Here is a 115,343-nt window from a genome sequence, read left to right on the forward strand (position 1 = left end):
ACGCCAGAATCGGGCTGTTGATGCGAAAATAATGCTCTAACGCGATTTCAGGGTTACAGGTCACCCGGAACGCCATATGAAGGCGCAGCCTCTGGTGATACGGCTCGTAGCAGGTAGTCCTCACGCTGAGGTCGATAGGCCTCCCACAAGCCATAAAGTTTCCCGACCGGATCAGAATCGTCCCAATCCACTCTGAGATCTACTTCAGGCCAGGAGTGGCGGCAGGCAACTAAAACTGCAGCTGAGTGCACCGGTCCCTGTTCGCCTCCGGCATCAATGCCGGCAAGCAGCGAACGAATTAATGACTCTGCAAGATTGAGTCCGCTCTTTCGACTGCAAAATGCCGATACCATCGCCGGCGGCACCGATTCGTTCGCCAAAAGGTTGCCTGCGGCAATGCAATCTTCCCCGGTAGCAACCGCATTTGTCCCCAGTATATGCTTTCCTGTGTAGTGGGCTATCGTGCCGCCTGTGTCAACCACCGTCAATTGACGGTAGTTGATGCTCGGACTGGCACTGACCGTAGCATCAAGTGCGGTTTTTGCATCAACACCAGATTGAATCAGATCCAGAATCGCGTTTCCCAAGGTGGGGTCAGTAATGTTTTGCGTCGCAACCGCGCCCACACCGGCACGAACCCACGGACATCTGCTGCCGACAGCAATACTTGAAGTCGTTATCGCAACACCGACTGCTCCACTTTCCCGATCGAAAGCGACAATTGAGAACGTCATTGGGAAGCCTGCGATCGTGTCGTGAATTGCAGTTCCTGGACATCGAAAAATGAATCTTGCGCGTAAGGCGTTCGAATTTCAATTTTGTCTTTGCGCAAACGAGCTGTCCTGCTGACTTCTCCCCTAAGCAACTTGCCTGTGAACTTCGATGGCAAGGCAGCAGGTAACAAAGGGTATGAGTCTGCGGCCGTGTAATCACAGATCAGTAACCTACGCGGCAGATCAGACTGATTGGACTGCGAACCATGTACCGCCCAGCAATGCATGAAACAGATGTCACCACGATTCGCAGCAATCGGAACTGATTCCCGATCAAACTGAGGATTATGGCTCTCGTCGATTGCTCCGACATAAACTCCATCCTTGAAGTGGGAGTAGCGATGCTTGTGTGATCCCGGAACAATTCTCAGACAACCGTTTTTCGAAGTCGTATCGTCCAGCATCAACACTATGGCGAGCATGTCGTCATTCGTGTGAGGGTCGTATGAGTGATCTTGATGATAGTGAACAATCGTTTCCATACCTGGGAACTTCGTATTCAACTTGCAATGATGAAAAGTTATGCTCGGACCAATCAATTCAGCCACCATGTCAATAATGGGACTGTTCCATAACACCTTCTGAAAATTTTCTGATATGTCAGCAGGATTCGCAACCCGCCGCAGTCTTGGATTTTCTCGGGTATGGCCAGTCTCCAGGTCAAATCTGGCCTTGCCGTCTACCGTGGTACCGAAATTTCTGTCGTGCTTTTTGCAAAGCTCAATCCATTGATCGATCTCCTCATCGAGTTCGATCAGCAGATTTTCCTCCACAGCACACTTGCGTACCAGGTAACCGTGTTCTTGATAATGCTGCTTCTCAGCCGGTGACAGTATGGATGTTGTGTTCATTCCGTTGCGAAGTAAGGTTTAGGGCAATAACAGTTTTCGTCAACAATCATACACCTGAACGAGTTTCAACTTGTTGGAAACTGAGAATCCAAACGCAATCGTATCATGCGGAACGCAACTCGTCCGGGTTGGTCGGTTCCAGTTCTTGCAACGTATCTTTGAATCCTCACGCCTTCTGTGTTTTCGATGATCGCCCTCAGATCGACGAATTCGTCCGTCTTTGTGAGGGATGATCAGGTCAAACAGAAGCCCATTCATTATTTTGGCTCTTCACCAATTAGGGTGAGTTGAGCCGATTTTAAAGAATAATGCTTGTTGGAGTGAAATGTGGAACCGGACTGTACCTGGCAAACCAGCATAGTTTCCAGGCATGTTGGTTTCGATCAACAGAAACTCTTCTACAAACCTGTGCTGAATCAATCGAGACATCGTAAGCGCAGTGATTGATCGTGTGTCTCGAAGCCGAATGCCTGAGATAACTGCGAACTGAAAGCCACTCCCGTGCAGTTAGTCCGGCAGAAGCCTGACGAAGACTTGAAAACAACCCTAGGTCCGGGGTTTCGCAACGTCAATTACACACACTGAAATTTTATGCTGCACTTCTTTGGGTAAGGTTTTGCGCAAAAGGATTTCGAGATCATTGGAGCTTTTGGGGATTCCTTCGGGACCGGGGGTGGGAGGACAGTTTTCGTCGTCACCAAACCACATTACCACATAGATGCCGTATCCATTTGCGCCCGGGTCTATGGAGTACTTTGTTACCAACTGATCAGACGCTGCGACCCACAATTCGCTATGACAGCTTTTTTTTATTTCGACTGGCAAGTTGAAGTTGTTAGACGAAAGACGGATATCAGATCGATTGCCATTTGCGTACACTCCTTCGGGCTGTACATCGATATTGAGATGTGACAACTCGGCTATTAAGGATTTCATCAGCAAATCTCGACATGCATTTTCCGGTTTCGGTTTCTTAGGACGATTGTGCGGATCTACATTCCAATATGACTTCCAGTCGGATCCGGAGCCGTTTCGAATATTATTTGCAATTCGATGCAATCTATCTTCTGCCAGAGCCGCTAGGTCGGCTGAGTTAGCAGGATCTTGATTTTCAAGCATCCCCAAAACTTGTTCGACAGTGCAGAATCGATAATCTCGTTCCCTTCTTGCATTTTGCTGCTTTTCGACTGCTTCGAGCAATAGCCACTTCCAGGAACTTAAGGTATTGTCAGCTCTAAGGTCTTGCAACGCTTCTGTGGCGGCTTCACAAGGATTGGATGCCAATCGATCAATCAGATCTCGCAAACCAAGTTCGGTGCTCGCTCCAGCACCGAACATTCCCTCTTCGCCAGCACTACGATCAAATTGATAGACCGACCCTACATGCCGAATTAGCAAATTTAATCCCGCAACGTCGAGAGATTTGAGCAGGCCAAAGGAGGAGTCGAAATACTCGATGAAATGACAATTTAGTGTTCTAATTCGGCGCTGACTTCCGGCGAGATACGCATCCAGCATTTCAATATACCGGTCTGACGAAACGAGCAGACCGGCAACCATCCAAAATAGTCGTTGACTTGAGTTCATGCTTTTTCGCGAAAGTTTCTTCTCAATCAGACCAGCGAGTTGATCAACGCTTGGAAGAACAGCCACAGCCATTTCCAGCAAAAGACGCAAGTCCTTAAGCTGACCCTCGCGACATCGCACTGGAAACGCTTTCAGTAAATCAATCACTGCAAGTTGAGCGACTCTGTTGTAATCTTTTTGATGCGCCAACTCGTACAGGCCAGAGAAGCCATCCAGACCGTTGTTAAAGTAGTTTCGCGCAAACCTCACCAGAACATCGGCGACTGTCTCCGGATAGGTATCCAACAGCCTTGGGAACCACCAAGGATCCTTTTGCTTGATATGATTTCCATCGACATGCATAGTGGCATATGGTTCAGCAAATCGAAGCGCAACAGCCACGCGCAGCTTTTTATCGTCTCCCAAAATCTGCATGTCCTGTGAGGTGCTTGCGCGGTGTTGCAGTCCTGCAACTATTGGAAGTGAAAGGGAATGTCGTTTATTCTGGCAGTACAGGTTGATCATCTCGTCGCAATCGGGGATGTCATCGCGAAAAATCGACTCGCTAAGCGCTTGCAGTACTGTGTCGGTGTAAACCGGATCGCCACCCAGTAACTTGTGAATTCTCGAGATCGGATCGTTACTTGAAACTTTTCGGGTCATACCCAAGTACACCGAGGCCAATCTATGGAGTACTTTCACATCTGCCCTGTTTTCATGAAATTCCGATTCATGTAATCTGAGGTATTGCTGCCACTGTGCCTGATCGTTTTCGCGTTGGGTATCTCTCGAAAAGCGACTTTCCTCTTGCTGATTGTGCATCTCCTCATATCGACTCTTCCTGTCGTCAAACGCAATTTGCAATTCAGGATCGTTTTTGAACACCTCTGTAATTTTGTCCATTAGAACTGCCTGTTCAACGTGATTGTAGTGAACACAGCTTGCCACTTCATACATCAGCCAGCTGCGCGCATTTTCATCATTGGATTTCTGTGCTGCGGTCAGGCACCAGATGACATAGTTTTCAGGCTTTGCCGCTCCCAGGACGAGCGATTCCATGCATTGATGGAATTCGTATTCATAAGTACACTTTTTCATATCAATACAAAAATCCAATGCCGCCTCAAGCAACCACTGATGCAACTCGGTGCGCTGCTCAATCCATTTGGCAATTCGCCTTGCATTCGTTTCATTTTTGACGAACGAAGTATATTCAGGGTGACCGTAACCCGACGCAGCAGTCAACCAAGCAAATAAGCGGTTTCGATCAACGGGTTGTTTACTTTTTTCCAGGTAGTGACTCAACCAGACAACAAACACTTCTCTAAGGAAAAAATCTGTTCGTTGTTCAAACTGATCAAACGGACTCATCATATTGCTGAGTCGCTTTGCAAGCTGATCCAAATATTCAGCAATTTCATCCGTTGACGAACACTTGGGAACGCGAACCCTCCAGAAGAATGAATAATCCAGCAAAGTGTATTGTCTTGCTGGATTTCTAAGGTATCGCAGAAGTTTAGATGCAGGTAGATCGCGAGGATAAAGTTCTCTCAGCAGTGCTGTAAGGAGGAGATCTTCTTCATCGTCAATCGTTTCAGCAAACACCTCGTCCAGTAGTTTGTTGAGTTCCGCGTAGGCCGTTTTCGAATTATCGCTTTGGTTGACAAACGCTTGTATTGCCCGAGGTTTGACATACGTCGATACGGAACTGTCTTTAAGAATATCCAATAAAATCTCGGCAAACCCGGGCAATTTTGCGCTGTAGCAGAGCATTGTGAGAATGATCGAGGTAAATATGTTTCCTGCATCATCCTTCAGCATATTTTCAAGATGTTTTCGTACCACATCTGATGCATCCTGTGTGATAAGATCACCCATTCGTGAATCAACACCATCGAGTTTCAGTAGCCAAAGATAATTCCGTGGGCTGAGTTGGATGTGCTTGAGCAACGCTTGTTTCTCGCGCACCGAGAAGTTGCCGACGTCTCCATACATCAATGTCCCACCGCAGTCGTGCGCCAGTATTTCTTCACGTTCATTCTTACAGTGCACCGCCAACCACGCTGAAAGTCCCCGCAAATCGGACACAATTTCACGGTCAAAACCTGTCATCAGCGACAAAACACGACGCAACGGCAATCCGTTTTCTATTCGAGTGCTGAGAAAACGCGCCGCAAGAAATGCCGCAATCTGGCAATGACTCGGTTCAACGCAATTGTCTCGCGCCTTGAACGCTTTGGAACGTACCACGAGTCTAACCCTGTCGGCATCGACAGAATTGATTTCTCTAATGTCAAGAAAATTGTGATTTGGCGGTTCTCCCAATGTTGAGAAGCCTTGGCTACCGGTAAGGAGCTGAATTGCGCACAACTTTCCTGCTGCATTGAGCAGGGAGTCGAGGTTGATTTGTGACCTGTCCGCAATCTGATGGTCGGTATTGTGTTCTTTGAACAATTGTCGGCACGCCAATTCGAATGTTTCGGTACGAGTATGCGGGAAATCGTAATTCCCTGAGGACTTGCACGCGAGTACCAGCATTTTCAGAATTAGCGGGTTGCCGAAAAGGGTGTCAATATTTTGTTTTTGAGCTGAGTCAAGAAAACCTGACGGGTCTGAGATCTGGAAGTTAACACGCAATACGTTGATTACCTCCTCCTCGGTAAGCCGGTCGAGTCGAAAGACAGCAATTTGATTGTCTGGTGATACAGTCTTGAGATTTTCGTAATCATTCACTCCAAACCAGTCTGCCTCACGACAGGACAAACGAAAGCGCGGTTTTCCGAGTTGCAGAAGCTTGCTGCGAACCTCATCAAATGGCTTGCGGCCATCAATGCCTCCAATTCGCATTTCGTCGAGCGCATCTAAAAATAATGTTGAGTCTTTGTATTCATCCATTTTGTCGAGAGTCAGAAAGTCACGAACCGAGGTCAAGTGACAACCTGATCGCTTTCCCTCAAATTTAAAGGTTTCCGTCTTGCCCGAACCCGGTTCTCCAAGCAGCACATAAGCATCATGTTTACGCAGATCCTCGAGCCTATATTTTTCTCCATCATTGCGCGGATTGTGGCCATAAGACTCTTCATTGATGCGCGTACAGGTGCGCGGAGCGAAGTACTTCATTGTTCTTCAAGCGATTCCGAAACAGGAGTAGCAAGAAACTGCGCAAGTTCAGTAGAACTTCCGCCGATCGAGACACGACTGATTGATCGATCGGGAGTTGCGAACTGTTTCTCAAATTCGCTGAAACCCTTGGACGAAATCGGGCTTGAACCGCTTTTCACTTCAATCAGGCTGATCCTCTTACCCCGAACCAGTACGAAATCGACTTCGTAATTGTTTTTACGCCAGTAGAAAAGATTGGCGTATGAACTGCGAGTATTCAAAAGGTGTGCTCCAACTGCACTCTCCACCAAGCGTCCCCAAAAAGTGCGGTCTGCTACCGCTTCGTCGAAGGTGTACCCAGAACCCGAAGACATCAAGGCGGTATTATTTACATTGAGTTTTGGGGAGGAACTCCGGAGTATCTTGTTCACCGAAAACTTTTGCAATCCGGTTACCAGTTTCACTTCGGAGAGCAGATCGAGATAACGCGCCAAAGTGGTCGTGTTACCTGCGTCCTGAAGGGGGCCGAGCATCTTGTTGTATGAAAGCTCCCGCCCGGAGAAAACTGATGCCAATTCAAACAGATGCTTCATCAGGATCGGCTTTTCGATTTTTTGAATCGCTAGAATATCCCGTTCAATACTGGCTTTAGCCAGTGAATTTAGAATGTAATTTCGCCACCGTTCTTCATCGGCAATTAACGATGCTCCGCCCGGATACCCGCCGAAATAAATGTATTGATCCAGATTAAAGTCGAACGCCGCAGCCATTTCAGCGAATGACCAGTGATTGAGTTGTATGACCTCAAACCTTCCGGCAAGACTGTCGCTCACGCCCTTTTGGATCACAAGAGGTGCAGATCCTAGAAGCACAACGTGCATCTGAAGCCCCTCTCGTCGGTCGGCATCCCACAACCCCTTTACGACTTCCGACCAATTTGGAATTTTCTGGATTTCATCGATTCCAAGAATGTAGCCGGAATCTGATCGCCTGGCTTCTAATCTCGCTAATTCCCACACCCGCACAAGCCATTCAGCATCAGGGCGACTTATACGAGACGATTCGGGAAGTTCAGATCGATCGTTTGCGTCGCTTAGGACATTCCTGGAAGTTATGCCTTCAATATAGAAATCCGGTTGATCAACCGGAACGTAAAGGTGAGGAGAATTGCACCCCTGAAGAGCTTGCAGCAATGCGGTAGTTTTCCCGCACTGACGAGGTCCTGTAACGACGATTATCCGTTCGGAAGGCTCGCTGAACCGCCCAAGGAAGGTTTTTTTGTATTGACGTTCGAATGTAATCATAATAATGTATAGCATTGAGTAATATTACTCAATGCTATACAGTATTATAGAACAAACCGGTCAAATAATCCAAATCGATCAGTGTTTCAGACCATTTTCTATCTGTGGATTGGGGAATAGAAAACACCGTATTTTCGGAATATAAATCCTATAACGCCGATTATGTTGACGAGATGGATAGAACAACACCTAATCCAAACTTTGGACGAACGCCCCGCGGCAGTACTCGTTGGAGCTCGCCAAGTTGGAAAAACTGCACTCGCGAAATCCGTTGCGCAGTATACGAACTCGGTCTGCATTGATCTTGAGAATCCAAATGACTTGCTGATGCTGACTGACAGTCTGTCATTCTTCGAACTCCATTGCGACAAGCTGATTATTCTCGACGAAATCCAAAGAACCCCGGAAATATTCACAATCATTCGCGGGGTCATTGACCGAAATCGTGCCGAGGGCGCAGAAACAAACAGTTTCTCTTTCTGGGCTCCGCATCAATGCAATTGCTTCGCCAAACGTCCGAGAGTCTCGCTGGCCGTATCAGTTGCCTTGAATCGCACGGACTCAACGCAATAGAAATGTGCATTTGGGCTGATATAGGCAGAATTGCACAATATCGTCAGTGCTGAAAACCGGAAACTGCATACAGTGTCAACGACACCCGCCAGTTTGATATAAATTGGGGGAGTCCAACCTATGCAGGTGTAATCCCAATGAAAGCATCAGACCTTTTTGTCACATGTCTCGAAGAAGAAGGCGTCGAATACATATTCGGTGTGCCCGGTGAGGAAAACGCCGACTTCATGTTGTCTCTGGAGCCGTCAGACAAAATTCAATTCATTCTCTGTCGGCACGAGCAGGGGGCAGCGTTTATGGCTGAAGTCTACGGCCGGCTGACAGGACGCGTGGCAGGGTGTCTCGGTACGCTCGGACCGGGCGCGACGAATCTCATCACTGGAGTAGCCGATGGCAATATGGACCGCGCGCCGATGCTGGTTCTGACCGGACAAGGCGCTTCGACCAGGCTTCATAAGGAATCCCACCAGATCATGGATGTTGTTTCCATGTACCGGCCGGTGACCAAGTGGGCTCAGCAAATCCACCATCCCAACAATATCCCGGAAGTGGTGCGCAAGGCTGTACGCATTGCGCTCGTTGAGAAGCCAGGTGCAACTCTCATCGAACTGCCAGAGGATATCGCCAAAATGGATGCGACCTCTAAGCCGCTTGCACCAAAAAAACTACGCAGGGCAGTACCGGACGACGCCATCGTGAACCAAGCTTTCGAACTGATTCGCAACGCCAAGCGACCGATTATTCTCGCGGGAAACGGCTGCATCCGACGCCGGGCGTCAAAGCAATTGCGACTGTTCTGTGAAAAGACAGGGATCGGCGCAATCAGCACATTCATGGCTAAAGGGTGCGTCGATATGGACGCAGAATACTGCCTGTATACCATTGGACTGGGTGCGAAGGATCTGGTTGCGTGTGCACTGGACGCGTCAGACCTGATTATCACCCTCGGTTATGACATGGTTGAGTATCACCCTCACCTGTGGAACCCCGATCAAGACAAGACAATACTTCACATCGACTTCCTTCCGGCTGAGATCGATGAGCACTATCGTCCCGCAGTTGAGGTTGTCGGCGACCTGGCACACACATTGTGGATGCTCAACTCTCGAATTGATGCGATCGACATTCTCAACTTTGACTTGACACAGCAAGCCGCAACCCGAGCGGCGATGATGAACGATTTCGCTGAATTCAAGGACGATGACAGCGAAGGCAGGCTCAAACCCCAGAAAGTATTGTGGGATGTTCGCCAGGCAATGGGACCATCCGACATTCTTCTTTCGGATGTTGGCGCACACAAGATGTGGATTGCCAGACACTACCAATGCCATGAACCAAACACCTGCCTGATCCCAAACGGATTCTGCTCAATGGGATTTGCATTGCCAGGTGCCATAGCAGCCGACCTCGTGTATCCGCAACGCCGGGTACTTGCGATTTCCGGTGACGCCGGTTTCATGATGAACGTGCAGGAAATGGAAACAGCCACGAGACTGAATTCCAACATAACCGTCATGGTATGGGAAGACAATGCGTACGGACTGATCGCGTGGAAGCAGGACAATCAGTTCGGAAGGCACATCGATCTGAGTTTCGGAAATCCAGACTGGTTGAAACTCGCAGAATCATTCGGCTGGCACGGTCATCGGGTTGACAGCTCCGCTGCGCTTGCATCAGTTATCGAAGCAGCCTTGGACGAATCCGGTCCAAGCCTGATTGTAGTACCAATTGATTACGACGAGAACCCCCGATTGACGAGACGACTCGGCGAGATTGTCTGTCCGATCTGAAGTTCCCTTCAGCCGAACATTCGGGAAACCGCTGTTGCTGTTTCGCGTCCGGACAGATGCGCACCGTCAACTGTCGCCCAAAACGTCCGATGACATGCCTCGCCGGCAAAGAAGATTCGGTCAGCAACCGGTTGGCGAAGAACCTGTCGCATCGCGTAGGCACCCGGCCTGGCCGACGCGTACGAACCTAGGGACCAAATGTCATTGCCCCAAGCGGTTGCCGTACCCCTGCTAAAATTTCGTCTGACTGAACTGCCAAGCATTCGTTCCAGTTCACCCAGCGCATAGTCGACTTTTTCGTCGATACTGCGACTTGCCAGTTGACGAGCCCAATCACCGCCGACATCGCAATAGGCGATGCCTGTATCGGAAGCATTCGTGAGCGTGCCGAATCCCCTGCCATCACTTCCGATCTCAAAAAGGAGGTAGCCGTCTCTTCCCATGCCAAATACGTCTTCAGAAAACTGCAGTGCGATATGATCGTACAGCCCCATAGAGATAGCGTGGAACGATTCCTGTTTGCCCAACGGCAACTGAGGTGTGAATCTGATAGAACCTGAAGCCAGCACTCCAGTGGAAGTTGTCACGATGACGGCTTTTGTTCGCAACTTTCCGTTCGTAGTTTCCACAACGATGTCACTGCCGCTCCAGTCAATCCCCTTCACTTCGGTATTCAGGGATATTTTCAGATCGCGGGCGTAACGCTCGACTACAGCGCCATATCCCTGTCGGCATACAAAATCCTCACCGCCTCCTTCCGACTCCCACCAGTCAGCAGTAGAAAAGTCCGTGAGATCCTTACCCATGTCCCACGGACCCAAGACAAATTTTGCGGTATCGCTCCAGCGACCAGCAATGTGCTCAGTCGCCGTACTTACAGGAATGTCGTGGCCCTGGTCCGCGCGCACTCCTATCGCTCTTTCCAGTTGGCCGTAAATCTCGAATACCTTTTCGACCTTGTCGTGCGAAGCTTCCCGATCTTCGGTGAACAGACGGTAGGTCTCAGGCACAGGCTCAACATCAAAGCCGAAATTTCGCGCCAGAAAGTGATAAGGATTGCGCCTGCCATTGTGCAGCCAATGCGCTCCGGTGTCATAGGGCGCATTGAAAGTTGTCGTATCGGTGTGTACGCGACCTCCGACACGACTGCGCGCCTCCACAATTGCAACCTTCCTTCTGTCTCCCAGCAGTACATGCGCCGCTGCGATTCCTGCGACTCCCGCGCCGACTATGACCACATCTGGATTACTGTCAAGCCCCGCAAACGCGCAGGACGGAAGAAATGCTGCCAACCCAGCCTTGACAAACTGTCTGCGCGTCACCACACGATGCTGTCGCAAAAATTCAGATGTGGCCTGCCAAGTGGTTGTCATCTTCTAGCATTCATCGGTTTCACAAGGCATCTCAGCTGCCCGCGGAAAAAAAACTTTGTGTCTGGTATCGGATCAGTTGCCAGCTTGACTTGCAGTGAGGGTCTTCTTTGCTGAATTCAAGTTCATTCTGGATTGCCAATTACCTGAACACCTTGACCCGGTAACTGGCAACATCAAAAATATACACTCATGACCTGGACAGAAAGTATCAATCCAAGTAACAGCAGAACGACCTTGATTATCTTTCGAAACATAATCAAGTTGATTTTGTCGTGCAGGATGTTGCCGAGCAATAGACCGACTGCCGCGATCGCAGCCAGCGGAAGAGTGTAAAGTGCGATACTGAAATTGAACGTGCCAGCCGCGGAAAACACAGCGAGCTGTGCCGCCTTGCCTGACAGGAAGCACATGTTCATCACCTGCACCATCACCGTCTTCGCCCAACCCGCCTCAAGTGAGTAGACAATAAGAATCGGAACCATCGTATTGGTGGAGCCGGCCGAAAACCCTGCAATCAGACCAAAACCCATATTGGATGCTTTCGGATGCTTTCGAACACTGCCGAGAGACTCATGCCTGATCCGCTCAACGATGATATACAGAAAAATCAGCAATGCGAGCAACATCTTAAACGGCGTAGGATCATTGAGCACAATTACGTAAGCCCCGAAAATTGATCCGATCAGACACCACACCGCCAAAGGCCAGTATCGTCCCAGACTGACACTCCAATTGCCTCCTCTGGCGATGCTGATCAGATTCACGGTGACTGTCGGCAGCAATGTAATCAAGATTGCTGTCCGAAGATCTATGAAGGTAGATAGGATTGCGGTTGACAGCAAGGGAAAACCCAGGCCGATCGAGCCGTGAACAAATCCTGCGAACAAGGCAATTGCCGCGAAGATTCCGAATTCGGCGATTGTAAAGGTCTCAAGCATCACTTACAGGCGAGGGGTTGCAGTATCCACCTGGCTTCAAACAACGAATTTCAGTAAAACCGGTTTACGTCACTCGATTTTACGAAATACGCTCATTTTTCGCGATCGCCTTGACGGTTTCGATTAGAATCCTTGAGCAATCAGTTCAGAACTGAATCAATGAAAAAGATTTCTCCGGCCGACACATTATTTTTGCTCACGGCAATATTGCTGACGGCCCTGACAATTTCCATTTTGTACGCAGACGACGCCCCCGCGGTCCGAGTTCTTACCGACAACGCAATTGAAGTCAACGGTGAGAGGATCATATTGTCCGGCATTGCCATTCCGACCGCCACAGTTATGTGTGAGGCAGAAGAAAAGCAATGGCCGTGCGGCGCTTCGGCAACCTTGCGACTTTCTTCAATACTGAAAAGCGCTCTGTTGTCATGTGTCCGCCTCGAAGAGTCCGCAGCCCTGCCATTGGCCCGTTGCGCTAATTCACAGTTCGACATCGCTGGGCAGCTGGTGATGGAGGGTTGGGCGATCACCGTGGCCGACGATTCGGAATACGCCACACAGGAGCGGTATGCCGAGCAAAGACAGCTCGGTCTTTGGCGCGACGGTTATTCTCCTCCACAACATTGGCGCAGGTATCCGGACTCGGAGTTTGACTTTGTCAAGGATCTACAGTGCAGTATCTGTGCAGTTCGAAGACAGTAAGCAAGTCGGACAGCACTGTGTCTACACTGCTCCGACCAATGCCAACAGAGCCTCCAGGTTCTTGACTTCCGCTTGCGGGCGTGCAGGCAGCCGGTCCAGTTGCTGACCGTAGCGGTTGCACCACACTACCTGAAATCCAAAGTGTGCCGCACCAATGGCGTCCCAGCAATTCGACGACTGAAAGCTGACTTCACTTGCACTGACACCCAGATGATCACAAGCGAGCTGATACACGACTGGAGCCGGTTTGAAGATTTTCGCCTCATCGACCGAAATACAAACATCAATGCAGCTCGCCACACCTGAATTGGCGACGACCGGATCGAGCATGTTCGGAGAACCGTTGGATAAAATCGCAGTTTTCATGCCACTGTCCTTCAATGCCTTCAGAACTCTTGGCACCTCCTCAAAACAGCTCAAATGGAGATAGGCGTTCATCAAGTTGGTTCGCAATTCGTCGTCTTGCACGCCGTGAGCGGCAAGCGCGTAATCCAAAGCATCCCGGGTAATCGTCCAGAATTCGTCGTAGTCATCCATCAAGCTTCGCAACCAGGTGTACTGAAGTTGCTTGGAACGCCACATCTCCGATACGGACTGCTCCAGCTCACCAAGATTATGACTATGCTGCGCGGCTGCCGAGTGAACGTCGAACAATGTCCCGTAGGCATCAAACACACAGGCTTTGATTCCGGTAAATTTCCTGTTCATGAGGTTTCTCCCTGTTGGGTTTTTGAAGGTGGCAGAGAATAGGTGCATGTCACGTGGGCTACAAGTTTGTTTTGCTCACTGCCGTAAAGATCGACCGAACCGACCGCAAGTCGCTTGCCGAGTTTCATGAGTTTTGCCACGGCAACAATATCACCTGGTTCCGGACGCAACAGAAAATTGATATTCAGATTGGTGGTCAGCGCCATCTGAACCCGCTCAGCCTTGCTCATGATCGCTCCCCACATCGCGAAATCCGCCAATGCCATCATGATCGGACCTGAAACTGTACCGCCTGGTCGCAGATGGTCGTCCTTGAACACCGCGCGAACGACACATTCTCCCTGATCCACTTTCTCAATGACAAAACCGAGTGTCTCCGCCAACGGCAACTGGGTCCGGGCAATCTCATTGAATTCCTCGACGGTGAACTCGGACATGAATTTGTCTAACCCCCAGGCGAACTGTAAAATACCCGATTCATATCCCAAATTAAATCACATCATGACAGTTTCAACATCGCAATCAACCGACGCGCCGATGCTCTATCGAACCGACTCCGACTCGGTTGCCACCATCACATTGAACAGACCCGAGCAGTACAACCCGCTGTCCTGGGAAATGCTGACCACAATTCAGGACACCTTGGACAGTATCGCCCAGGATGAATCGATTCGGGTGGTCATATTGGCCGCCAAGGGTCGGGCTTTCTGCGCGGGACATGATTTGAAGGAAATTCGAAGGCATGACGATGATGAATTTTCCAGAGACCTGTTCGCCAAGTGCAGTCGGATGATGCTGACCATGACCCGGATACCCCAACCTGTGATTGCCCGTGTTCAGGGAATTGCTACCGCCGCTGGTTGCCAGTTGGTTGCCAATTGCGACTTGGCGATCGCCTCAACGCAAGCGCAATTTGCGGTTTCAGGCATAAATCTCGGGCTTTTCTGCTCCACACCCGGTGTGGCACTGAGTCGAAACGTGTCACGAAAAAGTGCATTTGAGATGTTGCTGACCGGCGAGTTCATTAATGCCGAACAAGCTGTCGAAAAGGGATTGATCAATCGGACGGCTGAGCCTGACCATCTTCAGGAAGACACCATGAAGTTCGCCCGCAGCATCGCTGAAAAGCCGCGCGAAGTGATTGCCCTTGGAAAGCGTCTTTTCTACGAACAACTTGATCAGGGTCTTGAGTCTGCATATACGATTGCCAGTGATCGGATGGCCTGCAATCTCGGTTTTCCGTCGGCAGTTGAGGGTATCGATGCGTTCATTGGAAAAAGAAAACCATCCTGGCGCTGAGCCTGAGCAGATTCGTCACATTCTCACGTAGTCGCCTGGTGCATTGCAGATAACCTGGTAGCCGTCATTGCCAGGCCGACGGGCTTCGACCTGATCACCACTGAAACGCCGAATCCATTTCTCCCACTGCGGCCACCAGGATCCTTTGCGGTAACTCGCCTGCTCCAGCCATTGCTCCGCCGTCTCTGGCAACGGTCTGGCACTCGTCCAAAACCCGTATTTTTCCCTAGTTGGCGGATTGATGATTCCCGCAATGTGGCCTGATTCGCCAAGTAGAAATCTGGATTTCCCGGAGAATATCCTGGCTCCGCTGTAAGTCGAGCGCCAAGGTGCAATGTGATCCATCTGTGTCGATACGAAAAATGTCGGCGACGTCACTTTTGACAGATCGATTGGATTACCAAGAACCTCCATTCGGTTCGGCTGGCTCATCAAGTTTTCAAGATACATCGTCCTGAGATAGTAACTGTGCATGTCAGCGGGCATGCGCGTCGAATCAGAATTCCAATACAGCAAATCGAAACTGCCGGGGCTTTTGCCCAGCAGATAGTTGTTGATGACAAAGTGCCAGATCAAATCATTCGATCGCATCATGCTGAAAGTCGAAGCCATGGACTTGCCATCCAGATATCCCTTGTCGCTCATCATCTTCGCCAGCTGGCAAACGCTTGCGTCGTCCACAAAGACACCCAAATCACCCGGCTCGGCAAAGTCGATCATGGTGGTGAGGAAAGTTGCGCTGGAAATAAAGTCTTTCTGATCTTCCCCAGACTTCAGGTAGCCGAGCGTGGAGGCGAGCAGGGTACCGCCAAGACAATAGCCAATCGCATTGAGTTTGTCCTGTTTTGTGATTGCGCGAATAATCTCGGATGCCCACAGTGGACCACAATCCACATAGTCGTCATAGCCTGTGTGACGGTAGGACTCATCCGGATTGATCCAGGAAATCACGAACACCGTGTACCCTTGTGCGACCAGCCATCCAATGAACGAATTTTTCTCCGACAGATCCAGAATGTAAAACTTGTTGATCCAGGGTGGAACAATCATGACAGGCCTGGAATACACCTGTTCGGTGGTCGGTGAGTATTGGATCAGTTCGGCAAGTCTGTTTCGTGCAACGACCTTGCCAGGCGCAGTCGCGATGTTTCGCCCCAACTCGAATGCATCTGACTGCGTCATTTTCACGCCGCGACCAGCCTCAAGGTCGTCCGCAAAGTTTTCCAACCCCTTGACCAGACTTCGTCCTTCGGTCTTCCTGGCTTCTTCCAGTACATCAGGATTCGTGAAAGCGCAGTTGCTTGGCGCCAGAGAGTCTACCCACTGTCGCAGATAGAAATCCAACTTTCTGTTGTCCTGCGCATCAAGGCTTTTGTTTGTACCGAAAAGCCCCTGCAGATATTCAGAGCCGATCAGATAGGACTGCTTGACCACATCGAACCAAAGATCCTCCGTCCACTGCTGTGTTCGGAATCTCGAATCTTCCGCGGACGGAGCAACAACCGGTTCCGGTGAACCGTCATTTAGTTTCTCGACGGTATACTGTGCGAGTGACGTAAATTTAGTCATGGCGTCAGTATGCGCGGCGACGAGCCTGTCAGGCTCAAGGACGTTACCGAACGCCGCCCTCGCGAACAGCGTGGTGATCGACAATGAATAAGCGGCAATATCCGAGTGGTCGGTTCCGGACATCATGGCTTTGGCGATGCGTGCATATTGTCGGTTCAGTTCCGCCATCACAGCCAGATGATTCTTTGACACCGCGCCGGTTCCCATATCCATTTCCTGCATCGTATTTTCCGTTTTGCGTTGCAACATTATCGTTGGCGGAATATCCAGTCCCAATTCCGCACCGCCGATTCAGTTATCCGTCAGTCCCATTCCTTTTTGTGGGGACTTTCACTTTCGCCTGCCCCTTCAGCACGACAGTACCTTCTACGGTACAACGGGTATCGAGAATGGCATATGGACGCTCTGGGTCCAACTCAACAATTTCCACCCGGGCCACCACCGTATCCCCTACCCGCACGGGCACGGTAAACTTCAAGCTCTGGTCCATGTAGATGCACCCCGGGCCGGGCAGCTTTGTTCCAATCAGTGTCGAAATCAGACTCGCTGTAAGCATGCCGTGCACTATGGGTTCGCCAAATTGTGTCCGCTGCGCAAATTCCCGGTTTTGGTGCAGAGGATTTGTATCCCCGGAGACTCCGGTGAACATCAGCACATCCGCGTCGGTCAGTGTCTTGCCGTAAACATCAGTCATACCGACTTCGAGATCTTCAAAATAATAACCATGAAGTTCGTTGAGAGTTTGATGTTCTGTCATAAATATAGTCCTTTATATATTTGATATGTATACATATTATTAAGTTATCAGGTCGTGATGCTGTTTCAATATAATGTTGGTCACACAAGCATTTCCCAAAAATAGCCAATCATTGCGGGCAGTTAGGTTTCGTGATTTCCAAATCAAGTTCATTCGAAACAGATCTTGATCAGAATAGAGCGAATTTCGTTCCTCTGTCACCGCTCGGGTTTCTGAAACGAAGTGCTCAGATCTATCCTGATCACCCATCGGTGATTCACCAGGAAATCCACCATACTTGGTCGCAGACCCATGCGCGCTGCAAAAAGCTGGCATCTGCATTGATTGGCTGCGGCGTAAAGCCTTCTAGTACAGTCTCGATCATGGCACCCAATACGCCGGCGATGTACGAGGCCCACTTTGGTGTGCCGATGACCGGCGCGGTACTCAACACCATCAATGTCCGACTGGATGCGCAGACCATCGCCTTTATACTCGACCATGCCGAAACAGAGGTTGTCCTAGTGGATGTCGAGTTTTCCAAAGTCATGGAGGCTGCTCTTGGCAAGGTAGATCGTGATATTACGGTGATTGACATATTGGATGATGCGGTGCAACATGAAACCCTGCTCGGAAGTATGGATTATGAGACCTTCATAAGTCAAGAGGAAATTAATCCGGCACTCGAGCATCCCGTGGATGAGTGGGATGCCATTGCGTTGAATTATACGTCGGGTACTACCGGCAACCCCAAGGGCGTTGTCTATCACTATCGCGGGGCTTATCTGAATTCGCTCAGCAACGCACTGAATTGGAAAATGCATCCGCACCCCACTTACCTGTGGACATTGCCGATGTTTCATTGCAACGGCTGGTGTTTTCCATGGACCATCGCCATGCTGGGTGGTACCAATGTCTGCTTGCGCAAGGTGGAGGCGGCAGCAATCTACAATGCAATAGTCGATCTCAACGTCACTCACTTCTGCGGCGCCCCGATTGTTTTGGGTCTGGTGGTCAATGCAAGCAATTCGGAACGCAGACAGTTCGATCATAAGGTCGAAGTCATGACTGCAGCCGCGCCACCGCCGGCAGCCGTATTGGAAAAGATGGAGCAGTCTGGATTTCATATGACGCATGTCTACGGTCTGACAGAAACCTATGGACCATCGGTGGTATGCGAATGGAAAGACGAGTGGAATGCATTGGACTGCGGGCAGCAGGCAACCCTGAAGTCCCGTCAGGGAGTGCCCTACACCGCGCTCCAGGGTTTGGAGATCAAGGATCCAGACTCAATGGCCGATGTCCCGGCTGATGGCAAGTGTCTGGGTGAGGCCATGTTTCGAGGCAATATCGTGATGAAGGGTTACTTGAAGAATCCCAAGGCGACAAGCCAGGCATTTGCGGATGGTTGGTTTCATTCCGGAGATCTCGGAGTCATGCACCCTGACCACTACATCCAGCTCAAGGACCGCTCAAAAGACATCATTATTTCAGGTGGAGAGAACATATCGTCAATCGAGATTGAAGATGTTCTTTTCCGGCATCCAGCGGTGATGGAGGCGGCAGTCGTCGCGCTGGATGATGACAAATGGGGCGAGGTTCCCTGCGCTTTTGTTCTCCTTAACCCCGCGTATTCCCCACCCCCGACCGAGGACGATCTGATTGAGCACTGCAGAAACAACATGGCGCGATACAAGGCACCCAAAAAGATTGTTTTCGGTGAACTCCCGAAAACGTCGACCGGAAAAATCCAGAAGTTCATCCTGCGAGAGCGTGCCAACTCATGAAGAGTAAGAACATGATCCGTGTAGACTGCTATTTCGACTACATTTCTCCGTTTTCGTATCTTCTTCACGAACAACTTCATCGTCTGCCGGAGAACACATCAGTCAACTACATTCCGGTATTGTTCGCCGGGCTTCTCAAACATTGGGGAACCATCGGACCGGTCGACATCGCAGCCAAGAAAACCTATACGTATCGCCACTGTACATGGCTGGCGCAGCAACTGGACATACCTTTCAGGATGCCCGACTCCCATCCGTTCATTCCACTACCCTATCTGCGCCTGACTATCGCCAAGAGCAATGACGAAGAGCTGATCACACAAATATTCCGGGCGATATGGGTCAGCGGACATGACCCTGCGACCGATGCCGGTCGACAAGCCATCTGGAACGAAATCGACGTGACCGATGCGGACAACCTTTCCACAAGTACAAAGGTTAAACAGGCATTGTTCGACAATACACGTCAAGCAATCGAGCACGGTGTATTCGGTGTCCCGACACTGATTGTCGATGGAGAACTGTTCTGGGGCTTGGATTCGATGAATTTCTTGTCGGACTATCTCTCAGACCGCGACCTTTTCGAGCGTTCTGAGATGAAACGTCTGGAGAACATCTCATCAGGAATCGATTAGGACCGTTGCGCACATCGAAAATACATCAGCTTTTTGCGCCAGGCATCCTGCAATCGATTCGCAAGGTCAATCCTTGACCATGACATACGCTGGCAATCAGATCACCGAGACCAAAACCCATTGCATCCACGGCGACAGGTAAACCGACGTCCTTTCACCGACGCGGATATCCAGAGACTTGAACAATTCAATGGCAGATATGGACCGCAAGCTGCCTTGCTCAAGATTTATTTGGATTCGGAGGTATTGGGTTTACGCACGAGAAAGTGGTACATTGGGGTGAAAATTCCAGTCTCTCCGCTTGCAATCAACGCGTCCGCAATTGTATTCAACATTGTACTGACCGCTGTTGAACCTTTAGGAAACATCCGGACTTTCTCGCCCACTCTCAAGGTCAAGTTGGTCAGGGCTCTTCCGACTGTTGTGCGCGAAATACTCGCTAGACTGAAATCACCCGTCGACTGCAAAGCGAGATACCATGGAGTTTCCGGATCGGAATCAAACGCAAGATCGCGTACTTCAAGAACTTCAAAACCGGCGGCAGACAGGGCCTCGGGAAATTCTGACGTCATTGCAAGATCAGCTATCCCACCCCCTCTCTCAATTCTCAATTTGATCTGCTGGTGTCTTTCAGACCCAGGATCGAATTTCTCGGTCATGCACCAATCGCTCCGTGTAAACAGGGCGCCCGGACGCAGTACGCGAAAAATTTCCTTAAGAACTGCCACCTTGTCAGGGGCATGGCATAAGGCTTCGATCGAGAAGGCGCCGTCGAACGTATTGTCGGACTCTGGAATCTGCATGAAGTCGCCGTGGATGAAACGACACAGCGATTCGACGTCTTGCGTGTTTGCCTTTGCGCGCTCAATCTGGTAGGCGTTTATGGTAATTCCAACGAAACTGGCACCGCTGTAACGCGCCAGAGTTCCCATTGGACCCCCAACGCCGCATCCCGCATCAAGAACAACCATTTCCGGCTTCAGCGACAATTTGTCCGCTAAAAGATGTTGGAATCTTGTTATTGAATCCTTAAAGCTTTCGCCTCTTCGACGAGGCGCGAAGTGAAAGGAAGAACCCCAGGCAAACTCGTAAAAGTCAGTGGCTATATCATAGTATCGAGAGACGAGTGATCCATATTCTTCCTTTCTGTGCGCCAACCCACCATCATGAATCTCAGCATATCCGTCAACCACGGATTTAAGCTCATCTGATTCGACATCGGCAAGTGAACTTGTACCAGAAAGTTTGTTGGGGACAAAAGGTAATCGAATTTTCGGCCGGGATGTCATTCTATACAATTGGACTTCGAGCAGTGTAATGGCGTTATTCTAGATTGGAAGCTATGGAGAATCAAGACATTGCTCCCGTCCGGCATGCCAGGAAAAACAGTTGCCGAAGCAAATTTCAGGTCGATTCTGCCACCACCGGTTGAAGTCTCCCATACCCGCATTGCAAGAGTGCTTTGTTCTGCGATCCGGACTAGGGCGTAAACGTCAAAACACTGATGAACCCGAAATCAGTCCTCAGCGCGGTTGCATTCGAATCGCACCATCCAGCCTGATCACCTCACCGTTCAGCAACTGGTTTTCCAGTATGTGCTCGACCAGTCGGGCAAACTCCCCCGGATCACCAAGCCGCTTTGGAAATGGCACCTGATTCGCCAGACTTTGCTGAACCTCTTCGGGCATGCCGAACAATAACGGTGTAGCGATCATTCCAGGCGCAATTGTCATCACCCGGATTCCTGCACTTGCGAGTTCCCTCGCTGCCTGTATCGTCAAGGCAACAATCGCACCTTTGGAGGCACTGTACGCCGCCTGTCCGATCTGACCTTCAAATGCGGAAACCGAAGCGACGTTGATAATGACGCCGCGTTCGCCGATCTCATCCAATGGTGGTTCATTGCGTACTGCGGTGGCCATAAGACGCATTGCATTGAACGTCCCGATCAGGTTGACATCAATAACCCGTCTGAAATCCTCAAGCGGCATGGCTCCGTCCCTACCAACGATTCGCCTGGCTGGGGCTATACCTGCGCAATTGATAAGGATACGCGCCACGCCGTGCGACTCGCCGGCCGAAGCTATGGCGCCAGCCATGCTGTCAGCGTCCGTTACATCACACGCAACGGCCAGACCACCGATCTCGTCGGCGATTTCACTTATTCTGTCACCATCAATGTCAAGCAGACCGACTTTGGCCCCGTGCTGTGCCAGAAGTCGTGCTGTCGCCTCCCCCATTCCAGATGCCGAGCCTGTCACCAAGGCCGCCGACCCATCAATTCTCATCGTAATCCCCCAATACGCAGTTCCAATTTCGAGATGAATTGATTAAACAGCATTTCAACGGAAAATGCATGTAAGTTCCAGATGTCATCGCTGCTTGTCACTTCCAATCCGACCGATTTCAATGATTCAGTTGCGATCGGCTGATTGACTCACCTTGCATCACTCAACAAAGTAGCGGTTAGCGTATGGAACCTCTGTTCACAGCGGCAACAGCCAAAGTTTTGTGTATACTTTTTCTATATTTCACCTTCCAGCATATCCTCAAGTTCAAAGTGAGCATTCCGAATGTAATTTCAAATCCAGGTCAGTGCCCGGCACAAAGCGAGACTATCCCGCCCGGAAGTTATTGGCACGGAGTTCTCACGGAAGGAAGTTTGCTGAGGATTATTGACGTACAGGGTCAACAAGGTGTTGATTTCCTTTGTTATAACGCAAATAATCTTGAAGAAAGATATCACGCTCCCAATACCATCAAGGCAGCACAGAGCATTCACATTTCGAAAGACTCTGTCCTCTACTCCGATTATGCCAATCCCTTATTGACCTTGGTTGAAGATACAACACCGGGCGGACACGATACAATAGCCGGTTGCTGTTCTTCCTGGAGCAATCAGATGCTGTATGGAGTTTCAGATGTGCCCGGTTGTCGGGAGAGTTTTCTAAGTGCACTTTCGCATTACGGGCTGGGATGGCGCGATATCGTTCCAAATATCAACTTCTTTTGCTCGGTCCCAGTCTACGAGGACGGACATACGGAAAAATCGGTATTCGAACCCGGAAAATCCATTGCTGGGGACTACGTCACTCTGCGAGCTGACACGGACGTACTTTCAGTAATTTCAAACTGCCCGCAGGTCAACAATCCATGCAACAGCGAAAATCCGACAGAAGTTCGAGTGGAAGTTTACCGACAGTAATTCGTGCCTTTCAGCTAACTTGACGACGTCAGAGAAATAAATTATGACCCAAGAGCGAGACTCACTCGAATATGACGTTGTGATTGTCGGAGCGGGGCCCTCAGGTCTTGCTGCCGGGATCAGGCTACGGCAATTGTGCATGGAAAAAGGCCACGATCTGAGTGTCTGTATATTGGAGAAAGGCTCAGAGGTTGGCGCGCACATTCTGTCCGGAGCAGTTTTACAGCCGACGGCCCTGAATGAACTTCTGCCCGATTGGAAGGAAACTGGCGCACCCTTGAACTGTCCGGTAACCAGGGATAAGTTCGTCATGCTCACCAAGAACTCAGCCTTCACGCTTCCAACACCGCCGCAGATGAACAACCATGGCAACTATATCATCTCACTGGGGAATCTGTGCCGATGGTTGGCAGAACAGGCGGAAGCGATTGGAATCGACATATTTCCGGGATACGCCGCGGCGGAAGTTCTCTATGACGGGAACCGCGTCAAAGGTGTCGCGACAGGAGACATGGGCATTGGAAAAGACGGACAGCCGACAGCCAACTATGCGCCCGGAGCAGAGCTGCATGCCCGACTGACGCTCTTCGCCGAAGGATGCAGGGGTTCTCTGACGAAAACGCTATATGAACGTTACCAGCTTCGCAAGGATGCACAACCACAAACTTTCGGAATTGGAATCAAGGAACTGTGGGAGGTTGACAGCAGCGTCCACGAACAAGGGTATGTCTGGCATAGTATCGGTTGGCCGCTGGACAGTTCGACCTATGGCGGTTCGTTCATCTATCACCTTGACAACAACCAGGTGGCAACAGGTTTTGTTGTGGGACTTGACTACGAAAACCCCTATCTAAGCCCATTCGAAGAATTTCAGCGATTCAAGCAACACCGGGCAATTAGGAATATTTTCGAAAATGGACGCAGGGTAGCCTACGGCGCGCGTGCGTTGGTAGAAGGAGGCTATCAGGCAATTCCGAAACTGACGTTCCCAGGCGGCGCCCTAATCGGAGACTGTGCGGGTTTTCTCAACACGCCAAAGATCAAAGGCACCCACACCGCGATGAAATCCGGAATGACTGCAGGCGAAGCCGCATATGAATACCTCGCATCGGACGCTCAAGGCGAGCTGACGGGCTACAGCGAAGCGCTCAAATCAAGCTGGTTGTGGAAGGAACTGTATCTCGCACGCAACATCCGCCCAAGTTTCAGACTGGGGAAGTGGCCAGGCATGATCTACTCCGGACTTGATTCTTTTGTGCTGCGCGGGCGTGCGCCTTGGACGTTTCGCCACCACGATGACCATAAGTCGCTGAAGAAGGCAACCGAATGTACTCCGATTGAATATCCAAAACCTGATGGCGTCGTCAGTTTCGACAGGAATTCGTCCGTCTATCTGTCAAATACGAACCACGAGGAGAATCAACCGGCACACCTGACGTTAAAAGATGATTCAGTCCCCATTTCTGTGAATCTCAAGGACTATGATGCGCCTGAACAGCGTTACTGCCCCGCAGGGGTATACGAGATTGTCCATGAAGACAACAGTCCGAAACTCGTAATCAACGCTCAGAATTGTGTTCACTGTAAAACTTGTGACATCAAGGACATGACTCAGAATATCAACTGGATCGTTCCTGAAGGCGGCGGCGGACCCAACTATCCCAATATGTAGTGGAAGTGGCTATATCAACCAACGGAGTGAGTACTGTGCCCTAAACGCTTCGCGAACACTGACATGACGCGAGCTGCGATGGAAAAATGAATATTCCCAATCAAGTCGGCAGGATATTGTGCAAGTTGGGATTGCACAAGTATCGTGTTGTTGAGATCAAGTTCGGATTTGGGACATCAGGCAAGGTGGAAATTGTCGAGTGTGAACGATGCGGGTATACGACCTCCCGTCTAGCAAAGTAATTTCAACATGACCGACGAGAATTCCGGCGCCAACCACCTGACACCAGATCAGTTCCGTCAATTGGGCTATCAGACAATCGATCTCATTGCGGATTACATGCGAGATATTGAATCGTATCCGGTCCGCTCACAAGTCGGTCCGGGGGACATATATCGAAGTTTTCCCGAAAATCCTCCTTTGCATGGAAAACCCTACAGTGAAGTTCTGGAGGAGATCAAGTCCGTCATCATTCCCGGACTCACGCATTGGCAGTCACCGTCTTTTTTCGCTTATTTCCCTTCGCATGCTTCCGGACCTTCGATTCTGGGTGACTTGCTGTCATCTGGACTCGGGGTTCAGGGAATGCTCTGGATTACAAGTCCCGCCTGTACCGAACTCGAAACCCTGGTCCTCGACTGGATGGTTGAAATTTGCGGCCTGCCGGGACATTTTCATTCCAGCCAGTCTGGCGGAGGTGTGATTCAGGATTCGGCCTCCTCGGCCACCTTGTGTGCTGCGATTGCGGCAAGAGAAAGGGCCCTGAACGCCAATCCTGATGCGGCACTGTCTGACCTGACAGCCTACATAACGGATCAGACCCACTCATCGGGAGAGAAAGGCCTCAAGATTGCAGGGTTCCGAGATGACCAAATCCGTAAAGTCATGGTGGATGAACATTTCCGAATGGACGTCGAACATCTTGCCGGTCGTATTGCAGAAGACCGGTCCCAAAATCGGATACCCACATTTATCTGCGCGACGATTGGTACAACTTCGTCGCTGGCGATCGACCCGATCCGGGAAATATCACAACTTGCCAATCACTCCGATATATGGATGCATGTGGACGCAGCCTATTCCGGCAGTGCGGCTGTGTGTCCGGAATTCCGATACATGTTCGATGGATTGGAAAATGTGAATAGCTACTGTTTCAACCCGCATAAGTGGTTGCTGACCAACTTTGATTGTGACATCTTTTATGTCGCCGACAAAAGCGATCTGATCAACGCGTTGACGTTTTCACCGGAGTATCTGCGTAACAGAGAATCATCTGCGGGAACGGTATTTGACTACAGCGGCTGGCAAATTTCACTTGGACGACGGTTCCGTTCCCTTAAGTTGTGGTGCGTGATCCACCACTACGGTGTTGAGGGACTGCGGGCGCATATCAGATCGCACGTCAAGCTTGCTGAACAATTTACGAGCTGGATCAGGGAAAGTGATGATTTCGAGCTGTTTCAGCCGACGTCATTGAACTTCGTCTGTTTCAGACATCGCGGCGGAGACAATAAAAGTCAACAGATTCTCGAAATGCTCAACAATTCAGGAAAGTTATTTCTGACGCATACTGTATTGAATGGACAGTATGTCATTCGTTTTGTACCCGGTGCCATACGCACGCAGTTGAGCCATATCGAATCCGCCTGGCAACAGATTCAGCAGGCTGCCCGCTCGTAGGCCGGATTGGCAGTTTCCATTGCGGAATCAGAATTTGCGGAATTCATTTCTCGGCGAATCCAATCACCATTCCCACGGCTTTTCTCCAACCCGCCAATAACCGATCGCGCTGGCTTGCGTCCATCGTGACGTCAAACCTCCGGTCACATTCCCAATTGTCTGAAATTGCTTCCAAAGTCGAGAACATTCCTATGTGCAACCCTGCCAGATAGGCCGCACCAAGAACAGTTGTCTCGGTACTGTACGGCCGATCCACCGGCAGATCCAGGACATTGCTCAAGAATTGGCAGAACCAGTCATTACGGGCCATTCCACCATCAACACGCAATCGTTTGAATTCATCGGCATCTGTGTGTGCCGCATTCAATAGATCAGCTGTCTGATAGGCAACTGATTCAAGTGCCGCTCGCACAATCTGTGCTCGTCCCGTATCCCTCGTCATGCCGAATATGGCACCGCGGGCACTTGGTATCCAGTGTGGCGCCCCAAGGCCGGTGAGGGCCGGTACGAGATATACGCCACAGTTATCTTCAAGTGATTTTGCGAGTTGCTCTGAATTCGCCGCGTTGTCGATAATTTGCAACCCATCGCGCAACCACTGGAGGGCAGCCCCGGCAACAAATATCGAACCTTCCAGCGCGTAGCAAGTTTTGGTACCGAGACGATAGGCTACCGTCGAAAGCATCTGATGTTGGGATTGGACTAATTCCGAGCCGGTATTGATCATCATGAAACACCCTGTCCCGTAGGTGCTCTTGACCATTCCAGACTGGAAGCATGCCTGGCCAATCAGCGCAGCCTGCTGATCGCCCGCCACACCGCAGATCGGTATCGTCTCGCCCAGTACGCGTTTTTCGGTCACCCCGAAATCATCAGCGCAGTCCAGAACTTGCGGCAGGCAATGTTCCGGTATCGAGAACAGTTCAAGCAGCTCCTGATCCCACCTTTGGCATCGAATGTCATACAGCATGGTCCTTGCCGCATTGGTGGCATCGGTTACATGTGACTTTCCGGCGGTCAGATGCCAGATCAGAAAACTGTCAATCGTGCCAAATGCCAATTCATCGAGCTCGGCGCGGTCACGTACACCGGAAACATTCTCCAAAATCCACGCAAATTTCGTCGCCGAGAAATAAGGGTCAATCAACAGACCCGTCTTGTGCTGTATGCGTTGAGTCAGTCCATCCTGTCTCAAAGACTCACAGTAATTCTCGGTGCGACGATCTTGCCATACGATTGCGTTGTAAACCGGTTCACCAGTCCTTCGATCCCAGACAACACTTGTCTCTCGCTGGTTGCTGATGCCGACAGCCTCAACTTTTCCCGATAGGGCAGAACACTTGTTCAATACTTCACGACTGACAGCCAAGGTAGTTTCCCAGATTTCTTTCGGATCATGCTCCACCCATCCGTCATCGGGAAAGTATTGCGTGAACTCCTTTTGCTGCGCGTGCAGTATGCACCCATTACGGTCCATCAAAACAGCTCGGGAACTGGTTGTTCCCTGGTCAATACTGAGGATAAGTGATTGCAATGCGGATCACTCCTGAAAATCCGTTGGCCAACAATTTGGTTTGCCACTCCTGCCTGCAACACGTTGACTCAGAGTCCGCGGTAAATTCAAACCACTCGAATTGGTCGGACATTTGAGTCGCCTTGGGTGTCTATTCGAAACAAACTCATCTCAAGCGGCAACATCAGCGGACTTGTCTGAGATGCCGACCAAGCCAATGGTGGAACAGGTTTCACTATCCGGCCTCTGCAGCCAAGCATCATTCCAGGCAGTATAGACTCGGCGGTATGAAATACGTTTGAAAGGTTGATGGTTGGGACTTCGTTCCACTATTCCACGGGAATTCCTCAATCGCTGCATCTTGCTGTACTGCGGTGCTATTGAACGAAAACTGAGAGTTTCCGACTCCGGTTGTCCAGACCATTGCTTGTAAAGTTACACTCATTCGCAGCAGGTCTCGTTACAATTCTGTGCGCGATAATCAGGTCACGTCCTCGTTTGCTGCATCTGGGACTGCTGTCAGACAGACGCTACGGCTTGACTGAAGTTCAGACACCCGTATCCTTGTCCATATTCTCGGTAACCGATTTAGCGAATTCCAGTCTCTGAATTTTTCCCGACGGCCCTTTGGGAAGGTCATCTGTGAAAAATATCTTGCTTGGACATCGAAAATCTCCAAGTTCCTTCCTGCAAAACTCAATCAGTTCCTCTTCGGAACATGTATGGTTGGCCTTGAGAACCACCCCCACTGCGACAATCTGACCATATGTATCGTCAGGAAGACCGAATGCTCCGGCTTCCTTGACCGAGTCATGATGGTAGAGCACATCATCGACCTCACGGGGAGAAATGTTTTCCCCTCCCTTGATGATCAATTCCTTGATTCGTCCAGTAACAAAAAAATAGTTGTCCTGATCGTAAAATCCGAGATCGCCCGTCCGGAACCAACCGTCATGGGTAAAGGAGGTCAGAGTTTCGTATGGAGCATTGAAATATTCAGAAAATACATTGGGGCCCCGCACGACAATCTCACCGATTTCATTGTTGCCAAGTGTTTTTTGTTCGTTGCTGATGATTTTCACCTCGGTTCCGCAAGGTCGTCCGACCGACCCAGGCTTCCGGATACCCAAAGGCATCCGATTCGCGAGAATGGGTGCGGACGTCTCCGTCAGCCCCATAGTCTCGATCATCGGAACTCCAAAAATCTCCTCGAAATCTTCGTGCATGCCGGATGGCATGGATGATGAGGCAGAACGAACAAATCTCAGCGACGCCACTTGTGCCCTTAACCGGGCATCATCCTTACTATCCCTTAATTCGTCCAGTATGTATTTGGCCATTGTCGGCACCAGGCTCACCCATGTGCACTTGTATTCATCGATGTGTGTACAAAACTTTGAGACGCTGAATTTTCTCGGCATGACAACGCGCGAACCACTGATAATCGGAGATATTGCTGTCACAACCAGTCCATTGATGTGGTAAAGAGGCAAAACACAGTACGCAATGTCATCAAGTGAAAGCCAATGTGCTTTTTTGACGTTATCTCCACCTGCAATCAAATTTGAATGCTTCAACACCGCGCCTTTGGGCAATCCAACTGTTCCAGACGTATGCAGGATCATAGCTGCCGACTCGCTTTTGATTCTGTGGCTCCTGAAATTGTCCGAACCTGGGTTGGTCACGGGCATCTGAAATCCAGTCGTGGTGTCCACATCAACAATCTGGATGTCCTTATCCAGCTCATCAAGAAGTGAATCCAGCAGTGGACGATATCGCTCGCTGACGAATACCACCTCAACACCTGCATTTGTCAATGCAAACAGTAGGTTTCGACGGCTGGCAACGACATTGAGCGGAACGATGACATGCCCGGAATACATCGTCCCCAGACACACAATCGTTGTCCAGTGTCCGTTTTCCAGCATGAATCCAACCTTGGTGGGCTCGGTGAATCCAGCATGCCACATCATCCGGCCAAATTCTTGGCAAAAACTCCTCAACTGCTCATAGGTCATGGTGAGATCACTATCGGGATCAATCAGGTAAATACGCGTGGCGTACGCCTTCGCACATCGAATAATTAATGATCGAATGGTATCTGACATCGTGAAAATCTCAACGCTGATATTGAGGATGATGGTTTCTGAGAAATTCCCCGAAAAGACTCTCCTCACTCGGTTTATCTTCTGGAATTTCCGTAGAAAGATGTGTGATGTTCAAAAAGTGCCGGTAGTTCAAATTTTCAGTAATGCTGTTTCCTCCCCAAGTGCCGCATCCCATGCTTAATGTAAAGTTCAATCCGCTGGTAAATCCCCCTCCGTTGCCGAAAGTGTGTGCCTGATTGACCAATACCCGAACGACATCCATTTCTTCGGCCAGCGAACGTGCGTGTTTCATATCAGTCGTGTGAATGCCGCAGGAGTGGCCACTGCCCTGGTAGTTCAGTATCTCTCTGACCCTGCTCTTTGCCTCGTCAAAATCCCGGGCACGATAGCAGGTCAAGACAACAGAGAGTTTCTCCCCGGATAACGGGCAGCCGATTCCGGTACCGGATTCCTCTACTACAATAAACTTCGTATCGCGCGGCGCTTCGCTCAAACCAAAGTGGCTGATAAGAACCCCGATGTCCTTTGCGATCAGTTCCCGATTCAGAACGCCATCATCTGACCATAACATTCGCTGAATACGTGCCTTTTCCTGGGTAGTTGCGATATAGCCGCCTTCCCGCTGGAATGCTTTCAGCATGTTTTGGTAGACTGAATCAAGAATAATCACTGAATTCTCGGACGAGCACGAAGTTCCATTATCAAATGTCTTCGACATCCTGATTCGTTCAGCCGCTCGTTCCAGGTCCGCGCTGGAGTCCACAATGACAGGCACATTGCCGACACCGACACCGATTGCCGGCGTACCGCTTGAATAGGCACCGCGGACATTGTTCTGCGACCCGGTTACCACAACCAGGTCGGCGGCTTTCATCAGCGCCTGGGTCGCCTCGCGACTGACAGGACTGGGCAGTATCTGCACGAGATCAGGAGGTGCTTTGACAAGTTCCAGCTGATCCCTGATCAGTTCAACAGTCCTATTGGTGGTATTCCAACCGGCCGGGGACGGGGCAACAATAATTCCGTTTCGGCATTTCACTGCCATCATGCATTTGTTGGCAGGGGTCGCGGCGGGATTCGTGGACGGCGTAACCGCTGCAACCACTCCCACAGGTTTGGCATACTTGACAAGCCCTTTGGCTGGATCCTCCCCAATGATTCCGACTGTGCGCACCCGCATCAGATCTCTCAAGGTTCCGAACGTCTTACGTTTATTCTTGACGATTTTGTCGCGCACATTGCCGAGTCGGGTATCTTCCACCGCCATGTTCGCTAGCTCAGCGGCGTTGCCATCCTCATAAATCGCCCACGCAATTGCAGTTACGATTTCGTCAACACGCTGCTGGTCCGCATCTTCAAGCTCAGACATAGCAAGACGTGATCGACTGACAAAATCTACAACAGATTGGCTGACTGAGTCATTCATTATTCTTTAGCAATCAGTTCTGGTTTGAAACTGGACGATCAATTATAAGTCCATCAACTGGCACATATGAGAACACAGCCTGCAAAAACAGGCATGTCCGTTTATCCAAAGTCAGTTGATTGAGGCAACTGGGTTTGTGGCGATGCGGTATCCATTGGGTCCTGATTGTAGCGTGGCGGAGCCGATTGGACTGCGCTGCACGCGGCGATACGGCGCAATTCGGGCGGATTTCGGGCACAGTGATCCAGTCGCTCCTTTTGTGAGGGGCAACAGGACAGGGGACTGACAGCTGGTGCCGTCAGGTCAATCGAGCAGCGACCTGATAATCAGGCTCAGCACCTCTTGCGGTCAGGCGGCGAAATACTGATTCGACAGGGGGATGTGTTCAAAGCGTCCCTGCAGGCAGATGATCGGGATGGTGTTTTGGTCGGCGCCGCGAGATTCTGCGGCAGGTTGCGCACCCGATGTGGCCTTGGCCGAGTTCCGGACCGCTGTCGAGGCGTCGCAATGCCTTCGAAGTCGAACTTAAGTGTCTGAAAAGACAGACAATACCCGCAGGAGAAAAATGGTGCCAGTCGCGCAGACAGCATCAACTTATCGAAATGACGGTTCGGCAAGTGCGTTCAAGGAACAGGAAAAGGCTGCTTTCGGTCAATAGCCCAACACGCTGTAGTTTCCATCCAATATCAACCGAATGGATACGTACAGACCCAAAAGTGCGCAAGCCACCCAAAATTTATTCAGTGCGAAAACGTATAGAAACAACTCGCGCTTGCTTAGGCGACTATGCCGTCCGACAAAAAAGAAACTCATCCAGTAAACTGACGTAACGTAAAACCATTGCCAGAAGATCATGGTGCCGACAATCCCCACGACCACTGCGGGCAAAAGCTCAACTGTATACAGCACGTACAAAGCCGCGGTCGGAATCAAGGTCGTAAAACCGTTGGCAACATCTGCACTGAACCCGAAAGTCTTTTGTTCAGCGTAAGAATCATCATAGCAGGAATAGGCAGCCCAGACATCAGCCCAAAGCGTCGTAGATACAATCCGTCTCAACGGAACTTTCATGACCAAAAATTCGACAGGCGGGTCTCGCTTCGAGCGACTGGTCCGTTCCCTCCAGTAATGCGTCCGGGTCGCGAGTGAGTCTCTGTGAATAAACAGGCAAATCTCCCAATAGCATATGAGCAGGTTGACCGTAAAAAACAGGCTGAAGATCAAGTAAATGATGTCAAAATTACCATGCAGGCTGTAACGGATGTAATTGCCGGCGAATACGAGCGAGGCGACAAACACCGCGATTACCAACCCAGTCGGCACAGCCCAACGCGGTGAACTTGTATCCTGATCGGACGCCAACGGTTTATCAGGTGAATCAGACATGGTTTGACAAGATGAACTTCCCCGCCAACTGAGGTGAAATTGATTTCGCTTGGTTATAGGTGCCGAAATGGAAAGAGGCTAAAAGGCTCTTCAATAATACGACAATCGATAAGGACGTTGCAAAGCGCACCCTTGCGTCGGTGTGGTCTTGATCGACAACGTTCAGCCAGGGTGCCGGGCGATGAAGACATGCTTTGCGAAAATCAGGTATTTGTCGGCATTTCATATATTCGGAAATATCATGGTGCATAAAATCAACAGCCTAACCCACGGACGTGAAACATAACTCAATCCCCATTCGAATGAGCCTCCTTCATACAACCGGGCGCTCCTGCCTGTTTCCGTAACGCAATACAGGTTTCAGAATCGCCGAACCTATGGCGATATTCGCTGCGCTGGACATACAGTCCAAGGGCATGTAGAGGAAAATACTGCCGGTACAGTGCATAGTCGAGCAGCGCAGTTCGGAAAAACACCCCTGCCATGTCTTGCTTCGGCCATGATCCATCAGCATTTTGCATACCCACCAGGTATTCGACCCCGCGCGATATCAGGTTCCACTGTGAACTGCCTGATTCCAGCAATCCAATCAGCGCCCATGCAGTCTGGATAACCTGACTCTCGTCATGCGCCACATAATGTCCAGACATGGCGCCACTGTAGTGCTCGCCCCATCCTCCGTCATCACGCTGTTTACTCAGCAGCCATTGTGACGCGAGACGCAAATCCGGGTCAGTAAATTTGACTCCGGCTGCACGAAGCCCTCGGATTCCAAACATTGTCCCGTAAATATACTGAATGCCCCACACACCTCGCCACGACCCGTGATTGGTCTGGGTTCGTCGAAGCCAGATTCCAGCTTTATCGATTGCATCGGCTATTTCGTTACCGGCAATATCCGGAAAATGCTGTCTGCACTCACCAAGTGCCGCCATACACGATGCTGTGCATTCCACAAAGGAGTGTTCTGTCATCGATTCGCCAAACATCTCGCTGGGATTGAGCCATTCCAGATCCGTGTTGGTGCGTTTCGCTTCATAGCTGCCAAATCCACCATCTTTATTTTGCGAGCGCAATATGAACTCAACTGCATCCTGAACGACCGAAGGGGCTGTACTTCCGCCCTGGGCCGCAAGCAGTCCAAGGACCGCCTCGGCGGTACAATCTGACACCGGCCAACCATGCCAACCGCCGGCAAAGCACCATCCTCCCTTGGGATCAGCCCGGAATGCCTCGCGATAGCCCTTGAAACTTTCCCTGATCTGATTCTGGTACAAGAACTCCGCGCCCGACTGCAATGCCTGCTCAACCGATTCGCGCCTCGGAATCGCAGCCAGTGCCTGAAGTGCAAATCCGGTATCCCATGATGCGCTTCTTGCTCCGGTTACCCGTAGCCCGGCATCCTCATCTTCCCAAATCCAGCCATCCAATTTCTTCATTGCCTGAACATAATCATCATCCGCCTCATGAAGCCAGACCGCGAGAATATTCAAAAGTCCGCTGACCGGCGAAATGCTGGTATGATTCGTGGTCTGAAGTTCCCATTTGATGCGTTGAAGCATATCGTTCACACATTGAGCACGGAGTCGCTTGCTGTGAAATCGCTCAAAAATCCGTGCGCCCGCGTACCCGACACGAAGCCATACACCAGGACGCTGGAAGAGGTCACCATTTCGTAACCGATTGCGGGCTGAAGCAAAATCCACAGTGTCATAGCCTTGTGGATACAATTCGTCCCGTAACGTCTCAATCAGAGGCGTTACAGGCAATGAGAACCGGTGTGAGTAGATTACCGACATCGCCATATAGATCAGCCGGGTATGACAGTACCAGTTTGAGGGGTGAAGCGCGAATCTGCGGGGCAGACGCCACAACTCTGGAATAATGACGTGCAGCCCGCGCCAGTCGTAAAGATTGAGCATCGCAAGCCAGAACTTCCCCCAGCTCGGAATTCCGAGAGTGCCTTCTTCTTGGATGAAACGAAGTGCCGCTGTCAGCAGCGGGTCGGATCGCTCCATACCCAGCAACCGCGCCGCGACATACACCAATGTTGTCACAAACAGACTGGGGGGCGAGTGATCGTGCATTCCCCAAACACCCTCATCCAGCTGACTTTGCTCAAAATATCGCACTATCCGACGCTTGCGGACGTCAGCAAGTGGCTGGTCCACAATATGGTGCAGCAGTACATATTGCGCGGTCAGCATGGGGCACCAGGTCATCTCACCTTCCCAGGATCCATCATCACCTTGAAAAGATACAAGCCGTGCTGCAGCCACTGTCAGTGCCTCATTCGCGTCAAATGTCGGGCTTGTTTTCGAAAGTTCATGCGATGGTTGAGAGGTCTGCGAAGACATCGACACCAAAAACGCCCGCGCCATGAGATTGAGCGCATGCTTGTGGCGCTCCTGATTGGCATCACCCGCCGTGCGTTGGACAATTACGCCCCGCACCAGCCATGACAAGCGGATTGCAAGCTCACCAATGACATTCAGCACCCTTCGCCAATCCTGCTTACGTAACGAACAGGGAAAATTGTTTTTGACAGCTCTCAGCACTGTCAAATAAAACTCGAACGACAGATTCACCACCGATGTGTCCCGACAGGCAAGCAAGTCAACTGTTCGCAACCGAGCAAAAGCATTGTTGCGCCAGCGACTGTATATCGATCGCCTCAATGCGACAGACTCGACCCGATGGTCAGAAAAAACCTCGTAAAGACCCATCGCCAAGAACTCTGGAGCTCTGCTAGCACGTACGCGCTGTTTCTTGAATTCGGCGAAGTCACGGCCTTCGGACAACGCGATCGCATCGCCGAAAGCAAGCGTCATGCCAACCGCTGTCATGGGATGATAATGGCCGGCCGCATCACCAATCAGCACCCGTTTCGACGTACCATAGAACAGTCGCTGTCTGATATCGTTTGCAGCATAGTGAAACGCCCCCTGCCGAAGCACCTTTTCAAAGTCGGTGCGAAGGGATTCAGGAAGCAGATCGATATAGGAATCCACCAGCATTCCGATTCTGTCCCGTGGAATCCAGAGGTCCAACGGAACGTCTATGATGATCCGAACACGATCCTCGTTCAGGTGGTACATCAATATGGGTCCGGGCCCACCGAGCAACACATGTCCGAATCCGACCTTTGGCAAACTCACGCCATCCAAAACTGCTCCGATCATTCGCGAGCATGACGTCGATTTGGTCAACAGGCCCAAGGACTTGCGCACTATCGAGTTGCGCCCGTCAGCCCCAACGATGCGGTCGGCATGTATAGTCTGATTGACGCCTTCGGTCGAGAATGTGACGCTCTCATCAGCAACCGAGCGAACACGCGCCGGACAGATGAAGTCGATATTTGATTGATCACGCACCGCGCCATGCAATTGTGTGACCAATTCCTCGTGCTCACACGTCATCCCCAATCCGTCGCTCAGATAAGGCAGTGTAATCGAATCGGAATTGTCTTCAGGAAAGATCACAAAGCCTTTCCCCTCAAAGGATTGAAGTTGTGATTCCGGGTCTATCCCGACTTTCCGCAGTATAGTCAGCGCCGGAGGGTGCAGCCACTCACCCGCGAGCCGTTTTGCCGCGTTCGGATTAGCCTCAAGCAACGCCACCTTCGCTCCGCCTTGGGCATGAGCGAGTGCACATACACTTCCCGCGGGACCTGCGCCTACGATGGCCACATCGTAGCGCGACGTCGTGAGGTCGCTCATTGAAATACGCTGCTTTGAGACCTTCTGCTGTAACGAACCGTGCACGGTAATTTGGGGCCTGTAACCCAGCTTCTGTAGTCAGGGGCTGGAATTTCAGATTCACTGTGAAAATCGAAACGGTCAAGCAGCACACTCCAGATCGCCTTGAGTTGCATGATCGCGAAGTGTTTGCCCATGCAGATATGCTTGCCACCACCAAATCCAATCAACGTATAGCGATGCTGTCGATCCTCCGCATCGGGCGGGGCGAACCTGTGTGGGTTAAACCGGTGAGGGTCGACGAATAGATGTGGCAATCGGTGTGATACTGCCGGCGACACCATCGCCAACGTACCGGCAGGAATAACGTAGTCCTTGTAATGCAGCGTCTTGAGCACCTTTCGTACCAGGATGATCAATGGGGGGTGCAATCGTTCACATTCACGCACTGCTCTTTCCAGCATGACCTGCACCTTGAGCGTATCCAGAGTCATCGCCCCGGTCGGGCTGTAGACATCGTTCAGCTCATCCCTGATCAGGGAGACATAGACATGATCCTGCAAAAGTTCCAGACAAATCCAAGTTGCCAATACAGCACTTGTATGGTGACCGGCAAACAACGCTGTAAGCAGAATGCCGGTAATCTCGTCATCACTCAAGGATCTGCCATCCTTGTAATGAGCGTCCATAAGCGCCTGCATAAAGTCATCGTGCCGGGCACCTGTGCGACGCCGCTCCGTCATGATCCCGGTAAAGAGCTCCGCGATGCATTTTCGTGCCCGGTCCCGACTTCGATGCTTGGGAGAGGGAAAATTCGGAAGGAAAAATCCCAGGGTGTTTATTCCGTTTTGCAGTTCATGATAAGCTTCGGCAAATTCTGAATTCAACCGCGAGCGGACTTCCGGTCCAAGCAGACAGCGGCTGGCAATATTGACTGTCAGCTCGTTCATCGCATACGGCAGGTTGATAACACCTTCATCGCCCATCTGATCAGCGAACATGCGGATTTCATCATACATCAGGGTGGCAAATTTTCGCATCGGGGAACCGCGAAGCGCCGGGTATAAAAAACCCAACTGCTCGGACATCAGTTCCGGCGAGACATCGTATGCGACACCGCGCCCAAAAATTGGCACCGTGAACTGATAGACAGCCTTGGCGTTCAACTCCTCTTCGGGCGTTTGGAAATAAAAATCATGGGCGTCAGTGCCGCTGAACAACACGACATCGCGGGTGCCAAGTCGGAATTTGACAAGCTCACCGTGTTCATCCCGGCCGCGGCCCAGCGTGGAAACCGGGTTTTTGACAAATTCAACCAGATTACCCAGCAACGGCCAACCGCCGCTGAGTTTAGGCACAGCAAGATTCGCCGACGGCGCGGGACCAGCGACTTCAGACGAAGGGACCATACAGAACCTCTTTCCTCAATATACGAACGGTACCATCGAATAACGTACCCGCTGTTTGTAATCCGACCACAATTCCCCGTACTTGGTACGACAGCGAATCTCATCGCGTCTGGAACGATGCAGTAACAAGCTTCCAAGCCACAACGGCAACAGGTAGGGAATCCACGAATCGAATCCCGCTGTCAATGCGAAAGCACAATAAATACAGATTTCCCCGGTGTAATTCAGGTGCCGGCCGATTCCCCAAAATCCCGAAACCAACAGTCGCCCGCCGAGAGTCTGTACCGGACGTCCCCAAATCTTAATGTCGGGATCACGCTTGAATCGATGCTTTTGCTCGTTGGCGCCGCGAAAAAGCCAAAATCCAAATACGAAAAGCGCGACGATCAACACTGCCGCCACATTGGAAAGCGGTTGGGTCGCATGTACCAACCACCATCCCACCAGACTGTAAAAGAAAGGAACCAGTACGTAATCGCCCCACACCAACATCCATCCGAATCGCTCAGAGATCATGTCCCAGGTGTGCACCATTCCATGCTCAAACTGAAAGTAATTAAACACGTAGATGAATGTGAACACCTGATAAAGCACCATGGCCAAACTCAGCGTGCCGTAAGTTTCATACTGTAACGCTGCGAACGACAGATTCAGCAACGCCAGTCCTATGAGCGAAGGGCGATAACTGAAAAACTTCAGATCCAAACCAAACCAACTCGGGTTGGACGTAACACCGAAAAAGTAGCCTTGCCAAAATCCTGATGAGGATTCACCGTTGCTGGTACCGTGAAAATACAGCCACAATGACAGCGCAAACGCAAACACATTTGCGACGATAAACAACGCGAAAAAGTGGGCAATCGCCTCACCGAGGGAAAACCACCCCAACATATGAGCGGTAACCACTGCAACAACCGTAATGAGAAACAGCGCAAGACCGTTAATCTTGTAAGCACGTAGCCTGCCATCACTGTCCGGACCTTCGATCTGGTGACCCGGCAGATACACGGAGCCAAGCAAAAGCACTGTGACAAAGACAAAGAATATCCCACCTGCCTCCAGCAGTCTGCTCAAAGACAGCTCGGTCAACGCGATTTGCAATTCAGTCGTTAACAACTGCCATACTCGCTTGTCGTTCCAAACATTCCTGCCATTTGCGCACTGTCACCTCCTGAAACGCTTTTACGACCGGATTGAACTCTATAGGAGGGGCATCCCAGTGTTCCTCGTACGCCCGCTGCTCGGCTTCCACCGCGTACTTGTCCTGCGCAAGCAAGGGGGCGATCAAAAATTGATTTGACAGGTTCATCACCGCATACATGGCGAATCGTGGAAATTTCATTGGCAGAAGAGGGATTTTCAGTGACTTGAAGTAAAACAGGAAAAACACCCGGGTCGTACGCTCGTTGATCGGCAGCACAAACAGCCAATGCTTGATACAGTCATCGGTATTGGACCACTGGTAGGGATACTGATAGCAAAGCTCCATGTAATTGGTGTTGATACTCTTGTGATCAACAAAATATCTGGAGAATCGTCCGCGTCCGACTTGGGTATCGTAGGACAGGTGCACATCATCACCGATGGTTTCAAATCCAATCAGCGTTGCATCATCGAACGGGCGGTACTTGCGATGCAGGTGCGCATGGGTAAAGTCACTGACATTATCGATCACCATTGAATGATGTGCGGCCCACGTGAATACAAGCGGTACGCAAGTCCACCTGTCGCTTCCCTCAAGTTCGGGAATTTCCGGCATCGGGGTCTGCTCAGCCAATTGTGATTCTCCCGGAAACAGCCATATCAATCCATATCGAACTCTTACAGGATATTTTGCGACTACCGGTTTCCCGGTCTTGAGTTTGGATGTATTGACGGCTATGTCTGCACGACAACCTTCCGGGTCATACGCCCAGCCATGGTATGGGCATACGAGGTTGCATCCGTCAACATCGCCAAGTGACAACTTGATCTGGCGGTGCGCACAACGATTTTCCAGGGCATGAAAGGAGCCGTCGGTGGCACGATAAAGTGCAATCGACTGCTTCCAGAAGACAACCTCGATCACGGTTCCCGGCTTGACGTTTCGCACCTGTTCAACGGCATACCAGTAGTTCGGGTCCATGCCAGCGGCGCGCACCTTCTGGCGCAAGTTGCCTGCATCCTCAAACAGCGGTGGCGATTGCCGCGACACAAAACCTGGTTCTAACTTCATGCAGAAATTCCCTTTGCAATAACTAAATTTGTTCTTCTGCCAAACCACTTTCCATTGGACTGGATACCGTTTCAAGTGGTTTTCTCGCCATAGGATTGGTAACTACCCCGCGGCGAAGGTAGTGAAACGCATAAGCTTCGTAAAATGCGTCCCGAATGGAAGTCGGCTGATAACCAAGTTGTTCCTTCGCCTTGGCAAGATTTGCATGTCGACGTCGTTTTAACAGGCGGATTGCACCGGGAGTAAACCTTTGCGGAAAACTCGGGTGCGCGCGGCTGAGGTAGAAGCTCGCCACTTCCGAAAACGCCAGCATCACGCCTGTGGGTATCCGTCGAGCCTTTTTGGGCACGCCTGTAACCTCCGCAAAGAGGTCAACAATTTCGGTAATCGTACGATATTCAGTGGAGAAGATGTACTTTTCGCCCGCTTTGCCGTGCCGCATACATAAAAGGTGACCTTGGACGATGTCTTTTGCTGCAACGAATTCGAAGCCGCCTTCAATGTAAGCACGAAGTTTACCGTGTGTGTAATCGCATAGCGTTCTGCCCAATCTTGACGGGAAATAATCGTGACCACCGACTACTGCGCAACAGGTGGCAACAATCACTTCCTGACCCTTTGCGGCTGCGCGCCAACACTCATGCTCAACAAGCGACTTACTGCGCTCGTACGGCATAGTTCGAATCATGGGATAGAACTGCATGCTTTCGTCGGCGGGTATTGACGGGTTGTCGAGATTATGACCGACCGCACTGAAGGATCCGGTGACAACCACCCGCCCGGCTTCCACATCGCGAGCTGCCTGCAATACGTTTCGTGTGCCGGTCACATTGCTTTCGTAAATTTCCCGGCGGTGAGCCCGATTGCCGTCGATGGTGGAAATCTTGGCGGCAACGTGATAGACACCCTGACATCCTTCCATTGCCCGTGTGGTGGCATCAAGATTTCGGATATCGCCGTAGACACGCTCAACATCCAAATTTTCCACTCCCTCGTTATTGTCTTCGTGCCTCAACAATATCCGCATACGAACGCCATCCGCCAGCAGGCGATGTACAAGATTTGCACCGACATGACCCGCCGCTCCGGTTACAAACACAGGCGGCGACGACCGGCTGACTGAATCATTCAACTTTTGCTGCATTCCACGGTGGCGCAAGTTCCGGACAACCAACTGTAGGCACCCTGCTATCTGCAAGGGTATGATTCCTTTCTTGTTGCATATTATACGTGAACAGACTGCGCTACAAGCGTGTTCGTTATCCCCCAAATCGGCAAGTAAGAAGGTAAAGACGATGCCAATCGGTCGAATTTCACGATTCGACACACTTTCATCCCGCCGATTCCATGCCGATCAGGTCATGATGCCGGCAATTGTCCTATATCTCCCGGATTGCACCGGCATACCTGCGTCATCCCCGCCATGGCGCCATGCGCCCGCCTTGCCCGCAACGACAATCCGTAATCAACCGCAACCCAAGCCGTCAACCGCCTCGCATGACGGACCGCATGGCCGCCTGTCGCATAGATGTGAAACCGGATCGACGGCGCCCGCGCTGCCATCCACCTGCCCGGCAGCATCATCCGCAGCAGACACAGCAGATTGCAAGCCAGCGCATTGATCATGACCCACACCGCATTGGCTCCAAAATCCCCGCACGGCAGCCTGGCGCCGGGAAAGTCGCTCCGAAGCTGTTTCAACTTGTTCTCCGAGGTCTCGCCACGCAGGTTATACCAGTGCACGACCTGATGATCCGTGCGGTCATCGAGATTGGTCGCAATCGCACGATACACATACTCCCCACAGGCCACACTGTCATCACCGGCCTCAAGGAACGTGTTGAGGCTCACATTCTCTCTCTTGCCGATGCACTTTCTTTGAACCACCAGCGCAAACGCCTCGGTGCGCTCCATCACATGCACCGTACGCGCCACCTCCTGACTGCGCGACTCGGTACCGTCGGCATGCACCAGCGGCTTCCAGTGCCCAGCCGCAATCGAACCGATCGACTCCTTGACCGTGCCGTCCATCCGCGCCCGGATCACAAAGCGCTTGCCGGTCTCCATCAGATAGCGGATCAACTCGTTTTGGTAACCGGCCGCATCAATGCGAACCTTCGACACCGCCACCCCCTCAGGCAGTGACGCCTCACACTGCCTGACAAATTGCAGATTGTCCTTGTTCGGCAGCACACTACCGTCTCTACACCGACAGATTGCTTTTTGCAGTTGACTGCTGAAAAAGTTGCTGCTCGGAAAAACAATCTACCCAAGACAGATCGTGTTGTCGCAGTTTATACCGGAAAACACGAACAAATGTTCCGGATCAGTTCGGGACAAAACCTGGCTTTGAGCACGGTCTAATGTTGGAAATGACACAGGAAACGAGACCTGTTGGCACTGCCATTCGAGAATTGTTGGTCTATTGTCGATGTCATGACCTGGCAGACATGGAATCGGCAGGCTGGAAGAGTGTCGGACCGTGAAAACCGACCGCCTGGTCCCGCTTTTGTAAATTTACTTGCCGATTTGGGATGCACACAAAGTTGAATGAAATTCAGTTTGGTACAATAATCAGCGATCTGGAATCTTGTCGCAGCGCCATCGGTCGACAGGAGGAATTCCACATTGTCATTCAGGGTGATTTAACAGAATCTTGGAGTGTGTCGACACGTCAGGATCAGCGCGATCAGCATGGAGAGAGATCTTTAGTGAAACGCAGAATTGCAATTATAGGTGGTGGGATGTCAGGAGTCGGTACCGCTTGGGCACTCCAGAAACATCCGGATTTATTTGATTTCCAACTGTTCGAAGCACAATCGCAACTTGGTGGCAATGCGATCACCGTCGAAATGCCGCAGAGCGACGGAACAACTATTCCATTTGATATTTCTGTCACTGCGTGCATTCCCTCGGCGTACCATCATGTCGTCCTTTTCATGCAGCAGAACGGAATCGAAATTATCGATACAAAATTCAGTTACAGTGTGAAATACCACGGAGGTGTCTACGCACACGACTTTGACTCGGACATTCGGCGCGAACTGCAGTCAGAAATCAAGAAATTCCAAAAACTCCTAAAGTTTCTGAAGTGGATCGGCACAGTGAACCGATCCAAGTCCAGAGTATTGAATGCAATAAATCCATTCAATTACGTCAGTATGGGGACATTGCTCAATTTCGGTAAGTTTTCAGGAGGTTTCAGATACAAGATACTCAAACCGATGTTTGTCAATTTTCTGATGGCGACAAACGTATTCGACATGCCGGCTTCCTTATTTGCACGCTATCTGGAATTTTTCGACATTGAGACGGAAACGCCCATGCAAACGTGGAATCAGGGTTCGCAACGCGTCTACGAAAAACTGTCCGCAGATTTTCTCGACAGGATCCATCTCAATCGGCCTGTTCGAAAGGTCTACCGACATCCGGACAAGGTGGTTGTCGAAGACGCCGACGGAAAGACTGAAGTCTTTGACGATGTCGTCTTTGCTTGCAATGCAAATCAGACACTCATGATCCTGGATAAGCCAACGTTGATGGAGAACTGGCTCTTGTCCTCAATTCGCTATGAGAGCGAACTGCACAACCACACAGTTGTTCATTCAGATGCTTCGGTCCTTCCCGATAGCGAGGTCAGGGCGCTGGAAACTCGTAGCAATCACATCGAACAGTATGGTTCCCGACCTGACAACTACGAAATAACCTACATCATGCACAACCAGCAACCTTGGGCAAAGCGATCGGAAAGACCGTGCTTGGTTACGTACAATCCGATCACCCCGATAGACTCCGGCAAGGTCATCAAGAGATGGTGGTTTCAGCATATCGTACACGATGTACGTCACGCCATCGTGTCAGTTCAACTGTTTCGATTTGTCCAGGGAAGAAGAATGACCTGGCATTGCGGGGCCCATACCCTGATCAACAGTCAGGAAACTTGTTTTGTTACGGGACTGATAACGGCCAAACAGTTGGGAGCAGACTATCCATTTGACGATCCTGAGGCAGCGAAATGGTTCAACTTCTACGGTCGCCTGATGTATGGACGGCGATTCAAGAAAGTTAAGCTGGCGATTGGCTCACATTGAACGTTGTTTCAGGAATATCCGCGTTACAAGATTGATATGCATCAGTCTTGGAATCAAGTTTATACAACTGTTGACGAAAGAATCGACTCTTGAGCGCCGCCACGAGCGACACGGTACAGGTATTGGATCAAGTTGGTACCGGGTGTTCCGCGGCACGTAGTCAGAAATTCAAGGTAAAAGTTGTACTGACCACCTGAACTTGTCGCATGTTCTGAACGACGACGGATATGACAAAGCGCAATTCATTGAACGTACACGTCAAGGTTGAAATATAATTCAGGCGCGAGAATCACTGACCAACGTCACACGGCGAGAGCATGAACGATCTGCCTTTCATCCACCGTCCAAATGCAATTAGCCGCCAACCCCGCGTAGCGGCGATGCCCTCATCAAAGAAACCGAGGTGTCATCCTAAACGAATGGAGTTCTTGCACACGTCCGGGTGAACAACAGTAAAGACTCGAGATGACTAAACTGTTCGATACAGCAATTGCAGTTGTAACGCTTGTAAGCGTCCTATTGTGTGCAACCGCATGGTCTGATTCCAATTTGACAGCTGGAAGTGCGGAAGAGGCGGGACAGCGATTGGCAACAGAAGCCCGTGCGCGCCAGGCGGGATTCGGCAATTACACAGCCAGCCTGCGTATGGTGTTGCGCAATAGACAGGGCAAGGAAAGCAACCGGGAACTGCGGCTGAAAGTCATCGAAGTAGAAGGCGATGGAGATCAGACCCTATTTGTGTTCGACCGTCCGTCCGATGTGAAGGGAACCGCATTTTTAGTCCACGGTCATAAGGACAAACCAGACCGTCAGTGGCTGTACCTGCCGGCATTGAAGCGGGTGAAGTCGATCACCTCTTCGAATCAGTCCGGCTCATTCATGGGCAGTGAGTTCTCCTATGAGGACATGGGTGCGGCTGAAGTCGAAAAATTCGACCATAAATATCTCGGAGACGAGGCATGTGGCGAATTTCAGTGTTATGTGCTTGAAAGAGTGCCCAAGAGTGAAGATTCCGGATATTCCCGGATGGAAATCTTACTTGATCAACAGGAGCTTCGCGTCATCAGTATCCGATATTTCGATCGCAGACAGGAACACCTCAAGACGATGACGGCAGAAGGTTATGAGGTGTTTCTCGATGAATTCTGGCGCAGTAAAACAAATACCATGACAAACCACCTCACAGGCAAAGCTTCAATGCTTCAGTGGTCAAATTTTGAATTTCAAACCGACCTTAACCACAGAGACTTTTCAAAAACTGCATTGAAGCGAGTCCGTTAGTCATTTGCATCCCCAATCGAAATACTTTCTGTGAGGCCATGATCCAAATTTTCTCGAAACCACAGTTAACCTTCTCCAAACTACTTCCGAGAGTTGGCGCACCAACTGCCTGAGTCACGACGACGACCCCGACCTGTCTTCGTGTGATACTCACATTCAACGACAAAACAAAGTTTGCATATGGTCAACCGAGTCAATCAATTCGAACAGCAATCAATAACCGTTCTTGAAGACCTGTTGGTAATGTTGCTCAATCCTCAATCAGGTTACTTCTATCAGGTCGCCGGTTGGAACATGAACTGTGCGGCCATCGGTGCCGTTCTCGCTGAGTTGTCCCTGCTGTTCCGCATCGACACTGATTTGGAAAAATTAATCGTGTTGGATTCGCAACTCACTGGCAAGAAAAATTTGGATTTTGTGCTGAAGACAATTGCCGCGAGTCCGGTCGAAAGAAGCACGGGATTCTGGATTGAAAATCTCGCCGTGAGCGCAGGAGACCTGATCGACAATTCATTATCCCATCTGGTGGAGAAAGAAATACTGACATACCACGAAGGAGAATTTTGGACTCCGCATGCTACCAGCCAGCACCGTGAGTCAATTGAAGCACGGATCCGCGAGGCGATATTCATGGACAATATCCCGGATCCCAGAGAAGCCATCATCATTTCCCTGATCAATGCCTGTAGCATCTTTCCCTATTTGTATGAACTGGATGAAGAAGTTGTTGAGCGGATTGAATTTCTATGCCAAGTCGACCTGATTGGCAAATTCATCGCCGATTCGGTCAAGCAGAAAATTTCAAGTCCATTACTGCGCGGGGCGACGCTGTCCAAACAAATCCCGGTCGTACCGATTCATAAGCTGATTTTCAATAGACATCTGCGAACCGGTTGGGTTCCAGCATTTTTTTCGGATATTGCAGCAGAATACGGCCCTGTTTTTCGAATCAGGGCGCCGTTCAAAACAATGACCTTTCTGGTAGGGCCGCAGATAACCGAATGGGCACATCGACGCGGGCGCATGCACTTAAGATCCCGCGACTATTTCTCTGACATTGAGAGAGTCTATGGTGCATCCGGTCTGATACCCGCACTGGACGGTGCAGATCACTTTCGTCTGCGCAAGCACATGCAGCCTGGAATTTCGCGCAAGCGGGTCGGCCAACGCCTCCCGGAACTCCTCGAACTTATGGGAAATTTCGTAGCAGACTGGAAAGTCGGCACCGTCCTGCAAGGAACGAGCATGTGCCGACTGATGGTGAATTCACAAATCTCCCCGCTCACTCTCAGCATTGATTCGCAAGATATCGTCGAAGATCTGATCAAATTCAAAGAACGCGCACTGACCACTCATGTCGCGAAAATTCTACCTAAGTTTTTGCTGCATACCTCAGGTATGCGAAAGACATTCCAGGCGGTAAATCTCGCGGTTGAACGAGTCCAAAGCACTCATACCCCGGTACAGCGGGCAAATTGTCCGGTGGACCTGGCAGACGATCTTTTGGGCCTGCACGGTAACGACCCACAATTTATGCCTCAGTCGAACTTGAAATTTGCGCTGTCGGCACCGTTGCTGGCCAGCATGTATCTTGGTGATGCGCTCGGATTCTCGCTGTATGAAATGGCGAATCGACCCAGCCTGTATGATCAGATAGATCGCGAGGCGCAAGCGATTTTTGCCGACGGAATCCCTGATTATTCTCAAATTAACGAGACGAATGCCGATGTCACCGTTCGATTCATGCGAGAGTGTCTGCGCTTGTATCCAATCATACCGTTGGCACTTCGAGCCGTAATGAATTCAGCAGTGGTGGAAGGATTTGAACTGGAAGCTGGACAACAGGTTTTCGTTGTTCAAACCGCTTCACACTACATGGACGAATATTTTCCTGACCCGTACAAGTTTGACATCGACCGCTACCTGCCAGAACGCAACGAACATCGCCAGTTCGCATACTGCCCATACGGATGGGGCACACACCGGTGTCTTGGTGCCAACCTGTTGGAATTGCTACTGACGTTGAATCTGTTGGTGATCGCATACAGTTTCAAATTGGAATTGACACCTTCAAACTACAAAATCGGCTTCAATCCATTCCCCTCGATGTCACCGGACTCAAAACTTAAGTTTCGAGTCGCCGAACTAAAACGTCAAATTCCTGTGTGACAAACGCTCATTGGAGAGCGGCACAATGCACGGATGCATGACTGCCGGAAGTGCACACAGACCATGGTCGAAATCTATGTCTGCGCACAGAGATGCAGTCCTCATCACTGTCTCTCGCACGCAGTAAACGAATCAGACAGTAGGGACTTTTGCCGTTCTATCGCCCTTTACCCTGTCGAGTATCATCAGCAAGGGAGGCAGAAACAAAAAGTCGGCTAGAAGTGCTATCACGACCGTCATCACCATCAACAATCCCAGAGCCTGGTTATTGGCCATTCCTGATGCACCATAAACGATGAAACCAAGCGCAAATATCAGCGTCGTAGAACACAACGCCTTGCCCACCGAGTTGAAAGCCAACTGAATTGACTGCGCCGGCATCATCCCATCCCGCCTGCCTCTCAGGTACTTGGTCAAGAAGTGAATCGTGTCGTCGACGATAATACCAAACGCAATGGCTGTCACCACGGCCGCGGTAACCCCGATTTGGCCGACTGTGTATCCCCAAAGTCCCATTGCCATCGCCGCTGGAACAAAGTTTGGAATCAAGGATATCAACCCGAAACGCAAACTTTTGAACACCAGCATCAGAATCAATGAGACGAAACCCATCGCTATTATCGTGCCGATTAGCATCAGCACGATATTCCGCTTGATTGAGTGCGCTCCGACAATTGTGACACCGGTTGGACCTGGAGTCAATGTAGGCGCATTTTCCTCCAGCCACTGCAACGCTCGATGTTCAAACGCCAGTTTCTCACTTGTGGTCAAAGCCGCCAGCACCACTGTCATCCTTGTAGACGATCGCTCGACATCAATCTGGTTATTCAGATCATGTCCGACCGGCAGGGAAAATTCATACAGCAACAGATACTGCGCTACGAGGTCCGAATCGTTCGGGATGGTGTAAAATTCCGGATTGTCGCCGTTCAGGTTCTTGTTCAAACGCTTGATGATGTCGGTAATGCTGAATACGTGCGTTACCTCGGGCTGTTGACGATTCCAATTGGCAAACTCCTCAACTTGCCTCAGATACTCAATCTCGGTTATTCCCCCTTCCCGTCCCGCACTCAGCGAGTACTCCAACGGATCAAGCCCGGAGAAATTTTCGATTATAAAATCTGCAGACCGTCGGAATTCATACCGCTCATCAAGCAACTTGAGGTGATCATCGTCAAGCTCAATGCGAAATAATCCTGCAAGCAGCACAATCACTACTGCAGTAGATGAATATAGAATCACACGATGCCTGGCAACCACGAATTGTCCGAATCGGTTGAAAATATCGACTCTGCCCTCACGCCTTGGTTTTGCTCGCAATCGAATCACCGATAGAAAGATGGGTAGTAACGTCACCGAATAAACAAACGCTAGCATTGAGCCAAAAGCGACGACATTACCCATCACGCGAAAAGGCGGCATTTCGGAAAAATTCAAACTGAGAAACCCGATTGCAGTCGTCAATGAAGTCAGAAACACGGGCCATACATTCATGCGCAGTGACTCAACAATCGCCTCCGTGCTATCGAGTCCTTCCCTGATTTTTTCCATAACACCGGTAATGATGTGCACACAATGCGCAACTGTAATCGCCATGAGTACGAATATAGACGCAGCGCTCTCAGGATAGAAGCTCATCCCGGTCCAGCCCGAGAATCCGAGCGTTGCCGGGATAATCGCAACGAGCATGAGTACGACTGCGATGGTCCCTCTGATGGAACGCAACATGACTACTGTGAGTACCAACATTATGATCAGGGATGCGGGACCCAGAACACCGAAATCCTCATTCAGCGCATCACGTACCGCGCGATTGAGAATGAGACTACCTGTCATGTGGAATTGAGTCCCCGGATACCGGTCTCGAAACCTGTTCATTGTGTCGTAAAGGGCATCCACAGTCTTCAACTTGGCCAAATTGCGGTCCGAACCCGGCAGCACAAAGCTGACATACACGCCACCAACGCGGCCGTCGCGGGATACCAAACGTCCGGCAACTTCCTCGGTATTCAGTGCAATTCGCTCAATACGCTGCAATTCGCTATCGTCGAGAGATTCAGCATCCTCGACCAGTTCCCGGACAATGAGTTCGTCCTCGACTCCTTCGCTATGGGAGTAGTTCGCAATTGAATCGACTCGAGTGACATACGAAATCTGCCACAGCTCGTCGGTAAAATCTTCGATTGCCGACAGTGTCTGGGAATCGAAGATGCTATCGCTGTCAGGCGTTACGGTAATGAGTACAGAGTCGGAAACTGCGTAGGTATCTTCCAGTTCGTCCAGTGCTAGAAGCCGTGCATCATCCTTGCTGAAGTGATTACGAAAGTCAGCATCCACCGCAATGAGGCGCGGCATGCCGGTGCACAACAATGAAAACACGACAAGGCTTGCGATGGTTGTCAGCCATTTGTGATCCAAAATTCGAACAATGCACGACTTCAGATTCATATATCACCTAGCTAAGTTGTTGGTGGTTGTTCATTCAGGGGAACTATGCAAATGACGCATCAAGAGACACTATATTACGCAGCATTGACTGCCTATGTGGCCTATCATTCCCCCGCTCCTTGCACTCCGGGGATTTCCCGCCCGGCTACGAAATTGGCACGATCCATCCGTGACAAATATTCGTTGACATCGACGCCTCGTGCAAAGCGGTATTGGAAGGATCCCTTAGCCTATCTTTAACGTTTCCGCTTTTGTTTGAGGCTTGGATTTCGGTATTTTAGCCTGATACAAGTGACAATTCCCTCCAATTTGTCAATTTCTCGCCGTTTCAGGGCCGGTTTTGGCGATGTCAGCAAAATGTGGTGCCACTTTTTTTACATTCACTCGATCTTGCCCCAACCCCTTCCGCTACAATACACCGCTTTGTTTATCCGAAGAACCAAATCAGGAAAGTACACTTACCGGCTGATGGAGAATGATCGCATTGGCGACAAGGTCAGATTGTACAGCGTTTGTTTGACCTGAACATGGCACAGGTGTTCAATGCATTGACGAACACCGGTCTTGCGAGCGATCTCAACAGCCAATCATGTCTATGTATATAGTATTGATAATAAAAGATTTAGTGTTTTTTACAAGTCCTGAACGGGAACCAACGAATCGATGTCCGGTCAAGTATCGGACAAATCGGCTGCACGACAATCACCACTTGTTTCACCCAGTCCTTCCAAAATGGGACGAGACGAAAGACGGTTGTCAGAAGGGATTTCAGCTATAAACTTGTAACGAATAGTCAGATAGCGACTCGAAACCAATGAGTCGACTGAAATCAACAGCATTTTTTCAAAGGAGTCTACTGTGAATCAGATCAGCTGGAGCGACTTCGAGCAGGTCGAATTGCGGACCGGTACCATCATCGATGTGCAGGACTTTCCAGAGGCAAGGAGGCCCGCTTACAAAATTACAGCCGACTTTGGAGATGGAATCGGAATTCGAAAATGCAGCGCACAGGTGACCGACCTGTACACCCCCGAGGAGTTGATTGGCCAAAACATCATCGGGGTTGTCAACTTCCCACCCAAACAGATCGGTCCGATGATGTCTCAGTTCCTGCTGACAGGATTTACTCAGGAAGACGGTTCGGTTGTTATCGCCCGGCCGGAACGGCCGGTAGCCAATGGGCTTAAGCTGGCGTGACCTGCTGCCGAGTCAGATTTGATCTTCGCTCAGTGCCATTACGCAAGCAGAGGAATTGACGATACCCTCTGCGTGAGCCCTGAGACGAGGCATGATGTGTGTCGCAAAAAATTCGGCGGTTAGGAGTCTTGCTGAAAGCACATCTTGATCTTCATCTCCCGAATTCAGCAACTCGGAAGCCTCGGCTGCATAAATCGCCATCAGCCAGCCGGCTACTGTCAGCGAGAAGACATGCAGATACCCGACGCTGGCTGCAGCTGGCAGACTTGCATCTTTCGCACCCGACTCCACAACCCAGTCCGTTACGCTTCTCAGCGATTCAAGTCCGGTTTCAGTCGCTTGACAGATTTTCGCTACAGAATCCCCCTGAGTCGACAGCACGTTCAGGGAGTCCTGGATTTTTGTCATGAATCGCAGCACATGACCTTTTTCATCACGCAGGACCTTCCTGCCAATCAGGTCATTGGCCTGAATTCCCGTCGTTCCCTCATAGATCGGCGTAATTCGCGCATCCCTTGAGTATTGGGCCGCGCCGGTTTCCTCAATGAAGCCCATTCCGCCATGTACCTGCACACCAAGATATGCCACCTCATTGCCCATTTCCGCACACCAACCCTTGACAAGCGGAATCAGCAACCCAAGATCGGCAGCATATTCGGATCTCGAATCCGCATCCGGATGGGTTTGGGACAGGTCGAAAACCGCGGAGGTATAGTACGCCAGACAACGCATCGCCTGGACAAGTGACTTCATGGTCAAAAGCATGCGTCGGACATCTGGATGGCGTATGATGGGAACCCGTTCCCTGCTCCCACCCGCGGCACTGCCCTGCACTCTCTGACCGGCATAGTCACGTGCCTGCTGATACGCCCGCTCGGCGATTGCAAGCCCTTCGACTCCAACGGCATGTCGAGCCAGATTCATCATCGTGAACATGTACTCAAGTCCCTTGTTTTTCTCGCCGATCAGATAGCCAATCGCGCCTTCGTTGTCACCGTACGACATGACCGCGGTCGGACTCGCGTGAATACCCAGTTTGTGCTCCAGAGAAACGCAGCGCAGATCGTTTCTCTCACCAATTGATCCGTCGTCGTTGACTAGAAATTTTGGAACAATGAACAGCGAGATTCCCTTGACGCCATCCGGAGAGTCAGTACATCTTCCCAGCACAAAGTGAATGATGTTTTCGGTCAGGTCGTGCTCGCCGTAGGTGATGAAAATTTTCTGTCCTATCAATCGATAGTGATCCCCCTCAGCAACCGCGCGGGTACGGATCACGGCCAGGTCGGATCCGGCATGCGCCTCGGTGAGATTCATCGTGCCTGCCCACACACCAGTAACCAGTCGTTCCAGATAGATCGCTCGCTGCTCGTCTGAACCATGCAATTCCAATGCGCGAATTGCACCTTGTGTCAAAAGCGGACAAAGTCCAAACGACATGTTGGCGGAATGCCACATTTCCTGAACAGCGGTAGCGACAAGCCAGGGTAATCCCTGTCCACCATGCGCCGGGTCAAAGGCCAGCCCATTCCAACCATTTTCGATAAACTGGTGATACGCTTCCTTCCAGCCCGGGGGCGTGGTCACTTCACCATCTTCGCAAATCGAGCCGTGTTCATCGCCGACACGATTCAGCGGAGCCAGCACTTCAGAAGTGAACTTCGAAGACTCATCCAATATCGCCGACACCAGTTCATTATCAAGATCGCCGTAAGAATCGAGTTTCAGTATCGAGTCCAGTCCTGCAACATGATTCAATATGAACTCAATGTCGTTCAGGGGAGCAAAATAATCTGACATAAATGGATAATAGCCTCGTGCTATGAAAAATTTTTCGACAGATTATAGCGATTTGAATTTGCGGCAGCGGTCGGTAAGACTCACAAGGTCAGACGCCCAATCAATCATTCGAGATCCCGTGGAACGATAAAGTCCATCAGTTCACCGGAGCCGAGTTCCACATTTCCTGATTCATCCATCTGAACTTCACAAACAAGCGTGGCGGCGGTCGGATATCGGAGAAAATCAGCATGTGACGGCAATGATCGAAGTATGGACTGCGCGAAATACCCGATTCCTGGGTTATGGCCCAGTACAAGCGCGGAACTGGCATCAGTCATCGACAAGACTGACAGAATCGACCCCGCACCGCCGTGGTACAGATCCGGCATGAATTCAACTGTGATCGGTGTCGAAAAACATCGAGCCATGCGGCTCCATGTTTCTCGCGTTCTGACAGAGGTGGAGCTCAGTACGACCTGGGGAATGTGTCCATTCTCAGCTAGCCAGTTTCCGATTGCATCCGACGATCGCCTCCCGCGTTCTGTCAGGGGGCGATCATGGTCCGACAGTTCGGGAAATTCCCAACTGGACTTTGCATGTCGTGTGATGATCAGTTTCATGTGTTTCGAACTCCGTGAATTGAGGGGGCTTGCATGCCAATCACACCATTGTAGCCGCATAAACTCAGGCAAAAGTTTTGTTTGACCGCAATATTCATCATCGGCGTTCTCGATCCAGATTGATCACCGAACGGAACTGATCGGAAACGAACCGAAACCAAGCACAAAGGCGCATCCTCATCAGCCCCCGCTTCCAGCTCGCCGGGTTTCTGCGGATACAGCCCCCTCCAATCCTGTTGATCCGTAAAGCCAGTCAATCTGATCGTACCAATCCTGCGGTGTGCGAGCCGACATGACAGCATTTCGAAGCGCTGCGTGCGCACCACTTGGATGATAGATGTGATCGCCGATTGCACGGGACTGCAGTTGCACTCGTGTTGTACGCAGGACCCTGCGCTGGTTATAAGCGGCAAACGCATTGCCAATTTCAGTACCATGGCTGTCCATTTCAGCTGCCAGGCAGACAGCATCTTCCATCGCCATGCATGCACCTTGAGCAAAATACTGCAGCATGGGATGTGCAGCATCTCCGAGCAGGCACACTTTGTCGTCTACCCAATTCATGATCGGTTCCCGATCACACAGCACCCACAGTTTCCAGTGCGTTGCGCAATCAACAATCTGTCGGGCAATGGGCGCAATATGCTCAAAACCCTGTCGCACCTCATCATGGCCGACCGACTTCCCCACAATCGGCTCCGGAGCGTCATTGTGGCAGGTCGCCACCAGATTGTAGGCATCCCCGCCTTTCAGGGGATAGTGCACAATGTGGCATTTCGGTCCCGCCCACAATGTCGCTGCATTCCATCGAATCTCCTCCGGCATCTGTTCTGCCGGGATTACCGAACGATAGGTAGTATGACCAGAAACGCGCGGATCGCCATCGCCCGCAACCTGCTGCCTTATGGTCGACCACAGTCCATCAGCACCGACCAGTCCCCTGCCCTTCACCTGCTTTCCAGACTCCAAAATCGCAGTAACCGACTGCGCGTCTTGCTCATATCGCTCAACACCTGAACCAGCACGAAGCTCAACCAGTCCGTGATCTTTGCATGCACTGAGCAACACATCATGCAAATCGCTTCTATGAACGACGGCATAGGGGTTGCGAAAGCGGCGGCGAAACACCTCGCCAAGCGGAATTCGCGTGATCCGATCGCCCGTCAATGCATCCATCAGCAGCAAATCGTCGATGTAGACCGCCAAATCACGCGCGGCATCTCCAACTCCCAGATAATCAAACGCATGGAACGCATTGGGAGCAAGCTGGATGCCCGCTCCGATCTCACCGAGCCGGGGCGTCTTTTCCAGCACTACACAAGGAATTGCCTTTTGTGCCAACCCCATCGCCAGGGCCAGTCCACCAATCCCGCCGCCTACTACAATAACCGGTGATTCGTTCAATTTCATAGTGACTGGTAGTCGAAGAGACTTTCAATCATTCCTGTACCATCGCAGCAGCGCAGTGCCGACATTACAGATCAGATAATCATGACTGTTGGACAATTCATTCAACTTTATTGACTCCTATTTCCAACCGATTGTTGCAGAATTTGTTCATGATTTGTTTATACAATAATTTCAATCTGTTACAAAGTTCATACTCGGGTTCACCACGATGATCGAAAACCCAAGGAAATTTCTCACTGATCTTTTCTCTCGAGCAGTGCAGGTATCTTCAGCCCGACACTGCCTGCCTCCCTACATCAAGGCATTGCAGGACCGGCGAATTCACGCAATTGGTGCCGGCAAGGCCGCGGGTGCGATGGCCCGGGCACTCGAAGACAGTTTTTCCGGTGACCTCACAGGAACAGTCGTCACGCGCTATGGTCACGGTGTCGAACTCGATCGCATACAGGTGATTGAGGCCGCCCATCCACTACCGGATGAGCGGGGGATGACAGCCGCACAGACAATCGTAGACTCACTGACACAAGCCGACTCCAGTGTGTTGGTTGTCTGTCTGATTTCGGGCGGCGCCTCAGCACTGCTTGCGCTGCCTCACGACGGTTTGAGTCTCCACGATAAAAAGAACATTACGAACAGCCTGTTAATGCGCGGTGCAGATATTCACGAGATCAACACCGTCCGGAAACACCTGTCGGCTGTCAAGGGAGGACAGCTGATGAAGAGAATTTATCCCGCCAGGTCACTTACTTTTTGCATTTCAGATGTGGTCGGTGATGATCCATCGACTATCGGCTCCGGACCGACCATGCCCGATCCGACAACCTGTGATGATGTGCTCCGGATCCTGAGCAAGTTCGATGTTGCGGTACCTGCCACGTTGACCGAACGGCTGAAGAGAGGCGAACTCGAAACTCCAAAGCCCGACGACCCAATCTTCCGGCATGCCGAAACACAAGTCATCGCCCGTCCGCAATCCGGACTGGAGGCCAGTACTGGACTCGCGACCGCAAGCAATTGTCGAGCGGTCATAATCGGCGACTCGATCACTGGTGACACCAACATTGCTGCCCAATACCATGCCGACTTGGTACGCAAAAAGTTGACAGAAGATTCTGAACACAGGCCCTTCGTACTGCTGTCAGGTGGTGAGACAACTGTCACCGTAACGGGCAAAGGAAGAGGTGGACCCAATACACAATTCGCGCTGGCGCTCGCGGTTGAACTTCAAGGTGAGGCTTCGGTCTATGCAATCGCCTGCGATACCGACGGAATCGATGGAACAGAAACCAACGCTGGCGCACTCATCGATCCGACCACGCTGTCAAGGGCTGAACGCACAGGTCTGGACCCTCGGAAATTTCTGACCGAAAATGATTCTTATGGATTTTTCAGCCAACTGGGCGATTTGGTCGAAACGGGACCGACCCTGACCAACATCAACGACTTTCGCGCGATCCTGGTGAACAAAATTCCGGACTAGCCGACTGCCTTTGCCAGTTCTTCCTTGCGAATTTCCTTGTAGCGGTTCTCAAATTCATCCTTGACCGAAATTGCGGCATCCCGCGCACTTCCGGAAACTTCGTACGGACGGCCTTTTGACCACTGCATCAGGTATTCATCTGTTCCCGCAAGCTTCAGTTTCATTGCAATGAGGTCAATCAGCTCCTGGAACCGCTCACTCATCAGTTCTTTATGAACTCCCTGATCATCCCTTGCTTCGACAACGGATGGGATATCCTTCCAGTACAGTATCGTCACTTTTGCCATAATCAACCTCGTTGGCTTGCGATTTCAGATTGAATTTGATCAATTCCAGCACAAAGACATGTTGTCCCGCAAATAATACACACCATTTTGCGAAAATTCGAACTATTTTCAAATAAAATACTCACTCTTTGAATGACAAGTAGTTCATCATAAGAAAACAACACCAGTAAAACTACTTTACCCGAACTGATTGATCGCCATGTGGGCAAAAAGATTCCCCGTTCCCGAGTTCGACCGTCATGCGTTGAAAGATCTTGATTGGGAAACACCGCAAATCGCCGATCAGCTGAATGAAGAATCCTACGGTGCAGCCGCGTTGGCTGCAGACCCGGCAATCTGTGATAAATTCCATTTTCAGGGCGAGCACGTGCTGATCGTAGCCTGTACGCTTCCTGACCAACCTGTAAGAGTCAGTGGAAATTCTTTCGCCTGGCCGATCCAGCGAGTTGTCATGTTTGATTCACTGAATGCAGACGAATGCAATGTCGTCGCTGACTGGAAGACGCCGCGGCCTATGAATACAAGGTTTGGACCGGATGGCGGCATCACAGTCACTGCAGGAAAACTGTATATTCTGATCGGACATCAATTCGCAGATCACTGGGTGGGCAGTCGGGTGATGCTCGACAATGAGTGGTCCGGAGACTGCGAATCCGGTTTTCGAATTCTATCGTCCTGCGAAGCCGAAATTAACGACTTTCACGATGCGGTTGTTTATTTCGAGTGGGACAAATCCTGATTCCAATCCTATATCGGTGTTGTCCCGTTGATGCATTCAAATATTCCAGCCCTGGCGCGGTTGCTGCATGGTTATTCAGTCGAAACAACTCCTGGCAGCGCCGCTAAGATTCCTGACTATCGATTAATTCTCTCACCCGGAACCGAAGTCTACGTAACCACGTTGCCCGGGTCAACAATAGACGACACGATGACCGTGTGTGAACGTCTGAAGAAGGAAGGTTTTGTTCCTGTTCCGCATATCGTAGCCCGTCAGATTCCCGATGCCAAAAAGCTCTATGATGGACTGGCTCGATTCCGGGACAACTGCGACGGCAACCATGTGCTGACCATCGCTGGTGGCGCAGCCAAAGGAGTTGGTGAATTTGACAGTTCAATGCAACTTCTTGAAACCGGACTGTTCGACAAGTTGGGAATTCACACCATTGGCGTCGCCGGTCATCCCGAAGGGTCGCCAGACATATCCGATCAGCAAATCGAGTCGGCATTGCAGTGGAAACAGGCATTCTCGCTCAGAACAGATGCCAGCATGTATATTGTCTCCCAGTTCTGTTTCGAGGCGAAACCGATCATCGAGTGGGAAGCGAGACTGACCGCAGCCGGTATAGACCTGCCTCTTCACGTCGGCATCCCCGGCGTTGCAACCATCGGCACCCTGCTCAAGCATGCGGCTGCCTGCGGAATCGGCAATTCGATGCTCTATCTCAGGAAACAGGCTCGAAATGCCTCCAAGATGCTCACCAGCCTAAAGCCGGAGCCTTTATTGAACGACCTGGCCGAATACCAAAAAAAGAACCCGGCCTCCAAGATCGAAAAACTGCACATCTACCCGCTGGGCGGATTGAGAAAATCTGTCGAATGGATCAATCGAATTGAGCAAGAGATCGTAGATTACAAAAATATTAATGCGGCATAGAGCCGATTTGGAAGTCAGTACAAAATCTGATCACTTTGTTCACTGATTTTCGTTAAAACAACGAATCCTTCGATGCCCATGTTCAAATCCAAAATAATATATTTGTGATATATTTAGATAAATCATAGTAATGAACTTTGTCTGCGGAAGCACACAGACCATAAGCCTGGCCGCTACAGAGCCTAAATTGGATTCTGTTTTGCGTATCCAGGGTTACAAGAACCCCGAAGGGGTGAGGCGAGTTATCCGGGATTTGGCGGCGATAGCCGTGGAGGCATTTGTTGAAAACGCCACACCCGAAGTGAGTTACCGGGTAGCGAAGATTGAATGTGTTGACTCAACGGGGTTACGGCTCGAGTCCGGTGTATATCTGGAAAATCCGATATTCGGGCAGTATTTGGCTGAAGCCACCCAAGTGGTTGTGTTCGCCTTGACGGTCGGTGAGCGAATTGATCAGCAGACTATTGAATGGATGAATCAGGAGAAATTGGTTGAGGCACTGTTTCTTGAATCTGCGGCTTGGCTTGGAGTCGAGGACGTGACCAAGCAGTTCGTAGTTTTACTGCGTAAATGGGCAACTGAGCAAAACATGCGAATTTCCCGACGACTTGGCCCAGGCTATTCGTATCCGGTGAACGGGCAGCAGATTCAGTGGGATCTATATGATCAGCATCCGCTATTTCAAATGTTTTCAGATACCAAAATCGCAGTGAAACTTCTGGAAAGTTCGGCCATGCTGCCAAAAATGTCCAGGTCGGGAATGTTTGGACTGATTCCGAGACAACCGCTGCAAGCATGAGAATAATAAATGAAGTCGACAAATGCCGGTCTTTTAATCATCGGTGAAAACTTCAACGCCACGAGGAAAATCAAGGCTTCCAGTCCGCGTGTAACCCGCGAGGACGAAAAATGGTTTGTCTCGTATGTCCAGCTGAATGGCTCTCCTGCCCGGTTGGATGTCACCGCGTGCATGCCGGAAGATCCCAATGAACAGATGCTGTTCGCAATCCCGCATATTGCACAAGCCTGTCGCCAGAAGGATATGGACTACATCGCATGGGCAATCAAGTCGCAGGAGGCGAACGGCGCTCACATCATCGATCTGTGCGTCGATGAGATGTCGGTCTACCCGGAAGAGCGGTACGAGTGGATGAAATGGCTCGTCAGGACAGCACAATCCCTGACATCGTCTGTCGTGTCGATTGACTCATCTGATTCCAACACGATTTATGCCGGATTGGAAGCCCACGACGGCTCCATCAGCAGACCCGCCATCAACTCATTCAATCTGGAAGATGGCCGCCAGGTTCTGGTTGACATGGCGCGCGAAAAAAACGCCATCCTGTTTGCCAATGCCAGTGGAAACCGCGGCATGCCGCAAAACGCTGAGGAGCGGGTCAACAATCTGGAGCAATGCATGAATATGATGGATGACGGCGGGATTGCCATGGAGGACCGCTTCCTCGACCCGCTGGTCTTTCCCATCGGCGCGGGTCCGGATTTTGGCAATCATTATCTTGATGCGGTGAGCACCCTGAGAAAACGTTATCCGTCAGTCCATATTTTCGGCGGCCATAGCAATGTGTCGTTCGGACTGCCTCAGCGAAAGATTCTCAATCACGCCTTCGTGACGCTTTCGATTCTGTCCGGATGTGACTCGTTGATGATCGATCCCATCATGAACCCGGTCAAACCGTTCAACGATTTCCTCTTCGCCGCCAATTCACTGACCGCGAAGGACGAGTTTTCCGTGAAGTATCTCAGATACATCCGCGGCCTGAGCAAACCGGCGAATAAGGTTCGTCGCAAACCCGCAACTGTGAGCTCATGACTGGGACTCCCGCGATCATCCGATAGACAAGCACAACAATTCATTCAATCGAATATCAGGACTGCCAAAATGAAAGAACTACTGCCACGTGAGCGCTTTGCCCGAGCCGTACGACACGAGAAAGTGGACCGGGTTCCTTTACTGTACCGCATGAAGAGCGAAGCGAAGGAGAAAATAGCGCGCATCTACGGCGTGACCAAGACCGGAACTGGCATGAAACACAATCCGGAACTTGAACTGCGATTGGGCAACGACGCAATCATCTATCAAATTGGGATCAACGCACAATTCTCCCATCGGCCGATCAAAATCGGCGAATCCTGGTTTAACCATTTTGGAGTCGGATACGGAAAAAGCGGACTCCAAGGACGAACAGAGGAAGAACATATGGAATTCACGCAGACGCAAGAGTTCTGGGGGCCGGCAAAAGTCGTACCTGAAAACTTCCCGAACCATCATCCAATCACTTCAATGGAAGATCTCAAGAACTACACCTGGCCTGACCCGGCTGATCCAGAACTGATCGATCCCATCAAGAGTCTGCTCGACGAATATCAGAAAGACTACTACATCATCGTCGACCTGTCCTCCACCCTGATCGAAGCAGCCTATGCTCATGTGGTCGGGGCACAGAATTTCTTCCTCATGATGTTCGATCAGCCGGAACTGATCGCCGGAGTACTGGACGGTCTGACTGAATATTACACGCAACTCGGGAAGAACGTGATTGATTTGGGAATCGACATGATCCGGGTCGGGGACGACATCGGTGCACAGCAGTCAATGATGATCTCGCCTGCCCAGTGGCGTGAATTGGCAAAACCGAGATTCGACTACATGTTCAAGGAATTCCGCAAGTCAAACAAAGATATACATATCAAACTGCATTCGTGCGGAGATTACTCGCCGATCATCGGAGACATGATTGAACTCGGCGTCGACCTGTCGGGACTGATGCAGCCCACAGGCGGTAACAAGAATCAGAAAGAACTCAAGCAGAAGTTTGGAAACGACATCGCATTTATCGGCGGCTTCGACGTACAGCGACTGCTGCCGCGGGGACAGGTCGAGGCGGTCCGAAACGGTGTATGCGAGGTGATGAAAAACCTGGCCAGTGGCGGAGGCTATATTTTCTCACCCTCACACTATATTCTCGCTGACGTACCGATCCAGAACATCTTCACAATGCTCGAAGCACAACGTGACTTCGGTACCTATGGAAGATATCCGCTTAACTGAACCGGGCAGATTGACAGATGTTTAATGAAGTTGAAATAACCGATCCGGAACTTCAGATTCCTCAAGGATGGGAGTCCCGGGCACCGGAAAACTGGGAATGGGAATCGCTCTGGGAAGCGGTCGAGTATGGCGATCATGTTTACACCGACTCCAGGGTGAAGGAAGCCATTGAGGCGGACATCAACCCAAGAGTAATTCTGGATGATGGGTTGTTTCCGGGGTTCAACTTACAAGCCGACCGTTTCAGCGCCCAAGTCATATTCATTCCGGAAATGCTGATTACCGCTCGGGCGATGAAAGCGGGTCTGGCACTGATTCGGCCGCTCCTCGCAGCCAATGCGGAAAAGCCGGTCGGCACTTTTGTAATCGGAACAGTACTCGGCGATATGCACGATATCGGACAGTCAATCGTGACGATCATGCTAGAAAACGCAGGTTTCAATGTCATCAATCTGGGTACCGACGTTCATCCTGATCGATTTATTCAGACTGCCCGTGAGGAAAGTGCTGATCTAGTTGGATTCTCCGCATTACTTTCCACAACCGTCTACTACCAAAAGGTAACCATCGAAGAGTTTCAGAATGCCGGCGATCGCGATAAAGTGAAAATTCTGATTGGCGGCGCTCCGACCACTCCGGATTGGGCAGAAGAATGTGGCGCCGATGGCTGGGGCAAGGACGCTGTCGACGCTGTGCGTCTGGCACTCGAGTTGATGGAACAGCCGCGCTTCGCGTGGAATGCAGATGCTGGATAAGATTTCAGTCACTTTCAACAACTCCGACAATAATACGCAACGAACGGTTCAAGCTGAACGCGACCTGACCATCCTTGATGCCGCTCGGGCGGCTGGAGTCGAAATTGACGCGACTTGCGGATCCAGAGGACGGTGCAGAAGTTGCCGGGTCAAGATTCTGAAGGGCGATACCCCGCCGCCGACCGTTCAGGACACGATCCAACTGGGACACGACGAGGTTCAGGAAGGTTTCCGACTATCCTGCCAAACCAGGATGCTCGGCGACACGATCATCCTTCCGATGCCGCCCAAAGCAGAAGAAGGCCACCAGATTCTCGAGTCCGCGGGCTCAGGTGCCGACAACGCACACCTTCAACTTGACTGCGGCATAGCCAAGACACTCGTCAAGGCCAATGCCCCGGTGGAGGAACATCACCAGACTTCAGACGTCGAGGAGATTGTAGCCGCCATGTCCGGTCTCACCGACGAGTCAGTTCCCTTGGATGTGATCCGAGAAATACCACAAATGCTACGCAAGGAACGCGGGAACATTACAGTCGCCACATTCAATGGAAAAATTATCGACGTTGAGGCGGGAGACACCACCGACCATGTTTACGGCATGGCATTCGACATCGGTACAACGAGCGTGGTCGGCACACTGTTGGACCTGCACACTGGCGAACAACTCGCCTCCGCCGGCGGTGTCAATGCCCAATCCGTCTATGGCGGTGACCTCATGTCGCGCATCGCCTATGCCCAGTTTGATCAGAGCAAGCTGTCGACGCTGCGTGCAAAAATCCTCAATCAGGTCAACAAATACGTCCGTCAATGCAGTCGTGAGGCGAAAATCGACCCTCGGCACATCTACAAGATTGTCGTGGTGGGAAACACCTGTATGCATCACATCTTCCTTGGCATCGATGTCTCTTATGTCGGACTTGCGCCCTATGCGCCGGTCGTCCGAGACAACGTCACATTTCCAGCATCTGATCTGCCGCTGAAAGGCGCACCGAATGCCCAGATCTGTATGTTGCCGATCATCGCAGGATTTGTCGGAGCCGATACGGTGGGCTGTATCCTTTCCACCCGAATCTACGAGAGTGATGAAATTCGCGCACTGGTTGATATTGGAACGAACGGCGAAGTCGTCATGGGATCAAGGGAGCGACTGACCGCGTGTTCCGCTCCGGCAGGACCCGCACTTGAGGGAGCACAGATTCGAGATGGAATGCGCGGGGCGATGGGAGCGATCGAAAAAGTCGAAATCAGTGATGATTTTGAATGTTCAGTCATCGGTGATGTTCCGGCAATCGGTATCTGTGGTTCAGGACTGATCGATGCCGCCGCCAAAATGATTGAAAGCAAGGTCATGGATTGCAACGGAAAGATGCGCAAGCATGACCTTGAATGTTTGCCCGAGAAGATTCGCTGCAGACTGGCCAGAGGAAGTAATCAATCGTTTGAGTTCGTGCTGGTTTGGGAAGACGATTCCGGAAGGAACCAGAACATCGCGGTCACTCAGGCAGATGTGAGGCAATTGCAGCTGGCGAAGAGCGCCATCTATTCCGGAATCCGTATGCTTCAGTCGGTCATGCATGTGTCGGATGACGAGATCACCGAACTGATGCTATGCGGCGGCTTCGGAAATTACGTCAATATCGAGAGCGCAAAAACCATCAGATTGTTACCGGACCTCAGACACGAGCATATTTCCTACATCGGAAACGCAGCCTTGCTTGGTGCCCAGATGGCCTTGCTGTCAGAGACTGAACGCCTTAACGCCTCTGAAATCATAAAACAGATAGAGCATGTCGCTCTCGCCGCAAGACCGGATTTTCAGGATATATTTATTGATTCAATGGCATTCAAGGGTGACTCCTTCACCCCGCCCAAATCCAGCAGCCGCAAACGAAAACAAGGCCGATCAAGACAAACGATATAATATAATTTGCGTTTCTTAATTGAAAACAAACAGTTTTGTCGAACATCCCTCAAATTTACCTGCTCTTCGGATTCCTCGGCGCTGGCAAGACAACGCTGGTGAGAAACCTGTTGGACTCCGCCGATTTGGATATACCGACAGCCGTTATCGTTAACGAATTCGGTTCCGTGGGAATCGACGGTGAGATCTTACAGGGCAAGTCTATCGATACAATCGAACTTGCATCCGGATGTATCTGCTGTACACTCAGAGGATCTTTACTCAATGCCATCGAAGAGTTGGCGCATGACAAAGGCGCTAGACGCATCGTCGTCGAAGCAACCGGTGTGGCAGACCCTGAAGACATGCTGGACGACCTTGAAGACCCATCCATCAGGGTCAAGTTTGACGTCGCACCGATCGTAACTGTCGTCGATTCCGCTAATTTTGAAAAAATTCGCTCGATGCTCGGCGAGTTTTACGAATCGCAAGTGATTAATGCCGATATTGTCATCTTGAACAAAATCGACCTGGGCACGACCGAAGGACTTGAAAGCGTAGCTCGTGAGGTGAAGTCACTGAACGATCAGGCCGAAATCAGATTTGCTGAACATTGCGATATCGAATCCAGTCTGATTTTTTCTGAGCGGACAACGGCGCAATTCGCACAGTACGATGCTCACGAACACTCGCATCATCACGAGCACAATCACGATCATGCACACATTCATGCTCACGATCATGCTCACGAATCAATGACTTCGCTCGTTTTCCAACCTCGCAGAGACCTGTCAAAGTATGAATTCGAGCGATTTTGCGGCGAATTGCCCGATAGGGTCTGGCGAATGAAAGGATATATGCTGTTGGACGAGCAACCGGTGTTGATACACTATAGCGCTGGCAGTCTTGACATTACCGATTCGCAGTCCCGGGATAATTATCGAATGGTGGTGATCGGCGAGGAACTTGACGAGTGCCAATTGGAGCTTGGATTAGGCCGGACGATCGCAGCCGCGGTCGCCTAACTTCATTCGACGAAGCCAAACGTACGGGATTCACATTACACAAAGAGCGGGATTATGAACTGACACTGCAATATTCAAAATTCGTTAGTTTCCCAGATTAACAACAACCTAAAATTAAAATGAACACCTCAACCCAGGCATCGTTGGCCAGCAAAGCCTACGATCAATTGGTGACTCAGATTACAAGATTGCACTTGCAGCCCGGTTCGGTACTTGCTGAAAAGTCGCTGGTTGATACTCTCAATATCGGCCGCACACCGGTTCGCGAAGCGCTCCAGAGATTGGCGATCGAAGGACTGGTGGTCCACAGACTCAATCGTGGAATGTTCGTTTCAGAAATCACCTACTCGAACATCCAGGAAGTCTATGAATTCAGGAGTCTGATTGATGCAAGAGCCTGTCGATTGGCGGCGATACGGGCCAGCGAAGATCAGAAGGCTGAGTTGATGAAAATTCATAAGTCTCTCGCCGATGCCACGCAGCGGGACGACATTGATGCATATGTTGAACTCGACAGGGAATACTATCGTGTTCTGTGCGCTGCCTGCGGCAACTCTTTCGTGGCGGAGACCATACCGAAGATATTCAATCTTCACCTGCGGTTATGGTTTTACCTCTCCAAAAAGTTGGGTTCCTGGCATTCCATCGCTGAGGCTCATGAGGTGATGACTCAGGAGGTATCGGAGGCAATCTATGACTGCGACCCGGACCGTGCTGAAATCGCCATGTTGAACTACATCTCCCAACGCCAGCACGACCTGCGAAAAATATTCTAACCTGGATCAGGCTGTCGCAATCTGCAGCTTCAGCCATACTGCAGGTGCCTTGTGTCGCACCACAACCGGGTGACTGATGCGGTCAGATCTGCTGTGTCAACGACTGATACTGACAAGATCTCGCACAATCCTGAGCGCGTGTTTCTTTTCTTTTTTCGATTCAGACACGACCGAAAGCGGATTGCGAAATGACAGTCGGATACGCTTGGAAGTGCCTGATTATCGTTTGCAAGACTCACGCATTTCACTTAAAATAAGCCGCATTCGATGGCTTATTCACGCCGGCGTACCGCCTAGAGGAGAGAGATCCCATCATGCTGACAAGCAACCCCTTTTACGAAATCGCTTCATTCATTCCACCTGCAGCAATGAAGACGTTTGTAGTCGTTATGGTCATCTTCGTTTTGGTGGGCACGATCTTCGACGTCATCCATAAGCAGAGCGCAAGATATTTCTTTGAAAACATGAGGAAATCCAAATCTGACAGCACTCGCGATGTCGGCGGAGGAGAAAAGGCCAGGATCGCCTGCACAACTGCGGTCCATGACGTTCTCGCATCTGGCGAATTTTGCAATCCCAGACGTCGAATTGCTCACCTTCTGACCATGTATGGCTTCATTATTTTCCTGTTGGCCACCGCCATCATGATTTTTGGTTACAGTGAGTCCAGTACAGCGACCCCGACGGTGTATCCGTTACTATGGCACCTCGGAGCATTCATGGTTTGTGCAGGCGGGTATTGGTTCTGGTTCTTCATTCGTGCAGATGTCGCTGCCGAAGGCCTTTCACGGTTTCGATTCATGCCTGCAGACCTTTTTGTGGTTTCCCTGCTGGCGTCTACAACATCCGCCCTGATCTGGTCGTTCTTTCTGAGCATTGAGGCCGGGTTTCTGGCGTCGCTGTTTTTCCTGCTTTTTATCGTCTCCACCGTCGTCCTGTTTGGTGGGGTACCGTGGTCCAAGTTTGCCCACATGTTTTTCAAGCCGGCCGCAGCATTTCAAAAACGTCTGGCGGACGCTGACGGATCGAGAAGCAATCTTCCGCCGCCAGTCGATACACCTGCCAAGTTCGGCCTCGGCATAAAGAGAGACATGCCACACCACTATTGAGCGCAACCGTGATTTCGCAGCCGATCAGGCTCAAATTACCTATTGATTGATCCAACAAACTGACGAGCGAAAACTATGCCGACATTTGTATATATGACCCGTTGTGATGGCTGTGGCCACTGTGTCGACATCTGTCCATCTGACATCATGCACATTGACAAGACCTACCGACGGGCTGTCAACATCGAACCGAATATGTGCTGGGAGTGCTACTCGTGTGTGAAAGCATGTCCCCAGAACGCCATCGATTGCCGGGGTTACGCCGATTTTGCACCACTCGGACACAGTGTCCGGGTGTTGAGAGAAGAGGAGAAAGGAACAATTTCCTGGCGTATCAAGTTTCGAGACGGTCGGGAGAAGAACTTCGTTTCTCCGATCACTACTGAGCCATGGGGTGAGAAAATCCCGCGACTCGCGGATCTTGAGGTGCCGACACAAGAAGCCCTTGAGTCACAGTTGCTGTGCTACGAGCCGAACGCCCTGAATATTGAGACGGGATTGCCCACCATCGACAAGGATAAATTCAAGCAAGGAGTCTACTATTGATGAAAGTGAAAACGAAATATGTAGACTGCGACATTCTGGTTGTCGGCGGCGGTATGGGCGGCACCGGTGCGGCTTATGAAGCTCGCTACTGGGGTCGGGACCTCAAGATCGTCGTAGCGGAAAAGGCCAATATCGATCGCTCTGGCGCTGTAGCTCAGGGTTTATATGCCATCAACTGCTATATGGGAATGCAATGGGATGAGAATCAACCCGAAGATCACGTACGTTACGCACGCAATGACCTGATGGGAATGGTCAGGGAAGACCTTGCCTACGATATGGCACGACACGTCGACTCGACCGTACACAAGTTCGAGGAGTGGGGATTGCCGCTGATGCGCGACCCTGAAACCGGTCGCTATCAGCGCGAGGGCAAGTGGCAGATCATGATACACGGTGAGAGCTACAAGCCAATTGTGGCTGAGGCGGCCCGCAAGTCCGCGGACGAAATCTACAACCGCATCATGGTAACCCACCTTTTATCTGACGAAAGCCAACCGAACAGAATCGGCGGAGCGGTGGGATTCAACGTGCGTACAGGTGACTATTATGTGTTCCGCGCCAAGGCTGTGATCGTAGGCGCTGGGGGTGCATCTCATATCTTCAAGCCGCGCTCTGTCGGTGAGGGAATGGGGAGGACCTGGTATGCTCCATGGAGCTCAGCTTCCGCCTATGCCTTGCCAATCATGGTCGGTGCGAAAATGACCCAGATGGAAAATCGCATCGTGTTGTGCCGGTTCAAGGACGGGTATGGTCCTGTCGGCGCTTATTTCCTGCACCTTAAAACCTACACCCAGAACGCATACGGCGAGGAATACGAATCCAAGTGGTATGAACATACCAAACAACTTGTCGGTGAGTATATCGACCATCACCCGACTCCGACATGTCTCAGAAATCACGCTTTTATTGAGGAAATGAAGGCGGGGCGAGGCCCGATTCACATGGTCACCAAAGAAGCGTTTCAAGATCCGCACAAGGAAGTCATCGGTTGGGAGAATTTTCTGGGAATGACAGTCGGACAAGCGGTAGTCTGGGCTTCCCAGGATATCGATCCGAAGTACATCAATCCGGAACTGACCACTTCAGAGCCTTACGTCATGGGATCTCATGCAACCTGTTCAGGTGCATGGGCCAGCGGACCGGAAGATGTCTCGCCGGAAGAATATTATTGGGGCTACAACCGAATGATGACTGTTGATGGACTGTTTGGTGCCGGTGATGCACTCGGTGGTACCGCACATGCGTTCTCCTCCGGATCCTTCACGGAAGGCCGGCTGGCAGCCAAGGCGGCAGTGAGATACATTCGCGATCATGCCAACGATCAGATAAAGATTTCGGAAAAACAGTACAACGACCTGAAATCCATTATTTACAAGCCTCTTGAGAACTTTTCTGTCGGGCGTAACGAAATAGTCGGAGGTACGGTTTCTCCCAGCTATATCCTGCCAATCCATGGATTGCAGCGACTGGAAAAGATTATGGATGAATATGCGGGCGGTATCAGCAATAACTACATGACCAACGAGCCGATGTTGCTGCGCGGGCTGCATCTGCTCCATACCCTGCAGGAAGATCTCAATCACATCGGTGCCGAAGACCTGCACCAATTGCAACGAGCCTGGGAACTGGCACATCGCGTCATCGCTTCCGAGTCTGTGGTCAGGCACACCCTGTTCCGTGAGGAGACCCGTTGGCCCGGGTACTACTATCGCGGGGACTTCATGAAGCTGGATGATGACAACTGGCATGCGCTGACCCTGTCCCGACGAGATCCCCAATCGGGTGAGTGGACGATGGAAAAAGCCCCGGTTTACCACATCGTAGATTGAATTCAATTTGGAGAGTACCGAGTCCATTCGTGCTGATGTTATCATCGGACGATTCAACACCGTGGTCTCAGTATCTGCAAATCGAGTGATTGATTCGGCGATAACCGAATCCTGACGGCTGTTGTGAACGAGGTGAACGCGCCCGACCTCACTGTAAATCAATCGATTGCCGCGAGAGTGCTGATGTCATGCAGGTAATGGATACGGCGATTCGTGCCTGCATCAGTCCGGATGTCCATCCCTCCCGGATAACTGGAATTCTACGAAACGCAACTGCTCGGCTTTCGGCAGCAGGCGATATCCTTGACCTGATCTCCAGCAATCCGGCAACAGAAAACACACTCGCGAAAGCGGCCCAAACACAGAAACAAGCTCTGGAAAATGGTGAATTCGTGTCTCTGCGCGAATTCGCATCGCAACTGACCACGTTGGAGCAACTCGCGGCGACGGACCAGCCGCATACGCGAGCAGCGGTAATCGAGTGCCAGGCACTGATCGCCGCATCAATGCAGAACCACCAATCGGCAGCGGAACTTTGCCGGTACGGTTCGGAAATTGCCGATCTGGAATACGCTCAAAAATGGTGTCTTTTGCATCTGCAGGCAATTCTTCTGGCGGAGCACGGCCAGCTATTCGAAGACGACACGTCACTTCAAGCGGCGATCGAATTGCTGAAAACCACAATCTTGCCGTTGGCGGAAGAATCCGCAGACTCACAAAACATGGCAAGAAGCCATTCCACATTGGGAAACGTTCTAGGCATGATCGGACAACGTCGCAGGGGGACCCGCCATCTTGAGGAAGCCATCAAGGCATTTGAAGAGGCGTTGGATCAAATCAGTCCCGACATCGCTCCGGCGATGTGGGCAGGCGTACAGAACAGTCTGGGGAATGCACTGGGCTCGTTGGGGCAACGTTCGTCAGACGACAACCTGCTGAGGCAATCGATTGAAGCTTTCGAACAAGCGCTTACCCGGCAAAGTGAATCGTCATGCGCCAGCGACTGGGCATCCACAATGAATAATCTGGCAGCTGTGCAGCAGTCACTTGGCTGTAGCCAGAACGACGCCAAAGTACTGAAACAGTCGGTCGAATCCTATAAAGCGGTACTTCGGGTATGGACGCGAGCCGACATGCCTCTGGATTGGGCGACCACTATGGACAATCTCGGCACCGCACTTCGTAATCTAGGCGAGCATCGTCGAGGTCCTGGCACACTGAAACAGGCAGTGGCAGCATATAGGAGTGCGCTCGCAGAGCGTCAGCGAGAATTGGTACCCGACGATTGGGCGAAGACTCAAAACAACCTCGGAGCGGCACTGCAGAAGCTTGCGCAGCGGGAAGAAAGTTCCGAGATCATGCAAAGAGCCACCGAATCTTACGAACAATCCCTGGCTGAATGGACTCGTGAGAAAACACCTCTCACCTGGGCGTTCACAATCGCGAATCTGGGCGTCGCGCGGCGCGAAGTCGCACAGATGACGGGGGATATCGAAACCGCTGACAAGGCTGTGGAAGAGATTGGTGCCGCGGTCGATTTCTTTCGCGGTGCCAGTCACGCGCAGTACACGGAACTCGGGGAAGAGCAGCTTTCCAAGGCCCGTATGCTACTGGCGACACTGGTTGCAGAAAAAGACTCCGGAGCCGCGGGAGGCAACACATCTGCGGTCGACGACGTGAACACCGCATGATTCCACCTCAATGTGGCAGCGCTTTACTTTTCCAGTCACCCGAAGCGCTTGAATCGACGGCATCTTGGCCTTGGAGTTTTTCTCTCAGTGCGCTTGCGGTATGGGAACGCTTTGACCGAAGCACGCGAGAGAGTCTGCCTTGGGTGACGACTCGGCCACCAAAGTCCCCGCCTTCCGGCCCCAAGTCAATGATCCAGTCGGCTTCCGCAATAATGTCCAGATTGTGCTCGATGATCACAACCGTGTTCCCGGCATCGACCAATGAATGAATGACTGTGATCAGTTTAGCGACATCTGCGGTATGGAGCCCGACTGTCGGCTCATCAAGTATATACAAGGTATTGATTCGGTGGGTTTTTCCTTTGGCTTGTCTGGCACCTCCCTTTGGCAGAGCCTTTGACAGCTCGGAGACAAGTTTTATCCGCTGGGCCTCCCCGCCACTCAAAGTGGGACTCTGTTGTCCCAGAGTGAGATAACCCAATCCTACATCGACTAGCAAGCCAAACACGCGGGAAAGTGGTGGTATTGGAGCGAAAAACTCTTGCGCCTCTTCCATGCTCATGTTGAGAACGTCCGCAATTGACTTGTCCCGATAGCGAACCGCAAGCGTTTCAGAATTGAATCTGCCTCCTGAACAACTCTCACACCTCATGCGAACATCCGGCAAGAAATTCATTTCAATTTTCTTCAGCCCCTGTCCCCCGCAGTCCTCACATCTGCCACCCTCGACATTGAATGAGAACCTGCTCGCCTCGTAACCGCGAAGTCTCGCTTCAGCAGTATCGGAGAACAGCTTGCGTATCGTCTGCCAGACATTGACGTAGGTTGCCGGACATGATCGCGGCGTTTTCCCGATCGGGGTTTGATCAACCTCCAATACCCTGCCGACACGGTCCGACCCGGTTATCCCGTCGCATCCATCCCAGGCACGCCCATCCGTGGTCCTCGACTGTCGCGATAACAATGCAGCCAGGTTTGGGTACAGTACATCACGAACCAATGTACTCTTTCCGCTCCCGCTCACTCCGGTTACGCAGACCAGCGACTCAAGTGGGATTGATACGTTGATCTTTTTCAGATTGTTCCTGACTGCACCGGTAATCCGAATCGCAGATTTCTGATCAGGCACAGGTCTGGATCTGCCCATAGGATGCTCAAGTGGATTGCGGAGCATATTGCCGGTAATCGAATTGAAATTCTGCATGATCTGTGGCAACGATCCCGTCGCAACCACCGAGCCACCCCGAATGCCACCTCCGGGCCCCAAGTCAATAATGTGATCGGCACAGGTAATCGTTTCCTCATCGTGCTCAACCACGACTATCGTATTGCCCTTGTCTCTCAACGACTTCAATGCTGCAAGTAAACGCTTGTTGTCTCGCGAATGCAAACCGATTGTGGGTTCATCCAGCACATAGCAGGCTCCACACAGACTGGACCCAAGTTGTGCCGCAAGTCGTATCCGTTGCGCTTCGCCCCCACTCAGTGTTGGAGCTGAACGACTGAGTGCCAGATAGGAAAGGCCGACAGACTCCAGAAACTCCAATCTGGAATTGAGTTCCGAGAGAATATCAGCGGCAGCGTAGCTCTGTCTTTCGGACAAATCCAACTTCGCCAGCAGCAAACGAGCCGCGGATATGGAAAGTTCACAGATCTGATCGATTGTCTTGCCCTTGAACTTGACAGCCAGGGCGACGCGATTCAAACGCTTGCCCAGACATGTACTGCAAGCATCGTCGGTAGTGTCCTGCTCCGGAACCAACTCATCGTCCATATCGCAGTCCTGAAGTTCCAGCCCTGTTCCAAGACATGTATGACACCACCCCTGTCTCGAGTTATAGGAAAATAGTCTCGGGTCAAGTTCCTCGAAAGATCGCGCACAGCGGCTGCACGAACGTTGAGTCGAGTATGTTTTCAGTTCCTGTGTCTGTACTCCGGGCACCGGTGGTGTTGCAGCGATCCGAAAATGTCCATCGTTCACGTTCAATGCGTCTGTGATGGCAGCGCGCAGTTTCCGACTGTCTGAATCCGAAACTTTCACAGTGCTGATGGGCATGTCGATGTCATGCTCGCGATATCGGTCTAGACGTGGCCATTGGTCTGTCGGTAACAGTTCACCGTCGACAAGAAGATGTGAGACACCTTTTCGATTCGCCCATTTTGCGAGGTCTGTGTAGTAACCTTTTCTGGATACAACCAAAGGGGCAAGTACACTGATTCGACTCCCGCGATACCGCGACTGAATCTGCTGAATGATTGTCTCCACCGATTGGGATTCAACCGCAACGTCGCAATCAGGGCAATACTGAGTTCCAAATCGAACGAACAGCAGTCTGATGTAGTGATAGACCTCAGTCAGAGTCGCCACCGTACTTCTACGCCCACCGCGACTGGTCCGCTGTTCGATGGCAACAGTCGGCGGAATTCCCGTGACCGCATCAAAGTCCGCTCTGGTAGCTGGCTGTACAAATTGCCTCGCGTAGGCGTTGATTGTCTCCAGATACCTTTTCTGCCCTTCCGCAAAGAGAATATCAAATGCAACCGTACTCTTGCCACTGCCACTGAGTCCGGTTATGACTGTCATTGCGTTGTATGGAATCGACAGGCTGATTTCCTTCAGATTTCGCTCACGGGCGTTGCGAACGGCAATTTCGCGTTGCGCAAGTCTTTTGGATTCAGTGCTGCGCAATGCGACTGTCGAGGAGTGTGCGTCATGTCGCGTAAAGTGATCCCGCAGCGCGATTTCGGTTGGCGTCTTCCCCCTTTCGGCCAAATCCCGAGGGGTACCCTCGGCAACCAGCTGGCCACCGCAATCACCACCTTCAGGCCCAAGATCAATGACCCAGTCGGCGCATGAAATCAAATCAAGATTGTGCTCAATCACAATGACCGAGTTGCCCCCGTCAATCAATTTTCTCAACGAAGTGACAAGTCTCGAAACATCCTTGAAATGCAACCCGGTTGTCGGCTCGTCAAAAAGGAACAGTATGTGTCCCAGGTTTCGAATTCGGCGACTGCTCTTGGCCACATGGGCCGCCAGCTTAAGCCTCTGAGCCTCGCCACCACTCAAGGTGGGGATGGGTTGACCGAGCTTGAGGTATTCCAGACCTACATCCACCAATGGCGACAGGGCATTGCATATTTTCCGACTGTCCCTGAAAAACTGCACTGCCTCAGCAACGGTCATCTCCATGATCTCGACGATCGACTTGGGCGTCACCTGGGAATCCGGGCTGATCCGCACATCACATATTTCAGAACGGAATCGAGCACCATTACAGTCCGGACAGCGAAGGTAAACATCACTGAGGAACTGCATCTCGATATGCTCAAAACCGGTACCACGACAGGTCGGACAACGCCCGAGATCAGAGTTGAAACTGAAGTTCCCGGCTGTGTAGCCTCTGCTGATCGCCAGCGGCTCCTGTGCCAATAACTCCCGAATGGCAGTCAGCGCTCCCACATAACTCACCGGATTTGAGCGGGTGGTCTTGCCGATCTGGGCTTGCGACACCATCACAACGTCCGTCAGCTGATCAATTCCCCTCAACTCGTCAAAATCCCCCGGTACCGGAGTCGATTTCCCTTGACCTCGAAGCATTCCTCGAAACAAGACCTCTTCGACCAGGGTCGATTTGCCCGAACCGCTGACACCTGTCACACAAACCATTGTGTTGAGTGGAATTGCAACATCAATGCTCTTGAGATTGTGTTGCCGCGCACCCTTGATCAGTATTTCCTGACTCGATTGCGGTGATGCCGACATCATTCCGGTCGGCAGATAGTCGCCATTGACCAAGCACCTCGCGGTGACAGAATCGCGGCTTTCCATCAACTCGTCGAGCGATCCGAAATGCACAACACGACCACCCTTCTCGCCGGGGCCCGGGCCGATGTCAAGTACCTGTCCGGCCGCACGGATCACCTGTTCTTCATGTTCAACCACAAGAAGGGTGTTACCTGCCTGGCGCAGACGATGAAGAACGCTCACTACCCGGCCGACATCGCGGGAATGCAAGCCAATCGTCGGTTCGTCCAAAACAAAAAGTGTATTCACCAATGTCGTTCCGAGCGCAGTCGTAAGGTTTATTCTCTGAACCTCTCCACCGCTGAGTGTCCGCGACTGACGATTCAAGCTCAGATATCCCAGTCCGACATCATGCAGATACTGCAAGCGGGCGCGGATCTCATCGAGCAGCATGTTCGCAGTCTCGTCCACGGCAGCCGAAAACTCAACTCGGTGGAAGAAGTCAAGGCATGATGCAATCGGAAGCGATACCAGTTCATGAATCGACAACCCCGGCATGCCCGCAAACTGATCCTCCGTCATGGTGTGATTCGGATGCCTGATTCTTCTGACTTGCCGCTGGATTTCTGGATGATTCCCAACCCGCCAGTTCAATGCATCCAGCTTGAGTTGGGCACCGCAGCAATCCGGGCACTCCGTATAGATTCGGTATTTCGAGAGGAAAACACGGACATGCATATTACGTCTGCGCCGTTCCAGCCAGCGGAAAAACTTCTTCACCCCGTACCACTTGCCGCTATACCAGCCGCCCTCTCCTTCCATTACCCACTCGCGCTCATTCTCACTCAAGTTCTTCCAGGGCACATCAAGGGGAATGCCACTTGACTCGGCGAAACGAAGAATATCGCGGTAACTTTCACTGTAGACCGGTGAACGGAAAACCTTGACGGCACCCTGACGCAACGTCAGCGAATGATCCGGAATCACCTGCTCGTAGTCGATACCCATAATGCGCCCAAATCCGCGGCAAGTCTCGCAGGCACCAACCGGAGAATTGAAGGAAAACAGATTTGAAACCGGTTCATTGAAATTAAGGTTGCAATTTGTGCAGCGCAGACTGCTCGAATACTCATGCATCCTTCCTGCACCTTGTCGCTCCTTGTCCAATCGCTGCACGTAAAAAGTTCCCGCACCTGCACTCAATGCCGATTCGATTGATTCAAAAAACCGAGAGCGATTTTCTTCCACGCATTGCAGTCGATCCTGAACGACCAATACAACCCTGCCCGTCCGACTGGCAATTCGCGTGTATCCTTGGCGTGCGAGATGCTCGGCGGCGTATTCGGTCGACAGTTCCTCTGGTATATTGATGGGAAACAGAATCTGGACAAATTGTGAGTTGCGACGCGATGTGGTCCACTCGGACATGATCTTATCGACGATCTGCTCGGGACTTAGTCGGCTGATCGCAGCCCCACAGCCATTGCAATGCAATGATGCCACCCTTGAATACAACAACTTGAGATGATCGTTGAGTTCGGTCATCGTGCCCACGGTCGAACGCGTGGACCGAACAGGATTGACCTGGTCGATAGCCACCGCCGGTGGCACACCGTCAATTGACTCGACCCGCGGTCGGTCCATTCGATCCAGGAATTGGCGAGCGTAGGGAGAGAATGTCTCGACATACCGCCTCTGGCCTTCTGCATAGATCGTGTCAAAGGCCAATGAGGACTTGCCGGAACCACTCACACCGGTGATCACGGTCAGTTCCTTGAGCGGAATATCGAGGTCGATGTCCTTTAGATTGTTCTGTTTGGCACCACGAACTTTCAGATAGCCGGTACCATTACCGGAACGATGTCGGGTGCGTTGACTCACCGGACGGAAGACCTGCCACTCAGCAGATCGGTTCGAAGATGCGGGAAGCAGCGATGCTTGCGGTACGACAACAAGACCTGATCCTCATCGCGCGCAATGTCAGTCAGTCTTCGCCAGACGCTTCAAAAGTTGCTGAATTTCCGGAGGTGACATCATCGCTTTCGGATTCAGAGGCAACTCCGGGAATGTCGGGTGCGTCCGGAACAACGTCCGCATTCTGGGCGCGGTGTCTGAGTGCCATATCCATGAGTACAAGTGCCATCATCGCCTCGGCAATTGGTGCAGCTCGCAATCCGACGCAGGGGTCATGCCGACCGCTGACGGAAACCTCCACATTCTCACCGGCGCGGTTGACCGTGGTTCCCGGAATGAGAATGCTTGAGGTTGGCTTGAATGCGACTGAAACCACAATCGGCTGTCCAGTGGAGATTCCACCGGCGATGCCTCCGGCATTATTGGAGCGAAACCCCGCCGTTGTCATCTCGTCCCGGTATTCGGACCCGGTCATGGACACGCTGGAAAATCCGGCACCGATCTCCACGCCCTTGACCGCATTGATGCCCATCATGGCAGACGCTATTTCGGCATCAAGGCGTGCGTAGAGCGGCTCGCCCCAACCTGTTGGAACTCCATCGGCCTCAACCAGAATACAGGCACCCACCGAATTGCCTTGGCGGCGAAGTTGATCGACATACTTCTCCAGTTGCGGAACCTGCGTCTGACATGGCCAGAAAAATGGATTCGTCTCCACATCGCTCCAGTCATGTGATTCCGGTTGGATTGTCCCAATTGCCGATACACAGCCCCGTATGGTCGTACCGTATCGTTCCTGCAGATATTTTCTCGCAATCGCGCCTGCCGCGACTCGTAACGCAGTTTCCCGGGCTGAGGACCGTCCGCCACCGCGATGGTCGCGTATCCCGTATTTTCGCGCGTAGGTGTAATCCGCGTGCCCGGGACGATATCGGTCCATTATTTTCGAGTAATCCCGGGATCGCTGCTCAGTATTGTGGATAATCAGGCCGATCGGGGTCCCTGTAGTCCTGTTTTCAAAAACCCCGGACAGAATCTGAACCTGGTCAGGTTCCCGTCTCTGACTGGTGAACTTTGAAGTGCCTGGCTTGCGACGATCAAGTTCCAGCTGAATGTCGGATTCGCTCAGTTCCATTCCCGGCGGACAGCCATCTACGATACATCCGATCGCAGGTCCATGACTCTCCCCGAAAGTCGTCAGTGTGAATAGCGTACCGAATGAGTTGCCGGACATCAGTTCCACCCCCTGAAAAACTCAGAATTTCTCGTGCGAGATTGCAATCTGATCGGGTTTTTTCAGGTTACAGGCAGGGTTACCCCGACCTGCCCCTGATATTTGCCATCACGATCCTTATACGACGTTTCGCAGGGATCATCCGTCTCAAAGAAAATAACCTGGGCTACTCCTTCGTTTGCGTAGATTTTCGCCGGCAGGGGCGTCGTGTTGGAAAATTCAAGTGTGGCATACCCCTCCCACTCCGGTTCAAATGGTGTGACATTGACAATCACACCGCAACGGGCATAAGTTGACTTTCCGAGACAGACAGTCAACACGGAACGGGGAATTCTGAAATATTCCACTGTACGGGCAAGTGCGAACGAATTTGGCGGAATGATACAGACGTCAGATTCAATATCCACGAAACTATCTTGCGAAAAGTGCTTTGGGTCAACGACTGCCGTATTGATGTTGGTAAAAATCTTGAATTCACTTGAACATCGGATGTCATAGCCATAACTCGAGGTTCCAAATGAAATAACCCGGTTTCCATCAACGTTGCTGACCTGATCCGGCACATAAGGTTCAATCATCCCGTGCTCGGTCGCCATCTGGCGGATCCACTTGTCCGACTTGATCGACAAAACAACTATCCGATGTTCAGGTATTTTGAATTACGATTGATGGAAAATCACTCGTAAAGTCTTTTTTCTTCGCTGAGAGACGGGCTGCCATGGTTCGCGCGATCTGTTGATACTGACTGGCAATCTCACCATCGGGGTCACTCACCACAGTCGGCTTTCCACCGTCCGCATCACTGCGTATCCGGCCATCCAGGGGGACACCGCCCAGATAACTGATTCCGTAATCACTCGCCATGCGTTCACCGCCGCCCTGACCGAATATATGCTCCTGATGGCCACATTGACTGCAGATGTGCACACTCATGTTCTCAACAATGCCAAGCACTTCAATCTTGACTTTCTCAAACATACGATAGGCTTTGCGGGCATCAAGCAGCGCAATGTCCTGAGGCGTAGTGACGATGACCGCGCCGCTCACGGGGACGCGCTGTGCCAACGTCAGTTGCGTGTCGCCGGTTCCCGGCGGCAGGTCAATGATCAGATAGTCCAACTCGTCCCAAGCTGTCTGTTTCAGCAACTGCTCAAGCGCCTGTGTCACCATGGGTCCGCGCCAGATCATGGGGCTTTCCTCATCGATCAGGAATCCAATTGACATCGCCTGAAGGTGATAGCTGTAGACCGGCTGCATCATTTTGCCGTCCTTGCTCTGTGCCTTGCCGGTGACACCCAGCATTCGCGGCTGGCTCGGGCCATAGATGTCGGCATCCAGAATTCCAACCCGGGCACCTTCCGCGGACAGTGCCAGTGCAAGGTTCACCGATACAGTCGACTTGCCGACACCGCCTTTGCCCGATCCCACCGCAATCATGTTCTTGATACCGGAGATCGGCGAGACGCCATCCTGTACTGCATGAGAGAAAACTTTGGAATTGAATGCTACATCAACTTGCAAATCTGCGGAAATTCCGGCAATTTCATTCTTGATCGCCGCTCCCAATGACTCGTGCCAGCTCTTTGCGGGATAACCCAGTGCCACATCGACGTGCACCGTACCTTTCTCAACCGATATGCCCTTGATTTTCTTATCTGCAATCAAAGAAGTCCCGGTATGCGGGTCATTGATCTTTGACAGTACTGATTCAACATCAGCTTTGGTAGTCGTGTGCATATAACGTCAATTCTGGCAAGGCAATACGAATTCTGAACCGACAGCCGAAATTTATTGCTGCCTCACGCTAGTGTTTGAATATACAATAATATTCGCTGAATCCGGTTACAGCGAACAAACTTCTATATCAGGTTGATATACGGTTATTGTAGCATACCGCCAACTATCGACGGACCGGTTGGACACCATTTCCAAACAGATCGAAATGCACAGAAAAATCCTCGTAACGACCGCACTGCCCTATGCCAATGGCCCGATCCATCTGGGACACATGGTGGAACATATTCAGACCGACATCTGGGTACGCTTCCAGCGTATGAACGGTAATGTCTGCTATTTCGTCTGTGCAGACGACGCGCATGGAACTCCGATCATGCTGAAGGCCAGAGAGATGAAGATCGAGCCGGAAAAGCTGATCGCACACTACAAGAAGGAACACGAGGCTGACTTTTCGGGATTCAACATCAGTTTCGATAACTATCATTCAACACATTCTGACGAAAACCGGGATCTATCGCAATATATCTATCTCAAGTTGCGCGAAGGCGGACACATCTGCCGAAAGACCATCAGTCAGGCATACGACGTAAAAGAAGGTCTGTTTCTGCCGGACCGATTTGTGAAAGGCGAATGCCCGCGATGCGGTGCTCCAGACCAGTACGGAGACAGTTGTGAGAACTGCGGGGCAACGTACACACCCTCGGATCTGACCAATCCGGTCTCCGTGCTGTCCGGCCAGCCACCCGAGGTTCGCGAGTCCGAGCATCTGTTTGTGCGTCTGAGTGACTTCACAGACATGTTGCAGAAGTGGATCGCCGAGGAAATCTCCCAGACAGAAGCGCAAAACAAGCTCAAGGAATGGTTTGAGACCGGGCTGAATGACTGGGACATCTCCCGGGATGCACCGTACTTCGGGTTTGAGATTCCGGATGAGAAGGACAAGTACTTCTACGTCTGGCTGGATGCTCCGATCGGCTACATCGCCAGTTTCAAGAATTTATGTGATCGCAAGGGCATCGACTTCGACGAATACTGGAAAGAGGACAAGAACACAGAACTATACAACTTCATCGGCAAGGACATCCTGTATTTCCACACCCTGTTTTGGCCTGCCATGCTGCATGGCGCCGGGTTCCGAAAGCCAACCAATGTATTTACTCACGGATTCCTGACGGTCAACGGTACGAAGATGTCCAAGTCCAGGGGAACATTCATCACTGCGCGCACGTATCTTGATTTTCTGGACCCTGATTACATTCGATACTACTATGCGGCGAAACTGAATGACAGGGTCGAGGATATCGACCTGAATCTTGATGACTTCATCCAGAGAATCAATTCGGACCTGGTCGGAAAGGTCGTCAATATCGCAAGCCGCTGCGCTGGTTTTGTTGCAAAGAACTTCGATGGGAAGCTCAGTGCGCAACTCGATGACGAGAATCTGTATCGGCTGCTCGCTGATGCCCGTGAATCAATCACTGAAGCTTTCGAAGGACGGCAGTTCAGCAAGGCGATGAGGGAGATCATGGCTCTGGCGGATATCGCAAATCAATACGTCAATGATCAAAAGCCGTGGGTGCTTGTCAAAGATCCGACACAGCACGAAAAACTGCACAATGTCTGTACCCAAGGAGTCAATATGTTCCGGGTGTTGATTCACTATCTCGCACCGGTAGTGCCACAACTGGCTCAGCGGGTTGGAGAGTTTCTCAATGACCCCGTCGATCAGTGGGAACGCATTGATTCACCTTTGCTCGATCACGACATCAGCGGCTACATTCACCTGATGAAGAGAATTCAGAAAAAGGAAATCGACGCCATCATCGCCGCAAGTGCCGAACCGGATCCCGGTGATTCATCCGAAAATAACAATCAGATTTCCATCAGCGACTTTGCGAAAGTCGATCTTCGTACAGCGACAATTCTCGAAGCTGAGGATGTTGTCGAATCCGATAAACTCATCAAGCTCAAAGTCGACATCGGCAACGAAACCAGGCAGATATTTGCCGGCGTGAAAAAGTTCTACCGCCCTGAGCAATTGATCGGTCGCAGGGTGGTGATTGCAGCCAATCTCGCACCGAGAAAAATGAGTTTTGGCATATCCGAAGGGATGGTCCTGGCGGCTGAAGATGGCGAAAAACTTTCGTTGATTAGTCCTGGGGACGACATCAATCCCGGGAAGAGAGTCAGTTGAATTTGAACTCCGCATGCATCCCGTCACCAACAACGCCTGAGGAGATTGATCGTCATCTGCCGCAGACCCAGTGTACGATGTGTGGCTACCCTCGCTGCCTCGACTATGCGTACGCAGTTGCTGAAGGGAAATCGGAAATCAATCGCTGTCCGCCCGGCGGAAACGAAACACTCCGTGCCCTTGCGGAACTGACCAATCGCCCCATTTCCTCACTTGCTGAAGACTGCGTGCCCTACGCAGGCCGAAAGGTTGCCGCAATCGACGAGGAAATCTGCATCGGCTGTACCCTATGCATTGTGCCTTGTCCGCTCGACGCAATCATCGGTACCGCAAAACACATGCATACCGTCATCGAAGACAACTGCAGCGGATGCGGGCTGTGCCTCGACCACTGCCCTGTCGATTGTATCAGGATGGTGGATTGTGACGTTGCGGGCAGTACCAATTTCTGGAAGGATTTCCGAGAGGATGAAGTTTCCCGGTGGAGAGCGCTTGCACAACGACACTGTGAACGGGTCAGCAGCGATGATCAGACTGTCGCCGACCCAGAACAGTTCTCAGATCTCAAGTCGCACATACGCGACGCAGTCAATCGGGAACGATCGAGGAGATGGAAGCAAACCCATAAGAAAGCGGCCCGACTGCAGCCCATCCGAAAGGCACGATGAACTCGACCAAACGAAGGCAGATCTTCACCCGATTCCGCGAGGCCAATCCAAATCCGACGACGGAACTCAACTTCTCCGGCAACTTCCAGCTGCTGATTGCAGTAGTCCTTTCCGCACAGGCAACCGATAAATCCGTCAATGCGGCCACCGAACATTTATTCAAGGAAGCACCAGATGCGCAATCCCTGTTCAATCTGGGAATTGAGAGGGTTACAGAACTGATCAGAACAATCGGTCTTTTCAACAGCAAGGCGAAAAATCTGATTCGGATTTCCGAAATTCTGCTCGAATGTCACGATGGTAAGGTTCCTGACTCGAGGGACGATCTCGAAGCGCTTCCCGGCGTCGGGCGAAAAACAGCGAATGTAATTCTCAACACAGCATTCGGACAGCCGACAATCGCAGTGGACACCCACATATTCCGTATTTCCAACAGGATTGGCATCGCTCCAGGAAAAAACGTCGACCGTGTTGAGCACAAACTCATGGAAGTTGTCCCACAGGAGTTTCTAGTCAATGCGCATCATTGGCTGATTCTTCATGGCCGGTATGTCTGCACAGCAAGAAAGCCTTCTTGTGGCTCATGCCGGATATTCGACCTTTGTGAGTACACTGATCGATTTTCCTTCACAGATGTCCAGTAGTTTAACATTGAGGTTCAGATGTCATGGTTGACCCCGAACAGAGAACGTTCCTATTCGATCTATGGGAAAAAATTGAGAATAACCACTCACTGAGTTCCATGGAAAAACAAGTCAAGAAAGTCATCTACATGCATCCGGAAACACACAGCGTATTTTCGAATCGGCAGATTTTTACGACCCATGAATTCGATGCTGATGAACCTGACCCGTTTGCTCACATCGGCCTGCACTCGATTGTTGTTGAAATGATCAGCGACGATTCACCGAGTGGAATCCGCTCAGTTTACGATCGATGGGTTGCCCTGACAGGCGACAAGCATGAAGTTCAGCATGAGATGATGTCCGCTCTTTTTTCCGTACTGATAGAGTCAACCGACGAGATTTCCGATAGTGATGGGGATGCCAGGCTGATGGCCCTGCTTACCGAAAGACTGAACAATATCATTGATCCATCGCTTGGACACACTGAATAAACAGACCGTAATGCCTTCAAATAGGGTCATGCAAGTTGGGCTTCGACAATTTCGGAACGCAGATTTTGAGTGCTTCAAGCGGGCTTCGTCGAAATCGGTTTATAGCCGCTGCGGTTTGGCCAGGGATTGTGCACTCGCCGCTGGGTGTGCAATAGCATCGGAGACCTGTGTCTTGCCGATGCGTATCAGGCACTGCCGAAACTAACCGGGCAACTTGGGGTTGCGTTGCCGCAGTTGTGCGCTAGCGGCCGCAGACAGCTGAGATTGCCCGCTATACACAGACGCCTCATTGTCTTCGAGAAACACCTCGGCCCGCTTCTGTGTCACAGCAATCCTCTCATTCAACCCCTTAAGCTGGCCACTCAGAAGCTCGAGCATCGCATACGCCGAAGATGGAATCGTCACCTTGGCACCCTATCGTCAACCGCATGAACCGGAATTCAGTTCTTGGCAATATCCACACCCCGACCTTGATGATTTTGTGTATATTCCTTATCTGGACACTCCGTATGAATTTTGTGATGAACTGGATTAATCGAGCTTCGGTTACATTATGATGTCGTTGAACCTCTACGAGGTATCCATTTCATTAATCATAGCTATATCGATCGGTCGGTTTCGCCGGTAACGGTTATGCCAATTCGCTTGCTTATCGACAAGAAGTCTGTACACCAAAAACGAGTGTCGGCTTGGTTCCTGAAGAATGTTCTCGCGCTGGAAACTTGTAGCACAAACGACGCCATTGCTGGGACCAATTCGCTTCAACGCAATACGGAAAGCACACCACGCGGTACTGTCATCGCGTTTGTTGTGGATGTACTGTTTCGTTCACCGTTCCTAACAGCACTCGACGAGATCAAAGAGACGACTGCAAACACCAGAGCAAGAGACAGCTGGCGCAAGAGCATGACCAGCAGTTCGACGGACTATATTCATATGTATATTCGCACAAATCTCGCATGAAACTGCACAAACTATCTGATGGACTGAAGACCACGTATCGGGAAACGAACCTGGCTCGCCGGGTGCAATTATTCGATAGGTGGAGTGCCAAGGCATTGTCGGAGGATATCGATACCACCAGCTACGATCACTGCAAGACAGTTGAAGAATATTACGATCTTTGCACCGAGTTTATGGTCTACGGTTGGGGCGAGTCCCTGCACTTCGCCCCATTGTCGCCTCAAGAAAGCTTGGCAGATTCCAAGATTCGGCATCAGCGGCTGATGATTGCAAAGCTGGAACTAGAAGAAGGCATGTCGGTCATTGATGTCGGTTGCGGAATCGGTGGCCCGATGCGTCGTGTAGTCCGTGAAGCTGGTGTCAGGGTTACTGGAATCAATCAAAGTGAAGTTCAGTTGGAAAAGGCGACATCGCTTAGTTCCAAGGCACAGATTGACCATATGGTTGACTACGTTGCGTGCAGCTTCATGGATATGAGCGGTATAGAGGGCGGTTCCTTCGACCGGGGCTATGCGATTGAATCGACATGCCATGCACCGGACAAGGTGAAAGCGTTCAGCGAAATTTACCGCGTATTGAAGCGTGGTGCCCTTTTCTGGGGTCAGGAAATGTGCATGACGGACAAATTCGACCCCGATGACAATCGGCACCGGGAAATCAAGCGGGAACTCATGCACGGTATCGCACTCAAGGAGATCGCGACAACTACTGAGGTTAACCAGGCACTCGAAATGGCCGGTTTCGAGATCGTTGAGGGAAATGACCGTGCTGTTAGCACAGAGGACGGTCCGTTCACGCCGTGGTACAAACCCATGGAGACTCGGCACGGTGCGATTGGCAACACCTTGTCCCGCACTAAGCTGGGCCGCAAGGTGTTCCTGGGAGCATCCAGACTGGCCGAGGCGGTGGGTGCTTTCCCGAAAGGCTCGGTGCAGGTCATCCGACTATTGGACCGGACCGCCGATGCCTATGTTGCAGGTGGTCAGACTGGGATTTTCACCCCGTTATATTGTTTCCTGGCGAGAAAACCTCTTTAAACTTAAGGATGCTGTTGCTACGAAAGCTCATCAAACGCTGGGTGTAGTCCTCATAGACACGCCTGTCGAGTTCTCGCTGGCATCGGCCAAACCGCCTGATCAGATTTACCTGTGCTGCGAGTACTCAGCATTGTGTGGGGTTTCAAAAACATTTTCTGTAGGAACAACTTTCCACGCCAGTCACATTGATGATGCTTCAGCATCAAAAGTCTCGCCGAGCAGCAGCATATCAATAAGCGAATCGGAATCCGACCGTCACCGGATTTGACCATTCGCCAGTACGTGGTGAATGTCGGCCAACTGGCTGGATTCGCACCCTCGAAACGACAGCCGGTACCGGGCACCAGAAATATCTGGCAGGGAACAGAAAAACTGATGGAAGGCGTAAGAATGCTTGAGACACTGGAACAAAGCGGAATGATCAATCAGATAGCTTGGTCAGGTGTGGAAAAGTGATAGATCACTGATGGCAGTCCGACCGATAACTGAGGTTCGAACTATCCATTATCCAAATTGACTGATCAGCCGCTTTCCCTTTCACATTCCACACATCGGACACAACTCGAGCAGTCCCGGTTGTTTGCTCGATCAACCGACGAATTTCATCGGCTTTGTGCAAGATGGAGTATATTGTGGATTCAATTTAACCTTTCACCTACTTAGGAGATAATTAATGAAAACACAAAAGGCACTTCTAGCGGCAGCGATTTCTGGCGCCTTGGCACTTGGAACACTTTCCCTATCAACCGCTGTCAATGCAGATGGCGATAAGGAAAAATGTTACGGTGTAGCGAAAGCCGGTAAAAACGACTGTGCGACGAACAACTCGTCCTGTGCAGGGACATCTACCATGGATGACCAAAAAGATGCTTTTGTCGCAGTCCCGAAAGGATTGTGTGAACGACTGACCGGCGGCTCCACGGAACCTAGCTGATCTTTCCTATCTCTTGTAGATATGTAGAAGTATGTCACGCAACCCGATACCACAGAATTCAGTCGGAGTCGGGTTGCGTGCACAGCACTATCGGGATGCCATCTCAAATCCAAAGGCGGTTGACTGGTTTGAGGTTCACAGCGAAAATTACTTTAGACAAGGTGGTGCGCCACATTTTTATCTCAACAAAGTCCGGCAAGATCACCCCATCAGTTTTCACGGTGTAGGTCTATCGCTCGGATCAACCGATCCTCTGAATCTCTCTCACCTGACACGGCTCAAGGAGTTGGTAGATATCTATCAGCCAACGTTGGTTTCTGAGCATCTGTCCTGGAGTTCCGTCGACGGTGTCTATCTGCATGATTTGCTTCCGTTGCCAATGACCGAGGAGTCCCAAAGTCATCTCGCCGGCCGTATTGGGCAGGTGCAGGACTTCCTGGGACGGCAGATACTGATCGAAAACGCATCTACATATCTGGAATTCTCCCAGTCGCAGATCCCGGAATGGGAGTTTATCTGTGAAATTTCAAACCGAAGTGGCTGTCGGATTCTATGCGATGTGAATAATGTCTATGTGAACTCGCGCAATCACCGCTTCAGCGCAACTGAGTTCATCGAGGCCGTGGACCCCGATCTGGTCGGAGAGATTCATCTGTCAGGTCATACGGTCAAACAGCTCGCTGAAGGTGAGATTCGTATCGACACCCATGACCAAAGAGTTTGTGATGAGGTGTGGGAGCTATACAGGCTTGCAGTTCGACGATTCAGGCACGCACCGACGCTGATCGAGTGGGACAAGAATTTGCCTGACTATTCGGTACTGCTGGATGAGGCCAATACCGCACGGAGCCTCCTGAGCGAATCAACCCATGCACTTGCGTGAATTACAGACCCGGTTTTGCCAGCAAGTCCTGTTCGGTGAGCAAACAGGTGTTGATTCACTGGTCCATCCGGGTGAATTCACCTCAGAACGCCGATTACAGATATATGGAAACAATATAAGGTCAACCCTCACGGAAAGCCTGCAAAGCATCTATTCCGCCACCGAAGCTATCGTAGGGCGCGACTATTTCAAAATGCTCGCACGTCAATATTTGGTTGATTTCCCTCCGGAACAAGGCAGTATCCATCAATTTGGCGATCAGTTTGCGCAATTCGTCAAGACCTTCGAGGGATTGGAGAAAATCGCATATCTGACGGATATCGCGTCGATCGACTGGGCTTACCATACTGCCTTTCACGCACCCTCAGCCCCTTCAGTAAGTGTGAGTTGCCTGGCACGGTTCACTCCGGACGACTACGAGAACTTACTGCTCCACCGACATCCATCAGTCACAGTCGTTTCGTCATCGTTCCCGATTTTTGACATCTGGAACTATGCTCAGAATGAATCGGAAGATATTTCTGTCCCAGACATAAACGCCGCTGCGCAAAATGTGCTGATCGTTCGTAACGATTTGACAGTCGAGGTGATCAATCTGGATAAGGAACTGTCGGTTCTGCTGGACATGTGCAGCGAAAACCGCACATTGGGTTTCATGTTAGGCTGTGTAATTGACAGCAATTCTACCTATAATCTGGAAGTTGGACTTCATACTCTATTCTCAACCGGCGCGGTCCATGATGTTTCGATTGCAAACTGACACCTGCTCCGGGATAACGAAGACACCTGAAAATTATGTTTAAGAACACTTCGCTTGGCATTTTTTGCCAACGTATCCTTTGCCTGCTTGACTGTGCCGCGCCCATCGGTGACCTGATTCTGCGAATTTGGGTAGCCAATGTGTTCTGGAAGTCAGGGTTGACCAAGATTTCGAATATTGACTCAACCATGTATCTTTTTGAATACGAATACGCCGTGCCAATCATTCCATTTGAACTCGCGGCCTATCTTGCCATTGCCGCCGAACTCGTACTGCCGCTAATGCTTGTTTTCGGCTTCGCCGCAAGAGCCGCAGCCGGCGCGCTGTTTGTCTTCAACATTATCGCCGTCGTTTCGTATTCGGCGTTGAACGCCGTTGGAATTGCCCAACATCAGGTCTGGGGGATAATGTTGCTTGTGCTGCTGTTACGGGGACCGGGACAGATTTCTATTGACTACTTCATTCGAAAACGTATCCTCGGACATGACTCTCGGAGTCCTTGATGTCGGTTTTCCCAGCAGTTACCCTGGACAGCTGTGTCGAGGAATTCACTGACACATTCGACTCCACGCGCTTCAGTTTCGCTTCCGCATTGACCCGAAGCGGAATCGGTGAACCGCGGAGGGTTCAGATCCGGGATATTCAAGTCAATGTAGGCAAACTCTGTAATCAGGCCTGTAACCATTGCCACGTTGATGCCGGTCCCAAACGGACGGAAGTCATGGAATGGGCTACGATGGAGAAAATTGTGCAATGGTGTGCCAGACACGACATCAAGACGGTGGACATCACAGGAGGCGCACCCGAACTCAACCCGAATTTCCGCAAGTTTGCTGAATCCTGCCTGGAAATCGGAGCAAATGTAATCTCTCGCTGCAATCTGACCGTCCTGCTTGAACCCGGTCAGGAGTCGCTCGCCGAGTGGTATGCAGACCACAAAATTGCCCTGATCTGCTCCTTGCCGTGCTACTCAAAAGAAAATCTGGAAGCCCAGCGCGGAAAAGGAGTGTTTCGCAACAGCATACGCGCCTTGCAGATGCTGAACAACCTCAACTACGGACGCGATCCGGAACTGTCACTGGACCTCGTCTACAACCCGATCGGCGGAACCCTGCCACCGGCACAGTCCGACCTGGAGGCTGCGTACAAGACACGGCTGAGTGAGGACTTCGGAATCTGTTTCAACAATCTGTTCACCATCACCAATTTACCGATCAGCCGATTTCGCCACTATCTGGAACGATCCGGGGACTATGAAAATTACATGAACCTGCTTGTGGAACACTTCAATCCCGACACGGTAGAAGGATTGATGTGCAGGCACATCATCAGTGTTGACTGGTTGGGAAGAATATTCGATTGTGACTTCAACCAGATGATGGATATCCATGCAGGCTGGCGAAGTCCAAGATATCTTTGGAATTTGACAGCTGCAGAAATCGAAACCGATCGAATCGCATTCGACTCACATTGTTTTGGCTGTACTGCCGGTGCCGGAAGCAGCTGTACCGGAACGCTGACCTGAGTAATTCACCAGGGTTGTGTGTGCAATCGGAGGTTTCACCCATCTGCCTCAGCGTGCATTCTTTGCCGTACGACTTCAAACGCGGCGATACCCACAGCCACTGAAACATTGACACTCTGAACGTCTCCCAGCATAGGAATTGAAATCAATGAGTCACACTTTTTCTTGGTTTCCGCTCTCAGCCCCCGGTCTTCCGCACCGAAAACAAGCGCACAGGGATGTGTCAGGTCAGATGCAAAAATAGGATCGGAAGTTTCAGTATCGAGTCCGATCACCCAGATTCCATTTTTCTTCAGATTCTCAAGATCACGCGCCAGATTGGATGCCTGGTATAGATTTGTGACTTCCGCCGCACCAGCGGCCGTATGAGAAACCGTGGCCGTAAGCGGACTTCCGCGCGAACGGCTTACAATGACACCGTCCGCACCCGCCGAATTCGCACTCCTTATGCAGGCTCCAAGATTTCTGGGGTCAGTGACGCTATCCAAAACGATCAGCAGGGACTGGTTTTTCAAAGAGTTGAACCAGTCGTTCAAATTGGCAGAGGGGCGAAGTTTCTCTGAACGACAAGTCAATATCACTCCTTGATGTCGGACACCTTCAGATGCTTCGTTCATGACTTCACTTGCGATGCGTCGAACCGGGATACCCTGTTCCGTCGCGAGTTTCTCAATCTGACGTATCCGCCTGTCATTCCTGCTTTCGCTCAAGTCAATCGATACGACCTCCCGGGTTTTGTATCGGATCATGGAAAAGGCGTTGTGGATTCCGAAAACTTTTCGCATTCTTCTGACTGGCAATATATCGTGTATAGATGTATAGGAATTTTGCTCACTCTCGTTGCCAGCTTGAAGGCATCGAGTCACAATTCAGGTGAAGTGTACAGGAAAATCAAGCGGCATATCGAGGTTGTTTAGGTTGCACCCGTGAATGGCTTGGAATTCGAACCAGGTCGGTTCGCCCAGTGAATGGCAATCACCGTCAACAGCCCAAACAAGGCGAAACTTCCCACCAGGAAATAAACTGTTCCATCGAATGTCTGTCCTATGAGTGTTCCAAACGACACGGAAATAAAAGTGGCGATTGATGCGACCAATGCCGCGCCGACACCTGCGATATGACCAAGTGGTTGCATCGCGAGTGCATTGAGATTGCCAAACAGGGCACCCATGGAAACGAATAATGGCAGCATGTACGCCATGTAAAGCCAAAGGGGTGGAAGACCATCAAATGCAACGAGCACAACCAGTGCGACAAATGAAACCGCCGTGGCTGCAAAAGCGGCTGATCTGACAATCTGGTGCATCCCGTAGTGCAGTAGTAATCTGTCATTGGCCAGAGAGCCGAATCCGATGGCAAGTGCCAGGATACCGAAATAGAGCGGGAAGTAACTTCCAGTCGAATATGCATCCTGAAAAATCTGCTGGGCAGAGTTCAGAAATGCGACAAATGGTGAGCACACCAACCCGATCGCGAAAGTGTAGGCAACTGAGGAGCGAACGGTGAGAAAGTCTCCGACAGCCTCGCCGATAAGCTTCGGTGACAAGGGCCTGCGATCAGCAGGTCGAAGCGTTTCCGGATGGCGCGACAAAAACCAGATCAGTACGGTGACGGCAACGATGAGAAAGGTTGTAAAAATTGAACGCCATCCCCCCAGCCACATGATTGTCTGCCCAAGTAATGGGGCAACCGCCGGAACAAGAATGAAAACAGCCATGATGAATGACAAAATTCGTGCCATTTGTACGCCGCTGTACTGATCCCGCACGAGTGCCATCGTTACGATTCGCGGGCTTGATGCACCGAGTCCCTGCAGAACACGCCCGACAATCATCATTTCGAAAGAAGATGCGAACACACTGGCCAGGCACCCGACGATAAAGACAACCAGTCCCGCCACAATCGCTGGTCGTCGACCGATCGCGTCTGAAAGTGGTCCAAAAAAAAGTTGGCCGATTCCAAGCCCGATGAATAGCGCTGTTATGACGTACTGTGCTTCATTTGGATGTTGTGTCCCCAAATCCCGACCGATCACGGGAAGTGCCGGCAACATTGCGTCAACAGATAACGCAACCAACGACATCAGCAAGGCGACGAGCGGAACAAACTCGACGGTGCGAAGGCTGGTGACAGAGTTCGATGGGGTCATTCTGACCAACCGGTCACTACTCTCATTATCTTGGAAATCCGAATATCAGCCCTTTCATCCACAACCGCAGGTGAGTGCGAAGCCTGCCACCCTCGCATATGAAATAGTGAGTGCAGATTGACCGGCTGGAGGGAAGAGATTCTCATACTGATTTCGTACGATAGCACAGCCATCCTATCGGATTGGCAAAGAACATACGTGATCACACCGAACCTGGATGCAACATGAAGGCAACACGTGCGGAGAAGCCAGGATAGAAACAAATTACACGTTCGATTGACTGCGATAATCATCGACACACACCGCTCCTTCAATCGAGTGCCCATGCAATGATGATCGCCAAACTTGGGTTTTGTACGGAGTGCAAGACAGTCGATGGCAGTGTATTGGTAACGCCACTTGCTTACTTTCCAGACAGGTGGAATCAACCGCTTGAGACACAATTCGCTAAACTTCTGTCAGCCACTGCGTGAATCTGACATAATTTGTCCTGCCACCACCCAGGAGGTACCGCTAAAGGTGTAAGAGACATGAACCCATCAGTTGCTCCTATCGATTTTCCGCAACAACTGCCCGCAGGTTACCGTTACCAGCGCGAGACGATCAAGTTCGACCCCGATCGGCACTTGCAACTTGAACCGCCTGAAGCCACCCTTCAATTGAGTGACCTCGGCTACCGGGCTGATGAAATTGAAAGATGTCCCACTGCGTTTGCGGTATCCAGCGCTGCCCGAATCCTGTCTGACGAAGGCGTTGAGGTGATGCTTGAAACCACGCGCCGATTGAAAAGACATTCAGTCAATTGCGAGCGCATCGAAAACATGGTTCGAGGTGGAGTCTACCAATCCGAGTTTCTGCGCGACTTCTGTCTGTGTACAGAGGTTACCGATTTTCTTTGTGATATTTTCGGCACGCCGGTGGCGCCACATACCATGCCCCTTCATCTCGGCCATCTGAATTACGCACCCGATGACTTGAAACGCTCGGTGGATAAGTGGCACCACGATACGCTTGGTTTGGATTACGTCCTGATGGTGTCTGATCCCACTCAATTGCAGGGCGGTGAATTTCAGTATTTCAAAGGCACTCGCCACGAAGCGCAGGATTATGCGGACCGTAACGAACCGATTCCGGACGACAGGGTTTGCACGCCCGATTTTCCAAGCGCAGGTTACGCGATTGTCTTGCACGGCAACATGGTTGTTCATCGAGCGACCAGACTGACTCAGCGCGCGGAGCGCATTACATTGGTCAACGGTTACGTACCCCTGAACTGCGAAATTAATGACGCTTGCCGATTTCAGGATCTGTCGCTGGTCGACCCGCATCATGTACTGTTCACCGAGTGGGCGCGGCACAAGGCGTGGCTTTCGGTCGGCAAACTGCAAAATCTGATCACCAATATGCCATTTACCGACGACAAACAGGAGATTACCGCACAGCTTAGGGATGCTATAGCAGAAGTCGAGACAGCAATTGAAGATATCAATGATGACAAACAGGCGGTAATGATTCACTACGGCGATTGAACCGGTCCTCAGCGTCTGTTTCTGCGTCGCCTGGAGCGAATCGCCCGGTTCCATGTACTTCCAGCAATTTCGAAGTCAATGAACCCATACTCTGGATTCGCGTCGTCCACCTTCACCTGAAGCGACATTCCAATTGCATATGTCGTACCCGACACCTCCCCAACCAACTGCCTTTTGACATTATCGTAGTCGAAGTACTCCGCCCCCAACTTGAAGATCGGAATCATCCCGCTGACATAAGGGTCGTCCAATTGGACGAATACCCCAAATGATCTGATGTCAACGACTACTCCGTCACAGACTTCATCAACACAATTCTTCATATAGTCCGCTTTCAGCCATTTCTCCGACTCTCGCGTACACGAGTCCGCACGTCGTTCAAGATAGGAGCATTGCGTTGCAAGTCTGTCCAGACTCAAGTCGCCCGCCTTGGTCTTGTTTCCTTGCAGAACACTTTTGATGAGCCGATGGACCAGAATGTCCGGATACCGACGAATTGGGGATGTGAAGTGAGTATATTTCTGATAACTCAATGCAAAGTGTGGTCCGCAGACTGCTGAATAGACTGCAGTCGAGAGACTTCTCAGGATGTGTATCTGCAAAGCAGAAAAGACATCTTCCCGGTGACCCACAGCCGTTCGAATCTTGTCGTAATCGGAGATCCTGATCTTTCTGTCGACAGGTAACTTGACCCCGAAATCCACCAGGATTCCGTTCAGTTCCTCGACATCCCGTTTTGCAGGCTCAGCATGGACTCTGTACATGGCTTGCCCGGAATAATGCTTGTCAATCATTTCCGCAGCGCACACGTTCGCTGCCAACATCGCCTCCTCGATGATGCTATGTGACTCAACCCGAATTGACTTGCCGATCGACTCCACCTCACCAGAATCTGATATGTTCAAGACAGATACGGGCAGATCGACTTGAAGAGTCCCTCGTTCATCCCTTGATTTCAACAAGCACCGGTGCACTTCAAACAGGCACCGAAGACTGGCTCTGACGGTCGGCGATAAATCATCGCTATGCAGACTTCTTTCAACTGCTTGGTAACTCAGACTTGCTCGGGAGTTGATTACTGCTTCTCTGAACTCATAGTCGGTAACAATTCCCTCTGCAGTGATAGTCATATCGCAGACCAGCGCAAGACGATCTTGCGCATACTTCAGCGAGCAGATATCGTTTGAGAGCACCTCAGGGAGCATCGGTGTGACATCCTCAGCCAGGTAGATCGAAGTCCCCCGGCATTGCGCTTCCGCATCCAGATGGGTCTTCGGCCGAACGTAGTGGGAAACATCTGCAATCGCGACCATCAATCTGAAAGTGTTGTCATCCAGTCTTTCGCTGAACACTGCGTCATCATGGTCTTTCGCGCTCGCGGGATCAATTGTCACGAACGGAATACTTCGCAGATCATCTCGCTCACCCAAGAGTTCCTGATCAATATCGTCTCGCATACCCCCGATCTCGGATTTGACTTCAGCTGACCATGTCGCATGAAGTCCAAACCTCGACAACGCTACGGCATTCGCAAGTTCACGAACACTTCCAAGACTTTTGTGGATATTCACCAACCTGAACGAATCCGGTTGCTCGGCGAAACGCTCAACCACCACAACGACGAATTCACCGTGCTTCGTTGCGGTGTTGTCAGCAACCAATTCAATTGGGTCCTCCAAACCTACTCCGACTGGAAAAAGCAAGAATCCGTATTTCCCTCTGATTCTGTGTCTTTGAACCAGCGCAACAATCCGATAGCTGGAACTCCATTGTGCACCCACGACTTTCGAAGTTTTTGGTTTATTGCCGCGCGCGGGCATCACTTCAATTTCCACGCTGTCATTTGGCAGCAAACTGGAGAATCTGCCAATTTCGGGAAAGTAAGTATCACCACCGTCAGTTCGCACCCTGACGTTACGATTGTTAACGAAGTCAACAATTCCCGAAGTTGCCAGCAAACGTTTTGAATTGGCAGATCTTCGGTATTTCTTGTTTTTCAATTTCAAGGTGCAAGTCGCAGTCGTTACATCGATCCGTCAACCGAATGATTTGATGCGATTGGAGAGCGAAAAGGAGGGGGATTCCGGAGAATTCCGCAAGTGAATGGGAATTATATCGTTACGCGAATACCGATTGGAAAAATCTCATTTTCGGTTTGCGACAATCGTTTCCGCGCTTCAGGTATCGAACTGGATGCCAGTGCGGAAACTATCAGAATCCCTATAGAATCGGGATTTGCCTAGCTTGGCAGCTCCAGACGTTCGACGCAGTCGGGAGCTGAATATCGCGGATTATTGACCCGTGCCGAAATCGGGTAAGCCCGAAGCCGGCCATCATCATAAGTCCGGGCGAGACGTATCGCCGCATCATGGTCATCGGACAACCAGGCATCTCTGTCATCAGGGTCGACAATGACAGGCATGCGCTGATTTGTATTGTGAATTTCCGCCATCAGTTCATTTGCTTGAGTTGTCACGATCGCGCAGGACTCGTAAGCCTCACCGTCATCTGTGTAACCTTGTTCCCACAATCCTGCAAAACTCATAACTGCCTGGTCTGCGTGCTGAATATGCCAAGGCTGCTTCGGTCGACCTGTTCCGACAACCTGCCATTCATAAAACCCGGTTGCGGGAATCAGACATCTGCGGCTGTTCTTCCAGGCAGCGCGGTAACTTGCCGCGGTGGTCATCGTTTCCGAACGTGCGTTCGCAGTCGAATACTTTGGGATTGTACCTCGAGACCATATCGGTACAAACGGCCAAATCGCGCTGCGTAGGACTCTTTCACCAACTTCGTCCAGTCGTACAAACGGAATTGTAGTGAGAAAATCACCGGCAAGGTCTATGAGCTTGTTCCGAGGTGAGGGACTGATGTTGTAACGCGGCTCATAGGCCGATAGTTCTGATCGATCATGCAAAATCTCGAATGCTGTCAGCAGACTGTCAACATCGGAAAGAATATTGAATCGACCGCACACAATAAATTACCTGTCAAACCGCTCAGCGTTGATATTTCCGCATCGGTGAATACCTCCTCAACTGTGTGGCGCGCCCGGAGGGATTCGAACCCCCGACTCCCAGATTCGTAGTCTGGTACTCTATCCAGCTGAGCTACGGGCGCGCACATCCTGATTTGATTTCCACCCAGCTCAAATTAACCGACAATTGGCGGAGAGGGAGGGATTCGAACCCTCGATGGGGGCTGCCCATACTCCCTTAGCAGGGGAGCGCCTTCAACCGCTCGGCCACCTCTCCAAGGGTAAGCACAAAAAACTTGAAGCGTTTCAAGTCAGATCAGATCAATGCGGAAATATATCAGTTTTCGCTCTGTTCCTGATCCATCATCTTCTGATAAATCTCTTCGCGATGCACCGGTACATCTTTCGGCGCATCGACCCCTAATCGTATTTGGTTTCCTTTGATCCCTAATACTGAAACGGTAATGTTTCTATCGATTTTTACTGATTCGCCTACTCTCCTGGTCAGAATCAACACAATTTCTATATCCTCCCTAACTAATTTCCCTTCACTCGCTTTCCTTGTCGTTTTTGTCGGTATGAACGAAACCCAGACCTGTTCGGCGAGCTCGCTGATCATACTTTTTATTGTCTAGACGGCTTCATTATAGATATACAAACAGCTCTGATACTCGCATATCGGACTGAAAGTCGTGCGCGATCAGGACTCGAGCGCCTGTTGCGGCGCCGCTTCTCGTGTGGGAACATGAGCGTCATCAAGACCGAAAGCACTGTGAAGCGCTCTCACGCCCAGTTCAACATACTTCTCATCAACAATGACAGAAATCTTGATTTCAGAAGTGGAAATCATCTGAATATTTATTCCTTCCGCTGCAAGTGTGGTAAACATCGTTGTCGCGATTCCTGTATGAGATCGCATTCCCACACCTACGAGTGAGATCTTTGCGATGTCACCGTTTGAGACGAGTTCCTGCGCTCCGAGCTCCGGCATTATCTTCTCCACCAGCGCCAGACTGTTGCGGTGTTCGCTTCGATCGACTGTAAATGTCAGGTCGGTGTTGTTGTCAGTGCCCACATTCTGAATAATCATGTCGACGTTGATATGCGCATCCGCAATCGGACCAAACACCTTGGACGCGATACCCGGACGATCAGGAACCCCCCTGATCGTGATTTTCGCTTCATTGACGTTGTATGCAATTCCAGTGATTTTTGGCTGTTCCATATTTGACTCCCTTGATGATATGAGCGTACCCGGAACATCATGAAATGACGATAGCACACGCAAGTCAACTCCATACTTGTATGCGAACTCAACCGCTCTGATCTGCAGCACCTTCGCACCCGAGCTTGATAGCTCCAACATCTCTTCCGCGGTCACTTGCTCCAGAATACGGGCGTTTGGGACAATGCGAGGATCCGCTGTCATCACGCCATCAACGTCCGTATAAATCCGACACTCCGATGCCTCCAGGGCAGCAGCCAGCGCGACCGCAGTCGTGTCCGATCCGCCGCGACCGAGGGTGGTGATCTCACCGCATTCGGTAACCCCCTGAAAACCGGCGACTACAACAACGTAGCCGTCTTCCAGATCCGAGAGAATCTTTTCGGAACAGATTCTCTGTACCCGCGCCTTGCCATGAACTTTATTCGTGATGATCGGTATCTGGCTTCCAGTATAGGATGTCGCCTTGCAACCATCCCGATTCAATGCCATGCTGAGAAGCGCAATGGTAATTTGCTCTCCGGTAGAAATTGCCATATCGAGCTCGCGGGGATCCGGCACCGAATCGATTTGGGTGGCCAGGTCGATCAGTCGATTGGTATCACCAGCCATGGCAGAGACCACTACCACGACATCGTATCCGTCGGATTTCGTCTTGGCCACTCTCTGAGCCACTTTATTGATTCGCTCAATACTGCCGACCGAAGTACCACCGAATTTTTCAATGACTATAGACACGATTCAACGCTCATAATGATTCAGACAGAATTGAAGGAAAACAACTCAGGATAGTCAAGCGATCGCCTGAGGAACGGCCGCAAGCGCCTGATCGATGTTGTCCCCTCGAGAACCTCCACCTTGAGCCAAATGCGCTTTTCCACCGCCTTTCCCATCAACCAGGGGAGAAATTTTTGCAATGACCTGTCCGGCATTGACACGGTCGGTCAGATCTTTGGAAACAGAGCATAGAAGGGTCGCCTTGTCATCGTTGACAGAACCGAGTACGACGACTCCAGTTCCCAGATTGTCCTGCATGCGGAACAGAATGTTCCGCAAGTCCTTGGGTTCAACCCCATCTTGTCTGGAAACGATCAACTTCACACCATCTACGGTCGTAACCGGGAGCGACGACTGTGCCCCACCACCGGTCGCGAGCTGCATTTTCAATTCCGAAACCTGTCGCTCGTAGGAACGATTGCTGTCCATGATCTGAGTCAGTTTGTCTTCAACATCGTTCACTCCAATATTCAACTTCCTTGCTATCTCAGACAACTTCTGACTTTCGTTCTGCATCCGTTCCACGGCTATACAACCCGTGAAGGCTTCGATTCTGCGTATCCCGGAAGCAATGCTCGACTCCTGGACGACCTTGAACAACCCTATATCCCCCGTCCGTTCAACATGCGTGCCTCCACACAGCTCCAGAGAATAGTCGCCCATCTCAATCACTCTGACCTGTGAGTCATACTTCTCACCGAATAACGCCGCCGCTCCCCTCGCTTTGGCATCCTCAAGATCCATCACCTGACTCGAAACCAACCAATTCTCGCGGATTTGCTCATTGACAAGCGTTTCTATCTGCCTGATTTCGTCATCCGTAACGGCACAGTCATGCGAGAAATCGAATCGCAGCCGATCGGGTGCGACCAGTGATCCTTTCTGCTGAACATGAGTTCCCAATACTTCCTGAAGCGCAGCATGGAGCAAGTGGGTGGCAGAATGATTCTTCATGGTGGATATCCGGCTTTCCGAATCGACTTTCGCAGTAACCCGATCATCGGTCGCGAATGAACCTTTGACCACCGTCCCGACATGGCCTATCACTCCCTTTGACACGTACTGGGTGTCTTCCACGTTGAATGAGCTGCCGTTGGACTGGATTACACCTGTGTCACCAACCTGTCCACCACTTTCCGCATAAAATGGCGTGGCACGCAAGACGAAAATCGCCTCGTCTTCTTCCTCAGCAGCATCAACTTGCGAATTTCCGACCAGGATTGCTGCGATCGTACTGCCCTCACGCAACGTCTGGTAGCCGCAAAATTCCACATCCACACTGACGGACGGTCCTTCGGAGGCGATCGACTCAAACTTGCTGGCGGATTTGGCACGTTCCCGCTGGCCCTGCATCGACTTTTCAAAACCGTCAGAATCAACTGTGAGACCCTGTTCCCTGAGGTAATCCGCAGTAAGGTCCAGAGGAAATCCGTACGTATCATACAAACGAAATGCAACCTCGCCCGGCAGTTCAGAACCTGAAAGCATGCCGACTTCTCGATCCAGTATTTTCAACCCCTGATCAAGTGTCCTGGTAAATCGCTCGCCTTCTGTGAGAAGCACCCTTTCCACTTTCGACTGCGCATGGCGCAGTTCGGGATAGGCGTCTCCCATCTGCTCGACCACAGACGATGTCAACAGATGCAGAAATGGCTGCTTGCAGCCTAACTGATAACCATGCCGGATCGCCCGACGCACAATTCGTCTGAGCACGTAACCCCGGCCTTCGTTGGACGGTGTCACACCGTCGGTAATCAGGAACGCGGCAGAGCGGATATGGTCCGCGAGAACTCGCAGGGACTTGCTTGCGAGATCGGTCGTTCCGACGACCTGAGCGGCGTGCTCGACCAATGCCTGAAAAAGATCGATATCATAGTTGCTGTAGACTTTCTGCAGAACTGCAGCAATTCTTTCAAGCCCCATTCCGGTGTCAACTGACGGCCGTGGCAGTGGTTTCAACGTACCATCAGCAGTCCGCTCATACTGCATGAAGACCAGATTCCAAAGTTCGACGTATCGGTCGCCGTCCTGTTCAGGCGATCCCGGCGGTCCACCTTCGATCTCCGGACCATGATCATAAAAGATCTCAGAGCATGGCCCGCAAGGTCCGGTATCGCCCATCGCCCAGAAATTATCCGATGTGGCAATTCGCCGGAAACGCTGTGATGGTATGCCAATTTCATTCTGCCATACATCCGCAGCTTCGTCATCGTCCACATAGACAGTGACCCAAAGTCGATCTTCCGGCAATCCAATGTCGCCTGTCAGAAAGTCCCAGGCAAGGTGAATCGCATCGCGTTTGAAATAATCCCCGAAACTGAAGTTTCCCAGCATCTCAAAAAACGTATGGTGTCTGGCGGTATAGCCGACATTTTCAAGGTCATTATGCTTTCCGCCTGCCCGGACGCATCGCTGTGCGGTCACAGCGCGGCTATAGGCACGTTTATCGGTGCCGAGAAACACATCCTTGAATTGCACCATCCCGGAATTGGTGAACAGCAAAGTAGGATCATTCCCAGGCACCAGGGGACTGCTCGGAACGATCTCGTGCCCCCGATCTTGAAAGTACTTCAGAAACAGCTTTCTTAGCTCAATCGTTTTCATTGCATAGAGACATTTGCCTGGTCTGGCTCGCCGAAATCACCCAGGGTCAGCCTGATCTGGGAGGTCGAAAACCCTCGGCCTTGCAGAAACCGCGCCCGTTTGGCCCACTCGGTAAAGTTTGCCGGTGGCACTTCCTTGTATTTTCGCCTGAGTATTCCAACAATCTGATCCAGCCAGACTTCGCGGTTGAAGTCCAAACTGGAGTCAATCAAATCTGACGACACACCTTTTTGTCTGAGTTCATTCCTGATCTTGATCGGTCCATATCCTTTTGACATTCGCACCCGAACCAATGCCTGCGCGAATCTGGCGTCGTTGATCATGTCACGACCTTTCAGCTCGTCCACCACCTGTTGCGCTGATTCCAGACTGGCACCCCGGCTGGTCAGTTTTCTTGTAAGTTCCTGTTCGCAATATTCGCGTCGGGCCAGGAACCTGACTGCCTGCAAGCGAACTTTCTCCAGATCCGACATCCCGTCGCCGACCGTCACTCGACAGTTTCAGTCGTCCTCGGGCTGATCCCGACTTTCTCACGGATTTTTGATTCAATCTCTTCGGCGATGTCGCTGTTGTCCATCAGGAAGATTCGTGCGTTATCGCGACCTTGGCCTATTCTGGTCTCGCCGAAACTGTACCACGCGCCAGCACGTTCAACTATGCCGTGCGTGATTCCAAGATCAATCAGTTCACCCTCCCTGGAGATTCCTTGACTGAAAATCATGTCGAACTCACACTGCTTGAAAGGCGGTGCGACCTTGTTTTTCACCAATTTGACCCGAGTCTGACTGCCGATCACCTCATCGCCTTTTTTGATTGCCCCGATTCTACGGATGTCCAATCTTACTGAAGAATAAAACTTCAGTGCGTTACCGCCGGTCGTGACTTCAGGACTTCCGTAGATCTGCCCGATCTTCATTCTGATCTGGTTGATGAAGATCACCAAGGTATTTGACTTGTTGATGCTGCCCGTCAATTTTCTCAATGCCTGCGACATAAGACGCGCATGCAGTCCCATGAAGGAATCCCCCATCTCACCATCAAGCTCCGCCCGCGGCGTCAAGGCCGCAACCGAGTCCACCACAACCACATCGATCGAGGCAGATCGTACCAATTGATCCGCGATCTCAAGGGCCTCCTCACCATTGTTCGGCTGGGATACCAGCAGATCGTCTACGTTCACACCAAGCATTGATGCGTGAGCGGTATTCAATGCATGCTCGGCATCGATAAAAGCTGCGTTTCCGCCATTTTTCTGGGCTTGCGCAACCACCGACAGCGTCAAAGTGGTCTTGCCCGAGGCTTCGGGACCGTAAATCTCAACCACCCTTCCCCGCGGCAGGCCACCGACTCCCAGAATCAGATCCAGACCAAGCGAACCTGTCGGAATCACCTCAATATTCCGGTCCACTTCATCATCACCAAGTCTCATGATCGATCCCTGGCCGAACTGTCGCCGGATCTGGCTCAGCGTCGCGCTTAGTATTTTTTCTTTTTTCTCGTCCATATTCTTACCTTCCTGTACATATTCATGTGCTTCGCCCGCTTTCCCTATCAATGCAGTTTATATCGGGTCGATCAACCAGAACTCAACAGTGTACCTGTCACATGTCAAGCGAATCATCCGCTACAGGGTCAGGAACGCAGACAACCAATGTCAGCCGAATTGCCGGCACTTGCGGCACACCCGACAACTGCCGGATTCAGCTATTGGCCCATTCCGATTCGCTGCAACAGGTTTTCTGCCGGCAAGTATCCTCCGATCACCGTTCCGTCATCCACCACCAGCGTCGGTGTTCCGCTGATGCCGGCCGAACTGCCGGCGTTAAACTGATTGGCGACAGGGTTGTCACATGTTGCTTTCGGCAACTGCTCGCCGTTCTTGGACGCAGTCATCGCAGACTGCGGATCGTCATCGCACCACACAGTGACAATCTTGTCGTAACTTGATGACCCGACACCGGCTCTGGGATAGGCCATGTATCGGACTTCCAAACCTGCCTTATTCAGCGCAGGAACTTCCCGATGCAGTCGGCGACAATAACCACAGTCGATATCCGTGAACACAGTCAGATGTCGCTTGGTTTCTCCCTCAGCGGCAAAAACAACCATATCTTCAATTGGAGTCATTTCCACAACACCGACGATAGCTTCGTTTTGCTTCTGGCCGCTGAGACTCTCACCAGTGGCAAGATTGAAGGCTTCACCTATGATCAGGTGATTGTCCTTAACAAATACATAGTAAATGTTATTGCCGATGATCGCTTCATATACTCCTTCAATCGGAGATTGTGTCAGACTGTTGAGTGAGGCTTGTCCCTCGATCAGGCTGCTTACAGCTTCTCGCGCACGGTCCATTTGCTCATCTGCAAATGCGTTGAGCGAAAACAGTGCAGCAAAAACCACTGCGACAGTTGTCGGACCTAACTTCATTTATCCAAACCTATTTTGTGTAACCTGGAATGCCGATCGCACCGGGATGCGAATTGACATGAAAACCTGCCCAATCAATCGGCAAGCGTTTCTATTTGAGCTCCTGACTGTCTCCAGGCGTCAAATCCGCCTCCTATGTGGCAGACAGGACCAAGCCCCATCATTTGTGCGGTCTGTGTTGCAAGCGCCGATCTCCATCCCGACTTGCAGTAGAAAACAAACCTGACATCCTGGGAAAATACCTTCTTGAAATAGGGGCTGTCAGGGTCGATCCAGAATTCAAGCATACCCCTGGGCATATGGTAGGCCTGCGGAATCTTACCTTCGTGTCTGAGTTCCCGTATGTCCCTTAAGTCCACGAATTGCACGTCGTCTTTTTTGTGCAATGCAATGGCATCGTCCACCGACAAAGTCTCGACTTCAGACATCGCTTTGTCAACAAGTGCCTTATAACCAATTTTCATGAATGGAACGCTGTTGCGGGTTAGATATCAGACTACATGTATTTTACTCTTTTAGGCTGCGTTCCAAGAAAAATTGCAAGCCTGCCGAAAGCGAATCTCCAGTGCGCGATAAGTTTCTCTTGATGGCGACTGTCGAAACCGGCCAATGCGTCAGAGAAGGCGAAAATGTGGGCGGTCAAAGATAACCGAAATGGATCAGAACCTGCAAACCCACATTACAAGCCAAACCGGCAATCACATCGTCGATCATGATTCCAAATCCTCCGGGAGTCTTTTTCTCTACCCACGAAATCGGCCACGGTTTGAGAATATCCAACGTCCGAAAGATCACGAATCCTGCGACAACCGTCATCGGACTCATCGGTATCAGCATCATCGCAACACAGAATCCGACGATCTCATCCCAGACGATCACCGCGGGATCACTGTCCTCAAGCGATTGCGCAACCACTTGACAAATCCAGCAACCCAGCGCAAACATTGCAGCAAGTACCGCCCACTGAACCGACGGCGCAAGCCATGACATGGCAACTGCGATGGGTATCGCAACCGCAGTCCCAACTGTACCGGGCGCTTTCGGCGCCAGACCGGCACCAAACCCACAGGCAGTCAGATACACTGGATTGGTCAGTACTGTCTTGACAAGATCGCGCTTCACGAGCGGATGTCCGATTCAGAAATGCGAGTACCCGCAATGTTCCAGGTGGAAAGTTTCCTCCCCCGACTCGGCAATGACCAAGCCGGAACCCTCTGTCACTGTTCCGATACGGATGAGGCCGGCCGCCTCCGCCCACTTCAGATTGGCCTTGCGGGTTGCGGAACTGTCCGGCACAGTCACGCAAAGCTCATAGTCATCGCCGCCAGAAAGTGCAGGGCTCCAGCCTACATCCCCCAATACCTGCCTATACGCGGCTGATATCGGCACGCGCTCCAGATCGACTTGCGCGCCCGCGCCGCTCTGTTCGATGATATGTGTCAAGTCGGCAGCCAGACCGTCTGAGATGTCTATCGCCGAAGTGACATGCCCGTGCATGCTCAATCCCACATCAATTCGGGGAAACGGACGATTCAGCCGTTGCAGGAGGTATTCGGAAAATTCGTCTGGCACGTCAAGGCTGCCGCTTGCATGCAGCAATCCCAACGCCGCATCCCCCAATGGGCCGGTCACATAAATGCCGTCGCCTGGTTGTGCGCCACTACGCAATACACATGACCTCGCATCGACACTGCCAAAAACAGTGACTGAAACAGCTAATGGCCCCTTGGCAGTATCACCTCCGATCAGTGCTACGTTGAACCGCTCAGCGATCTCATAAAACCCGTTGCTGAACTGATTCAACCAACTCTCGTCAGCGAATGGAACAGACAGGTTCAGTGTGGCGAATTCAGGATGTGCCCCCATTGCGGCAAGATCACTCAGCGCAACCGCCAGTGATTTGTATCCCACATCTTCCGGCGCAGTGTCGTTCGAGAAATGAACGTTCTCCAATAAGGTGTCTGTCGATATGACCAACTGCCTGTCAGCAGGGAATTCGACAACTGCACTGTCATCACCAACTCCCTGTACGACATTGTCAAACCTGTCGTTGGACCTTGCGAAATATTTGTTGATCAGCTCGAATTCCCGACCAGCTGACTGCTGGCTGTTGTCCTGAATTGTGTGCAGAGGTGAGGGTTTTCCGAAGGCAAGTCTGTCCAGTGTGCCATTGATGAACTTATAACTGCCCGGATTGCCGAATTCTTTCGACAGTTCGATGCATTCGTTGGCAGTCACTTTACTGGGAATGTCAGGCTCCGCTAGAAGTTCATATACACCGAGCCGCAGGATGGACAGTTCGACCGGATCAATCGTCTCAATTTTTCGATCAATCACTTCGGATACTGCCGCATCAATTTCCGCAATACGCGGTGGAATCGACTTCAGCAGTTTCTGCAAATACCTCATATCGCCGTGCAGCAATACGTCCGTATCGATCAGAACCTGATCTTCGGTTCCACTGAGAGACTGCTTCTGGAAATTCCAAGCATAGAGGAATTGCACGGCACCCAAGCGTGCGTAGTGTCGGGCTGAAACTGCCACAAGGAACTCTTCAGGGATACTCGGTCAGCCGGAGGATACCGCGTCTATGGCTGAAATCACAGCCTGTGCCGCTTCTGATCCCTTATTGCGCGGATTCCGACCGCGTAGTTGCGAGCGGGCCGTCGCCTGTTCCTCATTTTCGACAGTCAGAATTCCGAAACCGACCGGTATCGTAAATTCCATGCTGATGTCCATGAGTGCGCGGGCACTGTGATCACACAGATAGTCGAAATGGGCAGTCTCTCCGCGGATGACACAACCCAGTGCAATCATACCCTGATAATTGCCCGATCCCACCATCACCCGGGTTACAAAAGGCACTTCCCATGCGCCATCTACGTGACAGACTTCAGAATTGATCGAATGTGACTCCAACACATTCAGGGCGCCCGACAAAAGACGATCCGAAATCGCCGGGTAATAATTACTGACAACGATGCCGAAGGCAAGTCCGGATCTGCTGACGGACTTGTGTTCACCGTTTGCCATCGTGCAAAACCCTCAACCCGCAGGTGGAAGATACTCAACAATCTGCAGGCCGAATCCAGAAAGTCCATGCAATTTCAGAGGATGCCCCAGTACCCGGAGTTTTCCGAAGCCGAGATCGGCAGCGATCTGACTGCCCACTCCGATTATTCTGATATCGCTGTTGCCACCGGCATCTTCCGACTCTTGTTGTCGTTCCTGAATGTTTTCGGTAATCTCTCCGAATTCCTGCTGATAGTTCAAGATGATTATCGCCCCTGAACCAGATTCAACGATACTGCGAAGCGCTCTGCGCACCGACCAGGAATGACCACCGGAAGTTATCGCATCCAACACCTCGTTCATCCCGGTAAACACATGGACACGCAGCATCGCGGGCACGTCCGGGCTGATCTGTCCGCATACAAGTGCCAGATGGGTGTTACCACGCACCTCATCCTTGTACGAGATCGCTCTCACCTCGCCAAACTCAGTCATCAACTCGGATTCATGTTCGCGGCTGATCGTGGATTCGGTCTCAAGCCGATAGCGAATCAGGTCGGCAATGGTTCCAATCCTGATTCCATGCTCCTCGCCGAACTCGATAAGCTGATTCAACCGCGCCATGGTGCCATCGGGATTGAGGATCTCACACAGGACGCTCGCAGGTTCCAGACCACTCAACTTGGCCAGATCACTACCAGCTTCGGTATGGCCGGCCCGGGTGAGAACGCCGCCGGGTTCTGCAATGATCGGGAAAATGTGTCCGGGTGTGACGATGTCTGATGGAGACGCATCCGGATGCACCGCCGCCTGTACAGTGGTGGCGCGATCGGCAGCGGAGATTCCGGTTGATACATTTCGGGCCGCTTCTATGGAAACTGTGAACGCAGTGGAATATGGCGAGGTATTTTCCCGGACCATCGGAGACAGGTTAAGTTGCCGACATCGCTGTTCGGATAGCGAGAGGCATATCAATCCCCGCCCATGTGTAGCCATGAAGTTGATATGGTCAGAAGTGACATGTTCTGCTGCGATCAGAAGATCACCTTCATTCTCACGTGACTCATCGTCAACCAGAATGACCATCCTGCCTTGGCGGAAATCCCGCAGGATTGACTCGATAGAACTGATTCCGGTGACACCTTTGCCGGGAAACGGGATCGGCTCGGCTGCGTTATTCATGTTTTTCCCTAAGTGGATGAGTGTGCACGATTATAGAACTCTTCCCGCCAGAAAATTCCTTCCCGTGCTGGATTCGATGACTGCAAGCGGACCGGCAGCGGAACTTGAAACGCAGATGCGGAATCAATCCTTACCGGGGATCACCTCGCATCACCGCAAGGTAATCGGTAATCCGCCCGGCATATCGGGCGAGCATGTCAACTTCGACATGTACAAAGTCGCCTGCAGCAACACCTTTCAGTGTTGTCATCTCAAGCGTATGAGGAATGATATTGACCGCAAATTCCGATACGCCTTTCTTGTCTGCAACATCCTTGACTGTCAGGCTCACGCCATCAAGAGATATTGAACCCTGGGGGACAATGAACTGATTGATTTTCAGTTGTCGATCAACACTGAACTCAAGCAGCACGGACGCGCCTGAAAAGGTGTGTCCGATACACTTTGCAAGCCCGTCAACATGACCGGTGACAAGATGTCCTCCCAACGGATCGTTCAGCGTCAACGCGGTCTCGATATTGACGCTTTCACCCACCTGAAGATCGGAAAACCGGGTATCGCTCAGTGAGCGGTTCGATACGAATACGTCAATCTCGCTCCCGTGCCGAGCCGTCACCGTCAAGCATGCTCCGCCGACTGCAACACTGTCGCCGATTTTCAGTTTTTTTGGCCTGTCCAGGTTGGTCTCGATTGAGAAACCTACGCCTTGTTCCGATCGATCAATTTTCTTGATCTCACCAACAGACTCGACAATTCCTGTAAACATCTTCGTACCAAGAGATTTGAACCAATCCGGTTACACCGAGTGTTTCACTTCGAGCGTGATCTTGAGGTCTTCACCGATACGTCTGACTTGCGTAAACTGAGCCTGGACTCGTTCAGTCAGTTGGCGCAGTTCACCAAGCGCAGCAATTCCCTTTCCTTCGTCCCCGATCAAGGACGGTGCCATATAGACGATCACTTCATCCACCAGGCGTTCTGCGAACAGAGTTCCCACCAGATTCGGCCCGGCTTCCACCAATATCTCGTTGAATTCGCATCTTGTCAAATATTCCAATAATTTCGTGCAATCCACACCGCCGCGGCCCGATGGCAATTCAACGATACGTGCCAGCCCCTCGAGTTTCGATCTGTTTTCCGAGACCGCTGTGGGTTTCGCGGCGATGATTACATCCCCCTCAACCTCAAACAATCTCGAATCTGGCGACGTCCGAAGGTTACTGTCAACAATGATCCGGGTTGGACTTCGGCTTCGTCCGCTCGCCCTGCAATTCAAACGTGGATTGTCTTTCTGGACGGTGCCGACTCCCGTAAGAATTGCACTGGCCTGTGCTCGCAGCCGCTGCACATCCTGACGGGAAGCCTCACCGGTAATCCATTCACTTTCTCCAGTCGACGTCGCAATCCGACCATCAAGCGTGGAGGCGACCTTCACGACAGTCCAGGCCCTGCCGCGTTCATGCCGGGCGAAGAATCCTCGGTTGAGTTTCCGTGCCGCGTCCTCCTTGATCCCAACCTCAGTGACAATGCTGGCGTCCCGAAGCATGCGGATGCCTCTGCCGCTGACCGCCGGGTTGGGGTCCTGCGAGCATACGACGACTCTTCTGACTCCTGACTGAATCACCCTGTCGACGCATGGCGGCGTTCTGCCTTTCACGTTGCAGGGCTCAAGCGTGACATACATCACACCATCTTCGGCGCAGCCGCCACAGGCATCCAGGGCGTTGATCTCCGCGTGAGCGAGTCCGGCCTGGCTGTGAAAACCCTCTCCGACTATCTGATCACCCTGAACGACAACACAGCCTACCCTGGGATTTGGATGTGGGGCCGAAACCGGTTCCATCGCCAATTGGAGGGCACGCTCCATAAAGTGATGATCCGCACTTGAAAATTCAGACATCACCCGTCACCGTTCAACCCATCATTGAAGTTCTGTGATATATCGCCCCGGACAGGAATCACCTGGCATCACCGGACATTGCGGTGCAGGCTGACCGCAGTTCCTCTCAGAATCATGTTTCCTCAGTGATCGCCATGTCCTCGCGCGTGATGTTCAGCGCAAGTACGGCTGGGCTCGCAATGAAAATCGATGAATAGGTACCCACGATGACACCGATCAGCAAGGCGAATGAGAATCCGCGAATCACCTCGCCACCGAACACCAACAGTGTCACCACCACAAGCAACGTTGTAAATGACGTCAATATTGTTCGGCGAAGCGTCTGGTTGATTGACCGATTCATGATTTCGACCGATGTTCCCTGACGACTTCGGCGGAAGTTTTCCCGGATACGATCGAAAACCACAATCGTGTCGTTCAGCGAGTAACCGATCACTGCCAGAACTGCCGCCAAGACTGCCAGCGTGAACTCAATCTGAAAAATCGAGAACATGCCAATCGTAATGAATACATCATGCACCAACGCAACCACGGAGCCAATTGCAAAGCGCCACTCAAAGCGCCAGGCGACATAGATCAGAATACCGATCAGGGCATACAGCATTGCCAGACCGCCCTGCTCTGTCAGCTCCTCACCGACTTTCGGACCCACGAACTCCACTCGACGCATCTGGACAAAACACTCCCCGACTGAATTGCCAGCTTGCCGGCAGTTTTGCAGACCACCCGTAGTGGACTCTGTCAACGTCTCTCCATAAGGTGCACGGAGTGCCTCGACAATGCGCGTGCTCAGTTCAGCTGCTGTACCCTCCACATTCTTGGACGGCAGCCGAATCATCACGTCCTGGCTGGTGCCGAAATACTGGACAGTTGTATCAGGGATGTCGCTTTGCGCAAGTTGGAGGCGCACTTCATCAACACTGACCTGTTCACCATATCGGACTTCAACCAAGGTTCCACCGGTAAAGTCCAACCCCCAATTGATACCCTGGACGAAGATGGAAGCCAATCCGGCGACAATCAGCACAGTCGACAAAATCGCAGCCACGCGGCGATGGCCGAGAAAATCGATTTTCAGGTCTTTTTTTAGAAATTCCATCGTTAAGATTTCCTATATCGCCAAACCGGTTACCCGCCGCCGGCCGCCGTATATCAGGTTGATCACCGTCCGCGTTCCCAGAATCGCCGTAAACATCGACGTAACGATACCAATACTCAAAGTAACCGCAAATCCCTTGATCGGTCCGGTTCCGAAGTTGAACAGCACAATGGCTGCGATCAGGGTGGTGATGTTTGCGTCAACGATCGTGGAAAACGCTTTCTCATAACCGGCCTGAATACTTGCTTGAGGAGAATTGCGATTTCTCAACTCCTCTCTGATCCGCTCAAAGATGAGCACGTTGGCGTCGACCGCAATACCGACGGTCAGCACAATTCCCGCAACACCCGGCAATGTAAGCGTTGCCTGCAGTGCCGACAGGACTGCAACGATCAGTACAAGATTCAAAGCCAAGGCGAGATTCGCAACAAGACCGAACATACGATAATAGACGACCATGAAAATCAGAACCAGCACGAAGCCGATCAGTACCGATTGCAATCCCTGCAGAATATTCTCCTGCCCCAGGCTCGGACCGACAGTTCGCTCCTCGATGATATCGACCGGTGCGGCAAGCGCGCCTGCCCTGAGCAGCAAGGCCAGATCCCTGGCTTCAGTGACACTGTCGAGTCCTTCGATCTGAAATCTTCTTCCGAGCTGATCGCGGATAACCGGTGCTGTAATCACTTCCTCAAGAAGTGTCTTGACGCGTACTGGGTTTCCCTGCTCATCCAAAACCGCATTGCCGGCCTCATCACGCTTGGTCTCGGAGCGGGATTCGACATAGACAACACCCATCCGTTTGCCGATATTCTCGCCGGTAACACGTTGATTGATCGCTGCACCGCGTGAATCCAGGGTGATGCTGACAATCGGTCCGCCCGACAGGGTATCAAGACTCGCGGCTGCATCGACAATGTTGTCTCCAGAATAGACCAGCGATTTCTTCAACAGGATTGGGTTGCCATCCCTCAAGTTATATAACCTTGAACCCGGAGGCACAGCCCCCTCCAATGCGGACGATAGATCGTGTTCCTCATCGACCATCCGAATTTCGAGTGTGGCGGTGCGTCCCAGAATCCGCTTGGCGCGCGCAGTATCCTGTACCCCGGGCAGCTGGATCACAATTCGAGCGTCGCCCTGACGCTGGACGACCGGTTCGGCCACACCAAGTTCGTCAATCCGGTTTCGCAGAGCCACCATGTTCTGCTCCAGTGCGAACCCTTTGAGCTCTTCGATTTCAGTCTCGCTCAGGCTGACGGAAAGATACGGCTCTCCATCCTGTTCAAACTCGTTCACAACGAGTTCAGGCAGCTCATCATCAATGACGTCGACCGCCTGATCGCGCTGACCGGCGTCTCGGAACTTCACCTGAACACCACCTGCCTGCTCATCAAGACGAACATACGCGTAGCGCACCTTCGCCTCGCGAAGCGTTCTGCGCAGTGTATCGACGTAGCGTTCCTCCGCCCTCGAGACCGCACTGTCCAAATCGACTTCCATCAGGAAATGCACTCCGCCGCGAAGATCAAGCCCGAGATACATCGGTGCCGCACCCAGGGCGTTCATCCATGCCGGCGAGGACGGTACCAGTGTCAATGCTATTGTGTACTGATTGCCCAAAGAGTCCTGTAACGCATCCCTCGCCCTGATCTGTGTCTCGGTGTCGTCGAAGCGAACGCGTACGCCCTTCTCATCAGCGATGATTCCAAGCGGTGTGATTTCCTCGCGCGACAGAACCTGCTCCACCCGGTCCAAGATGAACGGAGTGACTGCAGTCGTCCGAGCGGCGCGAATCTGCACGCCCGGATCATCTCCAAACAGATTAGGAAAGGCGTAAAAAAAACCGGGTAGCAGTACAGCCCCAATCAACAGATACCGCCACCAGGGATTCTGGTTCATCTATTCTGATTCTGCTATATCAGTGGAATCAGATGACTTTTTCTTCTTTTTCTTCTTTTTCGGCGCTTCCTCTTGGGGAGGGGCGCTCGGCGGAAGCAACTGGGCTATCGCTACGCGCTGTACCTTTACATCGACATTCGGCGCGACGTTCAAGAATACCGAATATTCCTCAACCTGGACGATTCGGCCCATCAACCCGCCGCTGGTAGCAACCTCATCTCCCACCTCAAGCGCTCCGATCATCTCTTTGTGCTGTTTTGTTTTCTTCTGCTGAGGCCGGATCAGCAAGAAATAGAACAATACGAATATCAGTACCAACGGAATCAGGCTGACGAAGCCGCCACCTGCCGATTCCCCTGATTGCGCCAGTGCACTGGAAATAAAGAAATCCATAAATTTTCACCAATGATGTGTGATTTTGTTCAATCGGACAATGTTACCATAAATCGCTTTGAGTCCGAACAACCGCAAGGAAATTTTTTGAGGATTCATGCTGTTGGCCGGCTCGTATGCGACAAAGCGATGCCGACGCATGACTTGGGTCATGCGCAATAAAAATATACTACACCTATGATGTCAGATTGCATCGCATAATGGCCGAAATTGGGCTGAATGAGACCCTGTACCTTGCCGTCAGAGGTGCCATGCCGCGACTGGGGATAATGATGGAAGCCGCCACCCGCCATTCGATAATCACACCGCAAATTCGAGACACAGCTGACCAAAGGTCTGCTGCTCAATCGCCAGTCGAATCCGTTCCATCAGATCAAGAAAATATTGCAGATTGTGCAAAGTGCACAGCCTCGCGCACAAAGGCTCATTGACTCGATACAGGTGACGCAGATACGAGCGGGTGAATTTTTTACAGCATGGACAACCGCAATTCTCATCAACCGGGCGCAAGTCGTCGCGATATTTCTTGTTTCGAATCTTGACGACACCGCCAGACGTATACAGCCACCCGTTGCGTGCGTTTCTCGTAGGCAACACGCAATCAAACATATCAATTCCGCACTTCACTCCATACACGATGTCCTCAGGCGTACCGACTCCCATCAGATATCTGGGACGATCCGCAGGCATCTGTGGTGCAACCACATCCAACATCTCATACATCTGACGCTTGGGCTCGCCGACCGACAGTCCGCCAACTGCATATCCATCAAAGCCGATTTCAAGCAGGCCCTTCAGAGACTGTTCCCGAAGTTGCGGATACATGCCACCTTGGATAATCCCGAAAAGCGCGTTGTCCGATCCCTCGAAAGCCCGCTTCGACCGCTCGGCCCAGATCAGCGATCGTTCCATTGAGAAACGCGCTTCGGCTTCGGTCGCCGGATATGGAGTGCAGTCGTCGAAGATCATGGCAATGTCGGAATTCAAGACTCTCTGCATCTGGATGGACTCCTCCGGTCCGAGAAATACCTCACTGCCGTCGAATGGTGAGCGGAACAGGACGCCTGATTCATCCATGCGACGCAATTTCGCCAGGCTGAATACCTGAAAACCACCGGAATCAGTCAGAATCGGCCGGTTCCAGCCCATAAAGCGATGCAGCCCCCCATGCAGCCCAATCACATCCGCTCCCGGCCTCAGCATGAGATGGAATGTGTTGCCGAGCACGATCCGTGTATCCAACGATTCCAGATCGCGAGGCTCGATCGTCTTGACCGCGCCGAATGTACCGACTGGCATGAAAACCGGTGTCTCAACAACACCATGATTCAATTCGAGCCGGCCTCGACGTGCATTTCCGTGCCGGGCAGATTGTGTGAACCTCATGACAAATAACTTCCTACAATTCCCTTATGGATAGAAAATATATCCGTAATTGAATTCCTAATTGTCACTTGTCATAAGCGGGATTTACAATATTTTGGGGCAATGAGGGCATATGCCGGTCGAGTTCCCAAAGCAGGCTCGACCCGCGACAATTCGGGAAGAGCCATAATTGGAACACTTCGACCATGTGGAAAGAAGCCTGTAAATTGGAATATTCCCGATCGGGTGGCAAACATGGGTCATTGAATCGGACTGCGCGGCGTAGAAGTCCATTTGGTCATTTGGCAATAACTTTCCAGACAATAATGAGGAGATACCAATGAAACCTCTGAATTCAGTCAATATCGGATTTGTCGGTCTCGGACTCATGGGGAAGCCGATGGCACGCAATCTGAAAAAAGCAGGTGCCCGGGTCACTGTGTTCAATCGCAGTCGCTCTTCAGTCGACGAATTGGTGAGTGAGGGTTTCGAGGCGGCAAATTCGCCGGCTCAAGCTGGATGTTCGCAATTTGTCATATGCATGGTTTCCGATACTGAGGCTGTCCGTGACGTACTGTTCGGGGAAAACGGTGTCATCGAATCACAAAACTCCGACTGCACCGTGATTGATATGGGAACTACCGAGGTTACTGCGACCAGACAGTTCGCACAGCGCCTCGACACAGTCGGAATCCGCTATGTCGATGCTCCGGTATCGGGTGGAGAAATTGGTGCGATCAACTCACAGCTGTCAATCATGGTAGGGGCTTGTGAAGCGGATATGCAGCGCACCCGCGCGATTTTCGATGTATTGGGAAGTCGGGTGGTACATGTCGGCGATGTCGGGACCGGACAGATCGCCAAGGCCGCAAACCAGATTATCGTCGGTCTGACAATCGGAGCGGTCGCTGAGGCTTTCGCGCTCGCCCGCGATGGCGGTG

The 115,343-nt window shown here is 51.3% G+C and carries 94 protein-coding genes and 2 tRNA genes (1 of these 96 running past the window's edge); 41 read left to right on the forward strand and 55 right to left on the reverse strand.

Features of this window, described 5'->3' with window-relative positions; genetic code table 11:
- Positions 1-53 precede the first annotated feature (53 nt).
- The 4 genes from OXI60_09775 to OXI60_09790 form a co-directional block, all read right to left on the reverse strand.
- Positions 54-734, reverse strand: coding sequence for a DUF1028 domain-containing protein (locus OXI60_09775; GenBank protein ID MDE0310103.1), 681 nt, complete (start codon positions 732-734; stop codon positions 54-56).
- Complete coding sequence (locus OXI60_09780; protein MDE0310104.1) at positions 731-1,624, reverse strand: phytanoyl-CoA dioxygenase family protein; 894 nt, start codon at positions 1,622-1,624, stop codon at positions 731-733. Before OXI60_09780 ends, OXI60_09775 begins: the two co-directional genes overlap by 4 nt.
- A 546-nt stretch (positions 1,625-2,170) precedes the next feature.
- Positions 2,171-6,310 carry a hypothetical protein gene (locus OXI60_09785; GenBank protein ID MDE0310105.1) on the reverse strand — a complete coding sequence of 1,380 codons (4,140 nt, stop codon included), beginning with the start codon at positions 6,308-6,310 and terminating at the stop codon, positions 2,171-2,173.
- A complete protein-coding gene (locus OXI60_09790) occupies positions 6,307-7,611 on the reverse strand; it encodes an ATP-binding protein (protein ID MDE0310106.1) in 1,305 nt (434 codons plus the stop codon). The genes OXI60_09785 and OXI60_09790 overlap by 4 nt, the downstream gene beginning before the upstream one ends.
- A 695-nt stretch (positions 7,612-8,306) precedes the next feature.
- On the opposite strand from OXI60_09790, the gene OXI60_09795 reads away from it, so the two are divergent.
- A complete protein-coding gene (locus tag OXI60_09795; protein MDE0310107.1) occupies positions 8,307-9,959 on the forward strand; it encodes an acetolactate synthase large subunit in 1,653 nt (550 codons plus the stop codon).
- A gap of 8 nt (positions 9,960-9,967) precedes the next feature.
- Here OXI60_09795 and OXI60_09800 read toward each other — a convergent pair whose 3' ends face one another.
- Both OXI60_09800 and OXI60_09805 read right to left on the reverse strand, forming a co-directional pair.
- Positions 9,968-11,332, reverse strand: a complete 1,365-nt coding sequence (locus OXI60_09800; GenBank protein MDE0310108.1) for an NAD(P)/FAD-dependent oxidoreductase — start codon at positions 11,330-11,332, stop codon at positions 9,968-9,970.
- Between the two features lie 173 nt (positions 11,333-11,505).
- Entirely contained in the window at positions 11,506-12,270 is a 765-nt protein-coding gene (locus OXI60_09805) for a sulfite exporter TauE/SafE family protein (protein MDE0310109.1), read from the reverse strand.
- 159 nt (positions 12,271-12,429) lie between these two features.
- On the opposite strand from OXI60_09805, the gene OXI60_09810 reads away from it, so the two are divergent.
- The gene (locus tag OXI60_09810) at positions 12,430-12,972 is read left to right on the forward strand and encodes a hypothetical protein (protein MDE0310110.1); all 543 of its coding nucleotides are present in this window, start codon (positions 12,430-12,432) and stop codon (positions 12,970-12,972) included.
- A gap of 21 nt (positions 12,973-12,993) precedes the next feature.
- Here OXI60_09810 and OXI60_09815 read toward each other — a convergent pair whose 3' ends face one another.
- Together OXI60_09815 and OXI60_09820 are read right to left on the reverse strand one after the other, a co-directional pair.
- A complete protein-coding gene (locus tag OXI60_09815; GenBank protein ID MDE0310111.1) occupies positions 12,994-13,680 on the reverse strand; it encodes a haloacid dehalogenase type II in 687 nt (228 codons plus the stop codon).
- Positions 13,677-14,117 (reverse strand): PaaI family thioesterase, encoded by a 441-nt coding sequence (locus tag OXI60_09820; GenBank protein MDE0310112.1) that lies wholly within the window; start codon positions 14,115-14,117, stop codon positions 13,677-13,679. Before OXI60_09820 ends, OXI60_09815 begins: the two co-directional genes overlap by 4 nt.
- Positions 14,118-14,181: 64 nt before the next feature.
- On the opposite strand from OXI60_09820, the gene OXI60_09825 reads away from it, so the two are divergent.
- Entirely contained in the window at positions 14,182-14,979 is a 798-nt protein-coding gene (locus tag OXI60_09825; GenBank protein MDE0310113.1) for an enoyl-CoA hydratase, read from the forward strand.
- A 15-nt stretch (positions 14,980-14,994) separates the two neighbouring features.
- Here OXI60_09825 and phaC read toward each other — a convergent pair whose 3' ends face one another.
- Both phaC and OXI60_09835 read right to left on the reverse strand, forming a co-directional pair.
- Positions 14,995-16,797 (reverse strand): class I poly(R)-hydroxyalkanoic acid synthase, encoded by a 1,803-nt coding sequence (gene phaC, locus OXI60_09830; protein ID MDE0310114.1) that lies wholly within the window; start codon positions 16,795-16,797, stop codon positions 14,995-14,997.
- A gap of 46 nt (positions 16,798-16,843) precedes the next feature.
- The gene (locus OXI60_09835) at positions 16,844-17,305 is read right to left on the reverse strand and encodes a MaoC family dehydratase (GenBank protein ID MDE0310115.1); all 462 of its coding nucleotides are present in this window, start codon (positions 17,303-17,305) and stop codon (positions 16,844-16,846) included.
- A 131-nt stretch (positions 17,306-17,436) separates the two neighbouring features.
- On the opposite strand from OXI60_09835, the gene OXI60_09840 reads away from it, so the two are divergent.
- A complete protein-coding gene (locus OXI60_09840; GenBank protein ID MDE0310116.1) occupies positions 17,437-19,071 on the forward strand; it encodes an acyl-CoA synthetase in 1,635 nt (544 codons plus the stop codon).
- Positions 19,068-19,706, forward strand: coding sequence for a 2-hydroxychromene-2-carboxylate isomerase (locus OXI60_09845; GenBank protein MDE0310117.1), 639 nt, complete (start codon positions 19,068-19,070; stop codon positions 19,704-19,706). The genes OXI60_09840 and OXI60_09845 overlap by 4 nt, the downstream gene beginning before the upstream one ends.
- Before the next feature lie 227 nt (positions 19,707-19,933).
- Here OXI60_09845 and OXI60_09850 read toward each other — a convergent pair whose 3' ends face one another.
- Both OXI60_09850 and OXI60_09855 read right to left on the reverse strand, forming a co-directional pair.
- Positions 19,934-20,995 (reverse strand): methyltransferase domain-containing protein, encoded by a 1,062-nt coding sequence (locus OXI60_09850; protein MDE0310118.1) that lies wholly within the window; start codon positions 20,993-20,995, stop codon positions 19,934-19,936.
- Positions 20,996-21,229: 234 nt separating this feature from the next.
- On the reverse strand, positions 21,230-21,994 hold the full coding sequence (locus OXI60_09855) for an SDR family oxidoreductase (GenBank protein MDE0310119.1): 765 nt from the start codon (positions 21,992-21,994) through the stop codon (positions 21,230-21,232).
- Positions 21,995-22,266: 272 nt separating this feature from the next.
- On the opposite strand from OXI60_09855, the gene OXI60_09860 reads away from it, so the two are divergent.
- The 4 genes from OXI60_09860 (at position 22,267) to OXI60_09875 (ending at position 26,263) form a co-directional block, all read left to right on the forward strand.
- The gene (locus OXI60_09860; protein MDE0310120.1) at positions 22,267-22,911 is read left to right on the forward strand and encodes a DUF1989 domain-containing protein; all 645 of its coding nucleotides are present in this window, start codon (positions 22,267-22,269) and stop codon (positions 22,909-22,911) included.
- A gap of 40 nt (positions 22,912-22,951) precedes the next feature.
- Positions 22,952-24,583 (forward strand): electron transfer flavoprotein-ubiquinone oxidoreductase, encoded by a 1,632-nt coding sequence (locus OXI60_09865; GenBank protein ID MDE0310121.1) that lies wholly within the window; start codon positions 22,952-22,954, stop codon positions 24,581-24,583.
- Between the two features lie 86 nt (positions 24,584-24,669).
- Complete coding sequence (locus tag OXI60_09870; GenBank protein MDE0310122.1) at positions 24,670-24,825, forward strand: hypothetical protein; 156 nt, start codon at positions 24,670-24,672, stop codon at positions 24,823-24,825.
- Between the two features lie 7 nt (positions 24,826-24,832).
- Positions 24,833-26,263 (forward strand): pyridoxal-dependent decarboxylase, encoded by a 1,431-nt coding sequence (locus OXI60_09875; GenBank protein MDE0310123.1) that lies wholly within the window; start codon positions 24,833-24,835, stop codon positions 26,261-26,263.
- A gap of 43 nt (positions 26,264-26,306) precedes the next feature.
- On the opposite strand, the gene glpK is transcribed toward OXI60_09875, so the two are convergent.
- The 10 genes from glpK to OXI60_09925 all read right to left on the reverse strand — a co-directional run bounded on the left by glpK (position 26,307) and on the right by OXI60_09925 (position 42,235).
- Complete coding sequence (gene glpK, locus OXI60_09880; protein MDE0310124.1) at positions 26,307-27,797, reverse strand: glycerol kinase GlpK; 1,491 nt, start codon at positions 27,795-27,797, stop codon at positions 26,307-26,309.
- Between the two features lie 527 nt (positions 27,798-28,324).
- Positions 28,325-29,884: an AMP-binding protein gene (locus OXI60_09885; GenBank protein ID MDE0310125.1), complete on the reverse strand. Its 1,560-nt coding sequence runs from the start codon at positions 29,882-29,884 to the stop codon at positions 28,325-28,327.
- A 10-nt stretch (positions 29,885-29,894) separates the two neighbouring features.
- A complete protein-coding gene (locus OXI60_09890; protein ID MDE0310126.1) occupies positions 29,895-31,310 on the reverse strand; it encodes an aldehyde dehydrogenase family protein in 1,416 nt (471 codons plus the stop codon).
- Between the two features lie 651 nt (positions 31,311-31,961).
- Positions 31,962-32,696 (reverse strand): hypothetical protein, encoded by a 735-nt coding sequence (locus OXI60_09895; protein MDE0310127.1) that lies wholly within the window; start codon positions 32,694-32,696, stop codon positions 31,962-31,964.
- Positions 32,697-32,983: 287 nt separating this feature from the next.
- On the reverse strand, positions 32,984-36,415 hold the full coding sequence (locus OXI60_09900; protein ID MDE0310128.1) for an FAD-dependent monooxygenase: 3,432 nt from the start codon (positions 36,413-36,415) through the stop codon (positions 32,984-32,986).
- Entirely contained in the window at positions 36,412-37,803 is a 1,392-nt protein-coding gene (locus OXI60_09905; GenBank protein ID MDE0310129.1) for a cytochrome P450, read from the reverse strand. Before OXI60_09905 ends, OXI60_09900 begins: the two co-directional genes overlap by 4 nt.
- A 15-nt stretch (positions 37,804-37,818) precedes the next feature.
- Complete coding sequence (locus tag OXI60_09910) at positions 37,819-38,919, reverse strand: DUF1295 domain-containing protein (protein ID MDE0310130.1); 1,101 nt, start codon at positions 38,917-38,919, stop codon at positions 37,819-37,821.
- Positions 38,906-40,018, reverse strand: a complete 1,113-nt coding sequence (locus tag OXI60_09915) for an aromatic ring-hydroxylating dioxygenase subunit alpha (protein MDE0310131.1) — start codon at positions 40,016-40,018, stop codon at positions 38,906-38,908. The genes OXI60_09910 and OXI60_09915 overlap by 14 nt, the downstream gene beginning before the upstream one ends.
- Before the next feature lie 22 nt (positions 40,019-40,040).
- Positions 40,041-41,150, reverse strand: a complete 1,110-nt coding sequence (locus OXI60_09920; GenBank protein ID MDE0310132.1) for an NAD-dependent epimerase/dehydratase family protein — start codon at positions 41,148-41,150, stop codon at positions 40,041-40,043.
- A gap of 227 nt (positions 41,151-41,377) precedes the next feature.
- On the reverse strand, positions 41,378-42,235 hold the full coding sequence (locus OXI60_09925) for a transposase (protein ID MDE0310133.1): 858 nt from the start codon (positions 42,233-42,235) through the stop codon (positions 41,378-41,380).
- A 494-nt stretch (positions 42,236-42,729) separates the two neighbouring features.
- Between OXI60_09925 and OXI60_09930 the strand changes: the two genes are divergently transcribed.
- From OXI60_09930 to OXI60_09940, 3 genes are all read left to right on the forward strand, one after another.
- Positions 42,730-44,109: an FAD-dependent oxidoreductase gene (locus OXI60_09930; protein MDE0310134.1), complete on the forward strand. Its 1,380-nt coding sequence runs from the start codon at positions 42,730-42,732 to the stop codon at positions 44,107-44,109.
- A 465-nt stretch (positions 44,110-44,574) separates the two neighbouring features.
- Positions 44,575-45,390 carry an outer membrane lipoprotein-sorting protein gene (locus OXI60_09935; GenBank protein ID MDE0310135.1) on the forward strand — a complete coding sequence of 272 codons (816 nt, stop codon included), beginning with the start codon at positions 44,575-44,577 and terminating at the stop codon, positions 45,388-45,390.
- Between the two features lie 180 nt (positions 45,391-45,570).
- Positions 45,571-47,559 carry a cytochrome P450 gene (locus tag OXI60_09940; GenBank protein ID MDE0310136.1) on the forward strand — a complete coding sequence of 663 codons (1,989 nt, stop codon included), beginning with the start codon at positions 45,571-45,573 and terminating at the stop codon, positions 47,557-47,559.
- 132 nt (positions 47,560-47,691) lie between these two features.
- Here the strand turns inward: OXI60_09940 and OXI60_09945 are convergent, their stop codons facing one another.
- Entirely contained in the window at positions 47,692-50,007 is a 2,316-nt protein-coding gene (locus tag OXI60_09945) for an MMPL family transporter (protein ID MDE0310137.1), read from the reverse strand.
- A gap of 858 nt (positions 50,008-50,865) precedes the next feature.
- Here OXI60_09945 and OXI60_09950 point away from each other — a divergent pair.
- On the forward strand, positions 50,866-51,204 hold the full coding sequence (locus tag OXI60_09950; protein MDE0310138.1) for a tRNA-binding protein: 339 nt from the start codon (positions 50,866-50,868) through the stop codon (positions 51,202-51,204).
- 12 nt (positions 51,205-51,216) lie between these two features.
- On the opposite strand, the gene OXI60_09955 is transcribed toward OXI60_09950, so the two are convergent.
- From OXI60_09955 to OXI60_09965, 3 genes are all read right to left on the reverse strand, one after another.
- A complete protein-coding gene (locus OXI60_09955; GenBank protein MDE0310139.1) occupies positions 51,217-53,004 on the reverse strand; it encodes an acyl-CoA dehydrogenase in 1,788 nt (595 codons plus the stop codon).
- A 104-nt stretch (positions 53,005-53,108) separates the two neighbouring features.
- Positions 53,109-53,606 (reverse strand): histidine phosphatase family protein, encoded by a 498-nt coding sequence (locus OXI60_09960; protein ID MDE0310140.1) that lies wholly within the window; start codon positions 53,604-53,606, stop codon positions 53,109-53,111.
- Between the two features lie 180 nt (positions 53,607-53,786).
- Entirely contained in the window at positions 53,787-55,016 is a 1,230-nt protein-coding gene (locus OXI60_09965) for a 3-hydroxybenzoate 6-monooxygenase (protein MDE0310141.1), read from the reverse strand.
- A gap of 208 nt (positions 55,017-55,224) precedes the next feature.
- On the opposite strand from OXI60_09965, the gene OXI60_09970 reads away from it, so the two are divergent.
- Entirely contained in the window at positions 55,225-56,496 is a 1,272-nt protein-coding gene (locus tag OXI60_09970) for a glycerate kinase (protein MDE0310142.1), read from the forward strand.
- Here the strand turns inward: OXI60_09970 and OXI60_09975 are convergent.
- A complete protein-coding gene (locus OXI60_09975) occupies positions 56,493-56,783 on the reverse strand; it encodes a virulence factor (protein ID MDE0310143.1) in 291 nt (96 codons plus the stop codon). The two genes, OXI60_09970 and OXI60_09975, sit on opposite strands and share 4 nt — an antisense overlap.
- Before the next feature lie 199 nt (positions 56,784-56,982).
- Here OXI60_09975 and OXI60_09980 point away from each other — a divergent pair, with 199 nt between their 5' ends.
- The 13 genes from OXI60_09980 to OXI60_10040 all read left to right on the forward strand — a co-directional run bounded on the left by OXI60_09980 (position 56,983) and on the right by OXI60_10040 (position 71,144).
- A complete protein-coding gene (locus tag OXI60_09980) occupies positions 56,983-57,522 on the forward strand; it encodes a hypothetical protein (protein ID MDE0310144.1) in 540 nt (179 codons plus the stop codon).
- Between the two features lie 30 nt (positions 57,523-57,552).
- Positions 57,553-58,437, forward strand: coding sequence for a methylenetetrahydrofolate reductase (locus tag OXI60_09985; GenBank protein ID MDE0310145.1), 885 nt, complete (start codon positions 57,553-57,555; stop codon positions 58,435-58,437).
- A gap of 130 nt (positions 58,438-58,567) precedes the next feature.
- Positions 58,568-59,236 carry a hypothetical protein gene (locus OXI60_09990; protein ID MDE0310146.1) on the forward strand — a complete coding sequence of 223 codons (669 nt, stop codon included), beginning with the start codon at positions 58,568-58,570 and terminating at the stop codon, positions 59,234-59,236.
- 9 nt (positions 59,237-59,245) lie between these two features.
- Complete coding sequence (locus OXI60_09995) at positions 59,246-60,268, forward strand: dihydropteroate synthase (protein ID MDE0310147.1); 1,023 nt, start codon at positions 59,246-59,248, stop codon at positions 60,266-60,268.
- A 69-nt stretch (positions 60,269-60,337) separates the two neighbouring features.
- Positions 60,338-61,507 carry a hypothetical protein gene (locus OXI60_10000; GenBank protein MDE0310148.1) on the forward strand — a complete coding sequence of 390 codons (1,170 nt, stop codon included), beginning with the start codon at positions 60,338-60,340 and terminating at the stop codon, positions 61,505-61,507.
- A gap of 17 nt (positions 61,508-61,524) precedes the next feature.
- Complete coding sequence (locus OXI60_10005) at positions 61,525-62,262, forward strand: corrinoid protein (protein ID MDE0310149.1); 738 nt, start codon at positions 61,525-61,527, stop codon at positions 62,260-62,262.
- The gene (locus tag OXI60_10010; GenBank protein MDE0310150.1) at positions 62,252-64,186 is read left to right on the forward strand and encodes an ASKHA domain-containing protein; all 1,935 of its coding nucleotides are present in this window, start codon (positions 62,252-62,254) and stop codon (positions 64,184-64,186) included. Before OXI60_10005 ends, OXI60_10010 begins: the two co-directional genes overlap by 11 nt.
- Positions 64,187-64,221: 35 nt before the next feature.
- Positions 64,222-65,190 carry a GTP-binding protein gene (locus tag OXI60_10015; GenBank protein ID MDE0310151.1) on the forward strand — a complete coding sequence of 323 codons (969 nt, stop codon included), beginning with the start codon at positions 64,222-64,224 and terminating at the stop codon, positions 65,188-65,190.
- Positions 65,191-65,309: 119 nt separating this feature from the next.
- The gene (locus OXI60_10020) at positions 65,310-65,966 is read left to right on the forward strand and encodes a GntR family transcriptional regulator (GenBank protein ID MDE0310152.1); all 657 of its coding nucleotides are present in this window, start codon (positions 65,310-65,312) and stop codon (positions 65,964-65,966) included.
- A gap of 314 nt (positions 65,967-66,280) precedes the next feature.
- Entirely contained in the window at positions 66,281-67,075 is a 795-nt protein-coding gene (locus OXI60_10025; protein MDE0310153.1) for a hypothetical protein, read from the forward strand.
- Between the two features lie 75 nt (positions 67,076-67,150).
- Entirely contained in the window at positions 67,151-67,621 is a 471-nt protein-coding gene (gene aprB, locus OXI60_10030; GenBank protein ID MDE0310154.1) for an adenylyl-sulfate reductase subunit beta, read from the forward strand.
- Positions 67,621-69,453: an adenylyl-sulfate reductase subunit alpha gene (aprA, locus tag OXI60_10035; GenBank protein ID MDE0310155.1), complete on the forward strand. Its 1,833-nt coding sequence runs from the start codon at positions 67,621-67,623 to the stop codon at positions 69,451-69,453. The genes aprB and aprA overlap by 1 nt, the downstream gene beginning before the upstream one ends.
- Before the next feature lie 197 nt (positions 69,454-69,650).
- Positions 69,651-71,144: a tetratricopeptide repeat protein gene (locus tag OXI60_10040; GenBank protein ID MDE0310156.1), complete on the forward strand. Its 1,494-nt coding sequence runs from the start codon at positions 69,651-69,653 to the stop codon at positions 71,142-71,144.
- Between the two features lie 7 nt (positions 71,145-71,151).
- On the opposite strand, the gene uvrA is transcribed toward OXI60_10040, so the two are convergent.
- The 4 genes from uvrA to apbC all read right to left on the reverse strand — a co-directional run bounded on the left by uvrA (position 71,152) and on the right by apbC (position 79,777).
- Positions 71,152-76,773 carry an excinuclease ABC subunit UvrA gene (gene uvrA, locus OXI60_10045; protein MDE0310157.1) on the reverse strand — a complete coding sequence of 1,874 codons (5,622 nt, stop codon included), beginning with the start codon at positions 76,771-76,773 and terminating at the stop codon, positions 71,152-71,154.
- A 103-nt stretch (positions 76,774-76,876) separates the two neighbouring features.
- Positions 76,877-78,040, reverse strand: a complete 1,164-nt coding sequence (gene aroC, locus OXI60_10050) for a chorismate synthase (protein ID MDE0310158.1) — start codon at positions 78,038-78,040, stop codon at positions 76,877-76,879.
- A 62-nt stretch (positions 78,041-78,102) separates the two neighbouring features.
- On the reverse strand, positions 78,103-78,669 hold the full coding sequence (dcd, locus tag OXI60_10055) for a dCTP deaminase (protein MDE0310159.1): 567 nt from the start codon (positions 78,667-78,669) through the stop codon (positions 78,103-78,105).
- Positions 78,670-78,685: 16 nt separating this feature from the next.
- On the reverse strand, positions 78,686-79,777 hold the full coding sequence (apbC, locus tag OXI60_10060; GenBank protein ID MDE0310160.1) for an iron-sulfur cluster carrier protein ApbC: 1,092 nt from the start codon (positions 79,775-79,777) through the stop codon (positions 78,686-78,688).
- Positions 79,778-79,982: 205 nt separating this feature from the next.
- On the opposite strand from apbC, the gene metG reads away from it, so the two are divergent.
- The 4 genes from metG to OXI60_10080 are packed head-to-tail and all read left to right on the forward strand — an operon-like array spanning position 79,983 to position 83,756.
- Positions 79,983-81,971 (forward strand): methionine--tRNA ligase, encoded by a 1,989-nt coding sequence (gene metG / locus OXI60_10065; GenBank protein MDE0310161.1) that lies wholly within the window; start codon positions 79,983-79,985, stop codon positions 81,969-81,971.
- Complete coding sequence (locus tag OXI60_10070) at positions 81,968-82,639, forward strand: RnfABCDGE type electron transport complex subunit B (GenBank protein MDE0310162.1); 672 nt, start codon at positions 81,968-81,970, stop codon at positions 82,637-82,639. Before metG ends, OXI60_10070 begins: the two co-directional genes overlap by 4 nt.
- Complete coding sequence (nth, locus tag OXI60_10075) at positions 82,636-83,283, forward strand: endonuclease III (protein ID MDE0310163.1); 648 nt, start codon at positions 82,636-82,638, stop codon at positions 83,281-83,283. The genes OXI60_10070 and nth overlap by 4 nt, the downstream gene beginning before the upstream one ends.
- A gap of 23 nt (positions 83,284-83,306) precedes the next feature.
- On the forward strand, positions 83,307-83,756 hold the full coding sequence (locus tag OXI60_10080) for a DUF1841 family protein (protein ID MDE0310164.1): 450 nt from the start codon (positions 83,307-83,309) through the stop codon (positions 83,754-83,756).
- 201 nt (positions 83,757-83,957) lie between these two features.
- Here OXI60_10080 and OXI60_10085 read toward each other — a convergent pair whose 3' ends face one another.
- On the reverse strand, positions 83,958-84,161 hold the full coding sequence (locus OXI60_10085) for a hypothetical protein (protein ID MDE0310165.1): 204 nt from the start codon (positions 84,159-84,161) through the stop codon (positions 83,958-83,960).
- A 228-nt stretch (positions 84,162-84,389) separates the two neighbouring features.
- Here OXI60_10085 and OXI60_10090 point away from each other — a divergent pair, with 228 nt between their 5' ends.
- The 8 genes from OXI60_10090 to arsS all read left to right on the forward strand — a co-directional run bounded on the left by OXI60_10090 (position 84,390) and on the right by arsS (position 89,858).
- The gene (locus tag OXI60_10090; GenBank protein MDE0310166.1) at positions 84,390-84,719 is read left to right on the forward strand and encodes a hypothetical protein; all 330 of its coding nucleotides are present in this window, start codon (positions 84,390-84,392) and stop codon (positions 84,717-84,719) included.
- Complete coding sequence (locus OXI60_10095) at positions 84,716-85,756, forward strand: class I SAM-dependent methyltransferase (protein ID MDE0310167.1); 1,041 nt, start codon at positions 84,716-84,718, stop codon at positions 85,754-85,756. The genes OXI60_10090 and OXI60_10095 overlap by 4 nt, the downstream gene beginning before the upstream one ends.
- 285 nt (positions 85,757-86,041) lie before the next feature.
- Positions 86,042-86,212 carry a hypothetical protein gene (locus OXI60_10100; protein ID MDE0310168.1) on the forward strand — a complete coding sequence of 57 codons (171 nt, stop codon included), beginning with the start codon at positions 86,042-86,044 and terminating at the stop codon, positions 86,210-86,212.
- 217 nt (positions 86,213-86,429) lie between these two features.
- Positions 86,430-86,690 carry a DUF2282 domain-containing protein gene (locus OXI60_10105; GenBank protein MDE0310169.1) on the forward strand — a complete coding sequence of 87 codons (261 nt, stop codon included), beginning with the start codon at positions 86,430-86,432 and terminating at the stop codon, positions 86,688-86,690.
- Between the two features lie 31 nt (positions 86,691-86,721).
- Positions 86,722-87,573 (forward strand): DUF692 domain-containing protein, encoded by an 852-nt coding sequence (locus OXI60_10110; GenBank protein ID MDE0310170.1) that lies wholly within the window; start codon positions 86,722-86,724, stop codon positions 87,571-87,573.
- Positions 87,560-88,333 carry a DNA-binding domain-containing protein gene (locus tag OXI60_10115; protein ID MDE0310171.1) on the forward strand — a complete coding sequence of 258 codons (774 nt, stop codon included), beginning with the start codon at positions 87,560-87,562 and terminating at the stop codon, positions 88,331-88,333. The genes OXI60_10110 and OXI60_10115 overlap by 14 nt, the downstream gene beginning before the upstream one ends.
- A 35-nt stretch (positions 88,334-88,368) precedes the next feature.
- A complete protein-coding gene (locus OXI60_10120; protein ID MDE0310172.1) occupies positions 88,369-88,836 on the forward strand; it encodes a DoxX family protein in 468 nt (155 codons plus the stop codon).
- A complete protein-coding gene (gene arsS, locus OXI60_10125) occupies positions 88,836-89,858 on the forward strand; it encodes an arsenosugar biosynthesis radical SAM protein ArsS (protein ID MDE0310173.1) in 1,023 nt (340 codons plus the stop codon). Before OXI60_10120 ends, arsS begins: the two co-directional genes overlap by 1 nt.
- 35 nt (positions 89,859-89,893) lie before the next feature.
- Here the strand turns inward: arsS and rlmB are convergent, their stop codons facing one another.
- Together rlmB and OXI60_10135 are read right to left on the reverse strand one after the other, a co-directional pair.
- Positions 89,894-90,643 carry a 23S rRNA (guanosine(2251)-2'-O)-methyltransferase RlmB gene (gene rlmB, locus OXI60_10130; GenBank protein ID MDE0310174.1) on the reverse strand — a complete coding sequence of 250 codons (750 nt, stop codon included), beginning with the start codon at positions 90,641-90,643 and terminating at the stop codon, positions 89,894-89,896.
- 128 nt (positions 90,644-90,771) lie between these two features.
- Positions 90,772-92,007: a multidrug effflux MFS transporter gene (locus OXI60_10135; protein MDE0310175.1), complete on the reverse strand. Its 1,236-nt coding sequence runs from the start codon at positions 92,005-92,007 to the stop codon at positions 90,772-90,774.
- 530 nt (positions 92,008-92,537) lie between these two features.
- On the opposite strand from OXI60_10135, the gene OXI60_10140 reads away from it, so the two are divergent.
- On the forward strand, positions 92,538-93,536 hold the full coding sequence (locus OXI60_10140; GenBank protein MDE0310176.1) for a hypothetical protein: 999 nt from the start codon (positions 92,538-92,540) through the stop codon (positions 93,534-93,536).
- A gap of 8 nt (positions 93,537-93,544) precedes the next feature.
- Here the strand turns inward: OXI60_10140 and OXI60_10145 are convergent, their stop codons facing one another.
- The 21 genes from OXI60_10145 to tgt form a co-directional block, all read right to left on the reverse strand.
- Positions 93,545-95,536, reverse strand: coding sequence for a VacB/RNase II family 3'-5' exoribonuclease (locus tag OXI60_10145; protein ID MDE0310177.1), 1,992 nt, complete (start codon positions 95,534-95,536; stop codon positions 93,545-93,547).
- A gap of 239 nt (positions 95,537-95,775) precedes the next feature.
- Positions 95,776-96,513: an SOS response-associated peptidase gene (locus tag OXI60_10150; protein ID MDE0310178.1), complete on the reverse strand. Its 738-nt coding sequence runs from the start codon at positions 96,511-96,513 to the stop codon at positions 95,776-95,778.
- Positions 96,514-96,579: 66 nt separating this feature from the next.
- A tRNA-Arg gene (locus OXI60_10155) sits at positions 96,580-96,656 on the reverse strand.
- Between the two features lie 45 nt (positions 96,657-96,701).
- Positions 96,702-96,790, reverse strand: a tRNA-Ser gene (locus tag OXI60_10160).
- Between the two features lie 60 nt (positions 96,791-96,850).
- Positions 96,851-97,030: a carbon storage regulator CsrA gene (gene csrA, locus OXI60_10165; protein MDE0310179.1), complete on the reverse strand. Its 180-nt coding sequence runs from the start codon at positions 97,028-97,030 to the stop codon at positions 96,851-96,853.
- 183 nt (positions 97,031-97,213) lie between these two features.
- Complete coding sequence (locus OXI60_10170) at positions 97,214-98,476, reverse strand: aspartate kinase (GenBank protein MDE0310180.1); 1,263 nt, start codon at positions 98,474-98,476, stop codon at positions 97,214-97,216.
- A gap of 54 nt (positions 98,477-98,530) precedes the next feature.
- Positions 98,531-101,119 carry an alanine--tRNA ligase gene (gene alaS, locus OXI60_10175; GenBank protein MDE0310181.1) on the reverse strand — a complete coding sequence of 863 codons (2,589 nt, stop codon included), beginning with the start codon at positions 101,117-101,119 and terminating at the stop codon, positions 98,531-98,533.
- Positions 101,116-101,610 (reverse strand): regulatory protein RecX, encoded by a 495-nt coding sequence (locus OXI60_10180; protein MDE0310182.1) that lies wholly within the window; start codon positions 101,608-101,610, stop codon positions 101,116-101,118. The genes alaS and OXI60_10180 overlap by 4 nt, the downstream gene beginning before the upstream one ends.
- Positions 101,607-102,623 (reverse strand): recombinase RecA, encoded by a 1,017-nt coding sequence (gene recA, locus OXI60_10185; GenBank protein MDE0310183.1) that lies wholly within the window; start codon positions 102,621-102,623, stop codon positions 101,607-101,609. Before recA ends, OXI60_10180 begins: the two co-directional genes overlap by 4 nt.
- A 200-nt stretch (positions 102,624-102,823) precedes the next feature.
- Positions 102,824-103,549 (reverse strand): DsbC family protein, encoded by a 726-nt coding sequence (locus OXI60_10190; protein ID MDE0310184.1) that lies wholly within the window; start codon positions 103,547-103,549, stop codon positions 102,824-102,826.
- Positions 103,550-103,623: 74 nt separating this feature from the next.
- Positions 103,624-104,013, reverse strand: coding sequence for a rhodanese-like domain-containing protein (locus OXI60_10195; GenBank protein MDE0310185.1), 390 nt, complete (start codon positions 104,011-104,013; stop codon positions 103,624-103,626).
- Positions 104,014-104,188: 175 nt separating this feature from the next.
- Positions 104,189-104,671: a phosphatidylglycerophosphatase A gene (locus OXI60_10200; GenBank protein ID MDE0310186.1), complete on the reverse strand. Its 483-nt coding sequence runs from the start codon at positions 104,669-104,671 to the stop codon at positions 104,189-104,191.
- Between the two features lie 15 nt (positions 104,672-104,686).
- Positions 104,687-106,093 (reverse strand): thiamine-phosphate kinase, encoded by a 1,407-nt coding sequence (thiL, locus tag OXI60_10205; protein MDE0310187.1) that lies wholly within the window; start codon positions 106,091-106,093, stop codon positions 104,687-104,689.
- A 24-nt stretch (positions 106,094-106,117) separates the two neighbouring features.
- On the reverse strand, positions 106,118-106,582 hold the full coding sequence (gene ribH / locus OXI60_10210) for a 6,7-dimethyl-8-ribityllumazine synthase (GenBank protein MDE0310188.1): 465 nt from the start codon (positions 106,580-106,582) through the stop codon (positions 106,118-106,120).
- 12 nt (positions 106,583-106,594) lie between these two features.
- Positions 106,595-107,743 carry a 3,4-dihydroxy-2-butanone-4-phosphate synthase gene (ribB, locus tag OXI60_10215; protein ID MDE0310189.1) on the reverse strand — a complete coding sequence of 383 codons (1,149 nt, stop codon included), beginning with the start codon at positions 107,741-107,743 and terminating at the stop codon, positions 106,595-106,597.
- Between the two features lie 130 nt (positions 107,744-107,873).
- A complete protein-coding gene (locus tag OXI60_10220) occupies positions 107,874-108,509 on the reverse strand; it encodes a riboflavin synthase (protein ID MDE0310190.1) in 636 nt (211 codons plus the stop codon).
- A gap of 30 nt (positions 108,510-108,539) precedes the next feature.
- Positions 108,540-109,643, reverse strand: coding sequence for a bifunctional diaminohydroxyphosphoribosylaminopyrimidine deaminase/5-amino-6-(5-phosphoribosylamino)uracil reductase RibD (ribD, locus tag OXI60_10225; GenBank protein ID MDE0310191.1), 1,104 nt, complete (start codon positions 109,641-109,643; stop codon positions 108,540-108,542).
- 112 nt (positions 109,644-109,755) lie between these two features.
- The gene (gene secF, locus OXI60_10230; protein ID MDE0310192.1) at positions 109,756-110,742 is read right to left on the reverse strand and encodes a protein translocase subunit SecF; all 987 of its coding nucleotides are present in this window, start codon (positions 110,740-110,742) and stop codon (positions 109,756-109,758) included.
- Positions 110,743-110,754: 12 nt separating this feature from the next.
- Positions 110,755-112,644, reverse strand: coding sequence for a protein translocase subunit SecD (secD, locus tag OXI60_10235; protein ID MDE0310193.1), 1,890 nt, complete (start codon positions 112,642-112,644; stop codon positions 110,755-110,757).
- Positions 112,645-113,037 (reverse strand): preprotein translocase subunit YajC, encoded by a 393-nt coding sequence (yajC, locus tag OXI60_10240; protein ID MDE0310194.1) that lies wholly within the window; start codon positions 113,035-113,037, stop codon positions 112,645-112,647.
- Between the two features lie 300 nt (positions 113,038-113,337).
- A complete protein-coding gene (gene tgt, locus OXI60_10245) occupies positions 113,338-114,423 on the reverse strand; it encodes a tRNA guanosine(34) transglycosylase Tgt (GenBank protein MDE0310195.1) in 1,086 nt (361 codons plus the stop codon).
- A gap of 313 nt (positions 114,424-114,736) precedes the next feature.
- On the opposite strand from tgt, the gene OXI60_10250 reads away from it, so the two are divergent.
- On the forward strand, positions 114,737-115,343 hold the 5' portion of the coding sequence (locus OXI60_10250; GenBank protein ID MDE0310196.1) for an NAD(P)-dependent oxidoreductase. It continues 269 nt past the right edge of the window; 607 of the gene's 876 nt are visible here — the first part of the coding sequence; the start codon lies at positions 114,737-114,739; its stop codon lies off the right edge, out of view.

The sequence above is a fragment of the Acidiferrobacterales bacterium genome, from assembly GCA_028820695.1.
Lineage (GTDB): Bacteria > Pseudomonadota > Gammaproteobacteria > Arenicellales > JAJDZL01 > JAJDZL01.

Excerpts from the sequence above, each read along its gene's own strand:
- OXI60_09795 (MDE0310107.1), top strand. The coding sequence starts at position 8,307 with ATGAAAGCATCAGACCTTTTTGTCACATGTCTCGAAGAAGAAGGCGTC.
- OXI60_09895 (MDE0310127.1), bottom strand. The coding sequence starts at position 32,696 with ATGTCTGATTCACCTGATAAACCGTTGGCGTCCGATCAGGATACAAGT.
- OXI60_10090 (MDE0310166.1), top strand. The coding sequence starts at position 84,390 with ATGCCAATTCGCTTGCTTATCGACAAGAAGTCTGTACACCAAAAACGA.
- phaC (MDE0310114.1), bottom strand. The coding sequence starts at position 16,797 with ATGTTGCAACGCAAAACGGAAAATACGATGCAGGAAATGGATATGGGA.
- OXI60_09975 (MDE0310143.1), bottom strand. The coding sequence starts at position 56,783 with ATGGCAAAAGTGACGATACTGTACTGGAAGGATATCCCATCCGTTGTC.
- metG (MDE0310161.1), top strand. The coding sequence starts at position 79,983 with ATGCACAGAAAAATCCTCGTAACGACCGCACTGCCCTATGCCAATGGC.
- ribH (MDE0310188.1), bottom strand. The coding sequence starts at position 106,582 with ATGGCAAACGGTGAACACAAGTCCGTCAGCAGATCCGGACTTGCCTTC.
- OXI60_09960 (MDE0310140.1), bottom strand. The coding sequence starts at position 53,606 with ATGAAACTGATCATCACACGACATGCAAAGTCCAGTTGGGAATTTCCC.
- OXI60_10115 (MDE0310171.1), top strand. The coding sequence starts at position 87,560 with ATGCACTTGCGTGAATTACAGACCCGGTTTTGCCAGCAAGTCCTGTTC.
- rlmB (MDE0310174.1), bottom strand. The coding sequence starts at position 90,643 with ATGCGAAAAGTTTTCGGAATCCACAACGCCTTTTCCATGATCCGATAC.
- recA (MDE0310183.1), bottom strand. The coding sequence starts at position 102,623 with ATGGACGAGAAAAAAGAAAAAATACTAAGCGCGACGCTGAGCCAGATC.
- OXI60_10000 (MDE0310148.1), top strand. The coding sequence starts at position 60,338 with ATGAAAGAACTACTGCCACGTGAGCGCTTTGCCCGAGCCGTACGACAC.
- ribD (MDE0310191.1), bottom strand. The coding sequence starts at position 109,643 with ATGTCTGAATTTTCAAGTGCGGATCATCACTTTATGGAGCGTGCCCTC.
- OXI60_09800 (MDE0310108.1), bottom strand. The coding sequence starts at position 11,332 with ATGACAACCACTTGGCAGGCCACATCTGAATTTTTGCGACAGCATCGT.
- ribB (MDE0310189.1), bottom strand. The coding sequence starts at position 107,743 with ATGAATAACGCAGCCGAGCCGATCCCGTTTCCCGGCAAAGGTGTCACC.
- OXI60_10195 (MDE0310185.1), bottom strand. The coding sequence starts at position 104,013 with ATGAAAATTGGTTATAAGGCACTTGTTGACAAAGCGATGTCTGAAGTC.
- OXI60_09935 (MDE0310135.1), top strand. The coding sequence starts at position 44,575 with ATGACTAAACTGTTCGATACAGCAATTGCAGTTGTAACGCTTGTAAGC.
- aprB (MDE0310154.1), top strand. The coding sequence starts at position 67,151 with ATGCCGACATTTGTATATATGACCCGTTGTGATGGCTGTGGCCACTGT.
- OXI60_09835 (MDE0310115.1), bottom strand. The coding sequence starts at position 17,305 with ATGACAGAACATCAAACTCTCAACGAACTTCATGGTTATTATTTTGAA.
- OXI60_09970 (MDE0310142.1), top strand. The coding sequence starts at position 55,225 with ATGATCGAAAACCCAAGGAAATTTCTCACTGATCTTTTCTCTCGAGCA.
- OXI60_09790 (MDE0310106.1), bottom strand. The coding sequence starts at position 7,611 with ATGCTATACATTATTATGATTACATTCGAACGTCAATACAAAAAAACC.
- OXI60_09780 (MDE0310104.1), bottom strand. The coding sequence starts at position 1,624 with ATGAACACAACATCCATACTGTCACCGGCTGAGAAGCAGCATTATCAA.
- OXI60_09810 (MDE0310110.1), top strand. The coding sequence starts at position 12,430 with ATGAAAAAGATTTCTCCGGCCGACACATTATTTTTGCTCACGGCAATA.
- OXI60_09940 (MDE0310136.1), top strand. The coding sequence starts at position 45,571 with ATGGTCAACCGAGTCAATCAATTCGAACAGCAATCAATAACCGTTCTT.
- OXI60_09985 (MDE0310145.1), top strand. The coding sequence starts at position 57,553 with ATGCATTCAAATATTCCAGCCCTGGCGCGGTTGCTGCATGGTTATTCA.
- OXI60_09885 (MDE0310125.1), bottom strand. The coding sequence starts at position 29,884 with ATGTCAGATACCATTCGATCATTAATTATTCGATGTGCGAAGGCGTAC.
- OXI60_09855 (MDE0310119.1), bottom strand. The coding sequence starts at position 21,994 with ATGAGAATTGATGGGTCGGCGGCCTTGGTGACAGGCTCGGCATCTGGA.
- aprA (MDE0310155.1), top strand. The coding sequence starts at position 67,621 with ATGAAAGTGAAAACGAAATATGTAGACTGCGACATTCTGGTTGTCGGC.
- aroC (MDE0310158.1), bottom strand. The coding sequence starts at position 78,040 with ATGTCCGGCAACTCATTCGGTACGCTATTCACACTGACGACTTTCGGG.
- OXI60_10080 (MDE0310164.1), top strand. The coding sequence starts at position 83,307 with ATGGTTGACCCCGAACAGAGAACGTTCCTATTCGATCTATGGGAAAAA.
- OXI60_10105 (MDE0310169.1), top strand. The coding sequence starts at position 86,430 with ATGAAAACACAAAAGGCACTTCTAGCGGCAGCGATTTCTGGCGCCTTG.
- OXI60_09905 (MDE0310129.1), bottom strand. The coding sequence starts at position 37,803 with ATGGTCCCTTCGTCTGAAGTCGCTGGTCCCGCGCCGTCGGCGAATCTT.
- OXI60_09900 (MDE0310128.1), bottom strand. The coding sequence starts at position 36,415 with ATGAGCGACCTCACGACGTCGCGCTACGATGTGGCCATCGTAGGCGCA.
- secD (MDE0310193.1), bottom strand. The coding sequence starts at position 112,644 with ATGAACCAGAATCCCTGGTGGCGGTATCTGTTGATTGGGGCTGTACTG.
- OXI60_10190 (MDE0310184.1), bottom strand. The coding sequence starts at position 103,549 with ATGAAGTTAGGTCCGACAACTGTCGCAGTGGTTTTTGCTGCACTGTTT.
- arsS (MDE0310173.1), top strand. The coding sequence starts at position 88,836 with ATGTCGGTTTTCCCAGCAGTTACCCTGGACAGCTGTGTCGAGGAATTC.
- OXI60_09890 (MDE0310126.1), bottom strand. The coding sequence starts at position 31,310 with ATGAATGACTCAGTCAGCCAATCTGTTGTAGATTTTGTCAGTCGATCA.
- OXI60_09875 (MDE0310123.1), top strand. The coding sequence starts at position 24,833 with ATGACCGACGAGAATTCCGGCGCCAACCACCTGACACCAGATCAGTTC.
- OXI60_10140 (MDE0310176.1), top strand. The coding sequence starts at position 92,538 with ATGAACCCATCAGTTGCTCCTATCGATTTTCCGCAACAACTGCCCGCA.
- OXI60_09820 (MDE0310112.1), bottom strand. The coding sequence starts at position 14,117 with ATGTCCGAGTTCACCGTCGAGGAATTCAATGAGATTGCCCGGACCCAG.
- alaS (MDE0310181.1), bottom strand. The coding sequence starts at position 101,119 with ATGAAAACGATTGAGCTAAGAAAGCTGTTTCTGAAGTACTTTCAAGAT.
- OXI60_10110 (MDE0310170.1), top strand. The coding sequence starts at position 86,722 with ATGTCACGCAACCCGATACCACAGAATTCAGTCGGAGTCGGGTTGCGT.
- nth (MDE0310163.1), top strand. The coding sequence starts at position 82,636 with ATGAACTCGACCAAACGAAGGCAGATCTTCACCCGATTCCGCGAGGCC.
- OXI60_09995 (MDE0310147.1), top strand. The coding sequence starts at position 59,246 with ATGAAGTCGACAAATGCCGGTCTTTTAATCATCGGTGAAAACTTCAAC.
- secF (MDE0310192.1), bottom strand. The coding sequence starts at position 110,742 with ATGGAATTTCTAAAAAAAGACCTGAAAATCGATTTTCTCGGCCATCGC.
- OXI60_10010 (MDE0310150.1), top strand. The coding sequence starts at position 62,252 with ATGCTGGATAAGATTTCAGTCACTTTCAACAACTCCGACAATAATACG.
- OXI60_09965 (MDE0310141.1), bottom strand. The coding sequence starts at position 55,016 with ATGAAATTGAACGAATCACCGGTTATTGTAGTAGGCGGCGGGATTGGT.
- OXI60_09805 (MDE0310109.1), bottom strand. The coding sequence starts at position 12,270 with ATGCTTGAGACCTTTACAATCGCCGAATTCGGAATCTTCGCGGCAATT.
- OXI60_09955 (MDE0310139.1), bottom strand. The coding sequence starts at position 53,004 with ATGTCAGATTATTTTGCTCCCCTGAACGACATTGAGTTCATATTGAAT.
- OXI60_10025 (MDE0310153.1), top strand. The coding sequence starts at position 66,281 with ATGCTGACAAGCAACCCCTTTTACGAAATCGCTTCATTCATTCCACCT.
- OXI60_09990 (MDE0310146.1), top strand. The coding sequence starts at position 58,568 with ATGAACTTTGTCTGCGGAAGCACACAGACCATAAGCCTGGCCGCTACA.
- OXI60_09775 (MDE0310103.1), bottom strand. The coding sequence starts at position 734 with ATGACGTTCTCAATTGTCGCTTTCGATCGGGAAAGTGGAGCAGTCGGT.
- OXI60_09980 (MDE0310144.1), top strand. The coding sequence starts at position 56,983 with ATGTGGGCAAAAAGATTCCCCGTTCCCGAGTTCGACCGTCATGCGTTG.
- apbC (MDE0310160.1), bottom strand. The coding sequence starts at position 79,777 with ATGCACACGACTACCAAAGCTGATGTTGAATCAGTACTGTCAAAGATC.
- OXI60_09825 (MDE0310113.1), top strand. The coding sequence starts at position 14,182 with ATGACAGTTTCAACATCGCAATCAACCGACGCGCCGATGCTCTATCGA.
- OXI60_10120 (MDE0310172.1), top strand. The coding sequence starts at position 88,369 with ATGTTTAAGAACACTTCGCTTGGCATTTTTTGCCAACGTATCCTTTGC.
- yajC (MDE0310194.1), bottom strand. The coding sequence starts at position 113,037 with ATGGATTTCTTTATTTCCAGTGCACTGGCGCAATCAGGGGAATCGGCA.
- OXI60_09845 (MDE0310117.1), top strand. The coding sequence starts at position 19,068 with ATGAAGAGTAAGAACATGATCCGTGTAGACTGCTATTTCGACTACATT.
- OXI60_09785 (MDE0310105.1), bottom strand. The coding sequence starts at position 6,310 with ATGAAGTACTTCGCTCCGCGCACCTGTACGCGCATCAATGAAGAGTCT.
- OXI60_09870 (MDE0310122.1), top strand. The coding sequence starts at position 24,670 with ATGAATATTCCCAATCAAGTCGGCAGGATATTGTGCAAGTTGGGATTG.
- OXI60_10135 (MDE0310175.1), bottom strand. The coding sequence starts at position 92,007 with ATGACCCCATCGAACTCTGTCACCAGCCTTCGCACCGTCGAGTTTGTT.
- OXI60_09850 (MDE0310118.1), bottom strand. The coding sequence starts at position 20,995 with ATGACATCCCGGCCGAAAATTCGATTACCTTTTGTCCCCAACAAACTT.
- OXI60_09815 (MDE0310111.1), bottom strand. The coding sequence starts at position 13,680 with ATGAACAGGAAATTTACCGGAATCAAAGCCTGTGTGTTTGATGCCTAC.
- OXI60_10005 (MDE0310149.1), top strand. The coding sequence starts at position 61,525 with ATGTTTAATGAAGTTGAAATAACCGATCCGGAACTTCAGATTCCTCAA.
- tgt (MDE0310195.1), bottom strand. The coding sequence starts at position 114,423 with ATGAGGTTCACACAATCTGCCCGGCACGGAAATGCACGTCGAGGCCGG.
- OXI60_09945 (MDE0310137.1), bottom strand. The coding sequence starts at position 50,007 with ATGAATCTGAAGTCGTGCATTGTTCGAATTTTGGATCACAAATGGCTG.
- OXI60_10095 (MDE0310167.1), top strand. The coding sequence starts at position 84,716 with ATGAAACTGCACAAACTATCTGATGGACTGAAGACCACGTATCGGGAA.
- OXI60_10020 (MDE0310152.1), top strand. The coding sequence starts at position 65,310 with ATGAACACCTCAACCCAGGCATCGTTGGCCAGCAAAGCCTACGATCAA.
- OXI60_10220 (MDE0310190.1), bottom strand. The coding sequence starts at position 108,509 with ATGTTTACAGGAATTGTCGAGTCTGTTGGTGAGATCAAGAAAATTGAT.
- OXI60_10040 (MDE0310156.1), top strand. The coding sequence starts at position 69,651 with ATGGATACGGCGATTCGTGCCTGCATCAGTCCGGATGTCCATCCCTCC.
- OXI60_09915 (MDE0310131.1), bottom strand. The coding sequence starts at position 40,018 with ATGAAGTTAGAACCAGGTTTTGTGTCGCGGCAATCGCCACCGCTGTTT.